This window comes from Paraburkholderia fungorum, from assembly GCF_046027605.1.
GTDB lineage: Bacteria > Pseudomonadota > Gammaproteobacteria > Burkholderiales > Burkholderiaceae > Paraburkholderia > Paraburkholderia fungorum_F.
This window is the reverse complement of the sequence record NZ_JAQQEF010000008.1, coordinates 172,196-287,538: the sequence shown is the minus strand read 5'-3', so window position 1 is coordinate 287,538 and position 115,343 is coordinate 172,196. Positions and strand designations below refer to the sequence as shown.

The following is a 115,343-nucleotide window of genomic DNA, read 5'->3' as shown; positions in this document are numbered from 1 at the left end:
TTCGAGAAGCGGCGGCGCGTGCCGTAATCGGCGATCTTGCAGTCGGCGAACTCCGGACGCGCGCCCAGCAGCTTGATCTTCTCGACCAGACGGCCGCGCCCTTCGCTGTAGTCGGGCTGTTGCTGGGTGTTGCGGAAGTAGACTTCGTTGACGATCGCGAGCATCGGGATCTCGAACAGGATCGTGTGCAGCCACGGCCCCTTGATCTCGATGTCGATTTCGCCGTTGCCCTTCGGCGAGGGTTCGATCGATATGTATTTCTCGTTCAGATGGAACAGCGCGAGAAACTCGATGAAGTCGCCCTTGATGAAGCGCATGCGCCGCAGGTAGTCGAGTTCGTCGTCGGTGAAGCGCAGCTCGCACAGCTTGCGCACTTCACCGCGAATCTCGGCGATATACGGTACGAGATCGACATTCGGCGTGCGGCAGCGAAACCGGTACTCGACATTCGCCGCGGGAAAGTGATGCAACACCACTTGCATCATCGTGAACTTGTACAGATCGGTGTCGAGCAGCGAAGTAATAATCATGATGGTGCGAACTGGACTGCAGGAGAACGGAAAGCCTGGCTCGACCAACCGCGTCAACCCATGCGCGTGCGGCGCGCCCCGTGTGCGCCGACCTGACGCATGTTACCCGAATGCGTCTGGATTCAGCGCGCCCCCAGCCTGTTGCGGGACTGTTACGCCGAACGCCATAACCTAATCACGAAAACGTATAAAAGGCATTGCCTGCTGGCGTATGCGGCTCTTGACGTTACGTTACAATAGCGCTTTTGGCGTTTCGCCTTCCCTGATTCCGCATGCAGGAGCTGCCTGAATGACTCACGTTGTGACCGAAAGCTGCATCAAGTGCCGCTATACCGACTGCGTCGATGTGTGCCCGGTGGACTGCTTTCGCGAAGGTCCCAACTTCCTCGCGATCGACCCCGATGAATGCATCGACTGCGCCGTGTGCGTGGCCGAGTGCCCGGTAAACGCCATTTATGCCGAAGAAGACGTGCCGGGCGACCAGCAGCACTTCACTGAGCTGAATGCCGATCTGGCGAAGAACTGGCCGAGCATCACCAAGACCAAGGCGCCGCTGCCGGAAGCCGAAGAATTCAAGGACGTGAAGGAAAAGCTGGCTCTGCTCGCACGTTGAGTAGCGCAGCCGGTACCCTGCTGTTGCATTCGAATCAAATCGAGATGAACGCAGGGTATTGACAGGTGCTTAAGCTGCTCCTACAATTTCGCTTCTCTGCTGTTTGTTGTTCTGTTCCTCGATAGCTCAGTCGGTAGAGCGCCGGACTGTTAATCCGTAGGTCCCTGGTTCGAGCCCAGGTCGAGGAGCCAAGAATTGCAAAAGCCCGTTAACCAATACGGGCTTTTTTATGTAGATCAAGTTGTACTGCTGTTCCTCGATAGCTCAGTCGGTAGAGCGCCGGACTGTTAATCCGTAGGTCCCTGGTTCGAGCCCAGGTCGAGGAGCCAAAAATTTAGAAGGCCCGCATTCGTGCGGGCCTTTTTGTTTTGGCGACGCCATTCCGATAGCGACAAAACGACAATTCCCGCCGCAGCAAGCACATGCAACGCGCCCGCGAAGTCGAGCCGGCCCGCTGGGGCCAATATTCAACACCGTCAGGCACCCATCGGTCAAAACGCACTTAGCGAGGTCCGCCCTGCGCCCCCTTGCCCGTAGGATTTATCTGATCACCTCAAGAATCTTCTGATCGCCTGCACGCGCCCCCCACCGGACAATCGTTTATATCGAAATTCCGCCGGAGCGCCGGTTCGCGTCGCTAAGTGGCACCCCCAGATCACAAGGTTCGAACATGTCTTCCACACTATCTCGTTTGTGCATGAAAGCGCTGCTCGTCGTCGCGGCGTGCACTTCAACGTGCGCGTTTGCAAAGTTTAACGATTGCTCGGCTTCGCTGCCCCTCACGATCAACTTTCCGTCCGTGAGCGTCCCCGCCAACCTCGAAGTCGGGCAACCTATCCCGGGGCGCCTGCGGCATTTTCGATTCCTGTGACCTGCACTGTAGCCCTTGGCGCCGACTGGTACATGACGACCATAAATAATGCAGCAATCACTTGGTCGCCGGTTACTCAGATGTCTACACGACAAATGGGATGGGGGATGGCGTGGGGTTCAGAATGCGCAATGCTTCCGGCAGTGTCATGACGCCAATCCTGTACGGCGGCGTCATCAACTCGTTTGATATGGGGCCTTCGCGAAACGGTACGAACGTATTGCAAGGCCGTTTCGAACCGGTCAAGACCAGCACCGCGCTCACAGGTTCGTTTGGATTCTCCACCCTTGCCCATGTCCCGAATCAGGAATTTGCCAACGGTGGTACGCAAGGCAACAGCACAATCAACGTCAAATACACGATTCTTAACAACTCAGTCCCCAGTTGCTCGGTCATCACGACAGACATCGCCGTCACGTTGCCACGATATCAGGCTCCGCTTTTCAAGGCGTCGGCACCTACGCGGGCTCGACCATGCTGAATTTGGGCCTCCAATGCGACGCCCATGCCAAACCCGCCATCAGCTTGATGGATTCCGCTACGCCGTCGAACCAGACCAATGCGTTGACTCTGAGCCCGGGCTCCTCCGCGGCAGGCCTCGGCATCCAGCTTCTGTATCAAATGACGCCCATTTCTTTTGGCCCCGCAAACTACACCTACACAACCAGCAATACGCCGAGTACCAGCAATGTCTCACTCGGCACGCGCACGGGCACCGAAAACGTCCCCCTAATGGCGCGTTACATCCAGACAGCTGCGGTGTTGAAGCCCGGCACCAGCAGGGCCGCGGCGACATTCACGATGAATTACAACCAGGCAGGCAAGCCCGCGCCCACGAAGAACGAGCCGCATAACGCCAGCCGTCGCCAAACGCCCACTCGGCGACCGCAAGTCAAGCCGGAAGCGTGGCTGGGGGCATGGTTTGCCAAGCCAGCAACGCCAAATGCAAAAATATTTAAGCCGCAGCTGGCGCTCTCCCCGAAAATAAAGCGGTCGCCGTTATAGCATGGGTGTTTTTCGGCGATCCCATGAAATCCACTCTGTTATTGCGTGTCTCGCTCGCGGCGGCCGCCAGCGCCCTGTTGCTGCCTTGCGCTCACAGCGAAGAAGTCGGCAGCGTCAATACCAACTTCCGCGTCACGGGCTCTGACCGCGTGGTCGTCGAAGCCTATGACGACCCGCTCGTCCAGGGTGTGACCTGCTATGTGTCGCGGGCACGCACTGGCGGCGTCAAGGGCACGCTCGGCATTGCCGAAGATCCGACCGAAGCGTCGATCGCCTGCCGCCAGGTCGGTGCGCTCAGCTTCACGGGGCCGGTGAAAAAGCAGGCCGATGTGTTCTCTGTGAGCATGTCGCTGATTTTCAAATCGCTGCACGTGGTGCGGATAGTCGATGCGAAGCGCAGCACGCTGGTGTACATGACCTATAGCGATCGCGTCGTCAGCGGCAGCGCGAAAAACAGCGTGAGCGCGGTGCCGGTACCGGCCGGCACGACAATCCCCGTCAAGTGATTTGCACCCTACGGCAAAACGCAGGAAGCAAAGCCATGAACGGCCCGAGTAAGGGCTGCGGCAGCGGTCACAGCGCGCTACACTGACCGGTCATGCCGAACCCGGTCGCGGGTCGCCGGCCGGCGGTTTGCCGGTCTGTCGGACCACCGCGCCACCGTACCACCAGACCTCCATCATGAATGCCCATCGCTTCCAGGATTCCGCCCGCTATTGGCGCACGCCGCTTTTGCCCGGCGCGGATCTGCTCACGGCCGAATATCACGACCATGAGTTCACGCCGCATTGGCACGACGCGTATACGATTCCGGTGATCGTCGCGGGCGCCGAGGGCTATCGGTATCGTGGTTCGAACTATGTCGCCGAAGCGGGCAGCGTGCCGGTCATCAACCCCGGCGAGTTGCACACGGGTTCGAAGGCTGTCGAGGCAGGCTGGCGATATCGCGTGATGTATGCGCCCGTCGATTTCATCCACGATCTCGCCAATGAACTCGCCGGTACGCCGCAGCCATTACCGTGGTTCGCGCCGGGTGTGATCCGCGATCCCGATCTGGCGCGGCGACTGGCGCATGCACACCGCCTGCTGGAGGCCGGCGACGATCCGCTCGCCGCCGAGGCCGCCATGCTCGACGCGGTGTCCACCTTGCTGGCCCGCTACTCGCAAACGCAGCCGGAGCCGTCGCGCCTCGCTACCGACGACCCCCGCGTCGCGACCATGCAGGAGCGCCTGACCGGCGACCTCGCCGAAGCCGTCACGCTGGCCGAAGTCGCGCAAGCAGCGGGACTATCGCCGTTTCACGCCGCACGCCTTTTCAACCAGGCCACCGGTCTGCCACCGCATGCGTGGCGCAACCAGGTGCGCCTGCAACGCTCGCTCGCTCCATTGCGTGCAGGTGCGTCCGTGACGGATGTCGCCGCGGCCAGCGGCTTCACGGACCAGAGCCATTTCACGCGCCATTTCCGGCGCATGTTCGGCGTGCCGCCGGGACGTTGGCAAAGTAGCTGACGCAGGGCTCACAAGAAGAGCAGGACGCCGGCTGCGGGTACGTTTGCAACGCTATCAAGTCGCGTGGCCGGTCGTTCAGGCCATCCCGACGGCTGCAAAGCACCCACATCGGCGGGCCGCGCAGCTAGCGCTATGCTGCAGTGCAATCCCAAGACCTACCTCTGCAGGATCCGTTCCGATTGGCCCGCCCTCCGCTCTGGCCACCTCACGCATTGCATCAGCCCGATCAACCAGCCACGGCCCTCAGCAGCATCTGCGCGCCTACCGCAAGAACGTACAAGCCCTGCCTCGCGCCGCCCGCTATGCTTCCCGAATCAAGGAGGCAAGATTGACCCATCCCAACCCCGGCCAGCGCTCGAGCACAGGCCACTTAAAGGAATTCACCGCCGGCGCGCGCGACATCATCCCGATGATGGTTGGCGCGGCGCCCTTCGGCGTGATCTTTGGCACCCTGGTCGCGTCCGGTCCGCTGCATCTATGGCATGGGCAGTTGATGTCGCTCGTCGTGTTCGCCGGTTCCGCGCAATTCATCGCGCTGGGCCTGATTGCCGGCCACGCGAGCTTTGCGGTGATCTGGGCGACCACGCTCGTCGTCAACCTGCGTCACGTGCTGTATAGCGCGACACTCGCGCCGCACGTCGCGCATCTGTCCGCGCGCTGGCGCTGGGCGCTCGGCGCGCTGCTCACCGACGAAGTCTTCGCGGTCGCATGGGAGCACTACCGGCATCGGGAGCCCGGCACGGCCGGCCCGCACTACTTCTTCGGCGCGGGTCTCGCCATGTACCTGAACTGGCAGATCTGGACCGTCGCCGGCCTGCTGTTCGGCGCCGCCTTTCCCGGCCTGCAGTCGCTCGGACTCGATTTCGCGATGGTGGCCACGTTCATTGCGATCGTGGTGCCCCAGCTCGTCGCGCTGCGCTATATCGCGGCGGCCGTCACCGCCGGCACGCTGGCTTTCTTCTGGCAAGCGTGGCCATACAAGCTCGGCCTGCTGGGCGCGGTGTTCGCCGGCGTCGCAATCGGCGTCTTGCTGTCAGTGCCGCGACGTGGGCGAGGCACACGGGAGAATCGCGAAACCCCGCCCGCAACCTCGCAGGAGCCCACCCAGGCGCCTCGGCGGGATGCCCCGCGGAAAATCTCACAGGAAACATCACAGGAAACCTCGCAGAAAACCGCAGGAGCATCGCGATGAACTACGTTGTCCTGATCCTTGGCATGGCGGTCATTACGTGGGTGATCCGCGCCGCCGTCTTCGTGCTGGGCGACCGGCTGGTGTTTCCGCCGCTCGTGCGCACCGCGCTAGGCTTCGTACCGGTTACGGTGCTGACCGCGATCATCGTGCCGATGGCGGTCTCGCCGCACGGCACCAATGCCGAATTGACCTGGCGCAATCCGCAACTGGTTGGGGCGCTGGCCGCCATCGCGGTCAGCGCGCTGACGCGCCGGCCACTCCTGACTATCGCGGTGGGTCTGGCCGTCTTTTTTGTCTGGCAAGGCGTCGTGCTCAAATAGGCACAGTCCGGGACTTACATCGCACGTGACGGGTTAAATGGCGCAAATGGCGCCCACACACCCGCAACCGCCAGGCGCGGCGGCCCCGGCATGGGCAACGGCCGCCGCGTACTGGCCTCGAAACGACGCCACCCTCTAAAGTGGCCCTCAATTTCCCGCACGCCCTCAAGTTTCTTTCAATTCCGCCGATATCAAGTCGAGGTCCGCTCATCGGGATACGTCCCGCTGGTTACGCGGCAACAGGCAGAATCAACCGCACCGGCATTCGGCGTCGCGTCTCACAAGGTCCAGGTGCGGCCGACGACATGACGAAGCCGCGCGGGCAGGACCAAACGGGATAACACATGGGTCAAATTACCCTCACGCTCAAAGACGAGACTATCGCGACGCTGCGCAAGGATTTCGACGCCTTTCTGCGGGTTTCGCTGAAGCTCGATCCGCAGTTCGCGACGCCGTCGTTTGAGGATTTTTTGCGCGCCAAGCTGCTCGACAACATGGTGCCGCTGACTGAACACGCGGTTAAGCGGATGTTGCAGGGTGGCCAGTACGCGTGGGCGAAACGCACGCTGGACAAGGAGTTTCCTGACGTCGTCGCGATCCTGATGCGGCAGGCGGCGGAATTCGGTTTCGGCTTCGCGGCCCGCTCGGAATGGACGCCGGAAGAGCTCGCCAAGCAGTGCCGCGACTGGGCCGCGGCCATCGTCAAGGAAGCGGAAGGCGACGCCGCGCTGATCGATCCGCTCGCGGCGCAGATCAAGAGCGAGGCAAAAGATATTCAGTCGCTCGAAGAACTCATGCAAACGCCGGCCTGGCGGCTGGTGGAATCGCTGCGCCAGCGCGTCTACGAAGCCAAGGTGGCATGCGAAACGAGCGTGGGCAGCACCGCCCGCGAAAAGCTCGGCGAACTGCGCGGGCTACTGCGTCTGGGCATTTCACACGGTTCGTTCCAGAAACAGGAAGCGCAGCAGATCATGGAATACCTACGCTTGCTGAAGCCGGAGATTTTCGTCGAAGAGCCGTATGACGTGTTCTCGCGCTTCGCTTCGTGGCTGCGCAATTTCTTCGTGCCGCCCCCTCCTGCGGCTCAACAGCGGCAGCCACGGTAGTCGCGGTAAGGTCGGGTAGAAGCCGTCAATCCCACATCTTTCTGAGCCGGGCCCCAATCTCGATCTTCGCCTGCGCCGCCGCGGCCAGCCCCGCCGCTGTCGGCGCACTCGGCACCGGCACGCGTGGCCACGCGTAAGCGTCGAACAGCGGCATCAGATGCGCCGGAATGAAACGCGTGCGCGACGCCCAGACATGACGGTCGCCCATATGGGTCTGGTTGTGCACATAAAAGCGCTGCGGCACGACGATATGCAGGTCTTCCTTCGCGCGCGTCATCGCGACGTATAACAGGCGCCGCTCCTCGTCGATTTCCTCCTCGCTGCCGGTGCCGAGATCGGACGGAATGCAACCGTCGACGCCATTCAGCACGAACACGTTACGCCACTCCTGCCCCTTCGCCGAATGAATCGTCGACAGAATCAGGTAGTCCTCGTCGATCAGCGGCACGCCGGATTCGTCACTGGTGGCGTCGGGGGGATCGAGCGTCAATTCGGTGAGGAAACGCTCGCGCGACGGGTAGGTGCCCGCGATGCTTTCCATCTGCAACACGTCCGCATGACGGATCGCCGCGTCCTCGTGATTGCGTTCGAGATGCGGCTCGTACCAGCGCCGCACCATCTCGAACTCGGCTGGCCATGGCGTCTGGCGCCCGTACACGCTCGACATCAGTTTGACGAACGGATGCCAGTCTTCCTGCGCGCGAGCGGGCGGCGCAAAGGCGGCCAGCGCGCCACCGGCGCTCTGGGTGAGATCGGCCGGATTGCCGCTGGCCGCCCGGGCCACGATCTCGTCGAGCACCTTCGCGGCGGTGGCGGGACCGACGCCCGGCAGCAATTGCACAACCCGAAAACCGGCGACGCGGTCGCGCGGATTCTCGGCCCAGCGCAGCACGGCGAGCACATCCTTGACGTGCACCGAGTCGAGAAACTTCAGGCCACCGAACTTCACAAACGGAATGTTGCGCCGGGTCAGTTCGATTTCGAGCGCGGCGCTGTGATGGGCGGCGCGAAACAACACTGCCTGCGATTTGAGCTTCATGCCCTGCTCACGCGCCTCAAGCACCTGTTCGACGATATAGCGCGCCTGGTCCGCTTCGTCGGCGACCGTCACCAGACGCGGGCGCTGCGCCGAGGCCTTGTCGGTCCACAGATTCTTCGTGTAGCGCTCGCTGGCGAGCTCGATCACCGCATTCGACGCCGCCAGAATCGGCCCGGTGGAGCGGTAATTACGTTCGAGCGTGATTTGCCTCGCCGGCGGATTGAAGTGCGCCGGGAAGTCGAGAATGTTGCGCACGGTCGCGCCGCGAAACGAATAGATCGACTGGGCGTCGTCGCCGACCACAGTCAGGCCGCGGCCGTCGGGCTTCAACGCGAGCAGGATCGACGCCTGCAAGCGGTTGGTGTCCTGATACTCGTCGACCAGCACGTGATCGAAACGCGCCGAAAGATCGGCCGCGATCGCCGGCTCGGCGGCCATATGCGACCAGTAGAGCAGCAGGTCGTCGTAGTCGAGCACGCTCTGCTTCTGCTTGGCTTCGACGTACGCGGCAAACAGCATGCGCAGATCGGCTTCCCACTCCCGGCACCAGGGAAACGCGCTGTTGAGCACGTCGGCAAGCGACGCACCGGTGTTAACCACACGCGAGTAGATCGCAAAGCAGGTGCCCTTGGCCGGAAAACGCCGCTCTTTCGCCGACAGACCCAGCTCGTGCCGAACGAGGTTCATCAGGTCGGCGGAATCCTCGCGGTCGTTGATCGTGAAGGCCGGTGCGAGGCCGATCAGGTCTGCGTATTCGCGCAATAGCCGCGCGCCGACGCTATGGAACGTCCCCGACCATGTGAGCCCTTGTGCCAGCGCGGCCCGCGTACCGAGCGCCGCACTGGCGATGCGCGTGACGCGGCGGGTCATTTCGAGCGCGGCGCGGCGTGAGAAAGTCAGCAGCAAGATACGGCGCGGATCGGCGCCCTTCACCATCAGATTGGCGACGCGGTGCGCCAGCGTGTTGGTCTTGCCGGAGCCCGCGCCCGCTATCACCAGCAAAGCGCCCGGCGGCGCGTTGGGATGGTCGGCACCGTATTCGACGGCTTCGCGTTGCGCGTCGTTGAGCCTGGCCAGCCAGGCGGCCGTATCGAACGGTGGCGGAGATTCAGCGACAGAGAGCACAGTGGATTGGGGCCTGAGGTGGAGTTGAAGCGGCGACGCATACTGTATATCCATACAAGTATCGGAGACAAGCGACCCTTTTTTCCGTCTGTCGCTTCGCCGGGCAACAACGTCGGACGCAGCTTGCCCTCGGACCGGCAACAAAAACCCGCCAGCGCCGCGGCCCAAAGCGAGCACGCGGCGAGCACAAAAAAACGGCCCGGGCGCACCTGCGCCCCGGGCCATTTCCTTCGAGCCAAAGCAAGGCGTCGGGGCCGCCCTGCTTTCTATCAACGCCTTTCTTACTGCTTCTTCGCGTCCTTCAGATTGGCGTCGGCGTTCGCCTTGTCGGCATCGGCCTGGGCTTCAGTCTTTTTCTTGTCGGCCTTGGCTTGCGCCACGGATGCCTTCTTGTCGGCCTTCGATTGTTCCTTGACCGCCTTCTTGTCGGCATGGGTCACCGGCGCGGCGCTCGGGTCGCTCGTCTGCGCGAACGCGACCGACGACAGGCAACCGGCAAGCAACGCGGCATACATCCTGTTCTTTGTCAGCTTGGTGATGGTCATGCGATACCTCCTTAGTGCTTGGCGTCAGCGCCATTGTCCTGATCGGCCGTCTGGCCTTGCATATTCATCTTCATTTCATTGTTGGCAGTCTGCTTGTCTGCCTTCTTGTTGATCTTGGCGTCACGCACCTGCTCCTTGTATTGCGATTTGGCAGCCTTCTGCTGTTGCTGCAGCTCCGCCTTGGAGGCTTTCTTCGACGCCTTGTATTCAGCATTGGCCTCAGCATTGGCGTCGCGCTTCTGGACCAGCGGATCGGTCGAGCCCGACGCCGTCAGACGCGTCGGCGCCGGCGTAACCGGCATCACACCCTGAGCAGCCGGGGCTGCGGGCGCCACATCGGCGCCTTGAGTCTGGACCTGTGCCTGGGCGTTCATAGCGGCGGCCGGTTGCGCGGTCTGCGCCACAGCGGCGGTCGCAGCGAAGGCAGTCAGGGCGGTACCGATCAGGAGCGTACGAATCTGGGTCATGGCGAAATCCTCTCTAAAGTTGTTGTGACGCGGGCATCGATTCCGGCGCACTGTGACGCGTGCTTCATGAGCGCCTCACCCGGTCTGTTCATTGCCGGGGAAATTCAGCAAGCTTTGCTACAGAGCTGCACTTTACGAGTGAAGTTCGTAGCTGGCGACCTGTGTTACGGAAGGTTTCATTTCCTGACAACTACATAACAACTGCTTGTATTTGTGCCAGCGCGGCCCGGTGGCTCCCGGATTTTCATCAAGGGCAAGCTTCTGGCTTATGATGCGAACCCTTTGCCTGAAGGTGCAAACGCCATGCCCAACCTCGACTTCACACTCACCGGCGACTACGTCGAACTGCACAATCTGCTGAAGATAACGGGCCTCGCGGACAGCGGTGGCTCGGCAAAAATGATGGTCGCGGACGGTGCGGTGACCGTCGACGGGCGGGTTGAAACGCGTAAAACCTGCAAAATCCGCGCGGGCCAGGTGGTGCTGCTCGGCGATACGCGGATCGCGGTGCACGAGGCTTGACGCGCCATCTCGGCGATGTCAGAGGTATAACGGCCCAACCGAACGCGCCGAGCCGAAGACCGGCCGGCGGTCGTGAACGCCAAATCGAAGACGCACGGTCACGGCCCTGTCACTCAAACACTAAGTCCGGAAACTCGGAGGACCTCACGCACCAAAATCGTGCCTCCTCCATCGACATCCCCGCGCCCAGGCAATAAGCTGTCAGTTTCGACAGACAAACAATCGGCTGACAGCCGCTCCACGCTTCCGGTGAGCCACCGCGTTTCGCCACCGCCCCCGGCAGCGTGCAAACCACGCGAATCGTCCGGCTTGCGCCCGTCCGTGCTGTCGCCCTTCCGCTTCAAAGCGCTCCCATGACTCAATCCGGCTTCACCCGGGTGGCCGCCCGGCCGCCGACCCTGTCCCGCCACGCGGCAGACACTGCCCGGCTCGCCGCGCCGCTCGCCATCGCGCAGTTGTCGCAAATGGCGATGGGCGTCACCGACACGATCCTGCTCGGCTCGCTCGGCCCGGACGCGCTCGCCGCCGGTGGCCTCGGCGCCAACCTGTTCTTCGTGGTGGTCACGCTGCTGCAGGGCGTGTTGACCTCCGTCAGCGTGAGCGTCTCGCACGCGCGCGGCGCGCAGGACGAAGGCCGCGTGCCCCATATCTACTGGACCGGTCTCGTGTTGTCGGTGCTGCTGTCGGTGCCCGCGTTTTTCCTGCTCTCGTTCGCCACGCCGATCCTGCTGGCGTTCGGCGAACCCGCGCTGCTTGCGCACAATGTCGGCGAATATGCGGCGGTGCTGCGCTGGGGCTCGCTCGGCAGTCTGATCGGCGTCGGCCTGATGCGCTCGTTCCTGCCGGCCATCGGCGCGGCCAAACGGCTCCTATGGGTGTCGTTGATTAGCGTGGTCGTGAACGGCTTTCTCAACTACGGGATGATTCACGGCGTCTACGGGCTGCCGCGCCTTGGCTTTCTCGGCTCGGCGGCGGCCACCTCGATCACCGTCTGGCTGAGCGCGCTCGTGCTGATGGCCTTGTTGCATCTGCGGCCCCGCTACAAACATTTCGTCGTGGCCACGCGGCCGAACGTGCCGTTGATGGGCGAACTGTTCGGCATCGGCTGGCCGGTCGCGATCACCTACGGCGTCGAATCGACCCTGTTCCTCGCCACCGGCCTGATGGTCGGCCTGCTCGGCGAATCGCAACTGGCCGCGCACCAGATCGCGCTGAACGTCGCCTCGGTGGCCTTCATGGTGCCGCTCGCGATCGGCCAGGCGGCCAATGTGCGGGTCGGCTACTGGTCCGGCGCGGGCCAGCCGCTCGCCGCGCGCCACGCGGGTTTCGTCGCGCTCGCGCTCGGCGTCGGCTTCATGACGCTCTCGGGCATCGTGCTGATCGCCGCGCCGCACTGGATCGTCGGGCTGTATCTGCATCTCGACGACCCCGCCAACGCCGCCACGGTGACGTTGGCGAGTTCGCTGCTCGGGGTGGCCGCGATCTTCCAGATCGTCGACGGCATGCAGACGGTCGGCTCGGGCTGCCTGCGCGGCCTGAAGGACACCCGCGTGCCGATGATCGCCGCGACGTTCGGCTACTGGGTCATCGGCTTTCCGACCGGTTACGTGCTGGCTTTTCACTTCGGCCTCGGCGCGCGCGGTTTGTGGTGGGGACTCGCGGCCGGCCTCGCAAGCGTCGCGCTGCTGATGACGCTGCGCTTTCACAAACTGAGCCTGCGGCGCGTGCCGGTCACGCCCGGCGCGCCGCCTGCCTCATCAGCATGAGGCTTAAGCAAATCACAGATGATTGGTTGGCCGAGCGCGATCCGCGCGCTACGATTCAAGTGTCTTCTTGACACTCCTCTGAAAGGGTTTCAACCCGCGCACTGCGCGGGTTTCTTTTTTGTGCGGCCGCTCTCGTGAGCGGTTGGATCCGCCGGCCGCGCTCTCGATCTTGCCAGGCCGTCTCGTTGCACATGCAACCAACGTTTCCCGGCAAACGCGCCACGAACGGTAAAATGCGCGCTTTGGCAAAATCGCGCGCACCCGCGCGACGCCGCCTGGCGCACCTCACGAAGGCATGCTCCACCCGACGGCCCGACGGCCCGACACCCGCCGCCAAGGCCTGCCGCTCCTCGCGAGTGGCGCCCCGAGCATGCACCGCACTTCGCGGCATGCCGTTCGACCGACCTCGATTTCTCGCCATAAAACATAACCAAGGACCGCCCGTCATGCTTGCCCGCGTCACCCGTTTATTTCCGCTCTGGGCCGTGCTCATTTCGATTGCCGCGTACTTCTCGCCTGCCTCGTTTGCCGGCATTGCGCCGCACGTCACCCTGCTTCTGACAACCATCATGCTGGCGATGGGCGTCACCCTTTCGGTGGCCGATTTTCAGCGCGTCTTCACGCGCCCCGCGCCGGTGATTGCCGGCATCGTGCTGCATTATCTGGTGATGCCGCTCGCCGCCTGGGTCATCGCCAAGGCCCTGCGCATGCCGCCGGATCTGACCGCCGGCATGGTGCTGGTGGGCAGCGTGGCTAGCGGCACGGCGTCGAACGTCATGATCTATCTGGCGCGCGGCGACGTTGCGTTGTCGGTGACGATCAGCGCGCTGTCGACGCTGGTCGGCGTGTTCGCGACGCCGCTGCTCACGCGTCTGTATGTGGATGCATCGATTGCCGTCGACGTGCACGGCATGCTGATGAGCATCCTGCAGATCGTCGCGCTGCCGATCGTGATCGGTGTCGTCGTCAACCAACTGTTCAACAAGGCTGTGCGCAAGGTCGAACCGATCCTGCCGCTAATCTCGATGGTGGCGATTCTGTTGATCATCGGCGCGGTGGTGGGCGGCACGCAGAAGAACATCGCGTCGGTCGGTCTCGTGGTGATGCTGGGCGTGGTGCTGCACAACGGCATCGGTTTGCTCGGCGGCTATTGGGGCGGCCGTTTGCTCGGTTTCGACGAAGCCGTCTGCCGCACACTCGCCATCGAAGTGGGCATGCAGAACTCAGGGCTCGCCGCGACACTCGGCAAGCTGTATTTCACGCCGATCGCGGCGTTGCCTGGGGCGTTGTTTTCGGTGTGGCATAACCTGTCCGGCTCGCTGCTCGCGGGGTATTGGGCGGGACGCCCCGCGAAAGGGTCCACGCATCCGGATGGCGCACGCGCGTTGAATGCCGAACGCGGGTAACACCGCTGGCGAGCGCCGAGTCACCACGCTCGCCGCCCTCGTCACCGTCACAGGGAAGAACGAAAGCTCTGCGGCGTGATTCCCCTTAGAATGCATTTCTCGACAGCGTGGGCAAGCCCCACGCGCTGCCGTCATGAGAAGCGTGCAAACCAGGGGGAAACAGCGTGTCGTGGCATCAGGAACACAATCAGAATCAGACCGCACAGCGCCGCGAGCGTGCGTTCAGCGCACCCCGGAAGACGTCTCCCTTGCAGACGACGAGACATTTCTTCCTGATGTGCTGCGCAACGGCATTTTTGACCGCCTGCGCCACCAAACCGCCCGCCACCGCGTTCGACCGTCCGGTCACCCACGCACTCCCCGCCACCGAAACGACCCCGCTTCACACAGCCCTTGCGCCGCTCGAAGCCACGCATCCGAACCAGTCCGGCTTCCGCGTTCTGTCGAGCGGCACCGACGCTTTGCAGATGCGCATTGCACTCGCGCGCGCCGCGACGAAAACCCTCGACATGCAGTACTACATCGCCAACGAGGACACCACCGGTAAGCTGCTGCTGGGCGCCGCGCTCTACGCGGCCGACCACGGGGTCCGTGTGCGCATGCTGGTCGACGATCTGAACTTCAAGGATATTGACCAGATAATGGCGGGTCTGAACTCGCACGACAACATCGAGATCCGTGTCTTCAATCCGTTCGGCAGCGCGCAAGAAGGCATGTTCGAGCGCACCACCAACGTGTTCACGCAGATCGGCCATTTCACGCGCCGCATGCACAACAAGTCGATGATCACCGACAACCAGTTGGCGATCGTCGGCGGCCGCAATCTCGGCGACGAATATTTCAGCGCCAGTGAAACGCTGCAGTTCCGCGACCTCGACGTGCTGGCCGCCGGTCCGGTCGTCGCCGATGTCTCCGCGAGTTTCGACGACTACTGGAACAGCAGCATCGCCTATCCGCTGCGGGTGCTGAACAAACAGAAGTTCGATGCGAAAGTGCTCGACCAGACACGCGACGATTTACGCCAGCACTGGCGCGCCAACGCCGATCCGTACAACGCGAAACCGTTGAACGCGACACCGCTCGCCTCGCAGATTGCCCAGGATCAACTCGGCCTGACGTGGGCGCCGGCCGAATTCAAAGCGGACCTGCCGGAGAAAATCGTGCATCCGTCGCCGGATTACGTCAGTCCGCCGATGCAGCGATTGGTCGAACTGATGCGCGAGGCGCAGAAGGATTTTCTGATCATTTCGCCTTACTTCGTGCCGCACGAGGCCGGCGTCAAAGCAGCCGGCGAACTGACGCATCGGGGCGTGCGCATCGCCGTGCTGACCAACTCGCTTGCCGCAACCGACGCGGTGGCCGTGCAAGCCGGCTATAGCCCCTTCCGCGTGCCGCTTCTGCAACAGGGCGTGGAGTTGTATGAATTCAAACCGCAGCAGAATACGCCGCGCGCCGGTCTCACCGGATCCCGCTCGCGCGCCAGCCTGCACGCAAAGACCTATGTAATCGACCGCAAGATTCTGGTGATCGGCTCGATGAATCTCGATCCGCGCTCGGCCAATCTGAATACCGAGCAGACGCTGGTCATCCATAGCGCGCCGCTCGCCGAACAGGTCGCGCAGATCTTCGAACATGCGATCGCGCCCGAAGCGAGCTACCGCGTCACGCTCGCGGACCCGGCGCAACTCGCCTATCTACGCTCGATCGGCGCGCCGCTCTCGCCGCTCGTGTGGACCGATGTCGAAGACGGCGCGCGCCGCACCTATATTTTCGATCCACAGGCGGGTTTTTACCGGAACGCGCTAACGGGTCTATTCTCCTTACTACCTGTCAACGCAGAACTTTGAAAAAGCGGAGTTGAACCATGGCTGAAGACGTACGAATGGAGCGCGACACGTTCGGTGAAATCGCCGTACCGAACGCTCGTCTATGGGGCGCGCAGACCCAGCGCTCGCTGCAGAATTTCCGTATTTCGTCCGAGAAGCAATCGCCCGAACTGATCACCGCGCTGGCCGTCATCAAGCGCGCGGCCGCCGAGGTCAATCTGGGTCTCGGCGTGCTCGACGAGAGCAAGGCAAAGGCGATCATGCAGGCGGCCGACGAGATCATCGACGGCCAGCACCCAGAGGAATTTCCGCTCGCGGTCTGGCAAACCGGCTCCGGCACGCAGACCAACATGAACCTCAACGAGGTGATCGCGAATCGCGCGAGCGAGCTGCTCGGCGGCGAGCGCGGCGAAGCGCGCAAAGTGCATCCGAACGACGACGTGAACCGCGGTCAGTCTTCGAACGACGTGTTTCCGACGGCGATGCACGTGGCCGCGGCCTATGCAATCGTCAAGCATCTGCTGCCCGCGCTGAAGACGCTGCGCGATACGCTCGACGGCAAGGCGAAAGCCTTCGCCGGCATCGTCAAGATCGGCCGCACGCACCTGCAGGATGCCACGCCGCTCACGCTCGGCCAGGAGTTTTCAGGCTACGTCGCGCAGCTCGATCACGGCATTCGTCATGTGGAATCGGCGCTGCCGCATCTGTACGAACTCGCGCAGGGCGGCACGGCCGTCGGCACCGGTTTGAATGCGCATCCGCAGTTCGCCGGCAAGGTTGCCGCGGCAATCGGTAAGCTGACCGGCTTGCCGTTCGTCTCGGCGCCGAACAAATTCGAAGTGATGGCCGCAGCCGACGCGCTGGTGTTCGCGCACGGCGCATTGAAGACCGTGGCGGCGAGTCTGAACAAGATCGCCAACGACGTCCGCTGGCTCGCGAGCGGCCCGCGTTGCGGCCTGGGCGAACTGTCGATTCCGGAAAACGAACCGGGCAGCTCGATCATGCCGGGCAAGGTCAATCCGACCCAGTCCGAAGCCTTGACGATGCTGTGCGCGCAAGTGTTCGGCAACGACGTCGCGGTGAATATCGGCGGCGCGAGCGGCAACTTCGAGTTGAACGTGTTCCGGCCGATGATTGCGCACAACGTCCTGCAATCGGTCCGTTTGCTCGCCGACGGCGCGCACAGTTTCAACGACAACTGCGCGGTGGGCATCGAGCCGAATCACGCGCGCATCGATACCTTGCTCAACGAATCGCTGATGCTGGTGACGGCGCTCAACCCGCACATCGGCTACGACAAGGCCGCGCAGATCGCGAAGAAAGCGCACAAGGAAGGCACCACGCTGAAGGCGTCGGCGCTGGCGCTCGGCTATGTCACCGAGCAGCAGTTCGATGAATGGGTGCAGCCGAAGGATATGGTCGGGCATTCGGCCGCTTGATCGACCTTGATCGATCGCTGGGTCGACTGGGTAGGCAGCTGCCCAATATGATTTGAGAGTCAGACAGCAGGCCGCGCGATGGCAATCATCGCGTGGCCTGCAAGCGCCGCTTAAACCTTCCCCTGCGCCACTTCTTCCGGTTTCAGCTCGACGATTGCATCGAGTGCTTCCTTCACATCCATTGCGTATTTGGCGAGGCGCTTCTGCTCCTCCGTTTCCGGCACGAACGCCGGCACCGGAACCGGATGGCCGTTCTCGTTGACGGCGACCATCACGACGAGGCAGTCCGTGGTTTGCAGCAACTCGCCGCCTTTCGGGTCGCCCGCCTGCACAGACACGTGAATATGCATGCTGGTACGGCCCGTCGCCACGATCCGCGCGCGCAGTTCAACCAGGTTGCCGACCAGGATTGGCCGGCGAAAGCGAATATTGCCCACGCTGACCGTCACGCAATAGCGGCCCGACCATACCGCCGAACACGCGTACGCCGTCTCGTCGATCCACTTCATCAACGCGCCGCCGTGCACCTTGCCGCCGAAGTTGACCGAGATCGGTTCGGCAAGAAAGCGAAAAGTGGTTTCGGAACGGTCCAGTGGCGCTAAGGCAGGGGTGCTCATCTTGACTCCGGTCAATCGGATGCATTTAAAGGAGGCGATTATACGAGCGCAATATTGACTCCGTCGCGGGTCGGGTGGGGTTATCTTGCCGGATTGCGGTCTGGATGGGCTTCGGGCTTTCGTCGAGCTTTCGGTTGGCGGCGTGGCGGGTCGCCATCGCCCCTCGCGGGGCACGCCGGCTCGCCCTCAGCTCACCTCCGCGGCCGCGGAAGCCCCCGCGCGATGTGGCTCAACCGCGGACTCGAAACGCTCGCGATACTCGAGCGGCAACACCCCGAAGCGCCGCACAAAGGCACGTCGCAAATTCTGCTCGCTGCCGAAGCCGCAGTCGAGCGCAATCCGCTTAAGCGGCCGGCGCGTCTCCGCTAGCCCCTGCGCCGCCGCCTCCAGTCTCAATGCCGACACGGTTTTGGCCGGCGTGCGGCCCACTTCGTCGACGTAGCGCCGCGCGAACGTCCGCGGACTCATCCGCGCGCGCTCGGCGAGCCGCTCGACCGACAGGTCGTCGCGCAAATGGACCGCCATCCAGCTATGCAGTGCCTCGAACGGTCCGCCCGCCGAGGCTTGCGCGGCCAGTGCCGCACTGAATTGGGACTGTCCGCCGGGCCGCTTCATGAACACGACCAGTCGCCGCGCCGCCTGCATCGCGACCGTGTGGCCGACATCTTCTTCGATCAACGCCAGCGCCAGGTCGATGCCCGCCGTTACACCTGCTGAAGTCCACACCACGCCCTCGCCGTCGCCCTCGCCGTGACCGATGTCGCGGATGAAGATCGGATCGGCGTCGACCCGCACGTTGGGAAAGCGGCGCGCGAGATGCGGCGCGTCCTGCCAATGGGTGGTCGCGCGGCGGCCGTCGAGCAGGCCCGCGGCCGCCAGATAGAAGGCGCCCGTGCAGACCGAGCAGATCCGCCGCACCTGCGGCGCGCGGCGCCTGATCCATGCGACGAGTTCCGGCTGCAGTGTGCAGTGTTCGTCGATCGGGACGCCGGGGACGATCAGCGTGTCGATCGGCTGGCCGTCGAGCGAATCGAGTCGTTCGGTGAGAACCGGCAGACCTGGGTAGGTTTGTAACACGCCGCCTTCGATCGACGCGACGGTCGTGCGATAGGCGATTGGATTGGGGGAGCTGCCGGTTGAGGCGCTTGAGGCGCTTGAGGCGCCTGATCCGTTTGATCCGCTTGATCCGCCCTGCTCCTCGGCTCGATCAACACCGACCGATCCCCCCGCAGGGACAAAAGCAACGGCGCCGCCAATCGCAGCTGCTGCCGCCACAGTCAATTCGGCACGCCAGAACGCCTCGAGTGGCCCGCACGCATCGAGCAACACCAGATCAGGAGCGACCGCGAAAACAATATGACGCGCAACCATCAGGAGACCCTTCCGGCAGCTTGCCGCTTGTTCGACCACGCATACCCAAGCGTGGCCAACGCCGCCATCCCAAGCAGCGGAAAAATCGCGGCATTGATCGTCGCCCAGCCGAAGCGCGCAAGCAATTGCCCGGCGAACAGCGAGCCCAGCGCGGAGAACGCAAAGGTCGTGAATTCGCTGGTCGCCTGAGTCTTGGCCCGCTCGGACGGCCGGTACGATTGCGCGAGCAGCGTCGAGCCACCGACAAACATGAAATTCCAGCCGACACCCAGGCACGCGAGCGCCGCATAGAAGTGCGGCAGATCGGTCGAGCGCAGCGCCAGCACACCGCACAGCGCCGACAGCACGATTCCCGCGCCGATCACCCGCAGCACGCCGAAGCTCCTGATCAGCCGCGCGGAAAACAGCGACGGCGCGAACATGCCGACCAGATGCCATTGAATGATCGACGCGCCGTCGCCGATCGTGTGGCCGCACGCGAGCGCGGCAATCGGTGTCGCGGTCATCACGAACATCATGACGGCATAGCCGAGCGCATTGTTGGCGAGCGCGGCGGCAAAGATCGGCTGACGCACAATCTGACCGAGCGGTCTGGCCGGCTCGTGAGTCGCAGCCGCGCTCACGGGCGGCGCGGCGTCGCGATACAGCAGCGCCAGCATGGCAATCGATACGAGCCCGAAGCCGGTGACCAGCGCATACGAGCCGGCAAACGCGACCGGCGCGAGCCAGTCCTTACTCCATGCGGCGAGAAGCGGGCCGCAAACGGCCGCCACCACGCCACCGGCGAGCACCGTCGAAATCGCTCGGCTTTTGCCTTCGATTCCGACAGCATCCGCGGCTGCCAGCCGGTAGTACTGTGCGAACGCCTGAAACACACCGACCGTCGCCGTGCCGGCACAGAACGCCCAAAAACTGTGATGAAAGATCGCCCAGACTGAAACGGCCCCACCCAGCGCGCCGACGCCCGCGCCAAGCACAAAGCCCGCGCGCCGGCCGACGCGCGCCATCAGGAACGACGCGAAGATCGTGGTCAGCGCGGCGGCGACGGTGATCAGCGAGAACGGCAAGGTGGCGAGCGCTTTATCGTCGGCGAGCGTATAGCCGACCAGCCCGGTCAAGGTCAGATCGATCGAGACGGATGAGGTGTAGAGCGCCTGGCAAACCGCCAGCACGCGCGCGGCGCGGCGGCCGTGAGGATCGGAATGGCCGGAGCCGGTTTGGCTCGCGGCCGGAGAAGATGCAGCGGGGGACGCTGCGGCGGGAGCGGTGGACGAAACGGTGCAGGTTGCGGCGGACGGCGGCATCGGTAGGCCTCGGAGGGCAGGGTGGCAATGCCCTGATCGTCACACGGTCGATGGTGGCAGGAATGCCAATGATGCATCAATTTCAGCCAGCCGCAACACTCACCCGCCGAAACCCGATCGCATCGGCTTTTGAGCCTGCATTTGGCCGCCCGTTCTGGCCTGTTTTGGGCCTGCTTTGGGGCCTGCTTAAGACTTGTTTCGGGCCTGTTTGCGATCTGTTTCGGGCCTGCCTGGGACCTCTTTTAGGTCCGCTCTGAGCCTGCCTGAGGCTTACTTACGAACCGAAATACCTTCGTCGATCGTGCCGTACATCGTGATGCTGCCCGTGCCCGCACCTGAGTTCGAACCGGAACCACTCTGCGCGCATGCACTTAGCAGCAGAACCGCGGCCGCGGCGGCAAGAAGAAGTTTCATGAAGCGTGTTCCACAAAGACAGAGTTCGATTCTAGCCTGGCGGCCCTTCGTGACTCCAAAGCGGCGGCGCACGACAAAGGCACGGCAGTCCAGCAGCCCCCACCCACTCTCGCCCCAGGTTTTCGTAGCCAGCGCATTCGATAATTCACGCTAAGCTGAAACATCGAATACGACAGCCAGATACAGTGGACTGCATGGCGCCCTACGCGCGCCGCCAACCGGAGACGCCCTGATGCCCGCCAACCTCGCAGACGAACAAAACCACTTCCCTGGCTTGAGCCGTATCGGCGCGCTGCTCTCCGACCCCGGCCGCGCCGCGATGCTTTGGGCGCTGATGGACGGCAGCGCTCGCCCCGCCGGTGAACTGACGATGATCGCCGGGCTCTCGCCGTCGGCGGCCAGCGCTCATCTGGCGCGTCTGACCGACGGCGGCTTGCTCGCGCTCGAAGTGCGCGGCCGGCATCGCTATTTCCGGATCGCGTCGCCGGATATCGCCGCCTCCATCGAAGCGCTAGCCAACGTCGCGCAGGTCAGCGCGCCCCAACGAACCGTGCCGCGACCCGTGCGCACCGTGCCGATGGACATGCGCTACGCCCGCACCTGCTACGACCATATGGCAGGCGAATTGTCGGTGCGGGTGTTCGAGCGGCTGGTCAGCAGCGGCCTGCTGACGCTGCATGGCTCGTCGCTCGAAGCCACGGCCGAAGGCACCGTGCGCTTCGCCGAATGGGGCATCGACATGTCCGCCCAGAAGAGCCGCCGACGCCGCTTCGCCTGCACCTGTCCCGACTGGAGTGAACGGCGTCCGCACCTGGGTGGCGCGCTCGGCGCGGCGCTGCTCGAATCCTGGTCGAAACACGGCTGGGTCGAGCATACCGAGCGCCCGCGAATCTTGCGCATCACACCATCGGGCCACCGCCATTTCGACGGGCTCCTCGCCGCTTGAGCCTTCGCTTGAGCCTTCTTAACTGATCGACGCGATTACAGCATTGGCGCAATCAGCTTACGAAAAGCCTTATCGAGACCTTTTGTTACACGGTCGCGAGAGAGCCTTACAAAAGTGGGGGCCTTGAAACAAACCGCGCGGGTACAGTGAGTTCCACGGATGCGGCAAAACGCTGCGTCCGTCGGAGATAAATCATGAAAACAGTGACCCCACCCCAACATTCGAAACGCCGGCTCACTGGCAACACGCTGATCGCCGCCGCGGCCTTCATGCTTGCGGCACAAGCCACTTTCGCGCAGGAAGCCGAACAGGCGCCACCGGCCGTTGCCGCACAGAACACCGAGAACTCCCAGAACACCGACCCGCCAGGGCGCATTGCGCGTCTGAACTACACGGCCGGCACCGTCACCACCGAACCCGCCGGCGCTACCGACTGGTCGTACGCACAGATCAATCGCCCGCTCACGACCGGCGATCAGTTGTGGAACGATCAGAACGCGCGCTCCGAACTGCATATCGGCTCGACTGCGGTGCGTCTGGGACAGTCCACCAGTCTCGACCTGCTGAATCTCGACGACAACAGCGCGCAACTCAAGGTCGCGCAGGGTACGTTGTCGGCGCGCGTGCGCGAACTGGCGCCCGGCTCCACCTACGAAATCGACACACCGAATCTGGCGCTCGGCCTGAACGGACCCGGCGACTATCGCGTCGACGTCGCGCCGGACGGCAGCAGCACCACGGTCACCGTGCGCAGCGGCAGCGTGACCGTCTACGGCGACAGCGGCCAGGTACCGGTCGCCGCCGGCCAGCAGGTCCGCTTCGCCGGCACCAACTTGCAGCAAGTCGCCGACAACGGCGCACCCGGCCTCGACGGCTTCGATCAATGGGGGGCGAGCCGCGACGCAACGGAAGACCGTTCGGTGTCGGCACGCTATGTGTCACGCGACATCCCCGGCTACGAAGATCTCGACGCCAACGGCACGTGGCGCAGCAGCCCGCAATACGGTGAAGTGTGGGTGCCGCGCGCCACGCCCGCCGGCTGGGCGCCTTATCACGACGGCCACTGGGTATGGCAGGCGCCGTGGGGCTGGACCTGGGTCGACGATGCGCCGTGGGGCTTCGCGCCCTACCACTACGGCCGCTGGGCCCAGGTCGACGACACGTGGGCATGGGTGCCGGGACCGGTCGCGGTCGACGAACCGCCTGTCTACGCCCCGGCGCTGGTCGCTTTCGTGGGCGGCGATGGCGGCGGCGGGGCTGACTGGGGAGTCAGCCTGGCGATTGGCGGCGCGGTCGCGGCCGGCGTCGCGTGGTTCCCGCTGGGCCCGGGCGAGCGGTGGCATCCGAACTGGGGCGGTCACGATCACTGGAGCCCGGGTTACTACAACCGCGTCAACAACTACAACCGCAACGTGACGAATGTGACCAACATTCACAACACGTACATCAACTATCGTGTGCCGGGCGGCGTGACCGCGGTGCCGGCAACGGCCTTCGTGCACGGTCAACCGGTCGGCCGCTTCGCACAGAAGGTCGATCCGCAGCAGTGGCGCAACGCGCGGATCAATCCGGGCGGTCCGGTGATCGCGCCGGTAAAGGAAAGCTTCGGGCCCGGCCAGCGCAACGCGAACTACCGTCCGCCGGCCAGCGTGATGTCGCGTTCGGTTGTCGCCACCCACAGTCCTGCCGTGCCGGCCGCGTACCACGACAGTCTCGCGCAACGCTTTGCGCAGAGCGGCGGACGGGTGCCGGGCGCAGGCGCGCCGATCGTGCGGACCTCGGTGCCTGCTCGCATGGCGGGCGGCCCGGGGGTAATGCCGGTGCAGAACGTGCGGGTCGTCCAGTCGCATCTGGCCGGGCGGACGCCGGGCGCCGCGCCGGGTGCGCCTGGTGCGCCTGGTGCGCCTGGTGCGTCTGGTAGGCCGAACGGCATGCAACAGGCGGGGCAGCGGCCGGGCGAAACGCCAGTCAACGGTCAACCGCAACGTGGCGGCACGCTACAAGCACGACCGGGGATACCCCCGCAAATCGCCAACGCACGCCCGCAACCCGGCGAGGCAGCTCGTCCGTCGAATGGCGTGCCGCATCCGCCGCAAGCTGACGGCGCGAATCCGAACGCTTATACGCAACAGCGCGGCGCGCCGGCGCAAGCGGGTCAGCAACCGGGCATGGAAGGTCGGCACGAGCCCGCATGGACGCAGCCGCACACGCCGATGGCCCAACAGGCACAGCAACGCGGTGCCCCGCAGGACCAGGGGCGCCAGCCGGGGGCTCGTTCTGGGCCGCAGCAACAGGCTCAGCGTCAACCGGAAGCGCAGGCTCAGCGTCCGCCTGAAGTACGCGCACCGTCGCAGGCGCCCCGGCCGCAGCCGATGCAGCAGGCGCAGCAGCAGCGTCAGGAATATCATCCGCAGCAGTCGCAGCAGTCGCAGCAGTCGCAGCAGCAGGCAGAGCAGCCGCGTCCTGAGTTGCGTCCGCAACAGGTTCAGCAGGCTCGCCCTGAGCCGCAGCAGGTACAGCAGCCTCGGCCTGAGCCACGTCCCCAACAGGGACAACAGCCCCGCCCTGAACCGCGGCCGCAGCAGGTGCAACAGCCGCGCCCTCAACCGCAACATGTGGAACAGCCACGTCCCCAGCCGCAACCACAGCACGCCGAACAGCATTCAGGCGGCGGCAACAATCGTGACGAGCATCACAAAGGCTGAGGGCTTACGTACGCAGCGAAACGCGCTGACAAACTGGCCGGAGGGCGGCAAGAAAAAAACCCCCGCGACTCGCATCGCTACCCGTCCCACAAAGGTGTTGGTTTTTGAGCTTAATTAACGCTGAGACCCGCGTCCCAAAGGGGATTGCGGGTCTTTTTCTTCGGCTGAAATACAAAGCTACGGCCAGGTGCTACATGCGCAAAGGGTCAATGTTCGGCCGTCCTTTTATCAGACCGGGCGACCGACGTTGGATGCAAAGTGCCTCGCAACCGCTGGCTTGCAGTTCAGCAAATCAGAGACGTTTGCTTCCGCAAAAGGAAACAAACGCGTGAAATTTGATGCCGTATGGTGAAGCATATCGGTATTTGGTGCTTCATTATGATGAAGCAGTTTATTCTATTATGCGTCACTATGACGACGCGATACACGTTTATTTGCTTCTCTATAATGAAGCATTATATTGATAATCGCTTCACTATGGGCTATCATTTGTTGCATTTTTGATAGCCCATAGGCCAGCAAAATGGATTCCAGAATGAGGCAGCTCCGGCTTGAGCAGGTCCAGGCGTCGGTCGCAGCGTACTCGGATTTGACCAACCGTCGGCCCCCGCCGCGTGGATGGTTGAAGGCCATCCGAGAATCGTTAGGGCTCACGGAGCGACAGCAAGCCGACAGATTGGGCATTACCGGTTCGACCCTGCACAAATCGGAGTTGGCAGAAGCTGAGGAGCGCATCACGCTCGGACAACTGCGCAAGTTGGCTGACGGGCTGGACTGCGAGCTGGTCTATGCTCTGGTGCCCAGAAAGCCACTGACTCAAGTGGTCGAAGACCGCGCGCGCTCAATCGCCCTGCAGGAAGTGAGTGGAGTTGCGCACACCATGAGTCTGGAAGACCAACGTCCGGCAACCGACCGACTTCGCAAACAGGTTGAGCAGAGAACGGCCGAACTACTCCGGGGCCGCTGGTCCGACCTATGGCGATAGATTTAGACGAACAGGACGGCCAGACACCGCTCGACCCCGACGAGCTTGCAGGGCTGATACCGACGCACCTGACCACCAAGGGCGACCTGAATGAGTGGGAGCAGGAGAACATCCTGCAAGCCGTGCAATGGGCTCGCCGTCAACGCAAGGTCGATGTCCTCGGTGAAGAGTTCTGTCGCAACCTTCACAAGAAAATGTTCGACCAGACCTGGTCGTGGGCAGGCACGTTCCGCAAGTCCGACAAGAACATCGGATGTGACTGGACGCAGGTCAGCGTCAAACTGAGGAACCTTTTCGGTAACACGCGGTGGTGGGTCGACAACGGCACATTCCCGCCCGATGAGATTGCCGCACGATTTCACCGCGAGCTGGTGTGGATTCATCCCTTTCCGAACGGCAATGGTCGACACTCACGAATGATGGCGGATGCGCTCTTGCGCAGCATGAAACAAGAGCCGTTTTCGTGGGGCGGCGGCGGGACATTGGTTAAAGCGGATAACGCCCGGTCGCATTACTTAAGCGCCTTGCGTGCGGCGGATAAAAGTGACTACAGTTTGCTCTTGCTCTTCGTGCGAAGTACTGCTTAGTCGTCGCCCGGACAAGAAGGACGTCAAGCCATATGTGACAGGCCAAAGAGCTTTGCGCTGTTGCGCGTGCAGCCCTGCACGACCGTTCTTTCGTCGACGCCGCGCAGCTCCGCAATCGCGAACGCAGCAGCGCTCGACGCCGCTTGGCCAAGGTTCGTATGGGCTTTCAATGCCCGTAAAAAAGCGAGCCTCCGAAGAGGCTCGCAGTAATCACTAAGCCTGCCCGTTTACCAGCACCTTTGTGGTACGGGTAAACGCACATCGCGGGGGTGTTTCTTTGAGCAGCTGCGAATCGACGCTCAGACCGTGTTCAGACCGCCATCGGCGCCGTGAGCGGCTCATGGTGCCGGTAGCCGACCAGCGAAAAGTCCGACGGCTCGATTTTCTCGAGCCATTCCGGCTCATACACGCCGGTTTTCACATAGTCCGGAACCCGGTCCGAGATCGCGAAGGCGGGGCTTTCGTACGGCTCGCGCGTGAGCTGTTGCTGCAGCATATCGAGCTGGTTCTCGTAGATGTGCGCGTCGCCGATGAAGTAAGTAAACCACCGCGGTGTATAACCCGTTAGCCGGCCGACCAGATGCAGCAACGCCGCGCCTTCAGTCAGATTGAACGGCGTGCCGAGGCCGACGTCGTTGCTGCGAATGTACAGACACAGCGAAATTTCACGCCGCGCGACGTTCGGCAGGAACTGATAAAGCAGGTGGCAAGCCGGCAGCGCGATCTGGTCCAGCACGGCGGGGTTCCAGGCATGAAACAGAATCCGCCGGTCGGCGGGATTCTGCATGATCGTGTCGAGACACTGCCGCAACTGGTCGATCGCCTTGTACAGCAGCACCTTGGCGCTGCCGTCTTCCTCGAACTCCGTCACCACCTGGAAGCCGCGCGCGATGGCGTCGGCCAGTTGCGCGCTTGCGCCGGCGTCCAGCACCTTGTAGGCCGGCCACTGGCGCCACTGCACACCGTATACGTCGCCGAGATCGTCCGGGCCCTCGCGATACGGATTGGCGAGCCACTGCGGATTCTGATTGGCGTTCGCGTCCCACACCTTGCAGCCGAGGTCGCGGAAATCCGCGGCGCTGCGCGAGGCGCGCAGAAACCCGACCAGTTCGCCCACCGCCGATTTGAACGCCAGCTTTTTGGTGGTGACCGCGGGAAAGCCCTGCTGAAGGTCGAAGCGCAACATGGCGCCCGGCATGCTGATGGTGCGGATGCCGGTGCGGTTCTCCTGCCACGTGCCGGTGTCGAGAATCGCGCGGACGAGGTCGAGGTATTGTTTCATGCGGGTTCCTTCGACGAAGCGTGCCCCTGGATCAGGCGCAGGCGCCACGGAGATTGAGCGGAAAACCCGATTTTAACAAGCGAAGCCGGACGGCGCCCGGCCCGGGCGCGCGGAGGAGAAAATATTGAAGATCGAGCCGCTCAGGACCCGGCCCGCGCTGGCCGTGCCATCAATGCCGTGAAGCGTCCATGGCAGGCCCACCGGCAGTTGCTGCCGGCCTTTTCGGGCTCACTAAATTTTGTGGCCCGCTAAAGTCGGTCAGGTCGGCAAATGCAGCCTACAGATGCGGCACTGAGGCCGGCAAGTCGCCGTGCGGCGTGGCCAGCGGTTCGCCTTCCATATGGCGCATGCCGTGCGAACACAACAGACGGTATAGCGTCACGCGCGAAATACCGAGTTCCTGCGCGGCGTCGCCGAGACGGCCGCGGTGACGTAGAAGCGCAAGTTCGATTGCCTGACGTTCGGCCGCTTCGCGCGCCTGCGCGAGCGACACCGGCACGATCTCCACGTATTCGGCCAATTCGAGATCGCGTGCCGTAATCGCGCGGCCCTCCGACATCACGATGGCGCGCCGCACGCGATTGATCAACTCGCGCACGTTGCCCGGCCAGCCGTAGTTATGCAGCGCCGCGATCGCGTCGGGCGCGAAACCGCGCAGACGGCGGCTTGCATCTTTCTTGAAACGCTCCAGCATATGCCGCGCGAGCAATTCGATATCCTTACCACGCGCTCGCAGCGGCGGTTCGTCGATTTGCAGCACGCACAGGCGGTGATACAAGTCGGAGCGGAATCGCCCTTCGATCATCGCGGACGTCATATCCACGTGAGTTGCCGAGATGATGCGCACGTCGACGTCGATTGAACCATGCCCGCCCAGCCGCTCCACCTTACGTTCCTGCAGGAAGCGCAGCAGGCTCGCCTGGCTTTCGAGCGGCAGATCGCCGATTTCGTCGAGAAACAGCGTGCCGCCGTTGGCCGCTTCCACGCGGCCGATCTTGCGCTGATTGGCGCCGGTGAACGCACCGCGCTCGTAGCCAAATAGTTCGGATTGCAGCAAATGCGGCGGAATCGCGCCGCAGTTGATCGGCACGAAAGGCGCATTGCGGCGCGCCGAGCGTTCGTGGATCGCCACCGCGGTCAATTCCTTGCCCGTGCCCGATTCGCCCGAGATAAACACTGGCGCGTCGGTCATCGCCACTTTGCGGATGGAACGGAACAGCGCGAGCATGGCGTCGCACGAGCCGACCATTTCGCCTTCGGCGCCTTGCGATCCGTCGTTCGATGCCGGCTCGCCCAGCGAGATCATGCCGTATGCATGACCGACCGAATCGACGATCCTGTCACCCGAGTAAGGCACCGTAACATAGTCGAAACAATAGTCCCGCACCAGCCGGCGCAAGGCGGCGTCCTGCAATTGTCCGGGCATGGTGGCCGCGACCCAACCCACGTTTGGCATGGTCAGGCAGGACTCGAAGGCGGCGATTTCGTGCGGCTGAAAATCGCTAGACAGATCGAGCAGGCCGCCCGCCGCCATTCCGGCGCGAACCGCCCGGCGCACGTCGCGCGCCGACCCCACGACTTCGACATGCCAGCCGCGCTGATGAAACCGAGTATTCAATTCCGCGCTCGGATCGCGTGAAACGTAAATCAGTTGCCGCGTTGCGGGTTCCATTATTCAGATCCTCTCGTCAACGAACGTTAAGGATGACGCACGCACCTGAACCGGAGTTCAGACACGCTGACTCGTTCGGGATTCGCGAAATAGCAAAAACCGAACGGCCATTCCATTCCGTGCGGACAGCTGATCCCCAAGAAAGCGGCGTGTGTGTTTGAGACGGCCCGTTAGCGGGCTTTTTTAAATCTGAAGCTGTTTTCGAGAGCTTACTATACGCGCGCCACTAGGAAAACAATTATGCGAATTTAATCGGGGACCCCTTTCCCAGCAAGGCCTGGCAGGCGATCAATACTTATTCACCTTATGAATAAAACGATTGTGGAAGCGCTTTTCCTAGCGTTCACCCCAAGGTAGTTCATACCGTCAGATTTAACGAATTATAGGTATTTTCTGCCGTCCGTTTCAGCGCTGAAACATTTTTGTCCGATTTCTCCGTGCTTACTCCGAGGTCTGCAGGTCGCCGCCAGATACATCAATGGATTGCGACTCATGGCACATGTTTCGCTAAATGCCATGCACCAAGGAGACACATCATGCGACTCGTTTTCCGCATCGACCTGAGCAGCATTGCCTCTTGCGCCGCGCTCTGCGCCGCCGCAGTGGCTTTAATCGTGCTGCCCGCCGGCGTCAATGCACAGGAATCCGCATTGCCGCAATCCGCCACGCTGGCCGAAACCGCCGATGCCGGCTCCGCCACCCTCGCGAACACGACGCTCGCAGTGGTGGCCCCGCCGGACACGTCGGCTGCCGCAGCGACCACGACCACTGAAATCCGTCAGCTCGCCGGCAACGTACTGCGCATCCCGGCCGACGCTGCATCCGTGAACGATATTTCGCTCGACGACCAGATGCTGTCGCGGCAACGCGGCGGCGCGATCGGCATGTTGATGGTGGCCGCGACGCCGCAGCTGATGCGCGGCAACGGCGGCGGCAGCAGCGTGACGCTGTGGGACGAGATCGCCCCGCCCTCGCCGATGCCGATTCCGGTCGACGCCGCGCGCGCTGCACAGGGCAACGTCGCCAATTACCAAAGAAAGTAGCCCGAACAAATTAGTGATGCAAATCGGCGGCTGTGGCGTACCGAACACACCACACGCGAACAAGACGAGAGCAAGGACCGACATGACTACTTCCATCCGGACGCCCGGCGCACACAGGCCGCTGGCGGCGTCGCCCAACGTGTTGCCCGCGGCCCTGGCAAGCCTCGTCGCCCTGCTCACCGCATCTTTCACCGTCGACGCCATCGCGCAACAGAGCGTCAATCCGGGCGACATCGTTGTCGAGCGCACGGTCACCCCGCGCGATGCCTTCGTGCCGGTGCCGCGCAGCGAAGACCCGGTCGCGGTGCGCGCCACCACCTTCCCGGCCAATAGCTTCAATCCGGCCGTCGCCCAATTGGTCGGCGATACCGATCTGACGAATGCGCACGGCTCGAGTGGTGTGGCGCAAGGCGGCGTGCTCGGCGGCACCGGCATGCAGGCGGTCACGCAGATCCTGAGCGGCAAGGCGACCGGCAACAACGTCGCGCTGAACGCCGGCGGCATCGGCATGCCGGGCCCGGGTATCGGCGGAACCATCACGTCGTCGGTGACGGGCTCGCTGGCGCCGCTCTCGAATGCGCTCTCCGGTGCGCTCGGAGGTCTGAAATGAGCGCGCTCAAAGTCCGTTCACTGCATGCGGCGCTGTGCGTCTGCCTGAGCGGCGCGGCCCTCGTGACGAGCCATGCCCACGCCCAGGCGGTGCCGACGGTCGGCGCCGACGCCACGATCGGCAAGGGCGCGGGCGCCGGCGTCACCGGCGCGTTCACGGTCAATGAGACGGCCGGCATCAATAACGCGCAGCTCAATCAGGTCACGGTGTCGAACGGCGGCATGGTCGGCAACGACAACGCCAGCGTGCAGAGCGCCTCGGTGGCCGCGAGGGTCACGAATGCGCGGGCCTCGATCGAAGCCAATGCTTTTTCGAATACATCCGGCGCGGTGCTGGTGAACCAGTCCGCCGGAGCAGGGAATCTGCAGCGCAACAGCACTCAGTTAGGTACTGCTGCACTCGGAGTCGAGACCGTCTCGGATGGGGAGCTATCCGCGACGGCCCCGAAAAACGGCGGTCTGGGTCAATCAGTCGGGGTTCATAACGTACGCGAAGCAAACATCTCCAGCGATGCCTTCAAGAACGTCAGCGGGATCGTCCAGATCAACCAGACAGCCGGCGCCGGTAATGCCACGGCAAACAGTTTTGTGCTCCGTCCCCCGGCGGGCACTTTTTTTAACTGACCAAACTTAAAGTATCGGAGCGAATCATGAAGCGCACTCTTATTGCTGCAGCCGTCCTCGTCGCCGCATCCAGCAGCGCATTCGCCGCGCCGCAAAAGGCCTATCTATTCAATGCCACGCTGATCGGTGAAGCGATCGGCGTCGAGGGTCTGGTCGGCCTGTACGGTTGCGTGCACGTGTCCAGCACGGCTGGCGCCGTCGTCAACAATAATCAATCGGTCACAGTGAATGCGACGCTCAACCCGCAAGCGCAGAGCTACATGACTGGCCGGGTGACGACGAGCGTCAACAACACTTCGGCGTCGATCGTGGGCAGCGGCTCGGCCTCCGTGGGATTCTCGCAAAGCCATGCGTCGTCGGCATCCGGCTCACAAGGCTACCAGGCATCGACCGGCTACGCGTACGGCAATCAAAGCAGCGCGGTGACGGGCGGCGGCTATCAAACCAGCCAGCAGGCAGCCGGCATTGCAGGCGGCTTCACCCACACCAGCCAGAACGCGGGCGGCCATATCGCAGCCGGCGGCTCGATCGGCGGCAGCTATAACTATCAGGGCTTCAACACCCCGTTCTTCGGTGAAGGCTCGGCCCATGCAAGCGGCGGACTCCACGCCGGTTATAACGAATCGAGCTACGCCAACACGTCGGGTCTCGCCGGCGGCTTCGAAGCAACAGAAGCATCCGGACAAGGCAAGGCGTGGGGCTACAACGCCAACCAGGGATCGGGCTACGCGGCGGTCGGCGAGCAATCGTCCGGCTACGCGAACAGCAAGTCGTCGTCATCGGACGGCTATGCCGCAGCCTTTAGCGTCAACGCCAACCTGGCCACGACGGACGTAACGACCACGGGTTCGGTGACGCAGCACACCAACACGCAAGTGGCGGGCACGCTGACGGCGACCACGGGCGCCAATGCAGCTAACGGCGTGTCGGGCAACCTCGGCATCAACATCGCCGAAGGCATCAGCAACGCCCAGAGCAACGACACCTCGCTCGCTTCAGTCGACATCGGCAACGTGTTCGGCAATGCGCAGATCTTCAACGCGCAATCGTCGGGCGGCACCGCTCATATCAACAATTTCAATCTGAATGCGTCGATCGGGGATGGCTCGCTGTCGGGCGTGACGGGCAATGTCGGGGTGAACGTCGCGTCGGGTATCGGCAACGTGCAGAACAACAGCCTCGCCGGTGCAGTCACGACGACGAAGCCGGCCAACGCGCTGACGACGGCCATGGTCGCCACGGATGACAACTCGCAAACCGCCGGCATGACGGTCACGGGTCAATTCCAGGGCACCGCGATGCTGGGTGCGAATTCGCTGGCTAATGCATCCGGCAACATCGGCGTGAATATCGCCGGCGGCGCGGGCAACCTGCAACACAACGGCCTGGCAATCGCCGCGCTCAACAGCGGCAAATAAGGCGGCACTCAGGCGCCAGCCAGATAGAAGAAGCCTGAAAGCAGAGGGAGGCGCGCGCCGGCAGCCATCGAAGCGGCCGGCGCGTGGATAAGCGGGAGACCAGCATGTCCGGGTTCAAGGGGTTCCCGGCGCTACAGTTCGCTGTAGCGCTGACCGGTTGCACTTTGTGCGTCAGCAACAGCTACGCACAGGCGAGCATCGACACGTCCACTTTCGTGGGCGTTCCGTTGACCAAGACGGTGCGCTCGATGCGCGACATCCGGTACAACCACATCGTCAACCAGCAGTTCGATTACAGCTGCGGTGCGGCGGCGCTAGCGACCCTCCTCAAATACGGCTACGGCATCGACATTCCGGAGACCGAACTGATCCGCCGGATGATGGTTTTCTCGACGCCCGAAGTCGTCGTCAAAAATGGCTTCTCGATGCTCGACATGAAGAAGTTCGTCGAGACCATCGGTTTGCGCGGCCGCGGCTTCCGGGTCAACGCCGACGCGCTCCAACACTTGCAAATTCCCGTGATGGTTCTGATGAACATCGACGGGTACGAGCATTTCGTGATCGTCAAGCATGCCCAGGATGGGCGCGTCTTCATTGCGGATCCGGCGCTCGGCAATCGCATCGTGCTCGAAGAGGACTTCGCCAGAACCTGGAACGGCCTGGTGTTCGCGGTCCTCGGCAAACCCTTCAGGGAGGATTCACCGCTGTTGCAGGACAACGAGTCGCTCGCGCTCAAGCTTCGCGCCAGCGCGCTGGCCAACGGCACAGCGGCGACTCCCTTTGTCGAATACGGCTTGATCAAGGCAGACCTGTTCTGACCCAATCATGAAGCGCCACCTTTCCCAGCTAGGCCTCGCAATCTGCACCACGCTGTGCGGCCTGAGCAGCAGCGCCTATGCATCACAAGGCGCCGGCTCGCCGCCGGTGCCCGAATTTCTCGCCGCTCACGACATCGACTCCGGCACCATCAAGGTGCAGATGGTGGACGACGATGTTCTCGCCAGCCAGACCGGCAAATATGCCGGCGCCACGATGATTTCCGGCTTCGTTCTGAACGTCATTTCGCAATGGCAATTGCCCAACGGCGTGACCGCCCTCGCGCAAGGCACGCTCGCTGCCGCGCAGAACGCAGCCGGACAGGTCAGCAGCAGCGTCAACACGTTTGCGAGCGTGACGGGCGGCGGCCCCGGCAGTTCCGGCGCCAACTCGGGGGCCAACCCCAACGCGCAGGCAAACGGCGGACAGCGCATTTCGGTCAACGGCGTTTCACAAGTCACGCAAGTGGCAGGCGACCGCAACGCCGGCTCCAATTCCGCGCTGATTGATTTCAATGGTAATGCCGTGACGCTGGCGGGCACCGCCAATGCCCCGTCAGCAGCGGCCAGCAATTCGACCGGTTCGATCAAAGCCGGCATCTCGTTCGGCAGCAACGGTATCAACGTGGCGCTGCAGACTCCGGCCGGGCTCGCTACCCAGACCATCACGCCAGGCAACGGGCAAATCGCCCAGTTGCTGCAGATTGCAGGCAATAACCAGCAAGTCGCCAACGCATTGCAATTACATCTGCAGACCCAGCAGATGTCGGCGGCAATGATTCGTCAGCTCGGCGTACTACAAGCTCTGCAAAACAGGAAATGAAGGAGAGGACCCTGCGGGCCGCCACCCGCGCAAAGCAGCACATGCAGTACTGATACAGCGGCACGTCGCCGGGAGACAGGGGGCGCGCCGCCGGAACACCGGGGGAACACAAAATGAATAATTCTTCATCGACAAAGGTGCCGCGCATGGCACTCGCGGCCATTCCAGCGGCCGTGATGCTGTTCGCACTTTCGCAAGCGGCGGGCGCGCAGGCGCTCGCCGGACAATCCGTCGAGGACCGTCTCAATACATTGATGCGGGTGGTCGACGAGCAGCAGCGGCAAATTCACTCACTCGAGCGGCAGGTCACCAATCTGGAAATGGCGCAACGCGGCCGCGGCATGCCGGGCTACGGTGCGCCGGCAGGCAGTGAAGCCGTGGCCGAACAGCCCGGCGCCGATGGCCTGCCGGTACCGCTGCCGCCGCTCGCCCAGATCAATCCCGGCGCACCCGCGCCGGGCGGCAACACGGGCACGGCGACCGGCGTGCCGGTCAACCCGCCGCCGCCCGAAAGCGGCAATGCGAGCAACACCGCCGGCGGTTTGCCGGCCGCCACCGACGGCAGCGGCGCGATCGGCCAGACCCAGAAAGCCGCCGAGCCGGTGCGCACCCAGGCCGAAGAAGCTGTCGTGCAACGCGAACATGCGCCGCTCTTCGACCACAAGCTGACGCTGGACTGGGGCATCAGCGATACCTACTACGATCGCCGTCAATTGCAGTTGTCGGGCTTCCTCGCGCTCGACGCGATTTTCCTCGGCAACATCAACCTGGGCGAGACCAAGTCGCACCAGGTGATGGCCGATCTCGATACGCGCTACGGCCTGACCGACCGCATGAGTATCGATGTCGACGTGCCGTACATCTACCGGCACAGCAACTTCATCGTCGGCGGCGCGGGCGGTGCGGCGAGCACGTTGTCGGACGCGTCGGTGAACGGCAGCGATATCGGCGACGTCAACTTCGGGATCTACTACCAGTTCCTGAAAGAGACCAATAGTCTGCCCGACGTGGTCGGCAGTCTGCGCATCAAGGCGCCGACCGGTTCGTCGCCGTTCGGCGACAAGCTGATTCAGGTCGACAACGACAACACCAACCTCGTCGCGCCGAGCAAGCTGCCCACCGGGACCGGCTTCTGGAACATCACGGCCGGCGTCTCGCTGTTGAAGACGTATGACCCGGTGGTGCTGTTCGGCAGTCTTTCGTACACCTACAACATTGCGCGCTCGTTCGCCGATATTTCGTCGGTGCAGGGACAAACCCAGCCGGCGACAGTCAAGCTCGGCGACATCGTGCAATTCGGCGGCGGCGTGGCGCTGGCGTTCTCCGACAAGGATTCGGCAAGCATCTCGTACACGATGGCGCTCGAACCCGAATCGAAGACGCGTGCGCCAGGCGGCTCGTATGAAAAAGTGCCGGGCAGCGAAACCACGGCCGCGGCGCTGAATTTCGGCCTGAACCATGTGGTGAACAAGCATCTGACCATCAACGGCTCGGTCTCCGTCGGCTTGACGCCGGACGCGCCGAACTTCGTGGTCGGCGTGCGGTTTCCCTACACGTTTTGAGTGTTCCAAAACCTGACGCTTCGCGCCAGGCCCCCGAGCAGGCAAGCAAACTTGGGGCGTTTTATTAGACGTGTGCCAACGATACGAGGTCGAACGTGCGTGAATCACCTCATCTGACCAGTGTTGCTCCGGTGGCGGGAGCGGGATCGCATATGACGCGCGCGCTGCCCGCGGACCGCCCCGTCGAAGCCGTAACGAAATGCGCCGCGGTGGCGGCGGTGGTTTCGATCGGTGCGCCGGCCGCGGGCGCGAGCGGTGCGCCATCCGCCCATGCACGCGCCGCACGCATGCTGTTGTACGTCGCGCGCACGCCGGACGATACTCTCGTCGCGCATCTGCGAAGCCGCGGCTGGAACGTCGCGGTGGCGCGCTCGGCGCATGAACTCGGCAGACTCGCGAAGCCCGACGCGGGCTGCGCCGGCATCGTCGATCTGGCGAGCTTCCCGCCGCGCGATCTGGGTGGCCTCGAAGCGGGTTTGCGTCAGCAGCAAGTCGGCTGGATCGCGCTCGCCACCAACGAAAGACTCAACGATCCGCTAGTGCGGCGCCTTGTGCGCCATTACTGCTTCGACTACGTGAAGATGCCGGTGGCGAACGCGACGATCGACTATCTGGTCGGCCACGCCTTCGGTATGGTGACGCTGTGCGAGCCGGAACTCGCGGCGCCCGTGAACCAATCCGGCGATGAGGAAATGGTCGGCACCTGCGAGGCGATGCAGCAACTCTTTCGCACCATCCGCAAGGTGGCGAACACCGACGCGAGCGTGTTCATCTCCGGCGAGTCAGGCACCGGCAAGGAACTCACCGCGCTCGCGATTCACGAACGCTCGCCGCGCCGCAAGGCGCCGTTCATCGCGATCAATTGCGGGGCGATTCCGCATCATCTGTTGCAATCCGAACTATTCGGTTATGAGCGCGGCGCGTTCACCGGCGCGAATCAGCGCAAGATCGGCCGGGTCGAAGAAGCCGATGGCGGCACGCTGCTGCTCGACGAAATCGGCGATCTGCCCTTGGAAAGTCAGGCGAGCCTGCTGCGGTTTCTGCAGGAGGGCAAGATCGAACGCCTCGGCGGCCGCGAATCGATTCCGGTTGACGTACGGATCATTTCGGCTACCCACGTCGACCTTGAAGGCGCGATGCGCGAGGGACAGTTCCGTGCCGACCTGTTTCACCGCCTGTGCGTGCTGCGGGTGGACGAACCGCCGTTGCGGGCGCGCGGCAAGGATATCGAAATCCTCGCGCATCACATTCTGCATAAGTTCAAGACCGATAACGCGCGCAAGATCCGCGGCTTTACGCCGTCGGCGATCGAGGCACTGTATAACTACAACTGGCCCGGCAATGTGCGCGAGCTGATCAACCGCGTGCGCCGTGCGATCGTGATGGCGGAGAGCAAGCTGATTTCCGCCGATGACCTCGATCTCGCGCAGTTCACCGAGCAGCAGACGATGAGTCTGTCGCAGGCGCGCGAAGCCGCTGAGAAGCGCGCGATCGAAGCAGCGCTGCTGCGGCATCGGCACCGGCTGAACGAGGCGGCGGCGGATCTGAATATTTCGCGCGTGACGCTGTACCGGCTGATGGGTCAGCATGGGCTGCGGGAGTTGAGTGCGGCTGACGAGAAGGCGTCGGTTGGATCGTTTGCCGCCGACGAACCTTCGCATGAGTGACGGCGCGGCTCGCGCGGCAGCGGGTTGTGCCGCGCGGCGCGCTACGGCGCGGCCGCTCCGGTCAGCGCCCCGTCCTGCGGCCTCGCCGCCGGGCGTGCGGCGCGCGCTCGCAAGCCTCAGGTAGAATCATCCCGGTTACGTTCCCCTTTCCATTCGATGACGACGCTCACCCTGATCGTCGCTCGCGCCAATAACGGCGTGATCGGCCGCGACAACCAGTTGCCCTGGCGACTTCCCGAAGACCTCGCGTTCTTCAAGCGCACCACGATGGGCGCGCCCATCATCATGGGCCGCAAGACGCATGAATCGATCGGCCGGCCGTTGCCGGGACGCCGCAACATTGTCGTGACACGGGATGCCACGCGGCGCTTTCAGGGCTGCGACGCGGCCACCACCCTGCAGGACGCGCTGCAGCTCGCCGCCCAGGACCAGGCACCGGAGGCGTTTCTGATCGGCGGCGCGCAGCTGTACACGGAAGGTCTGCGTCAGGCAGACAAACTGATCATCACCGAGATTTCCGCCGACTTCGAAGGCGACGCCACGTTCCCCGAACTCGATGAAAACGAGTGGGAAGAAGTCGCGCACGAGACGCATCGCGCGGACGCGCCAAATGACTTCGACTATGCGTTCGTGACTTACAAGCGCAAGGCTAGTTGAGGTTTCGCGCTGCGCTTGAGGGCGCGGCGGTTTGGGCTTTGGCTTCGCGCTTCATGCCTCTGTCCAGAGCGTCGAACATTGGCAACCAGCCTATAACGCGCGCACCAGGAAAAACGCCACGCAACTGCTTGCGTGGCGTTTCTTTTTTCCGCTTGTTGCCCTATCCAGCGGCTACCGGTCTGCGAGCAGAGCAGTCCGCAGCCGGCTAGCCAAACCGCTTACTGCCCGGCAATCGTCATCCGCTCGATCAGCACCGAACCCGTTTCCTTGGTGCCGCGCGTGATCGTATCCGCACCGATCGCGACGATATGGCGGAACATCTCCTGCAGCGTGCTCGCCACGGTGATTTCCTCGACCGGATACTGGATCTTGCCGTTCTCGACCCAGAAACCCGACGCGCCGCGCGAGTAATCGCCCGTCACGTAGTTCACGCCCTGCCCCATCAGTTCGGTCAGCAACAGCCCTGTGCCGAGCTTGCGCAGCATCTCTTCGAAGTCGTCTTCCGGACGCGTGTTCGAACTGCGCAGCGACAGATTGTGCGAGCCGCCGGCGTTGCCGGTGGTCTGCATGCCGAGCTTGCGCGCCGAATAGGTCGAGAGGAAATAGCCTTCCACCACGCCGTCTTTCACTACCGAGCGCTGCTTCGTGCGCACGCCTTCTTCGTCGAACGGCGCACTGCCCATGGCACGCGCGACGTGCGGATCTTCGACCACCTGCACGTGCGGCGCGAACACCGGCTTGCCGAGGCTATCGACGAGAAACGAGGTCTTGCGGTACAGCGCGCCGCCGCTCGTTGCCTGAACGAACGCGCCGAGAATGCCGGCGGCGAGCGGTGCTTCGAATAGCACCGGTACCTTGCGCGTGTCGAGACCGCGCGCGCCGATGCGCGACAGCGCCCGTTGCGCCGCGTAGCGGCCCACTGCTTCCGGATTGGCGAGGTCGCCCGCGCTGCGGGTCGACGTATACCAGTCATCGCGTTGCATATTGCGGCCGCTGCCGGCGATCGGCGCGCACGCGATGTAGTGGCGCGAATACGGATAACCGGCGAGGAAACCGCGCGACGTGGCCAGCACGAATTGCGAGTGCTGCGCCGAGACGCTCGCGCCTTCCGAGTTCTTGATCTGCGGATCGGTGGCGAACGCGGCGTCTTCCGAGCGGCGGGCGATTTCCACCGCTTCGTCCGCGGACAGATTCCACGGGTGATACAGATCGAGATCGCGCGGCGCGGTTTCGAGCAGTTCTGCTTCGGCGAGGCCCGCGCAGTCGTCTTCAGCGGTGAAGCGCGCGATGTTGTACGCCGCCGCCACCGTGTCCTTCAATGCCTGCGACGAAAAGTCCGAGGTGCTCGCGTTGCCGCGCTTGTTGCCGATGAACACCGTCACGCCGACCATCTTGTCGCGGTTATGTTCTATCGTCTCGACTTCGCCGCGCCGCACGGAGACGGACAGGCCGTCGCCTTCGGAAATCTCGGTCGCCGCGTCGGTACCGCCGAGCGACTTCGCGTGCCGAAGGATGTCCGAGGCGATTTCCTTCAGTTCATCCTGGGTGTGCGGAAAAAAGCGCTGCTTGACGTCCATGTCTGCTGCCATTGTCGTTGCCGTCCTGTTCGGGGCCGAGCGGCCCTGTGTGTTCGCCCATGCCGCGCACGTGCTTACGCATTGACACGTGCCATTTACCAATGCGTTGCGTGCGCCTTTGCGTGATCACGCATCCCGCGATCATAGCAAGGTACGCGAAGCTGTACCTGGCATTCGAGGGGCTCTTTTGCCGAGCGCATTCGCCTGGGTAATTCGCCTGGGTAATTCGCCGGGTTCACTCAACTGGGTTCACTCGCCTCACTCGTGCGCCAGAAACAGGTGCGCCTGCCCTCATTGCCGCTTGCCGGGTTGGCCGCTCGCAAAAACCGGCGTGTGAGCCCTTGTGCACAGCAGCACGGCAGGTTCGGCGGGCGCGGCACGCTACAATATCGGTATGACACGCAAAACCCGCATTCAACCCATCGAATCCGCCGAGCCGGAAGTCGACGAGAACGGCTACGACCGTCCCAGCAAGTCCCAGCTCAAGCGCGAAATGCACGAGCTGCAGGAACTGGGCTCGGCGCTGATCGCACTGCCCAAAGACGCGCTCAAGCGCATGCCGATGCCCGAAAAGCTCGACGACGCCGTGCGCGAAGCGCGCCGCATCACCGATCACGAAGGCAAGCGCCGCCAGGTGCAATACGTCGGGCGTGTGATGCGCTCGCTGCTGGACGAGGAAATCGCCGCGCTGCGCACCGCGCTCGACACCTATAACGGCGTCAACAAGGCGGAAACGGCCAAGCTTCACTGGATCGAGCGCACCCGCGAGAAACTGCTCGCCGACGACGCCGCGCTGACCGAATTCATCCGCCAGCACCCGAATGTGGACCCGCAGCAGGGCCGCACACTGATCCGCAACGCCCGCAAGGAAGCGCTGCAAAGCAAGCCGCCGCGCTACTTCCGCGAGCTGTTCCAGTGGATCAAGAACGCGGACGGACCGTCTGCCGGCGCCGATTCCGACGCTGACGAAGGCCCGGAAGACGACGATGACGACCGCGACGAATAAGGCCGCCCATAAGGTGGCACGTCAGCATCCCGATGAAATCGTGATCGGCCTCGTGTCGATCAGCGACCGCGCGTCCACCGGCGTGTACGAGGACAAAGGCATTCCGGCGCTGCAGGAATGGCTCGGCGCGGCCCTGACTTCGCCTTTTCAGGTGGTTACACGCCTGATTCAGGACGACGCACCCACCATTTCCACCACGCTGATCGAACTGGTGGACGAAGTGGGCTGCGATCTGGTGCTGACAACCGGCGGCACCGGCCCGTCACGCCGCGATGTGACGCCGGAAGCGACTTTGGCCGTGGCCACGAAGGAGATGCCGGGTTTCGGCGAGCAGATGCGCCAGATCAGCCTGAATTTCGTGCCGACGGCGATTCTGTCGCGCCAGGTGGCGGTGATCCGCGAAACCGCGGATCACGCGGCGTTGATCGTCAATCTGCCGGGTCAACCGAAATCGATCAAGGAAACGCTGGAAGGCTTGCGTGACGCCGAAGCAGGCGGCGCGGTCAAGGTGCCGGGGATTTTCGCCGCGGTGCCCTATTGCATCGACCTGATCGGCGGCCCATATGTGGAAACGAACGCCAATGTGGTGAAGGCGTTCCGGCCGAAGAACGCGGTGCGCGCGCCTCGGCAGGATTAAGCTGGAGACCGCGTCAGCGGCTCCGAATCCGCGGCTGCGTTACTCCGCAGCCGGCGATTCAGAAGCTGCCGGAATCAGGAAGTGCTCGCGGTAGTACTTGAGTTCGTCGATCGATTCATGGATATCCGCCAGCGCCGTATGCAACGCGCGTTTCTGGAAACCCTTGTAGATCGTCGGCTGCCAGCGGCGGCACAATTCCTTTAGCGTGCTGACGTCGAGATTGCGGTAATGGAAGAAGCGTTCCAGATCCGGCATCCAGCGCGCCATGAAGCGGCGATCCTGGCAGATCGAGTTGCCGCACATCGGCGATTTGCCGGGCGGCACGTATTGCGCGAGAAAGTCGCGAATCTGTTCGGTGGCGTCGGCTTCGCTCACCGTCGACGCCTTCACACGGTCGATCAGGCCCGAGCGGCCATGCGTGTTCTGATTCCACTGATCCATTTTGGCGAGCGTCTCATCGCTCTGATGAATCGCCAGCACCGGCCCTTCGACCATCCTGTCGAGCGTCGAATTCGTCACCACCACCGCGATTTCGATGATGCGGTCGGTGTCCGGCTCGAGGCCGGTCATTTCCATGTCCAGCCAGACGAGATTCATGTCGCTGCGCACGAGCGGCGGCTGGTCGGTGGAAGCGAGGATGTCAGTCATGAAGGCAACCCTGAGGGCCGCGCAAATGGCTTCGCTGGAAGCACGCTTGCCGCGGCGATTGTTCGTATGAGATTGGTTTGAGCCGGTTTGGCCGGGTTTCGGCTTATCCCCCGCCGCGAGGCGGGAAGAAACATATAATTCTCGCATAGATACCACGGAATCCCCGGATGCCTACCCTGTACTTCACTGTTCTGTTCGTCGTCGCCGTCGTGGCGATGGTCGGCACCAAGCTGTGGCTCGCGTCGCGGCAGATCCGCTTCGTCGCCGGCCATCGCGAGCAGGTGCCGAGCCAGTTTGCCGGCACCATCGCGCTCACCGCGCACCAGCGCGCCGCGGACTACACCGTCGAACGCACGCGGCTGACGATGATCGAGATCGTCGTCGGCGCCGCCGTGCTGATCGGGCTGACGCTGCTGGGCGGCGTGCAGGCGCTCGATCTGGCGATCTCCGACTGGCTCGGCCGCGGCTACGCCGGCCAGATCGCGCTGGTCGCGGCGGTGATCGCGATCACCAGCGTGATCGATCTGCCGTTCGAGTACTACCGTCAGTTCGTCGTCGAGCAACGCTTTGGCTTCAACCGGATGAGCAAGGGCATCTTCTTCCTCGACCGTCTCAAGGGCGTGCTGCTGGGCGCCGCATTTGGCCTGCCGCTACTGTTCGTCGTGCTGTGGCTGATGAACCAGGCCGGCAACTTGTGGTGGCTGTGGACGTGGGTCGTCTGGGTCGCGTTCCAGATGCTCGTGCTGGTGCTGTATCCGTCGTTTATCGCGCCGCTCTTCAACAAGTTCGAACCGCTCAAGGACGAAGCACTAAAAAGCCGCATCGAAGCGCTGATGCAGCGCTGCGGTTTCGCCGCCAAGGGCCTGTTCGTGATGGACGGCAGCCGCCGTTCGGCGCACGGCAACGCGTATTTCACCGGCTTCGGCGCGGCCAAGCGGATCGTGTTCTTCGACACGCTGCTCGCGCGCCTGTCGGGCAACGAGATCGAAGCGGTGCTCGCACACGAACTCGGTCACTTCAAGCGTCGTCACGTGATCAAGCGGATGGTCGTCATGTTCGCGATCAGCCTCGCGATGCTCGCCCTGCTCGGATGGCTGACGCAATGCGTGTGGTTCTACGAAGGACTCGGCGTGCGGCCGTCGCTGATCGGCGGCAATAGCGGCCTTGCGCTGGTGCTGTTCTTTCTCGCGCTGCCGGTGTTCCTGTTCTTCGTGACGCCGTTCGGCAGCCTCAGCTCGCGCAAACACGAGTTCGAAGCCGATGCCTTCGCCGCCACGCAAACCGACGCGCAAGACCTGGTCAATGCGCTCGTCAAGCTGTATGAAGACAACGCGTCGACCCTGACGCCCGATCCGCTCTACACCGCGTTCTACTATTCGCATCCGCCGGCGTCGCAGCGGATCGACCGCCTGCTGCGGCACGCATGAGCCGCTCCCCGAAAGCGCCGCGCGCGCCGTCGAGCACGCGCGTAGGCGGCCTTGTGATCGCCGCTCATGGGCGGCATTACCTGGTCGCACCGGAAGACGGCAGCCCGATGCTCCAGTGCTTCCCGCGCGGCAAGCGCAGCGAAGTGGCCGTGGGCGATCGCGTGATTTACGAGCCGACTTCGGCGGATCAAGGCGTGATCGTCGAGATTGGCGAACGGCGCAATCTGCTGTATCGCTCGGATCAGTACAAATCGAAGCTGTTTGCGGCCAATCTCGATCAGTTGCTGATCGTGTTGGCCACAGAACCGCACTTCAGTGAAGACCTGCTGGGTCGCGCGCTGGTCGCCGCCGAGGCGAACGAGTTGAAGCCGCTGGTCGTGCTGAACAAGATCGACGTGACCGGCGCGCTGGAAGGCGCGCGCAGGCGGCTCGAATCGTATCGCGCGCTGGGTTACACCGTGGTCGAAGTGTCGATCACGAAGCAGCCGGACGCCGCGCGTGCTGCGTTGACCGAACATCTGCACGGTCACTCGACGCTCCTGCTCGGCCAGTCGGGCATGGGCAAATCGACGTTGGTGAATCTGCTGATTCCGAATGCCGAAGTCGCCACGCGCGAAATCTCGACCGCGTTGAACAGCGGCCGTCATACCACGACCTTCACACGTCTCTATCCTCTGCCCGGTAACGACGGCGGTGCGTTGATCGATTCGCCGGGCTTCCAGGAATTCGGTCTGCACCATCTGACCGAAGGCCGGCTGGAACGCGCGTTTCCCGAGTTCCGGCCACTGCTGCCGAATTGCCGCTTCTACAACTGCCATCACTTGCAGGAGCCGGGCTGCGCGATTCTCGAAGCAGTCGCCGATGGACGTGTCCGGCGCGAACGGCATGCGCTGTATGCGCAACTGGTGCACGAAGCCAGCCAGATCGTGCGCTGACGCGCGCCGCTGTCAAACCATGGATTCACGATGAAATTGATGCGCGCGCCTAATCTGATCATCGGACAGCATTGGGTCAATGTGCTGGCGACGGCGGGCATTGCTTGCGAATTGCATAACCGGTATCTGAACGGCGCGCTTGGGGATATTCCGGCGGATCAGTGCGCGCCTGAGTTGTGGCTTGTCGATGAGCGGGATGAAGTGATGGCGCGGCGCCTGATCGATGCGGCTTCGCAGGGTCCCGCCGCAGGTTCGCCTTCATGGCAATGCCGCCAGTGCGGAGAGACGCTTGAAGCGCAGTTCACGGTGTGCTGGCAGTGTGGGACGGCGCGTGATCCGTTGGATGGGTGATGTGCCTGGCGGCGTTGTGGTTGGGCGGTTGCTGGTGCGCTGGAAGTGAGTCGCGTGGTTGCGGGGGTTGGCGTGGTTGCGTGGTTGCCGTGGCCTGGTTGATCGAGGATGAAGCGCTTCAGATGCAGGCAATGTGAACGGTACAACCGGTGCGCCGCAGGCAATAAAAAAGCCGGACATTTGCCCGGCTTCTCTGCCCTGCATTAGCTTCGCATCGCTTCAAGCGAGCCAGACGGCAATCGTCAGCATCAACAACAGAATCATCCACAGCACCACCGCGCGCCACACCAGACCCACTGCCGATTGCAGCGTGCGCGGCGTGCAGTCGTCGCCGACCTGCATCGGACCGCCGTCGCCGGTCGCCAACGCGTCGAGGCTCGACGGTTCGGCAAGCGGCCCACTCAGACGCGCACCGAGCGCCCCACTGCCCGCGGCCAGCAACACCCCGTCGTTCGCATCCGGCCACTGACGCGCGTGGTTGCGCCACGCATAAATCGCGTCTTCGAAATTACCAACGATCGCAAACCCAAGCGACGTGAGCCGCGCCGGCACCCAGTCGATCACGAAGAAAGCGCGCTGCGCGAAGCTCGAAAACGCCGCAGTGCGATCGTCGACCGGGCGAGCCCACGCACGCGCCAGATACTCGGCAATCCGATACAGCACCGCGCCAGCGGGCCCGACCGGAATCAGGAACCAGAAAAACACGCCGAACACGTGCCGATGCGAGGCGACCACCGCGTGAATCAGCGTATGACGCACGATCTCGCTGACCGGCATGTCGACGGTGTCGAGCCCGGTCCACTCATTCAGGATTTCACGCGCGCGCGGCACATCGTCATTGTTCAACGCCAGGTGAATGTCGGTGAAGTAATGACTGAATTGGCGGAAACCGAGCGTGAAGTACAGCACCGCAACGTTCCACAGGAAGGCCAGCGCAAAGTGAATGTGATAGAGCACGTAGTAGACGAGCGCGACAGCCAGCGTCCACGGCACCACCACCACGAGCCACGCAAGCAGACCATGCTTGGGCTTGCCGGCATCGAATCCGTGCGCCGCCGACTCCGCATGGTATTGAAGCAATGCCGCCACCGGATTGTTCAGCGACAGCGCGCGGACCTGTTCAATAATCAGAGCCAGCAATACGGAGAAAAAAGTCATGCGATGCGCCGTGCTTTTCGAGTTTTACGATTGTTTTATAACGATAGCACAGGGTCGGATGCGGCTGAGCGGAGACGTTGACAAACACCCGACAACTGCACAGTCCGATAGTTCGCGCTAGCTCACGCCGCTAAAAAGCGATAGAAGTTGCGCAGCATCGCGGCCGTTGCGCCCCAGATGAAATAATGGCCGCCTGCCGGGCTCCCGCGACCTTCAGCTTCCGCCGATGCCGCTCGCGGATAGGGCATGGCGAAGAAGCGGCGCTCGCCGCCTTCGTAACGAAACACGCGCTCTTCGTGATGCGCGGGATCCATCAGAAAAGCGAGTGGCACTTCGAAAACTTCGGCAACTTCGAGTGCGTCCGCTTTCAACGTGAATGGCGGATGCACGAGACCGATCACAGGCGTCACGCGAAAACCAGTGCCCGTCAGATAGTCGGGCAGCGCACCGAGAATTTCAACGCGCGACGGATCGAGACCGACTTCTTCCTGCGCCTCGCGCAATGCCGTGGCAGTCGCGTCCGCGTCGAACGGTTCATGGCGACCGCCGGGAAAGCTCACCTGGCCGGCGTGGTCGTTCAGATGGTCGGCACGTTGGGTCAGCAGCACGGTGAGGCCTTTCTCACGCACCACCAGCGGCACCAACACAGCAGCAACGCGCGGATCGACGTGCGTGTCACGCCAGGGCGCTTCGACAATCGGTTCCGGCGTCCAGCTTAGGCGCTGCTCGAAACGCCCACGCAGACCATCGGGCGTCAGACGCCCTGCGGCAACGGGTGGCAAATCGGCGCCGGTCGCTTCGACGGGCAAAGTTTCGGGCTCAAAGACGGGGCGGATCAACGGGTCTCTCAGAAAAAGCGGATAAGGACATGCCGCTATTTTGACCTGGCAAACAAAAAAGCACCCGCGAGGGGTGCTTTTTCTTACAGCTTTTACGCTTCCGGAGCAGCGCGGTCTTTCTTCGCGACCAGCTTTTCCTTGATCCGAGCCGACTTGCCCGAACGGTCACGCAGGTAGTACAGCTTGGCACGGCGCACATCGCCACGACGCTTCACAACGATGCTTGCCAGCAGCGGCGAGTACGTCTGGAACGTACGCTCGACGCCTTCGCCCGACGAAATCTTGCGGACGATGAACGACGAATTCAGACCACGGTTACGCTTGGCGATCACGACGCCTTCGTAAGCCTGAACACGCTTACGCGTACCTTCAACCACGTTCACGCTGACGATCACCGTATCGCCGGGGGCGAATTCGGGGATGGTCTTCTCGCCGAGGGCGCGGCCGATTTCTTCCTGCTCGAGTATTGCAATCAGATTCATTACTGACTCCTAGTTCCATCTTGTCGGCGTTCGTACCTGCCTTGCAGAAAATGCTCGGCTACGGCCCCGATAGAGGATGGGTTCACATCTGGCGCCGTACACGCATGTGCGGCACCGCCTATGTCCGCTCGAAAGATTGAGGCTACGCCTACGACTCTTCCTTCGCGAGACTCGTAAGCCATGCCTCGTCGGCACGGCTCAACATCTTGTTCTTTCTGGCCTTCACGATCAGATCGGGCCGTTTGTTCAACGTATTGCGCAAGGCCTCACGCCGACGCCATGCAACGATCTCTGCATGATGGCCGCCAAGCAGCACATCAGGCACACGCACGCCGCTGTATTCCTCCGGACGCGTGTAATGCGGACAATCCAGCAGCACCTCGACGAAACTGTCCTGCACCGCCGATTGCGAGTCGTTCAGCACGCCGGGCAACTGGCGCACCACGGCGTCCATCAGCGCCATTGCCGGCAATTCGCCGCCGGACAGAACGAAGTCGCCAAGACTGACTTCTTCGTCGACGACACGGTCGAGCAAACGCTGATCGATCGCTTCATAGCGCCCGCACAACAGGATCAGACCAGGTTCGGCCGCGAACTGCATGACACGGTCGTGATTCAACGTAGCACCTTGCGGTGACATCATCACGACGCGCGACGCCTCAATACCCTGCGCTGCCTGCGCCGCTTTCGCCGCGCCGATCGCGTCTTCCAGGGGCTTGGCCAGCATGACCATGCCGGGGCCGCCGCCGTAGGGGCGATCGTCGATTGTGCGGTAATTGTCCGTTGTGAAATCGCGTGGATTCCACGTGCGCAACCCGTAGCGCTCCTGCTTCGCCGCACGGCTGGTGATACCCCAGTCGGTCAGCGCACGAAACATGTCAGGAAAGAGCGTCACGACATCGAACTGCATCGCTCTCTCCAGTCAGCGAGTTATTTAATAATCGGCTTCCCAGTCGACGATGATCTGCTTCGCCGCCTGATCCACCGTTTTGACAAAGACGCCGACGAACGGGATCAAACGTTCACCGGTGACCGGCTTACCGCTTTTGTCGGTATCCGGGTATTCGATGCGCAACACCGAGTGCGCACCGTTGTCGATCATGTCTGCGACCTTGCCGAGATTGACCCCGGCAACGTTCACCACATCCAGGCCGAGCAGGTCGACCCAGTAGAATTCGTCGGCCTCGAGGACCGGAAATTCACTGCGGCTGATATAAACGCGGGTACCGCGCAGTGCCAGTGCCACATCGCGGTCAGCGACGCCGTCCAACTGGGCAACGATACTGTCGCTATGCGTTTTAGCCTGTAATGACGGCGCCGACTTGCGCTCGTGGCCTTTCAGCAACCACCAGCGCTTCGCGCTTAGCAATGCGTCGCCGCCGTGCCCGGAATCCGCATGCGCGGCTACCTTGACCCAGCCTTTGAGGCCGTAAGCGTCGACGATTGCGCCGACCTCGACCGCATCGGCCGGCCAGCTTTCCACCGTTTCCACTCGCATTTCTGCTGCACTGGAAGCGGCGTTTGCAACTTTGGCTTTCGCCTTGCCTTCGGCTGCTTCGACCGGCTTGCGGACGAATGCCCCGAACGGGGCCTGACCAGACGTCTTCGCGCGCGCGGACGCCGCTTTTGCCTTCACGCTACCTGGATTGCCGGAATCACGTTCAGACATAACGGAACCTCGCTGCCAACTTCGACGCCTGCTTCAGCAAAACTCGCGCATCGGACTGCTCACGCAAGCTGCGCGAGCCGCCGGCCGAACCGACGACGATACGCATGCTAGCCACCATTAAGCAGCCGGCTGCGCCTTTTGCGCTTCTTTCACGAGACGCTCGACGGTCGGCGACAGTTGTGCGCCAACGCCTTGCCAGTACGTCAGGCGGTCTTGAGCGATACGCAGCGACTCACCCTTCGTAGCGACCGGGTTGTAGAAGCCAACGCGTTCGATGAAGCGGCCGTCACGACGGTTACGCGAATCGGTTGCGACGATGTTGTAGAACGGGCGCTTCTTGGAGCCGCCACGAGCCAAGCGGATGATGACCATACTAGAATCCTTGAAAACCGGGGTTCGGAACGACTGAAACACGCGATTATAGCGGGAAACCGACGCCATAACAAACACTTACCGGGATAAACTGACAGGCCGGGTTGCCCCGGCCATCCGGGCAAGGCCCTTGGACCACGCCGAAACGCCCGAATTACCTGATGGAGCGCCCGTGAAACTCCCGCCGCCGCCTGTGTTTTGCTTCGCTTCATTCACCGTCTTTCGGCGGATTGCCGCTTTTCTGCCTTTTCTGCTGCCTGCTGGGCTTTCGAGCACTGTCCGCGCTCAAGCTCTGCGAGCGGGCGCAGCTCTGTTGCTCGCCGCCGCGGCCATGCCGGCGCTGGCCGCGTTGCCGATCGAGCGCATCAAACTGCCGCCCGGCTTCCATATCGAGGTCCTATCGGACGCGGTGCCGAGTGCCCGGGCCATGGCGCTCTCGCCAAAGGGCATTCTCTACGTAGGCAGCCTCGACGGCCACGTCTACGCGCTTGAATTGCAAAATGGGCGCGTGACCGCACGCCATGTGATCGCCTCGGGGCTGGAAACGCCGGCCGGCGTGGCGTGGCGCGATGGCACGCTGTATGTGTCCGCAGTGTCGAGGATTCTACGCTTCGACGCGATCGACACCCATTTGAGCGACCCACCCAAGCCGGTGGTCGTCACCGACAAACTGCCCACTGAGACGCATCACGGCTGGAAATTCATCGCGTTCGGGCCGGACGGCAAACTGTACGTGCCGCAAGGCGCGCCCTGCAACGTCTGCCTGAAAGACCGCGATCGCTTCGGGCTGATTGGTCGTATGGACCCCGACGGCAGTCATTATGAAGTCGTCGCACGCGGCATTCGCAACACGGTCGGCTTCGCATGGCATCCGACAACCCATGACCTGTGGTTCACCGACAACGGCCGCGACTTGCTGGGCGACGATGTACCGGACGACAAACTCAACCGCGCGCCACGCGCCGGCATGGACTTCGGCTTTCCGTACTGCCACGGCGGCGACACGCCCGACCCCGAATTCGGCAAAGATCATCCGTGCAGCGCCTTCACGCCGCCGGTTGTCAAACTCGGTGCGCACGTGGCCTCGCTCGGCATGCGTTTTTACAGCGGCTCGATGTTTCCGGCCGCCTATCGAGACAATATTTTTATCGCCGAACACGGTTCATGGAATCGCAGCAAGAAGGCCGGCTACCGGGTCGTGCGGGTGATCACCAATCCGGACGGCAGCAATGCGCATCAGGAAGTCTTTGCCGAAGGCTGGCTCCAGCCGGACGAAACGATGTGGGGCCGGCCAGCCGACGTACAACCGATGCCTGACGGCTCACTGCTAATCAGCGACGACTACGCCGGCGCGGTCTATCGCGTTACCTACTCAGCGCCGTAACCGTGGCCGAGACTTGGCCGCCACGCGGCCATGAGCTCAGGCCGCCCGTCAAACCCGTAGCGCGATCAGCCACCCGCGCCATCGAAGCATCTGCGCACTGCGTGACCCGCGCGTACAAATCACGCGCACTTCCGTGAGGGTCGCACGCCGCGTGACCCGCGGCGCCCACAAATCAGCCACACCATCGGCGCAGTCATCTGCCGCGCGAGTGGCACCACGCCGCGTGGCGTAGAATGCGCGTCGGTCCGTGCCCACCGGCGCGCCGCCCTTTCGACCGCTTGTCACTCTGCTCTCGCCTACATGTCCACCCTTGCCTCGACTTCTCAGCGTTTCAGATCCAAGACGATTACCGCCGCGCTGGCGTTCTTCTTCGGCAGCCTTGGCGCCCACCGCTTCTATCTGTACGGCACGCGCGACATTTACGGCTGGGCTCATCTGCTAGGCACGCTGATCGGGATCCCGGGCGCCATGCTGGTGGTGGCAAGCGAGCGGGCTTCGATGCTCGGCTGGGTACTCGCTTTTTTCGGCGCCGTTTCGCTGCTCTCCGCCTTTCTGGCCGCGATCGTTTATGGTCTGCGTCCGGACGAAAAATGGGACGCGCAGTTCAATGCGCAAACCCAACGCAAAAGCCGCTCTGGCTGGACGGTCATTTTTATCGTGATCTTTTCGCTGCTGCTCGGCGCATTCCTGCTGATGACAGGCCTCGCGATCTCCTTCCAGACCTACTTCGAAGGTCAGGTCCAGGCCGCCAAAGCGCTGTCGCAATGATCTTCCGCGCGCCGCGCTAAAAGAGATCCAACTGCGGATCGTTGCGCGGCGGCGGTTCAGCCCGCACCGGCTCGACTCGACGAAAGTGCGACATATCAAGAATGCCGCGATCACGCCGGTTTAATCCCAGCCGGCGCACCGCTTTATGGAACCGCTGCTTCAGCAGGTCCGCCCACAAGCCTTCGCCCTTCATTCGGGTAGAGAACGAAGAGTCGTAGTCTTTTCCGCCTCGCATATCACGCACGCGGCTCATCACCCGGTCGGCCCGATCGGGAAAATGCGCCGCGAGCCAATCCTTGAACAGCGGCGCGACTTCCCACGGCAAGCGCAGCACGATATAGCTCGCATTGCACGCGCCGGCCTGCGCACAGGCTTCCAGCACGCGCTCCATGTCCGGTTCGGTGACGAACGGAATTACCGGCGCGATGCTGACGCCAACCGGAATACCCGCCTCGCTCAGCGCACGGATCGTGCGCAAGCGACGCGCCGGCGTGGCCGCACGCGGCTCAAGCGTGCGCGCGATCTCCGCATCTAGCGTGGTGATCGTGATCGCAGCCATGAATTGCCCGCGCGCCGCCATGGGGGCGAGCAAATCGAGGTCGCGTTCGATCAGCGACGATTTGGTGATTGCCGCGAACGGTTGACCGCGTTCACTGAGCACTTCGATCACCCGCCGCGTGAGCCGCAAATCTCGCTCAACGGGTTGCCAGGCGTCTGTATTCACACCGAGCGCAATCGGCTCCGGCACATAGGACTTCTTCGACAACTCGCGCTCGAGCAACTCCGGCGCATTGACCTTCGCGTAGATACGGCTTTCGAAATCAAGCCCCGGCGACAGCCCCAGATAACTATGCGTAGGCCGCGCAAAGCAATAGATACAGCCGTGTTCACAGCCCCGATACGGATTCAGCGACACGCTAAACGGAATGTCAGGCGACGCGTTGCGCGTGAGAATCGTCTTGGCCCGCTCCTCGAACACCTGCGTGCGTAAGACCTTGGGCTCGCCCTCTTCTTCCGCCGACGAAAGCCAGCCGTCGTCCACCACTTCGCGTTGGTCGACTTCGTAACGGCCTTGTAGATTCGTCACGGCACCGCGGCCTTTGCGAGGCGCGGGCGGGGCGATCGGAAATTCGTTGGCGGAGTGGATGTCGGAATCTGTCACGGCTGAAGTACGCAGAAACTAAAAACGGCGCAAAACACCTGTACAAATATACAGTGTTTACGCCGTTTGTCGAGTCCCGCCAGACACCCCTTTGCGAACTAATCGCCAACTGCAATCGTCAGCGTTTCCTTGATCTCTTCCATCACCACGTAGCTCTTCGACTGCACCGCGCCGGGCAATTGCAACAGGATGTCCCCCAGCAACTTGCGATAGTCGGCCATCTCGCCGATGCGCGCCTTGATCAGATAGTCGAAATCGCCCGATACGAGGTGGCACTCCAGCACCTCGGGGATCTTTTGCACCTCGCGGCGGAACTGGTCGAACATGTTGCCGCTTTTGTGATCGAGCGTGATCTCGACAAACACCAGCAGCGCCGCGCCCAGTTCAGCCGGGTTCACACGTGCGTGATAGCCGGTGATCACGCCGTCGCGCTCCATCCGCTTGACGCGCTCGATACACGGCGTAACCGACAGCCCGACCTGTTCGGCGAGGTCTTTCATCGCCATCCGGCCGTCCTGTTGCAGGAGCCGCAGAATCTTGTGATCGAGCTTGTCGAGGGACCGGACCGGTTGGCGCTGTGTACGCATAGTGTTTTTGCTGAAAATCCTGAAAATACAATAACAAAACCTACCCGACTGTTAATAGTATAGCGGTTAACACTGGGCGATCCGCGTTACACCTCGTTAATCGAACTATTTGCAACGAATCGACGAGCGCACCGCCCTCAGATCGCTTATTAGATATCCTGGAGCAGCTATGCGAGTCATCGTTTTAGGCAGTGGCGTCGTCGGCGTGACGAGTGCTTATTACCTGGCACGCGCCGGTCATGAAGTCACGGTGATCGACCGCGAGGCGGGTCCGGCGCTCGAGACCAGCTTTGCCAATGCAGGCCAGATCTCGCCAGGCTACGCGTCGCCGTGGGCGGCACCGGGCGTGCCGCTGAAGGCCGTCAAATGGATGTTCCAGAAGCATGCGCCGCTCGCGATCCGCCTCGACGGCACGCAATTCCAGTTGCAGTGGATGTGGCAGATGCTGCAGAACTGCACGTCGTCGCGTTATGCGGTGAACAAAGGCCGCATGGTCCGCCTCGCCGAATACAGCCGCGACTGTTTGCAGGCGCTGCGCGCCGAAACCGGTATCCAGTATGAAGGGCGCACCGGCGGCACGCTGCAGGTGTTCCGCACGCAACAGCAGTTCGACGGCGCCGCGAAAGACATCGCCGTGCTGCAGGAAGCCAACGTGCCGTATGAACTGCTGTCGCCGGCCGAACTCGCGCAAGCCGAACCGGCGCTCGCCGCGGTGTCTCACAAGCTGACGGGCGGCCTGCGCCTGCCGGGCGACGAAACCGGCGACTGCCAGATGTTCACCACGCGCCTCGCCGCGCTGGCCGAGCAACTGGGCGTCAAGTTTCGCTACAACACGCCGATCGACGCACTCGCCATGGCGGGCGAGCGCATCGCCGGCGTGCAATGCGGCGATGAACTGGTGCGCGCGGATTCGTTCGTCGTGGCGCTGGGTTCGTACTCAACCCAATTCCTGTCCGGTCTCGTGAAGATTCCGGTCTACCCGCTCAAGGGCTATTCGATCACCGCGCCGATCGTCAACGAAGCGTCCGCGCCGATTTCGACCGTGCTCGACGAGACCTACAAGATCGCGATCACGCGCTTTGACAACCGGATTCGCGTCGGCGGCATGGCGGAGATCGTCGGCTTTGACAAGTCGCTGCGTCAGGCGCGCCGCGAAACGCTGGAACTCTGCGTGAACGATCTGTTCCCGGGCGGCGGCGATACGTCGAAGGCGACCTTCTGGACCGGTCTGCGTCCAATGACGCCGGATGGCACGCCGATCGTCGGCCGCACGCCGGTGGCAAACCTGTTCCTTAATACGGGTCACGGTACGCTGGGCTGGACGATGTCGTGCGGCTCGGGTCAATTGCTGGCCGACGTGATGTCAGGCAAGCAGCCGGCGATCAGGGCAGATGACCTGTCGGTGCATCGCTATCTTGGCGAGACCGGCGGTGCGCATCGCCCGGCTTATGCTTGAGGTTTAACGCTTTACGCTTCGCGAGCGGTTGAGCCGGTTCGTCGTGCAGACGGACCGGCCCGACAAAAGCAAACGGCGCCTCACAAGGGCGCCGTTTGTTTTTTACGCACCGAGCTTTCGCTACGTCGCTCGAGACAGGTACACCATCAGAACTGATCTTCCGACAACGCCAGCACCCCCTCCCCGCCCTTCGCGCTAACGATCGACGCTTCCAGCGCCGAAGCCAGCGGCAGCACATGCTCGGCATAGAACTGCGCGGTCGCGATCTTCGCGCCGTAGAACGAGGGATCCTGGTCGCGCTTTTCAGCCGCCACGAGCAGCGCACGCGCCATTTGCCAACCGCCCAGCACAATGCCCGCCAGCTTCAGATACGGCACGCTGCCGGCAAACACCGCATTCGGGTCGCCCTTCGTATTGGTCACGACAAAATCAACCACGGCGCTCAACGAGCGGTGGCCTTGCTCCAGGTATTTCTTCATCGATTCGAACGCAGCGCCTTGTTGCGCGCCGAGTGCCTCGATCGTTTCAGCCACACCGGCCAGCAGCGACTTCGCCACCTTGCCACCGTCACGCACGGTCTTACGGCCGATCAGATCGTTCGCCTGGATCGCGGTCGTGCCTTCGTAGATCGGCAGAATGCGCGCGTCACGGTAGTACTGCGCGGCGCCCGTTTCCTCGATGAAGCCCATGCCGCCGTGCACCTGCACGCCGAGGCTCGTCACATCGATCGACAACTCCGTGCTCCAGCCCTTCACGATCGGCACGAGATATTCGTAGATCGCCTGATGTTCAGCGCGCGTGGCTTCGTCAGGATGACGATGCGCGATATCGCAGTGAGCCGCGGCGACATACGCCAACGCGCGTGATGCTTCGGTGAGACCGCGCATCGTCGCGAGCATGCGGCGCACGTCCGGGTGCTGAATGATCGCCACCGGCTGCTTCGCGGAACCATCCACCGGCCGGCTTTGCACGCGGTCTTTCGCGTAGGCGACAGCCCGCTGATAGGCGCGATCCGACACGCCGACACCCTGCATGCCCACCGCAAAACGCGCTGCGTTCATCATGATGAACATGTATTCGAGGCCGCGATTTTCCTCGCCGATCAGATGACCGATCGCGCCGCCATGGTCACCGAATTGCAGCACCGCGGTTGGGCTCGCCTTGATGCCAAGCTTGTGTTCGATGGACACGCAATGCACGTCGTTGCGCTCGCCGAGCGAACCGTCTTCGTTGACAAGAAACTTCGGCACGATGAAGAGCGAGATGCCCTTCACGCCTTCCGGTGCACTCGGCGTGCGCGCCAGCACGAGATGGGCGATGTTCTTCGCCATGTCGTGCTCGCCCCACGTGATGAAAATCTTCGTGCCGAACAGCTTGAACGAACCGTCGCCTTGCGGCTCCGCGCGCGTGCGTACCAGCGCGAGATCGGAGCCGGCTTGCGGCTCGGTCAGGTTCATCGTGCCGGTCCACTCGCCGGAAATCAGCTTGGGCACGTAGGTCTGCTTCTGCTCTTCGCTGCCGGCCGTGAGCAGCGCCTCGATGGCGCCATCCGTAAGCAGCGGGCACAGCGCGAACGACAGGTTCGACGCGTTCAGCATCTCGATACAGGCTGTGGCGATCAGCTTGGGCAGGCCCTGGCCTTCATAGTCGAGCGGATGTTGCACGCCTTGCCAGCCGCCTTCGCCGAACTGGCGGAATGCGTCCTTGAAACCGGGCGTCGCGGTGACCACGCCATCCTTCCAGCTGCTCGGATTGCGATCGCCTTCCACGTTCAGCGGGGCCAGCACTTCGCCACACAGTTTCGCCGATTCGTCGAGCACGGCTTGCGCCGTGTCGAGATTCGCATCTTCGAAGCCCGGCAGCTTTGCGATATCTTCGAGACCGGCCAGCTCTTTCATCACGAACAGCATGTCCTTGATCGGCGCCGTATAGCTCATTTCAGTTCTCCTCCTGCCTATCGATAAAAAAAGGGCGCCGGACTTGATCGGTCCCGCGCCCTTTCGTGTGCTGCCAGACGCCTTTTAACCGGCGCTGCGGCGCTTAGCCAAGCTCGCTAACGAGTTCCGGTACGACCGTGAACAGATCGCCCACCAGACCGTAATCGGCGACGCTGAAAATCGGCGCTTCCGGGTCCTTGTTGATCGCGACGATGACCTTCGAGTCCTTCATGCCGGCCAGATGCTGGATCGCCCCCGAGATGCCCACGGCCACGTACAGTTGCGGCGCGACGATCTTGCCGGTCTGGCCGACCTGATAGTCGTTCGGCACGAAGCCTGCGTCCACCGCTGCGCGTGATGCACCGAGCGCCGCGTTCAGCTTGTCGGCCAGCGGTTCGAGTACCTTCGTGTAGTTCTCGCCGTTGCCCAGACCCCGGCCGCCCGAGACGATGATCTTCGCCGACGTCAGTTCCGGACGGTCCAGCTTCGTCACTTCACGGCTGACGAACTGCGAAAGACCCGTGTCGGCTGCGGCTTCGATCTTCTCAACTGTGGCGCTGCCGCCTTCTGCCGCGACTGGGTCAAAACCGGTCGAGCGGACCGTGATGACCTTGATCGGATCTTGAGATTGAACCGTTGCAATAGCATTGCCTGCGTAGATCGGGCGCTCGAACGTATCGGCGCTATCTACTGCCGTGATATCGCTGATCTGCGCGACGTCCAGCTTCGCGGCGATTCGCGGTGCGATGTTCTTGCCGTAGGCCGTTGCTGGCGCGAGGATGTGCGTGTAGTCCTTCGCGATGTTCAGCACCGTCGCTTCGACGTTTTCTGCCAGGCCTGCTTCGAGTTGCGGCGCGTCGGCCAGCAATACCTTCGAGACACCGGCAATCTTCGCTGCCGCGTCAGCCGCAGCCTGTGCGTTATGACCTGCGACCAGCACGTGAATGTCACCGCCGATCTTCTGCGCCGCTGCGATCGTGTTCAGCGTCGCGGCCTTGATCGACGCGTTGTCGTGTTCTGCAATTACCAGATTCGTCATTTCGTCCGTCTCCGCGTTTTACTTAAAGCACCTTGGCTTCGGTCTTCAGCTTCTCGACCAGAGTCTTCACATCCGGCACCTTCACACCGGCGGAACGCTTCGGCGGCTCGACGACTTTTAGCGTCTTCAGGCGCGGCGTGACGTCGACACCGAGATCTTCCGGCTTGACGACTTCCAGCGGCTTCTTCTTCGCCTTCATGATGTTCGGCAGCGTGACATAGCGCGGCTCGTTCAGGCGCAGATCGGTTGTGACCACGGCGGGGAGCTTCAAAGACAGCGTTTCAGCACCGCCGTCCACTTCGCGCGAAACCGTAGCCTTGCCGTCTGCTACGACAACCTTCGACGCAAACGTTGCTTGCGGCAGATTGGCCAGCGCAGCCAGCATCTGGCCGGTCTGGTTCGAATCGTCGTCGATCGCCTGCTTGCCCAGGATGACCAGCCCAGGCTGTTCCTTGTCGACCAGCGCTTTCAACAGCTTGGCGACCGCCAGCGGCTGCAACTCTTCAGAAGACTCGATCAGGATCGCCCGATCCGCTCCAATCGCCAGCGCCGTGCGCAGCGTTTCCTGCGCTTGCGTCACGCCTGCCGACACGGCGATCACTTCGGTCGCCACGCCTGCTTCACGCAGACGCACCGCTTCTTCAACCGCGATTTCGTCGAACGGATTCATCGACATCTTCACGTTCGCGATGTCGACGCCCGTGCCGTCCGACTTGACCCGGACTTTCACGTTGTAGTCGACCACTCTCTTGACTGGCACCAGGATTTTCATGCACACGCTCCAAAGTTACGAATACGTCAACCCAACGAACATTATAACGACTGCACTTTCGCGGCAGCCGTGTCGCGGGCGCTCTAGCAGGAGGATATCGCTCCTCAGCGGCGTGACGGCAATATCGAACGGTCGTTCTATTTTAATCTCGAAAAAACCCGGGCGACAACCCCGGGTTAAGACCTACGACTCTAATTTTGCATTGCCGTCGCATATTGCTATGTGAAACGGTCGACAAAACGGCCGTCAAATCACCAGGCGGTTATCACCGACCCGCCGAACTTGCTCTCGACAAACTGCTTCACTTCCGGCGAATGATACGCCGCGACCAGCTTGGCCACCCACGGCTTGTTCTTGTCCGCTTCGCGGATGGCGATGATGTTCACGTACGGTCCCTTCGGGTCTTCGATCGCGATGGCGTCCTGCTTGGGCTTCAAACCGGCTTCCATCGCGAAGTTGGTGTTGATCGCGGCGGCGTCCACGTCGTTTAACGAACGCGGAATTTGCGCGGCGTCGAGTTCGACTATCTTGAGCTTCTTCGGGTTGTCGACGATATCGAGCGGCGTTGCCTTGAGGCCCGCATCCGCGCGCAGCTTCAGCAGACCCTGCTTCTGCAGCAACAGGAGTGCCCGGCCACCGTTGGTCGGATCGTTCGGCACCGCGATCTTCGCGCCCGGCTGCAATTCAGCCAGCGTCTTCACTTTCTTCGAGTAGATGCCCATCGGGTACGTGACCGTATCGGCGATGCGGATCAGCTTGTAGCCGCGGTCCTTCACCTGTGCCTGCAAGTACGGGTCATGCTGGTAGCTGTTGGCGTCCAGGTCGCCGCCGGCGAGCGCTGCGTTCGGCTGCACGTAATCCGAAAACTCGACGATCTTGATGTTCAGACCATTCTTCGCGGCGACCGTCTTCACGACCTCCATGATCTGCGCGTGCGGGCCGCCGGTGACGCCGACCTTGATCGAGTCTTCAGCGTGAGCCGCCGTGGCGGCAGCGAACAGAGACGCGACGCCGAGCGTGGCGGCCAGCTTGAGAATGAAACGACGTTGCATGATGGACCTTTCCGAATCTATCTATTTTGTTTATTTATGGCTCAAACGACGCACGAGCCAATCCCCGAACGACTGCACCAGTTGCACGAAGAGGATCAGGATCACCACGACCGTCACCATCACTTCCGGCAGAAAACGCTGATACCCGTAACGAATGCCCAGGTCGCCGAGTCCGCCGCCGCCGATCGCACCGGCCATCGCCGAGTAGCCGACCAGCGACACAAAGGTAATCGTCAAGCCGGCGACCACGCCCGGCAGCGATTCCGGCAACAGCACCTTGAAGACGATCTGGCTGGTCGTCGCGCCCATTGCCTGCGCGGCCTCGATCAGACCACGATCGACTTCGCGCAAAGCCGTCTCAACCAGACGCGCGATGAACGGCGCCGCGGCAATCGTCAACGGCACCACGGCCGCAGCCGTGCCGATCGACGAACCCACCACGAGACGCGTGAACGGAATCACCGCGACCAGCAAGATGATGAACGGCGTGGAGCGCACCGCATTGACGATCACGCCCATCACACGATTCACGGCGATGTTCTGCAGCACGCCCTGACGGTCCGTCAGATACAGCAGCACGCCGAGCGGCAGACCGACCGCCGCGCCGACCAGTCCGGAAATGCCCACCATCACGAGCGTTTCCCAGAACGACTGGACGAACATATCGAACATTTCACTCAACATACGACAGCTCCTCTACCACCACGCCCTGTTCGCGCAGATACGTCAGCGCCTGTGCCACCTTCGTGGGTTCGCCGCCCGCGAGCACCGCGAGCGAGCCGAACGCCTGCCCCTGGATCTCGTCGATCTGGCCGTGCAGGATGTTGAAGTCGAGTTCGTAGCGGCGAATCGTTTCTGACAGGATCGGCTGATCGACACCCGAACCAGTGAATGCCAGACGCAGCAAATGGCCGCTGCCGGTCTTCAGGCGTTCAGCCACGCGCGCCTTCATGGCGGGCGGCAGTTCCTGCGCGATCACGTCGCCAATCAGCGCGCGCGTCACTTCATGATGCGGTTGCAGGAACACATCGATGACCTTGCCCTCTTCGACCACGCGGCCGGCATCCAGCACCGCGACGCGGTCGCAGACCTGCTTGATCACGTCCATCTGGTGCGTGATCAGCACGATCGTCAGGTTCAGTTCGCGATTGATGCGCTTGAGGAGATCGAGAATCGAGCGGGTGGTTTCGGGATCGAGCGCGGAAGTCGCTTCGTCGGAGAGCAGCACTTTCGGCTTGCTCGCCAGCGCACGCGCGATGCCGACGCGCTGCTTCTGGCCGCCGCTGATCTGCGCCGGATAACGGTCCTTCTGCGCCGACAGGCCGACCAGTTCGAGCAGCGGCAGCACATTCGCCTCGATCTCGTCGCGCTTCATACCGGCGAGTTCGAGCGGCAACGCCACGTTCTCGTACACCGTGCGCGACGACAGCAGGTTGAAGTGCTGGAAGATCATGCCGATTTCACGACGCGCCTCGCGCAATTGCGCGGCGGGCAGCGTCGTCAGATCGCGGCCGTTGACAACGATGTTGCCTTCGCTCGGGCGCGTCAGCAGGTTGATGGTGCGCACGAGCGTGCTTTTGCCCGCGCCGCTGCGGCCGATAATGCCGAACACTTCACCCGCCGGAATCGACAGGTTGACGTTGTGCAGCGCCTCGACCCAGCCCCGGGGCCCGGCGAACCGCTGAGAGATATTGCGTATTTCGATCATGGAAAAACGAAACGGCGGCGTTTGCCGACGAGCGTTGTGCGCTCCGACCAAACGGCCGCCGTGGCTTTTATTGGGATTTGAGGCCGCAATTCTACCGCAGCGCCGTCATTCCCTTTAATAATCAATTACGACCTTTTTATAACCACAGAGCATTAGAGGCCTGCCCGGCGCAAGAGGCTCGCGCGCGCGTGCCTGCTGCGACTATGATCGGCCGAACCAGAATCAGGACCCGTTCAGGACAAACAGCAGCTATGGAAACGACTCGACCCGGCAATCCGCGTCCCGCTGCGGACGCTTCTGCCAACACCTCTGCGAACGCCCCCAAAGGCGGCGCCCCGCTGCGCTCGACGGTCACGACGAGCGACGGCATCGAACTGCCGTTGTATCGGTGGCCCGCTACCACTCAACTGCGCGCCACGGTCGCGCTGGTGCACGGGCTCGCGGAGCACGCGGGGCGTTACACGGCGTTGGCGGACCGGCTGAACCCGGCCGGCATTGAACTCGTCGCGATCGATTTGCGCGGACATGGGCATGCGCCGGGCAAACGGGTGTGGGTCAAGCGCTTCGACGACTATCTGCTGGATGCACAGGCCTTGCTCGATGAAGCCGCGACCCGTTGCGCGCCGCTGTTCCTGATGGGCCACAGCATGGGCGGCGCGGTTGCGGCGCTGTATGCGATCGAGCGGCTCGAGGCGAGCGGGCGCCGGCTGAGCGGTCTGATCCTGTCAAGCCCCGCACTCGCGCCGGGCCGCGATGTGCCGCGCTGGATGCTCAAGGTGAGCCAGCTGATCAGCCGCATCTGGCCGACCTTCCCGGCGATGAAAATCGACGCGGCCTTGCTGTCGCGTCTGCAGCCCGTGGTGAACGCCAACCGCAACGATCCGCTGGTTCATCACGGCGCGATTCCGGCGCGTACGGGCGCGGAGTTGTTGCTGGCGATGGCACGCATCGAGCGCGGCCGTGCGGGACTACGTGTGCCGCTGCTGGTGTATCACGGCACCGCCGACAAGCTCACCGAGCCCGAAGGCAGCCGCGATTTCGGCGCGCATGCGGGTTCGCCGGACAAGACGCTCACCCTGCACGAAGGCAGCTATCACGAGACGATGAACGATCTCGACCGGGATCGGGTGATCGGCGCGCTGATCGACTGGATCGGGAAACGGCTGCCCAAAGCCTGAGCGCCGGACGGCGTTTCGACAGAGACAATCGGGTCGAGTGGGTCGACGCGCGGACGCCTCGAGTTTCGGCATCGGGCGGCATCTGGAAGCTGAGGCGTCCGGACGCGTGCGTGCGAGGGGGAGAGCCCGGACGGCAACGACCCAGCCCGGTTAGCGCTTCCAGTCGGGCGGCCGTTTGTCGATGAAGGCCTGCACGCCTTCGAGCGCCGAGTCGTCCATCATGTTGCAGGCCATGGTCTGGCCGGCCAGCTGATACGCCGCTTCGATGCCCATTTCCAACTGCCGATAGAACAGGCCCTTGCCGGCACTCACCGCTTCGACGGGTTTCGCGCAGATGCTTTTCGCGAGCCGCGCGACCTCGGCGTCGAGCGCGTCGGCCGGCACCACGCGATTCACGAGGCCCTGGTGTTTCGCTTGCACGGCGTCGATGAAATCGCCAGTGAGCAGCATTTCGAGCGCCGCTTTACGCGACAGATTGCGCGACAGCGGCACCGAAGGCGTCGCGCAGAAAAGACCCAGATTGACGCCCGAGACGGCAAAGCGCGCGGTGTCAGCGGCGACCGCCAGATCGCACATCGCGACCAGCTGACAGCCGGCGGCCGTGGCGATGCCGTGCACCCGCGCGATCACCGGTTGCGGCAAGCGCTGGATCGTCAGCATCAGTTTCGTGCAGCGCGCGAACAACGCCTGGTAGTAAGCCGGCGACGGCGCCGCGCGCATCTCCTTCAGGTCGTGTCCCGCGCAAAACGCGCGGCCCGCGCCGGCGATCACCACCACCCGCGCATTGGACTGTGCCAGCACCGTCAGCGTCGCTTGCAACTCGTCCAGCAGGGCTTCGGAGAGCGCGTTGAAGGCATCCGGCCGGTTCATCGTCAAGCGGACGACGCCCGGCACGCCATAGGCGTCGTGTTCGGTTTCGACCAGCGAAGCACTGTGCACCTCGGCATTCATGGCTCATTCCTCGTTGAGTTGATGCAGCTCACGACGTTCGCGCAGTTCCCGGAACTTGCAGTGGCTGCCGCGCGGCAGCTCAGATTCCGGCCAGCGAGCGCACGTGCGCGACCACGCTGCGCCCGAGCGCCGACAGGTTGTACCCGCCTTCGAGACAGCTGACGATCCGCCCATGCGCATAACGCTTCGCGATCTCGCGCACCTGGTCGGTGATCCATGCGTAATCGTCTTCGACAAGACCCATGTTGCCGAGATCGTCCTCGCGATGCGCATCGAAGCCGGCCGAAATGAAGATCATCTCAGGCTTGAAATCGTGCAGGCGCGGCAACCACAACATGTCGACCGCCTCGCGCACCGCCATGCCTTTCGAGCGCGCCGGCATCGGCACGTTGCACATGTTCGGCGCCTGATTGTCGGCGCCGGTGAACGGATAGAACGGATGCTGGAAGATGCTGCACATCAGCACACGCGAGTCGCCCGAAAAGGCCGCTTCGGTGCCGTTGCCGTGATGGACGTCGAAGTCGATGATCGCCACGCGCTGCAGGCCGTGCACTTCCAGCGCATGACGGGCGGCGATCGCGACGTTGTTGAAGAAGCAGAAGCCCATGGCCCGCGCCGGCTCCGCGTGGTGGCCCGGCGGGCGCACGCTGCAGAACGCATTGTCGTAGCGGCCTTCGATCACGGCGTCAGTTGCGGCCACCGCGGCGCCGGCTGCGCGCAACGCAGCCTGCAAGCTGTATGGGTTCATCGACGTGTCGGGATCGATTTCGGCGAGCCCCTCCGCGGGCGAACGGCTGCGGATGTAATCGACGTGAGCTTGGGTATGCACGCGCAGCAGCGCGGCGTCATCGGCGAGCGGCGGCGACTCGCGCTCGATCAGCGAGTCGATACGGCTCGCGATCAATTGATCTTCGATTGCCTGCAGGCGCGCCGGGCATTCGGGATGCCATTGCCCCATATCGTGCAGCAAACAATCGGCGTGGGAATAAAAGGCTGTTGCCATGATCCTCTTGCAGCGCGGCACCTTCGAGGCGTGCGCGGCGTGTCTCCGTCCAAGGGCGCGCTCACTGGGCGCGCCAACATTTGCCAAGTTACCACACGATGCGACTGTGACGCGCTGGGCACAGTTTTGCAGAAAGCGTCGGGTATACTGCCCCGAACCGTTTTCCCCCTGTCTCTTTCGCACTGCGCCCCCTGCTCACTATGACCGTCAAGCTTGCTCTGTCTGCACGAAACCGGCTACACCTGAAGACCGTGGCCACCGCACTGTCCGTCGCATCGTGCATGTTCATGGCAACCAGTCCGGCGATCGCGCAAAGCGCCGCGAAGAAACCGCCCGTGCTGCTCGCGCAAAGCCAGCCGCAACCGTCGGTGCCGCAAGGGCAAACCTTCGAGGAAGAGATCATCCCGCAGCGCTACGCGAACAATCCGAACGTCGACGCGTTCATCAGCGACATGTCCGCGCGCTACGACTTCGACGAAGCCGCATTGCATGCGCTGTTCGCTCGCGTGAGCTATTCGGCCACCGCGGTCAAGCTTGTCACGCCGTCGCCCTCACCGTCGATCAAGAACTGGCGCGTTTATCAGTCGCGCTTTCTCGACCAGGTGCGCATCAATGCCGGCGTACGCTTCTGGCGCGCCAACCAGGCCACGCTGCAACGCGCCTATGAAGAGTTCGGCGTGCCCCCGGAAGTGATCGTCGGCATTATCGGCGTGGAGACAATCTACGGGCGCTTCATGGGCAACTTCCGCGTGCTCGACGCGCTGACCACGCTCAGCTTCGACTATCCGAATACCGCCAATCGCGCGGATCGCCAGGCGACCTTCCGCAAGAATCTCGAAGACTATCTGGTGTGGACGCGCGATTCGCAAATCGATCCGACCACCGTGCTCGGCTCGTACACCGGCGCGATCGGGATTCCGCAGTTCCTGCCGAGCAGCATTGTGCAATACGCGGTGAGCTACGACGGCAACAAACAGATCGATCTGCGCACGAACGAGGCGGATGCGATTGGCAGCGTGGCGAATTATCTGCGTCAGAACGGTTGGGAAAACGGCCGGCCGGTGGTGTGGAAGATCGGCACGGACGCCGGCAGCCTGGGCGTCGCGCAAGCGGCCGCCGACGGTCAGCCGGAACCGCATTGGCCGCTGAATCAATTGTTGCGCGCGGGGCTGCTGTTGAACGAGCCGGGACTCGATATCGCGTCGGAGGCCTCGACGCCGGTGACAGTGGTCGATCTGCCGTCGCCGGGGCGCGGTACGGAATATATGCTGGGCTTGAAGAACTTCTATGTGCTGACGCGCTATAACCGCAGTTTCTTCTACGCACTGGCCGTTTATCAATTGGGCCAGCGGGTCAAAGCGCAGATGGAAGCGAGCAACGTGGCGAACGCCAGCAGCAACGCGGCAGTGCCGGACGCGGCTTCGCAATGAACTGAGGGGCGGTGGCCGGACGCTCGCTGCGTCGCGAACGGGTTGGACAAACGGGTCGCGAGTGCTTCACGAGTGGGTTGCTAGCGCTTCACGAACGGGCCGCGAACGCTTCAAGAGCGGGGTCGCGATCGACACAAAAAAGCGCCGGTTAAACCGGCGCTTTTTTTTGGCCAACTCAGCTTGAGGGCCGCTCAATGCGCCGAAGCGCAATCAAGCCGGGAACACCCCCGTCGACAGATACCGGTCACCCCGATCGCAGACGATAAACACGATCGTCGCGTTCTCGACCTGGCGCGCGACACGCAGCGCCACCTCACAGGCTCCGCCCGACGAAATGCCGGCAAAGATCCCTTCGACCGAGGCCATGCGCCGCACCATCGCTTCCGCTGCGGCCTGACTCACATTCTCGACGCGGTCGACGCGGCTGCGATCGAAAATCTTCGGCAGATAGGCTTCCGGCCATTTGCGGATGCCCGGAATGCGCGACCCCTCTTCCGGCTGCGCGCCGACGATCTCGATCGCCTGGTTCTGTTCCTTCAGATAAGTGGACACACCCATGATCGTGCCGGTCGTGCCCATCGACGAAACGAAGTGCGTGATGCGCCCTTCCGTGTCGCGCCAGATTTCCGGGCCGGTGCCTTCGATGTGCGCGGCCGGATTGTCCGGATTCGCGAACTGATCGAGGATGATGCCCTTGCCTTCGCGCTGCATCTGTTCAGCGAGATCGCGCGCGTATTCCATACCGCCCGTGACCGGCGTCAGCACGATCTGCGCGCCATAGGCGGCCATGCTCTGACGGCGCTCCACCGAGAGATCTTCCGGCATGATCAGCACCATCTTGTAGCCGCGGATCGCAGCGGCCATCGCCAGGGCGATACCCGTGTTGCCGCTGGTCGATTCGATCAGCGTGTCGCCCGGCTTGATACGGCCGCGTGCTTCCGCTTTCTTGATCATCGACAGCGCCGGGCGGTCCTTCACCGAGCCCGCGGGATTGTTGCCCTCGAGCTTTGCAAGAATCACGTTGTTGCGGCTGCGGATCTCGTCGTCAGGGAGCCGGACGAGTTGTACGAGCGGCGTATTGCCAATCGTGTCTTCAATTGTTTTGTAAGCCATATCGGGTCGAGTGCTGTCGATGCGCGGAGTCTTCAATCCATCGATTCTAAACCACCGTGCGCGCGGCTGCCGTGCGGCCCTTCTGGCCGCATGGATGCAGGCGCCGGCTGGCGAGCGCGCATGGCGACCCGTCGCCGTGCAAAAAGATCGAGAAGGCCGTGCATCAGTCCGTGCAAAGGGCAGCGCTCAAGCCACGCACAAGCCACTCGGCAAACCACGCAAAAAGCCCGCGGCTGAGAACCGCGGGAGCCAGTCATCTGCATGACAGCTGAAGGAGTGTTCTGACCACTCCGACCATGAAGGGGAACGACGATGGCGGGCCGTGCGCGCAAAAGTGACCGGCCTCGCGCGCACGGCCCGCGTCAGGCTATTTCTTCACCGCCACAGTAGCGTTGCTTTTTTGGGCATTGGCCGCATTGGCGCCACTGCCCGCAGCGGCCGCGCCCTTGGACTGTGCAGACGCCGCAGCCTGCGTGTTAGCAGCCGCGCCAGCCGGACCGACAGCGAGACCCTCCGCCTGCAGGCGCTCGACGGTATGCCCGCCCATGCCTTTGACGCGCTTGCCGAGATCGGCCGGGTCCTTGAACGGACCATGCGCTGAACGCTCTTCGAGAATGGCTTTCGCTTTGGCAGGACCGATGCCCTTGATGCCGCGCAGCGCGTCCTCGTTAGCCGTGTTGACGTCGACCGCCGCATACGCGTGGCCAAAAGCGGCGAGCATGGCCGCGGTAACCAGAATTTTTCGAAACATATGGAATCTCCCTCGTACAACCGGTTGGCGACCATCACCAACCGGGAGATTCCAGTTTAAAGAGGTATCCGAAAGATTTACACCTGGCCGAATAGCCAACGTACGTATCGATCCACACCTTCCTGCACGCTCAAAAACGGCGCGTCATAACCGGCTGCACGCAGCTTCGTCAGGTCGGCTTGCGTGAAGCATTGATACTTGCCGCGCAATGCATCGGGGAACGGAATGTATTCGATCAACCCGCGTTGCACCTGATCCGCGAGCGACAACGCCGGCTCGCTGTTCAACGCACGCAGCGTGTTGACCACCGTGCTCGCGATATCGTTGAACGGCTGCGCACGTCCGCTGCCCAGGTTGAAGATGCCCGACTTGTCCGGATTGTCGAAGAAGAACAGGTTGACCTTCACCACGTCTTCGACGGAGACGAAGTCGCGTGTCTGTTCGCCAGCGGCATAACCGTTGTATTCGCCGAACAGCTTGACCTTGCCCTCGGCGCGGAACTGATTGAAGTTATGAAACGCCACCGACGCCATGCGCGCCTTGTGCGTCTCGCGCGGCCCGTACACGTTGAAATAGCGGAAGCCGGCAATCTGACTCTTCGCGGTGGGCAGCACGCGGCGAATCACCTGGTCGAACAGGAACTTCGAATAGCCGTACACGTTCAGCGGCTGCTCGACTTCGCGCTCTTCGACGAAGCGGCTCGAGCCGCCATAGGTCGCCGCCGAGGACGCATACAGAAACTGGATGTTCTGCGCGAGACAGACATCCAGCACTTCACGGCTATAGCGGAAGTTGTTATCCATCATGTAGCGGCCGTCGGTTTCCATCGTGTCCGAGCAGGCGCCTTCGTGGAAAATCGCACGCACTTTGCCGAAGTCGCCCCGCTTGAAGCGTTCGACGAATTCGGTCTTGTCGAGATAATCGTCGATCTCGCAGTCGACGAGATTCTTGAACTTGTCCGCGCGCGTGAGGTTGTCGACCGCGATGATGCGTTGTTCACCGCGCTCATTGAGCGCCTTCACGAGATTGCTGCCAATAAAGCCGGCCGCGCCGGTGACGATGAGGGTCATGATGATCCTGCGCTAATGATGTTCAGTTGACGCCGCGCTGCTTGCGGAGAATTCCGGCGGATTCCGCTGCCTCGCGTCACAAAAGGGCGCACGGCGGGGAACCCGGCGGCACGCATCAATGAAAGAGTTCGTCGTAAGTGACGGTGGCGGTGCCGAGCTTGCCGACCACGATGCCGGCCGCCCGATTCGCGAGCCCGACCGCCTCGACCAGCGTCAAACCCGCGCCGAGCATGGCGGCGAGCGTGGCGATCACCGTATCGCCCGCGCCCGACACATCATACACTTCGCGTGCAACGGCCGATGCGTGCAGGATGCCGTCGTCGGAGAAGAGCGTCATGCCCTCTTCCGAACGTGTCAGCAGCAACGCGTTGAACTTGAGATCGGCGCGCAACCTGGTAACGCGCGCGATCAAATCTTCCTCGGATTTCCACTGACCGACCACCTCGCGCAACTCGGCGCGATTCGGCGTGATCAGCGTGGCGCCGCGATAGCGCTCCCAGTCGTCGCCCTTCGGATCGACCAGCACTGGCTTGCCCGCCGCATGCGCCTTCGCGATCATCTGCGTGACGTGCGTGAGACCGCCCTTCGCGTAGTCCGACATCAGGATTACGTCGTGCGATGGCAGCAGGTCGTCGAACCGCGCGAGGCCCGCGAGCAGCACTTCATGCGCCGGCGAGTTTTCGAAGTCGACGCGCAGCAACTGCTGCTGACGCGACAGCACGCGCAGCTTGATGGTCGTGAGCAGATCCGGATCGCGCTCCAGATGCGGCACGACACCGCTTTCGCCAAGCAATTGCACGATGCGCTCGCCGGGCTCGTCATGGCCGACCACGCACAGCAAACCCGCTTGTGCGCCGAGCGCAACGGCGTTGCGCGCCACGTTCGCCGCACCGCCGAGGCGGTCTTCCTGACGCTGCACGTGTACGACCGGCACGGGCGCTTCAGGCGAAATACGGTTCACGTCGCCGAACCAGTAGCGATCGAGCATCACGTCGCCGACCACCAGTACGCGCGCCGCGCCGAGGCGCTCGCGCGGCACCACGGTAAGCGCCTCCGCAGGCATGGACTGAGCTGCGTCAGGCATTGCTGGAGACATCGGCCGGAAATTCAGAGGGCTGGGCATAGGGTCGTCCGATCGAGTGATAGTCGATACCGAGTTCGATCATCGCGTCCGGCTCGTACAGATTGCGGCCATCGAAAATCAGCGGTGACTTCAGCACCGATTTCAAGTGCTCGAAATCCGGGCTCTTGAACTCTTTCCATTCGGTGACGACCACCAGCGCGTCGGCACCGGTGAGCGTTTCGTCCTGGGTGCTGGTGAAATGCAGACGCGCGAGTTGATCCGGTGCATCGTACAGATCGATGGCGAACACGCGGCGCGCTTCGGCCACCGCCACCGGATCGTAGGCGCGGACCTGAGCGCCGCGCGCCAGCAGTTCAGCGATCACGCGGCGGCTCGGCGCCTCGCGCATGTCGTCGGTATTCGGCTTGAACGCGAGGCCCCACACGGCGAACGTGCGCCCGCTCAGATCTTCACCGAGTTTGGCCGTGATCTTGTGCACCAGCACGTCTTTCTGCTTGTAGTTCACTTCCTCGACCGCTTCGAGGATGCGCAGATTGTGCCCGCTCTCGCTGGCGGTACGGATCAGCGCCTGCACGTCCTTCGGGAAGCACGAACCGCCGTAGCCGCAACCCGCATACAGAAAGTGGTAGCCGATCCGCGGGTCCGAGCCGATACCGCGACGCACCGCTTCGATATCCGCGCCGACCCGGTCCGCCAGATTCGACATCTCGTTCATGAACGAGATGCGCGTGGCAAGCATCGCATTGGCCGCATATTTCGTGAATTCAGCCGAACGCACGTCCATGTACATCGTGCGTTCGTGATTGCGGTTGAACGGCGCGTACAAACGCTTCATCAGTTCGCGCGCACGCAGGCCGGCTTCGTCTTCGTCGCTGCCGAGCACAATGCGATCAGGGCGCATGAAGTCGTCGACGGCCGCGCCTTCCTTCAGAAACTCCGGGTTGGAGACCACCGAGAAGCGGTGCTGCTCGCTATTGGCGAGCCCGCGTTTGGCCAGCTCCTCTTCGACCACGGCGCGCACGCGCTGCGCCGTGCCGACCGGCACCGTCGATTTGTCGACGATCACCTTGAAGCCGTTCATCGTGCGGCCGATGTTGCGCGCTGCTTCGAGCACGTATTGCAGATCGGCTGAACCGTCTTCGTCGGGTGGGGTCCCGACCGCGATGAACTGCACCTCGCCGTGCGCCACGCTCGCTTTGATATCCGTCGAAAACGTAATGCGGCGAGCCTTGCGCGTACGGGCGATCATCTCCAGCAAACCCGGTTCGTGGATCGGCACGCCGCCGTTGTTAAGGATTTCGATCTTGCGCGGATCGACGTCGAGACAGAAGACGTCATGGCCGATTTCGGCGAGACACGCGCCGGTGACGAGGCCAACGTAGCCCGTGCCGATAATGGAGATTTTCATACGCTTTCCGGTGGAAGTTTCCGGTGAGGGTTTCTCGTAGTGAACAAGGCCGTCATGATCCCGCCTGGCCTACTTCGCCTGGCGGGCCGCCGTCTTTGCGGCTCGACTACACGATTGCATGCGCGCTCAGTTCGACGCCGTGATCGGTTCGACGCGACGCGGCGCATAGGTTTCCCAACCGCTGCAACCCGGGCACTGCCAATAGAACAGCCGCGCCCTGAAACCGCAATTCTGGCACGTATACCGCGGCAAGTTTTTGGTGCGCTGACGGATCAACGTACGCATCAATTCAAGCTCGCTGCGCCGCGGCTCTTCCGCGACCGCTTCCTGAGCCTCGAGAAGACGCGTCATGCCCGCCAGATTCGGCGACTTCTGCATCTGCGAGCGCGCCAGCGCATGAGCGGCGTCGGGCCCGCGGATTGCCGCAATGTGCTGATAGGTGACGTCGAGCAGATCGTTCGACGGATAGCGGTCCACCCACGTAGTGAGCAGATCGGCGCCATCCTGAGGACGACCGAGCGCCTCATAGGCCTTCATCAGCTTTTCGGCGACGAGCGGCAGATAGGCGGCATTCTGTTCCTCGACGCGCCGCCACTGGACGATCGCCGCCTCTTGCGAACCCGCCGTTGCATCGACGTCGCCGAACAGAATCGTGGCGCGTACGTTGGTCGGGTTCGCCTTCAAGGCAAAACCTAGCTGACGGCGCGCCTCGTCCGCGTTTTTCTGCTGAAGCGCTTCCTGGGCGAGTTCGCAATGGAACTGCGCGATCTCCTTGTCGAGCGACTCGGCACCCATGGTTTCCAGGTGGCGCGCGATGTCGATCGACTTAACCCAGTCTTTCTCGATCTGGTAGATGGTCAGTAGCGCACGCTGCGCGCCCAGCGCGTAATTACCCGTCTCGAGCGAGCGGAAGGTCTCTTCGGCGCGATCGAGCAAACCGGCCTTCAGGAAGTCCTGGCCCAGTTCATACAGCGCGTGATCGCGCTCGGTGACGGGTAGATCGGTACGGCTCAACAGGTTCTGATGCACGCGAATCGCACGGTCGGTCTCGCCGCGGCGGCGGAACAGATTCCCCAACGCAAAGTGCAACTCGATCGTTTCCGGGTCGAGCTTGACGACTTCGATAAACGCGTCGATCGCCTGGTCGGGCTGCTCGTTGAGCAGGAAATTCAGGCCGCGAAAGTATGAACGCGGCAGGTTGGCGCTTTCGGACAGCAGCGTCTTGAGGTCGTAGCGCGCGGCCATCCAGCCGAACGCAAACGCGACGGGTATGACAAGCAGCCACCAGAAGTCTAGATCCATGCGATTAATGCAAATGTGCGGGACAGCGGAAACGGAAAGCCGCGCCTCGGAAGCGCGGCAGAAGACAACTTAGATCAGCGGCGGCATGGGCGGTTGTTCGACCACCACGGGGGCCTCACGCGCCACACGCAACTCGCGTTTGAGCCGGCCATTTTCCATGCGCAGGCGCACCATGGCCGGCACTGACGACACCAGCCCGGCCAGCAACCCCACCACGAAGAACGCGAGCCCGATCAGGATCAATGGCGCCGACCACGCGTAGCCGGCGAGGAAATTCAACGTAGCAGGTTGTGTATTGGAGAGTGCGAGCACCAGCAGGAGCACGAACACCAGCACACGGATCAGCCAGACGATAAATTTCATGAATAGGTCTCTTGACGGCAGTTGCGGGGTGACGCCGGCTTGATGACGCGTCGCGCCACGGTGTTGCCCGCGCCGAAGTGACCCGTATTGTAATTGAAGCCCTCGCGGCTGGGCAGGAACTGGCTGATTGAGGACTTGCGCGAGGTTGCCCCCCCGCGGGTGGTCGCCTGTGCTGGGGTGCTGGATTTTGCGGATAGGCTGTATGCGTACAGGGGCCGCCTCGTCAAAGCTACCGGTGAAAAACACAGCTGACAACAGCGACGAACGAAAACGACGGATGAAAACTACGGACAAAAAAAAGCGCCCGAAGGCGCTTTTTCTGGTCTTTTGCCGTCTGGCCTTGGCCGCTGACGCTACCAATGCCACGCTGCTCGCTCGCAGCGAAGCATTTACAGGTCGTCGTCATCCGGCTCATCGGCCTTCAGCGGCTCGCCCGAGCGTCGATCTACCCGTTCGCGCAATTCCTTGCCCGGCTTGAAGTGCGGCACATACTTCTCAGGTACCAGCACCTTCTCGCCCGATTTCGGATTACGCCCGACGCGGGAGGGACGACGATTAAGGCCGAAGCTGCCGAAGCCGCGAATCTCAATGCGATGACCGTTGGCAAGTGCCTCCGACATCGCATCAAGCATCGTCTTCACCGCGAAATCCGCATCTTTAAGTACAAGCTGCGGAAATCGCGTAGCCAGCTGGGCGACCAATTCCGATTTGGTCATACTGCAGCAGACCTCTCAAGAAAACTCAAGGCTTACTGGTTCTGGCCGTCGAGCTTGGCCTTCAACAGCGCGCCGAGGTTCGTCGTGCCGGTAGCAGCCGAGTTCGAATCCGACGAAGCCAGGCCGCGGATCGCTTCCTGTTGCTCAGCCGAATCCTTGGCCTTGACCGACAGGTTGATACCACGCGACTTGCGATCGATGTTGATGATCATCGCGTTGACCTTGTCGCCTTCCTTCAGCACGTTGCGAGCATCTTCCACGCGGTCTTGTGCGATTTCCGAAGCGCGCAGGTAGCCTTCGACTTCCGCCGACAGCTGAACCACTGCACCCTTCGCGTCCACCGTCTTGACCACGCCGTCGACGATCGAACCCTTGTCGTTCATTGCAACGAAGTTGCTGAACGGGTCGCCTTCGAGCTGCTTGATGCCCAGCGAAATGCGTTCCTTCTCGACGTCGATGCCGAGAACGATCGCTTCCACTTCGTCGCCCTTCTTGTACTTGCGAACTGCTTCTTCGCCCGTTTCGCTCCACGACAGGTCCGACAGGTGAACCAGACCGTCGATGCCGCCCGGCAGACCGATGAAGACGCCGAAGTCAGTGATCGACTTGATTGCGCCTTGCAGCTTGTCGCCCTTCTTGAAGTTGCGGCTGAAGTCGTCCCACGGGTTCGGCTTGCACTGCTTCATGCCGAGGCTGATACGGCGGCGGTCTTCGTCGATTTCCAGAACCATGACTTCGACTTCGTCGCCCAGCTGAACAACCTTCGACGGTGCAACGTTCTTGTTCGTCCAGTCCATTTCCGACACGTGAACCAGGCCTTCGATACCCGATTCGACTTCGACGAATGCGCCGTAGTCGGTGATGTTGGTGACCTTACCGAACAGGCGCGTGCCCGACGGGTAACGGCGGGAAATGCCTTCCCACGGATCGTCGCCCAGTTGCTTGATACCCAGCGAAACGCGGTTCTTCTCTTGATCGAACTTGAGGATCTTCGCGGTGACTTCCTGGCCAACCGACAGCACTTCGCTCGGGTGACGCACACGACGCCATGCGATGTCGGTGATGTGCAGCAGGCCGTCGATACCGCCGAGGTCCACGAACGCGCCGTAATCGGTGATGTTCTTCACCACGCCTTCCACGATCGCGCCTTCCTTCAGCGTTTCGAGCAGCTTTGCGCGCTCTTCGCCTTGGGTCGCTTCGATCACGGCACGGCGCGACAACACGACGTTGTTACGCTTGCGGTCGAGCTTGATGACGCGGAATTCCAGCGTCTTGCCTTCGTACGGGGTCGTGTCCTTGACCGGACGCGTGTCAACCAGCGAACCCGGCAGGAACGCGCGGATGCCGTTGACCATGACGGTCATGCCGCCCTTGACCTTACCCGTGATCGTGCCGGTCACGAGTTCGTTGTTGTCGAGAGCCTTTTCCAACGACAGCCACGAAGCCAGACGCTTCGCCTTGTCGCGCGACAGGATCGTGTCGCCATAGCCGTTTTCCAGCGCGTCGATCGCGACGGAAACGAAGTCGCCCGCCTGCACTTCTACCTCGCCCGCGTCGTTCAGGAACTCTTCGAGCGGGATGTAGGCTTCGGACTTGAGACCAGCGTTGACGACCACGAAATTGTGGTCAACACGCACGACTTCGGCGGAGATCACCTCGCCAGCGCGCATGTCTTGCTTGGTCAGCGACTCTTCGAACAGAGCCGCAAAAGATTCGGTATTCGGGTTGGAAGTTTGCAGGTCGGACATAAAAATCAAATTTTGCATGGTGCTCGCGGTGCCCGGCTGGCCGGGACGGTCAGCAACTTCGGCAGAATGCGAATGCCACGCGGGGTTAAGGGGTTGATACACGCTCCACGACACACGCGGAGCACCTACTGACAACGGTACTTCTACTGCGCCCACTGCTCATACAGCCATAAGCAGTTATCAAACATGCGGGACCCATGCTTCATACCACTGCACCACCTGCTCGACCGCCTGGTCGACGGACAATGCGGAGGTATCCAGCAGCTTTGCATCCGCTGCGGGCTTGAGCGGCGCGGCCGCGCGCTGACTGTCACGCTCGTCGCGCTCACGCAAATCCCGGAGCAAGTCAACTATATTAGCAGAAAATCCTTTTTGGATCAATTGCTTATGCCGGCGCGCCGCGCGGGCCTCGACGCTGGCGGTCATGAACACTTTCAGCATGGCATCCTGGAAGATCACCGTGCCCATGTCCCGACCGTCGGCGACCAGCCCCGGTTCCTTACGGAAAGCCCGCTGACGGGCCACCAGCGCGGTCCGCACCGGCGCGTGCACGGCTATCGCCGAAGCGCGGCTGCCTACTTCCTCCGCGCGAATGTCGGCGGACACGTCAGCGCCGTCGAGTTGCGCCAGCCCCTCGCGAAAGGTGATGTGCAGATCGTCGATCAGTTTGACGAGGGCGTCGACGTCGTCCGCCCCAATGTTATAGCGCATGCTGGCCAGCGCGGCCAACCGGTAAAGTGCGCCGCTATCCAGCAAGTGGAAGCCGAGGCTCGCAGCCACCAGCGCGGCCACCGTGCCTTTGCCGGAGGCGCTGGGGCCGTCGATTGTAATGACGGGCGTCTGGTGAAAGGGACGGATCGGTTTCATCGAAAAAGTCGCACGTCAGTCGATTCGGGGGCGAATCAGGGTTGAGCCAGCGCAGTGAAGCGCTCGAAATAATCAGGGAATGTCTTGCCGACGCACTTCGGATCGTTGATCCGGATCGGCACGCCGCCCAGACTCACGAGCGAGAAGCACATCGCCATACGGTGATCGTCGTAGGTGTCGATCGCGGCGTTTGGAATCAGCTTTTCGGGCGGCGTGACGACGAGGTAATCTTCGCCCTCCTCCACCTTGGCGCCGACCTTACGCAGTTCGGTTGCCATGGCGGCGATCCGGTCGGTTTCTTTCACACGCCAGCTGGCGATGTTGCGCAGCGTGGTCGTGCCGTCCGCGAACAGCGCGGCGACGGCGATCGTCATCGCCGCGTCGGGAATCAGGTTGAAGTCCATGTCGATCGGATCGAGCTTGCCGTTGTCGTTGCCGACGCCGCGCACCTCGATCCAGTCATCGCCCATTTGCAGGTTCGCGCCCATCTTGATCAGTGCGTCTGCAAAGCCGACGTCGCCCTGGATGCTGGACCGGCCGACGCCCTCCACTTTCAGCGGACCGCCGCCGAGCGCGCCGGCCGCGAGGAAATACGACGCCGACGATGCATCGCCCTCCACCATGATCGTGCCCGGCGACTGATAGCGCTGCCCGGCCGGCACGATGAAGCGGTGCCATTCATGGCGCTCGACCTTGATGCCGAAGCGCTCCATCAGCTTGATCGTGATCTCGACGTACGGCTTCGAGATCAACTCGCCGTCGACCTGCACGGTCGTCACACCGCTTTCCGTGCGCAACAGTGGCAGCGTCATGAGCAGCGAAGTCAGGAACTGGCTCGACACGTCGCCACGCACCCGGATCGGTGCGTCGGCCAGAATCCGCGCCGGGCGAATCCGCAGCGGCGGATAGCCTTCATTCTCTTCGTAGTCAATCTTCGCGCCGATCTGCCGCAAGCCGTCGACCAGATCGCCGATCGGCCGCTCGTGCATGCGTGGCACGCCGTGGATACGATAGTCGCCGCCATTCACCGCGAGCGCCGCCGTCAGCGGACGCACCGCCGTGCCTGCGTTGCCAAGGAACAGATCGGCGGTACGCGCCGTGAACGCGCCGCGCGTGCCGGTCACGACACAGGTGTCGCCTTCGCGGGTCAAGCGCACGCCGAGCTTTTCGAGCGCGGCGAGCATCACGCGGGTGTCGTCGGAGTCGAGCAGGTTTGTGATCGTCGTTTCGCCTTCAGCGAGCGCGGCGAGCAGCAGCACACGATTCGAAATGCTTTTCGAACCGGGCAAACGGACCGTGCCGGACGCACGAGAAAAGGGTCCGAGATCGAGGAATTCCATGATTGAGTCCAATTCCGGTTATTTCGAAGCGTCGCCGAGGGTGGCCCCGGCAGTGCGCTGTTCCTGCCATTCGCTGCGCGCGACGCGCGAGCGCGCGAACACGGCTTCGAGCGCGGCACCGTCTCCGGCGTCGATCGCGGCGCGCAAGCGCGCGAGCACCGCCGTGTAGGCATCCAGTTCATCGAGCAGCGCAACGCGATTGGCCACACACACGTCGCGCCACATTTCCGGGCTCGACGCGGCGATCCGCGTGAAGTCACGGAAGCCGCCGGCGGCGAATGAGAATTTCAGCGCGGCGTCGGGCGAAGTGAGAATCTGCTCGACCAGCGCGAAAGACAAAACGTGCGGCAAATGGCTGACCGACGCGAGCACGCGGTCATGCTGCTCGGGCGTCATGTCCCGCACACACGCGCCAGTAGCGCGCCACATCGCGGCCACGCGCTCGACCGCTTCCGGCGCGTTCTCCGGCAGCGGACACAACACGACGTTGCGGTTCACGTACAGATCGGCCAACGCGGCATCCGGGCCGCTCGCCTCACGGCCGGCAATCGGATGGCCCGGAACGAACTGGCCGATGCGCGCACCGAGCGCCGCGCGTGCCGAAGCGACCACGTCGGACTTGGTGCTGCCAGCATCGGTAAGGATCGTGTCTGCATCAAGAAACGGCGCAATGCGCTCGAGCAACGGCTGTGTCTGCGCGACGGGCGCGGCAAGCAGCACGAAGTCGGCGCCGGCGAGCGCATCGCGCAATGCGACGTCGTCATTCAACGCCGCGGCGCCGTCGATCACGCCCAACTCCAACGCACGCACCGTCGACGCGGACGAACGCCCAACGCCAATCACCGCGCGCGCGCCAGCCGTCTCGCCCCGCTCGCGCAGCGCGCGCGCGAGCGAGCCGCCGATCAGGCCGACACCGAAAATCACCAGCTTGTTAAAAGAGAACGCGGCCACGTCGGTCACAGAATAAGCGCGCCTTCCATCAAGCGAGGCACGCGGGTCAAGGTCGACCGCTTACGCGGTGGCGAGCGTCTTTTCGAGCGCTGCGATGAACGCCGCGTTTTCTTCTGGCAGGCCGATCGTGATGCGCAGCCATTGCGGCAAACCGTAGTTGCCGACCGGGCGCACGATCACGCCCTGCTTCAGCAGTTCCAGATTGACGCGGTTGCCGGCTGCGTCGTCGTTGCCGACGCGCACCAGCACGAAATTGCCGTCCGACGGCACATATTCGAGGCCGAGCTTGTCGAACGCCGCGGTCAAGAAGCGATAGCCCTGCGCGTTCAAGGCCGCGCTTTTTTCCAGAAACACCTTGTCGTTCAGCGCTGCGATCGCCGCGGCTTGCGCCAGCGTATTCACGTTGAATGGCTGACGCAGACGGTTCAGCAAATCGGTCAACTCCGGCTGCGCAATCGCGAAGCCCACGCGCAAGCCGGCGAGGCCAAACGCCTTCGAGAACGTGCGCGACACCAGCAGATTCGGATAACGGCGCACCCACGCGATCGAATCGTAGCGCTTTTCTTCCGGCAGATATTCCGTGTACGCCTCGTCGAGCACGACGGCGACGTGACGCGGCACCTTGTCGAGAAACGCTTCGAGCTTCTCGCCTTCGATGAACGTGCCGGTCGGATTGTTCGGGTTCGCGACGAAGATCAGACGGGTGTCGTCAGTGATCGCGGCGAGCATGCCGTCGAGATCGTGGCCATACTTGACAGCCGGCACGACGATCGCACGCGCACCCAGGCCTTGCGTGGCGAGCGCGTACACTGCGAATGAATATTGCGCGTAGACGATCGACTGCCCCTTCTCGACGAACGCGTGCGCCGCGATTTCGAGAATGTCATTGCTGCCGTTGCCGAGCGTGATCCAGTCGGCCGGTACGCCGTAGCGCTCGCTCAGCGCTGCCTTCAGTTCGAATGCATTCGCGTCCGGATAGCGGCCGAGTTCGCTGGCCGCCTGCGCGATCGCACGTTGTGCCGATTCCGGCATGCCAAGCGGATTTTCGTTCGACGCGAGCTTCACGATGGTCGCTTCGTCGAGGCCAAACTCGCGGGCCACTTCCGAAATCGGCTTGCCGGCGATGTAAGGCGCAATCGCGCGCACATAGGAAGGACCGAAAGACGTTGTCATGAAAATCTCCGAACGACTAATTAGTAGTAAATGCAGATGTGGCAGGCGCGCCCGGGTGACGTGAGCGCGCCTCGACAGACATTAGCGGGCGCGCGGATACGAACCGAGTATCTTCAGGAACGCGGCCTTCTCGCCAAGTTCGGTGAGCGCGGCGGCGACCGCCGGCTCGTCGCGATGGCCTTCGACGTCGATATAGAAGTAATACTCCCACGTGCCGACGCGCGCTGGGCGCGACTCGAAACGGGTCATGGATACACTATGACGCGCCAAAGGCTCCAGCAACTTGAACACGGCGCCCGGCTCGTTCGCCACCGACACGATCAGCGAGGTCTGGTCATGTCCGCTAATGCCGGTGCGCTCCTTGCCGATCATCACGAAACGCGTGCGGTTGTGCGGATCGTCCTGGATCAGGGCGTAGGCAACCTGCAGACCGTAATGCGTCGCGGCGCGATCGCCGGCGATGGCTGCGACAGTTGGATCTTCCGCCGCCATGCGCGCGGCTTCGGCATTGCTCGACACCGCCTGGCGCTCGAGGTGCGGCGCATTGGTTGCGAGCCAGCGCTGGCACTGGGCCAGCGCCTGCGCGTGCGCGCACACGCGCGTCACGCCGGTGAGGCCGCCGTTCAGCGTCAACAGGTTATGGTGAATCGGCAAGGCCAGTTCGCCACCGATTGTGAGCTGAGTTTGCAGCAACAGATCCAGCGTGCGCGACACCGCGCCTTCGGTCGAATTTTCGACTGGTACGACGCCGAATTCGGCGGCGCCCGCTTCGACCGAACGAAACACTTCGTCGATCGACGGACACGGCAGACCTTCGATCGACTGACCGAAGTATTCGTGCATCGCCTGTTCGCTATAGGTGCCGACCGGACCGAGATACGCGGCCTTGATGGTCTTCTCGAGCGCGCGGCTCGCGGCCATGATCTCGCGCCAGATCGCGCTGATGTGCTCGCTGGCCAGCGGCCCGTCGCTCATGTCCTGCAGGCGCGCGATCACCTGCTGCTCGCGCTCGGGGCGGAACACCGGCGCGTTGAAATGCTTTTTCACCTCGCCCACTTCGAGCGCCACCGCGGCGCGCTGATTGAGGAGCGCGATCAACTGCGCGTCGAGCGCGTCGATACGTTCGCGAAGGGGTTTGAGTCGGGTATTGAGTTCGTCGTCCATGCGTGAAAACGGCCCTGCCGGTAGCTGCTGCACAAATGCGTGCTGGAAAGGATGCGCGCACCTGAATGTCGGAGACGATCAGGCGCTGCGCTGTTCGAATTCCTTCATGTATTCGACAAGCGCTTTGACGCCTTCGAGCGGGACGGCGTTATAAATCGACGCCCGCATGCCGCCGACGGACTTGTGGCCCTTTAGCTGCACCATTCCCCGCGCTTTCGCGCCGGCCAGGAAATCATCGTTGCGCGACTCGTCGGCGAGGAAAAACGGTACGTTCATCCGCGAGCGCGAGCCACGCTCGACCTTGTTCAGATAGAAACTGCTCGAATCGATCGCGTCGTACAGGAGCTTCGATTTTTCGAGATTACGCGCTTCCATCGCGGCAAGGCCGCCCTGCTTCTTCAACCACTTGAACACCAGCCCTGCGACGTAAATCGCGTAGGTGGGCGGCGTGTTGTACATCGAATTGTTCTCGGCAACGGTTTTCCATTCGAACGCCGACGGGCAGATTGCCTGCGCGCGATCCAGCATGTCTTCGCGCACGATCACGACCGTTACGCCCGCCATGCCGATGTTCTTCTGCGCGCCGCCAAACAGTACGCCATATTTGGCGATGTCCATGGGGCGCGACAGGATGTGCGACGACGCGTCAGCCACCAGCGGAATCTCGCCGAGATCGGGAATCTCGAACGTCTCGACGCCGTGGATCGTTTCGTTCGTGCACAAATGCACGTAAGCCGGGTCGTCTGACAGTTGCCATTCCGAGCGCGCCGGCGCGCGCGTGAAGCCCTCAGCCGTCTGGCCGCTCGCCGCCAGATGCACGGCGCCGTACTTTTGCGCCTCTTTCAGCGACTTCTGCGACCACGAACCCGTCACGACGAAATCCGCGCGCGGCTTCGCGCCCATCAGATTCATCGGCACGATCGCGTTTTCACCCAGGCCGCCGCCTTGCAGAAACAGGATGCGATGGCTGGCGGGCACCGCGAGCAACTCGCGCAGATCGACGAGCGCTTCCTCGTGGATCGACATGAATTCTTTGCCACGATGGCTCATTTCCATCACGCTCATGCCGCTGCCGTGCCAATCGAGCATCTCGTCGGCCGCCAGACGCAGCACTTCTTCGGGCATGGCCGCTGGGCCGGCGGAGAAATTAAAAACGCGCATCGTGAGATCCTGGAAGCTGGCGCGAAAAACGAACAGATCGCGCAAAAATCGGCGAATTCGGCAGCCGCTGCAACGGCAGCCCCGGCAAAGTTAGCGACGCGAACTCGACGACGCGAGTTAAACGGCGCATGTCTGACAAACGATTTCGCGCCCAAAAGAAAATGGCCGTCTGCGCGTGTGCGCAAACAGCCATTATCGCATTGTCGCCGCTAACCCGCCAAACCCCGCATACCGTATAGCTTGCCGAGCAGCGGCCAGGGCGATGTCAGCGCAGCCTTTCGACCTTTTCAGCCCAATAAGCGGCTCAGCGAGCGAGCAGGCCTATGAGCCCACTCGCTTCGTCAAAACTTACTTAGCCGGCTTGACCGAAGCGACTTCCTTGTCAGCCTGGTCACGCGTTGCCTTGATCGATTGCGGCATGTACTTTTGCATCAAGCCGTTCACGACGTCGCGGCCAACCTGGTCCTGGACCTGGATGAACTTGCGGCCGGTCGGGCTCTTGTAGAACGCGGTCAGATCCTTGATTTCCGATGTGCTGTAGTACTTCGCGTAAGCGTCGTACTGAGCTTGCATTGCGTCCTGGCGGAAGCTGTCCGTTGCGAACACCTGGCCCGCGCCGTCAACCAGCTTCGGTACCGAGTTCTTTTGCAACGTGGGGACGGAAGCCTGCTTCTGCTTGTCCGTCATCGTCTTGTTTTCGCTCAAGGCATCCGACAGGATGGCCGGAACCAGCTGCTTCGCTTGCATTTGCGCGCTGTTACCGATTGCACCGACGAGCTTCTGTGCGTCGATTGCATCCAGCAGGTCCTTGATTGCAGCCTGCTTGGCCGGATCAACCGGTGCCGCGGCAGCAGCCGGAGCCGCCGCCGGGGCTTGGCTCTGAAGCGCTTGAGCCATAGCGAAGGTCGGCACCAGGGCAGCCAGCAACATCAGTTGTTTGAATCGTTTTTGCATCATTACTCCCTAAGAGAAATTAACTTGAACTGCGAGCTGCGCGAGATGCGTATCGGCCCGACACGCCATTGTTCCCTGCGCAGCTTTCAACCACTAACTGAGACTGAAAGCTGCCGACGTGAATCAGGCCGCACCACCGTCTTCACCGCCGTTGTCGCCTTCGGCAGGACCTTCGGTGTCGCCTTCCACATCTACGTCCGCTTCCGCCTCAGCAACCTGTTGCAGACCTGAAAGCTTGGTCCCTTCGTCAAGGCTGATGAGTGTAACACCTTGGGTTGCGCGCCCCATTTCGCGGATTTCCGATACGCGCGTACGAATCAGCACGCCCGTATTGGTGATCAGCATGATCTGCGCTTCCTGATCGACCAGCGTGGCGGCGACGACCTTGCCGTTACGCTCCGACGTCTGGATTGCGATCATCCCCTTCGTGCCGCGCCCATGGCGCGTGTACTCGGTGATCGGCGTGCGCTTGCCGTAGCCGTTTTCGGTTGCGGTGAGCACCGACTGCTGTTCGTCGCCGGCCACCAGCAACGCGATCACGCTCTGGCCGTCTTCCAGTTGCATGCCGCGCACGCCACGTGCCTCACGCCCCATCGGACGGACGTCATTCTCGTCGAAACGCACTGCCTTGCCGGAATCGGAGAACAGCATCACGTCATGCTGGCCGTCTGTAATGGCGGCGCCGATCAGGTAATCGCCGTCATCCAGACCGACCGCAATAATACCCTTGCGCAACACGCGGCCGAATGCTTCCAACGGCGTCTTTTTTACGGTTCCTAACGCGGTGCCCATAAAGACGAATTTGTCAGCCGAGAATTCCTTTACCGGCAAGACAACCGTAATCTTCTCGCCGTCCTGCAGCGGGAAGATATTTACGATCGGACGGCCCCGTGAGTTCCGCGAACCTTGCGGCACTTCGTAGACCTTCACGCTGTAGACGCGACCACGATTCGAGAAGCACAGAATGTGATCGTGCGTGTTCGCGATGAACAGCGTGTCGATCCAGTCGTCCTCTTTCATCGCGGTGGCCTGTTTGCCGCGACCACCCCGCTTCTGCGCACTATATTCAGACAGCGGCTGCGACTTCACATAACCGGCATGTGACATGGTCACGACCATCTCTTGCGGCGTGATCAGGTCTTCGGTGTTCAGTTCGGTGGCGTTCAGCTCGATCTTCGAGCGGCGCGCGTCACCGAATTCCGACTTGATCGACGTCAGTTCGTCGACGATGATCGCCGTAATGCGTTCCGGCCGAGCCAGAATGTCCAGCAGGTCGGCAATTTGCGACATCACGTCGCGATACTCGCCGATGATCTTGTCCTGCTCCAGACCCGTCAGGCGTTGCAAACGCATCTGCAAGATTTCCTGAGCCTGGGTGTCGGACAAGCGGTAGAGCCCATCAGACTGCATGCCGAAGGACGGATTCAAACCCTCGGGACGGTAAGCCTCACGACCACCGGCCGACGCGTTTTCCGTCTCCGCGCGCGACAACATCTCACGCACCAGCGACGAATCCCACGGACGCGCCATCAATTCCTGCTTGGCGATCGGCGGAGTCGGCGCAGCCTTGATGATCGAGATGAACTCGTCGATGTTGGCGAGCGCGACCGCCAGGCCTTCGAGCACGTGACCGCGTTCGCGCGCCTTGCGCAGTTCGTATACAGTGCGCCGCGTCAGCACTTCCCGGCGATGCGACAGGAAGCACGACAGCATTTCCTTCAGATTCAGCAGCTTCGGCTGGCCGTCGACCAGCGCGACCATGTTCATGCCGAAGGTGTCCTGAAGCTGGGTCGCCTTATACAGATTGTTGAGAACGACTTCCGGCACTTCGCCGCGCTTCAGCTCGATCACGACCCGCATACCGCTCTTGTCGGATTCGTCGCGGATGTCCGAAATGCCTTCGAGCTTCTTCTCGTTGACCAGCTCGGCGATGCGCTCCAGAAGCGAGCGCTTGTTCACCTGGTACGGCAACTCGTCGACGATGATCGACATGCGCTGACCGCGGTCGATTTCCTCGAAGTGCGTAAGCGCGCGCATCACCACGCGGCCGCGGCCCGTGCGATAGCCGTCGCGTACGCCGGCCACGCCGTAGATGATGCCGGCGGTCGGGAAGTCAGGCGCCGGAATGATCTCGATCAGTTCGTCGATTGTGGCTTCCGGGTTTTTCAGCAGATGCTGACATGCGTCGACAACCTCGTTGAGGTTGTGCGGCGGGATGTTCGTCGCCATACCGACCGCGATACCGGACGAGCCATTGATCAGCAGATTGGGAATACGCGCCGGCAGGATGGCCGGCTCGTTTTCACTGCCGTCGTAGTTCGGCGTGAAGTCGACCGTTTCCTTGTCGATGTCGGCCAGCAGCTCGTGGCCGATCTTTGCCATGCGGATTTCGGTGTAGCGCATCGCCGCGGCGTTGTCGCCGTCGACCGAACCGAAGTTACCCTGACCGTCGACCAGCATGTAGCGTAGCGAAAAATTCTGCGCCATCCGGACGATGGTGTCGTAAACAGCCGTGTCGCCGTGCGGGTGATATTTACCGATAACGTCGCCGACAATACGCGCCGACTTCTTGTAAGCCCGGTTCCAGTCGTTGTTCAGTTCGTGCATCGCGTACAGCACGCGCCGGTGTACCGGCTTCAGGCCATCGCGAACATCGGGAAGCGCACGCCCCACGATCACGCTCATCGCGTAATCGAGATACGAACGGCGCATTTCCTCCTCTAGGGAGATTGGCAGAGTCTCTTTGGCGAATTGATCCATTATCCGTATCTTTTACGTGCCAAGACGGCGGCAATGACCTCACTTCGCCGCGTCTTCGCGTAAGCATTGCAGGCGCAACGCATCACGCGATTCTAACATGCCGCGCATCCGCCCCCGACCGGGGTACGTATACCTATTAGCAGGCAACCGGTGACGGCGCCTGGACGCCCCACTATCGAGCCGGGGCAGGCTCGATTCGTGCGTGGGGCAATCCGCCGCTCAGCCATGACTGGCGGCGCCTTCAGCGGATTGCTTCTGTTGCGGATGCACCACAATCGGAGGGCGATTTGATCCGGGGCAGATTTTTTTATCGTTGGAAGGGAACGATATGGCAAAATGCCAACGCACAAAGAGTTAGACACTGCTCGAAGTCTACACAGCACATTTTTTGTTCTACACCGATGTTATACTTCGAGCAATGTATGACTTGTCTTCGTCAACAGGCTCGCAGTAAACCTGCGGTAATCTCAATTTCGAGAGGAGAAATATGAATAAACTTTCAAAGCTCGCGTTCATTGCAGCTACCGCAGTTATGGCTGCATCCGCCATGGCACAGTCGGTGCCGGCGTCGCGACAAGCTACGAACGACAACTGGGTGAATGGTACCGGCGAATACGTGTGGATGAACGGCACGAACGAACTTTGCTGGCGCGATGCATTCTGGACGCCGGCAACGGCCAACGCAAAGTGCGATGGCGCCCTGGTTGCTCAGGCTCCGACCCCGCCGGCTCCGGTTGCACCGCCTGCACCGGCAATCACCAGCCAAAAGATTACGTATCAAGCTGACACGCTGTTCGACTTCGACAAGGCTATCCTGAAGCCGGCCGGCAAGGAAAAGCTGGACGATCTGGCATCGAAGATCGGCGCGCTGAATCTGGAAGTCGTCGTCGCAACGGGTTACACGGACCGCATCGGTTCGGACAAGTACAACGACCGTCTGTCGCTGCGCCGTGCTCAAGCTGTCAAGGCATACCTGGTCAGCAAGGGTATCGAATCCAACCGTATCTATACGGAAGGCAAGGGCAAGCGCAACCCGGTCACGACCGGTTGCAACCAGAAGAACCGCAAGCAACTCATCGCCTGCCTCGCACCGGATCGTCGCGTGGAAGTCGAAGTTGTCGGTACTTCGAAGCAGTAAGCTACAAGTTACCGCAGTATCAAAGCCCCGCTTCGGCGGGGCTTTTTTTATGCCCTGCTCGGGCGGCCTGCTCGTTTTCTCCGCCAACTGCGCCCGATCGCAGCAATAGGACCTCGGGCCTCGAGCGGCATTTTTGCCGCCTCTTCCCTTGGCCTATATACTCAGGGTTTATCCTCGAGCGCCCGCTCAACGCTCTCATCGAGGCAGCTTCCGCTATGACCAACGCCGATCCCCACGAACTGCAGAAATTCAGCGACCTCGCACACCGGTGGTGGGACCCAAATGCCGAATTCAAACCGCTGCATGAACTCAATCCGATTCGCCTGAACTGGATCAACACGCACGCGCCGCTTGCCGGCAAGACGGTTCTGGATATCGGCTGCGGCGGCGGGATCCTGTCGGAGTCAATGGCAGGATTGGGCGCGCATGTGAAGGGGATCGACCTATCCAGCCAGGCACTTGGCGTGGCGGATCTTCACAGCCTTGAAAGCGGTGTAACCGTTAATTACGAAGAAATCGCTGCTGAAGCACTTGCCGCTCGCGAACCCGGCACTTATGACGTCGTCACGTGCATGGAAATGCTTGAGCACGTGCCCCAACCGGGCGCCATTGTCGAGGCATGCAAGACGCTGGTGAAGCCGGGCGGCTGGGTGTTCTTCTCAACACTTAACCGCAATGTGAAGTCGTATCTGTTCGCAGTGATCGGCGCTGAATATATCGCGCGCATGCTGCCCAAGGGTACGCATGACTACGCGCGCTTCATCCGTCCGTCGGAATTGGCGAGCTTCGTGCGCGCCGCCGGCCTGCGCACGGCCGACATCAAAGGTATCGTTTACAACCCGCTCAGCAAGCATTTCGCGCTGTCCGCCGACACGAGCGTGAACTACATGCTCGCTTGCCGCCGCGACGTCTGATCCGCCCGACCAGCCCCGACTCAATTCAATCAATGAGCGATCCCACGCCCCTGCCCCAACGCGAAGACAATGACGACGCACTCGGTCTTTGCCAGGCTGTCCTGTTCGACCTCGACGGTACGCTGGCCGACACCGCGCCCGACCTGGCCGCTGCCGTCAATAAGATGCGCCACGATCGGAGCCTCGAGATGGTGCCGCTCGAAGACCTGCGGCCGCTTGCGTCAGCGGGCGCGCGCGGACTGATCGGCGGCGCCTTCGGCATCGGCCCTGAGGATCACGAGTTCGCGTCGATGCGCGAGGAGTTTCTCGCCAACTACGAAGCAGACTTGTGCATCGAGACCACGCTGTTTCCCGGCATCGCCGAATTGCTCGACGATCTCGACGCGCGGGGCGTGCGCTGGGGCATCGTGACGAACAAGGTGGCCCGGCTCACCGAACCGCTGGTCGCGCAACTCGGACTTGAAGAGCGCGCGGGCTGTGTGGTGAGCGGCGACACAACGCCGCATTCGAAGCCACACCCCGCACCGTTGTTGCACGCAGCCCGTGAACTGGATGTGGTGCCGGAGCATATCGTCTATGTCGGTGACGACCTGCGCGACGTGCAGGCGGGTTTCGCGGCCGGTATGAAGACCATTGCGGCCGCCTACGGTTATTGCGGCAACGATATTCCGCCGACGCAATGGCACGCGCAGCATGTCGTGCATTCGCCTGCTGAATTGCAGAAGTTGCTGCGCGATATAGGCTGAGCGCGCACCAGATGGCAGACCGAGCGTAGGCAACGCATGGGGGCGCCCCGCCGTGTTGCCGTGCATGCGCCTATGCCCGTACGCACCAAGATAACAAGCCAATCAGTCAGGACGCGGCCGTCAAACTATTGTAAAATCTACGCTTGGCCCATAAGTATTGGGCAACGAACCGCGGGGGCGACCTGGTTTCGACAGGGGTTGCGAAGCGGCTAGGGCATGTCGAGGACCCGTCACCTCGTTAATCAATGGGAAAAACGTAACTGCAAACGACGATACGTTCGCACTGGCAGCCTAAGGGCCGCCGTCCTCTGCCTAGTTCACTGACGGGCTAGAGTCGCAAGACCGGTAGCAATACCGACAGAGGTCATATACGTCAGTTAAGCCTTGGTGGTGTCACGACATCCGGGTCGAAAATCTAGTGAATCGCCGTCGTGCAGCGTGTTCGTCCGCGTCACGCCGGTTAAATCAAATGACAGAACTAAACATGTAGAACTGGTCGTAGAGTGCTTCTGGACGCGGGTTCGATTCCCGCCGCCTCCACCAGAACACCTGTTTCAAGTAGTTTCAAGCAAGTTCAAGCCGTCCCGAAACCCGCGTGCAGCCTAGCTCTCGCGGGTTTTTTCTTTGCAGAAACCATTTCATGTCATGCCATGGAATTGCACCAAGTACCGTCACATTTGACGGTACCTGTGACGGTACTTGATAAAATTGACCTAATCCCATAAAAAAGTACCGTCAAAAACGGTATAAATATGTACAAAATCAAAGCACTTCAATGCAAAAAAGCCGCGCCGAAGGAGAAGGCATATAAGATCGCTGACGGTGGCGGCTTATACCTGCTCGTCAAGCCAGACGGGGGCAGATATTGGCGCTGGGACTACCGGTTCTGCGGCATCCGCAAGACAATGGCTTTAGGGACATATCCATCTATAACGCTCGAAGCCGCCCGGGTTGCTCACAGACACGCTTACGCCCTTCTGGCATCTGGTCTTGACCCTATGGCGGAGAGAAAGCGCGACAAAGTTGTATCTCGGCTGGCCGCGCTTAATACATTCGAAGACATCGCTCGGGAATGGTTTGAGCGACAACGTGACTCATGGGTTGAGAGTCACGGCGACCGTATCCTGCGACGCTTGGAGCGGGACGTTTTCCCGTTTATAGGCAACCAGCCCATCACCGCGATCACGGCGCCAGAAGTCCTGGCCGTGCTACGACGAATAGAGGACCGAGGTGCGATCGAAACGGCCCACCGCGCCAAGAGCGACTGCTCACAGGTATTCAGGTACGCCATCGAAACTGGGCGTGCCGAACGGGACCCGACCGAAAATTTCAGCCGCGGAGCGCTCAAATCGCCCCAGGTCCAGCACCATGCCGCGATCACCGAACCAAAGGAATTTGGCGGGCTCCTGCGCGCTATCGCTAACTACAGCGGTTCTTCCATCACCCGCGCGGCCTTGAGTCTGGCGCCATTGGTATTCCAGCGCCCCGGTGAACTCCGCATGGCGCGGTGGCAAGAATTCGACCTAGACGCAGCACGATGGGAAATACCGTCAGATCGGATGAAACGACCCAAAGCTGAGAAACAGCTTGGTAGTGCGCACATCGTGCCGCTATCGCGACAGGCTGTAATGATTCTGCGAGACCTGCATACCCAAACTGGTCCCGAAGGCTATCTCTTCCCTTCCCCACGTACCCGCACTCGACCTATGAGCGACAACGGCATTTTGTCGGCTCTACGGCGTATGGGATATGCCAAAGATGAGATGACGGGACACGGTTTTCGCGCCTCGGTCAGAACACTGGCAGTAGAACGCCTCCGTATTCCGGCCGAGTACGTAGATCATCAGCTTGCGCACGCCGTCAAGGACGTCCATGGCCGCGCATACAACCGAACACAATGGCTCGATGAACGAACTGAAATGATGCAGCGATGGGCGGACTACTGCGACCAGTTGGCGACAGGTGAAGCTGCCGTTTCCATGGAGCAATCAGCGTAACCCCCCACCCGATTAGCGTTATACGTGCATTCCAAGTACGGACGCAGCTGATGCGGTCGCTCGTATATGATGTGTGGGATCAGTTGATAGCTCGAACGGCTTGCGAACAGAGTGCTAGGGGAAAACAAAAAATGGCATCGACGTTGGAGAATGAAGGGGTTTTCGCACATAAAGCGAAGCTGTACACATACATCAAGAATGGCCAACTTGACGATGATGTTGTTGCAGCTCTTGTTCCAGAGGGGGTTCCGATTTCCTATGAACGGCAGTTGTGGGACTATAAACTCGAATTCCCCGCACTGCCGGTAGGCCGCAACCTACGGAAGAAGAACTCGCTGAATACAATGGAGCCCTGGCCGAAGTCGTCAAGGACGTTGCAGCTTTTTTTAACTCATTCGGCGGATATATTGTCGGAGGAGTCAAAAATTCACCGAAAGAAGTTGTAGGGTTGGATGTGAATTTAGATTGCGACGAGATAAACAAAAGATTTCATTCTGCAACAGGGCAGCAAATTGAATGCTGCTTTAAGAAATTTAAAATTCAAAGCAACGGTGCACAGAAAGAAATTGGCTTGCTATTTGTTCCGCAACGAGCGGACGGACATGTACCAGCACAATTTTTGAAGGATGCACCACTTAAGAAAAGTTCAAAGAAACCATATTCCAAAGGGGATATTTATTTCCGGTTTGCGGATCAATGCATTCGCGCCGAGCAGTCCGATCATTATGCATTTCTATTCACGCCCGGTCGAAGGGTCATCTCGAATGCGGCATCCCGTCAGTCATCCCCTGTTCTCTTTTCAAACGTCGGCGACCGAGATCCGGGATTCATAGAATTTATTGGTCGCGAGGAATATCTCACAGCTCTTTGGAAGTGGTTTCTCGATAAATTTAATTCAGTAAAGCTTTTGGCTGGAATTGGCGGCGTAGGCAAAACGGCTTTGGCGCGAGAATTTTGCGACCAAGTCGCGCTCGCAGCGCCATTCGGCTTTCAGCGGATAATCTGGTTAAGTGCCAAGCGTCAGTTTTATACTGCCATCAATGGAAAATTCGTTCCTTCGAGTCGAGTCGATTTTACTGGCGTCGACGACCTGCTTCGCGAAATTAGCCTGGAGCTAAGTGCAAACGATGAAGAGGCGTCCTTGGAACTAGGACGCGAGGCGCTTATGGATACCGCCATAAATGCCCTTCAAATCCTACCTTCACTGGTAGTCGTCGACGACATTGATTCCCTAGAGGCAGACGTACAGCAAGATCTGTTTCACACGTTGATAACTGTTTTTGGTCGCACCGCGGGTAAATCTCCCGTGGGATCTCGAGCCCTGTTGACAGCAAGACTCGACCTAGGTGCAGCACCGGGACAGGTCCTCAGAGTTAAGGGCCTTGAACTCGAAGACTTTTCTGACTTCGTTGAAGTCACTCGCTCGGCACTCGAACTACCCAAGGTATTGGAGTCGGGCTCAAAGCAAATGGCTCGGTTTCACACCGTCACTGAAGGATCACCGACCTTTGCCTCTTCCGTCCTTCGACTCGTATCCTTAGGCGAGGGATTCGATCAGGCCCTAACCAAGTGGAAAGGGGCAGACGGCGAAGATGTTCGGCGATTTGCGTTCGATAGAGAACTTGACCAGCTACCGGACTCGACACGAAATGTTTTGTTCGCTCTTTGCATGTTGTCGGATAGCACGCTCGCAGAATTGAGTGAAATACTCTCGCGAACAATTCAGCAGGTTCGCGATGATTTTGCGGAGCTCCGGAAATATCACCTTATTGCGCATACAGAAGCAAATTTACCTGGAGGAGCTCGCATTACAATACCAGGCAGTATCAGAATGATGAAGGAGATACTGCGAGGGAAAGTGCGTGATCACAAGAAAATAGAAGCCGACTGCGCGCGCGCTCGTAACTCAACGTTACGCATCCGATCAGAGCTTGGCTCCGAAATAAGACGCGTCACGACATTATGGGGAAGAGGCGAATTCGGTGATGCCCTCGAGATCGCATTGCTACTTGACCACAAATATAAGGACGAAGGCGACATTAAGTGCCTGCTGGGACGTGCATATCAGTTGATCCCTAACCCTGATTTTAAGTCGAGCGAAATATGCCTCCGAAAGGCTGACGAACTCCGATGCAAGCGTCCCGAATTGTTACCCTCGTGGGTTGACGCGAAGTCAGCACTAGGAGACTGGACTGGACTGCTCCTGATAACCTCCTTCAAAAGCGACGCGATTCCTTCGTCGGAAATTCTTCTGGCGCGAGCGGAGGCCTATAAACAGCTCGCGGTACTAGAGATTCGCTCCGGAAGTCTACAAAACGCCGCTGACCGTTATGCGGCCGGAGGAAGAGAAATCGACGACGTTTTTAAACGCACTCGGGCTTCGAAGAACTTCCTTGAACTGAAGCAGTTGCGAAAGGAGTTTTTGACGGCATACGTCGAAATCACCGATAGATTAACACCTGATCCCAATCAATATATCGAGGTCTGGCTCGCAGTCGTTCTTTGCTTTGACAGCTTTGTTCGAACCCCTCGAATAATCCGGCTCGGTGCTGGGCGCCTTCATGCATGGTGGACAGCAGTTGAACGGCGAGAGACGACGGCCGATAGTTCTGCTAGGTTACTGAGAGTGCAGCTAACAAAGTTTCACTCCATGATTCGAATATTGGGCGCGCTGGATTCGACGGACCGCACACTCATTGATGAACTTGAGGCTCTGGCCAACGAATTGGAAGAACGAGTCTCAATATACGAAGGCTGAGTTCAGCGATGCAAGGTCGCGGTGCTTGTGGGACGATTGCACGGATTGCATGGCTTCGACCGTGCTGACTTGCTCCTGCTCGCACCGTCATGCGCGAATCCTTTACGTATAAAGGACATTATTCTTGACGGTACCCAAGACACGCTTCGGAGCTGTCAGCAAGATTCCTCAGACGATCTTCGAACCGTGTCACCCATCTCGCGGGACCGAAGCGGAAAGTCAGTTTAAAATCAGCATTCCTATCCAGACTCATCAATCCGCATGACAGACCAAAGTCGATCACAACATATTCTTGAGCTTGCCCGCGAATTGCTTGACGATATCGAGCTGGGACGCGCCGACGCTGAACGGCTAATCCTGAAAGCGTCTCGGTTAGCGCGATGGGTCGGCTCGGATGAGATTCGTGCGTGGTTGAAGCTTGAGATGATCGGCTATAACAGCGCCGAGGCAGTTTCGATCAAGTATATGGGGCAGACCGGCCGTTGGACGAACTTTGAAGAGAAGAAGGGGTTTTGGGGGCCGCTGGCGCAACAAGAAGCGAAGATCGCAGCTGAAAAGGCTAAGTTGGCGTCAATGCGGACACCGGACATAGGCGGCGACTACGCGAATATTGCCATCACCAACGTAACCAACGCGATGACGTCGTCTGCCAATCTAATTCAGACTGTCAGCGGAATAAAAAGTCGTGTTTTGGGGTTGCTGCACGGCTTTGTGAGCGAGGTCTACTACGCAAAGGAATTCGACAGTCTCACGGAGTCTATTTTTGAGCGCTATCAGCGAGACGTCGACACGCTCATTGCTCAGCATTGCGGCGATTTGCTGGAAAAGATTCCGGCTGTGATGGATCGTCTCTCCGCTGGGGACGCAGAGGCTGTATCGCAAGCACTATCTACGTGTAGACGCATCATTGAATCATTCGCTGACTCAATCTTCCCGCCGACAGACGATACGATAGAGATCGGCGGAAATGTGTTGAAACTTGATGCTTCCAAGCATCAGAATCGGATTAATGCGTACATTCACGGCAAGACGAATAGCCAATCCCGAAAACAGCGCCTCAGGCAAAATTTGGCAAATTTGTTTGATCGCGTCTCGTCGGGAGTGCACAAAGACGTCAGTGCCGAAGAAGCCCGCTCACTGTTCTTGAATACCTATCTTTTTTTAGGGGAAATTCTGCACGTCGGGCAAACTAGTGCGTGAGCCTTCAGACCTCTTTTAGGCAGAAATATTAGAGGTCCGTATGCGATCACGCGACAATCTGCCATTGGACGCCACAAATTGGACCCTCACGCCTACGTTCAAGCGCTAAACATCCAGCTCACCTACCTGTTCGCCTATGCGAGCAAGATCAATGAGATCGACACTGCTGCAGCGGTGTTCGGTGAGTTCCGTGGGATGCAGGATGCTGGCTGGAGTACGGTCGCCACAGCCTACGAGGTCTTCCGCGAACTGAAGACGCTCGGATCGAAGGGTGCACCACTGACGCAGGCCGAGCTTCGCCAAGTGCTCTGCCTCTACGCGCAGCTTGCAGAGGCTGGTGGCGTCTACGAGGGCCTGCTGAATGTCATGCAGGTCGCCCAGTTGAAAGCCTATAACCTCTGGCCATTTCAAGACCTTGTCCGAGTTCGCCAGGTGCCTCGAGCCGTGATCGGACCCAACGCGAACTCGATGTTTCGGCGCCTGGCGCAAGTCGCCACTGCAACCGGGATGACCGGCCTCGCACACCTGCTAGAGATCACTTTCCGGGATGACATTCGAAATGCAATGGCGCATGCGGACTACATACTGGTCCCCGACGGGCTGCGGTTGCGGCGAAGAAACGGCGGTGAGCCAATACTCGTGTCCAACGCAGAGTTGCTGGCCGCCTTACAGACCGCACTGTTCTTTTTCGAGCTCCTCCAAGCCTTTCAGCAGGCAACGGCAGAGTCTTTTCGTCCCGCCCGTACCATTGTGGGTAGGTTCAGTGCTAACCCGCCTATGCCTTGGAAGATCGAATTGACCGACAAGGGGATGTTCTCGATCTCCAGCGATGCGGCCGGCCCACAAGTTGATGCCTCCTACGAGCGGCAGAAACGGATTAACGACCGTCTGGGCGGGCGAATGGTGGCGGCTTACGTCGGCCCCGGAATGGATGTTCAACCGGCGCTCCTGACGGAAATCGCTGCAACAGGTTTTGAAGTTTTGATAGTCGGCTTCGAAAGCACAGACCAGTTCGCTGCCGTCGTCGCTGAGGTAGAAGAACACGGACTGTGGGATCCGACACCCAACGCAGGAAACGCCGAAGACGCGCTGCTCATGGTCACGCCTCTTGGGTTTCGGCGGGTTTCCACCGGTGTCGAATTCCAGGCTTGGCTCCCTGTTGTCGACGAAGTTAACATTGCCTGATTGGTCCATTCTTCGTCCTGTAGTAGCGATCGGCAGTCTCACGGCGACTCTAGTTTGGACACTCCAAAGGTCGGCTATTGGTCGACGGCGGTCACCCGACATAGGCGAAATCTATTCCGTCAAAACGCGTCGTGGGTGCATCAAACTGCATCAGTTTGCGACCGCAAAACATCGTCCGAACGTCTCACAGTAGGGGTTGCGGGGCGAATCGCACCTTGCATCAAATCCATTGACCCAAGCGAAGCCCGCAGGCGGGGTGGGGACTGCGTTTCAGAGGGTAACGTGGCCGTCCGTGCCAACGCCGCGGACGAGTCTGTGTCCATCGACGTGGACGCCTTGATCCTGACCGTCGTCTGCACACTGGGTGAGTCACCTACTCCGCCGGTCCTCTTATCCGACTGAGCGCTCCGTTCGCTCCAGCACAGGTCGGCGTGCTGCTCCCCGTTGTTCAACGTTAAGCAAATTCCATTGAATGCGGTTGTTCCTTGCTCCCTGCAGGAAGTTTCCGCTCGTCATCCTCTTGTGCTCAGTCTGAGTACAAATACTTACGATTTGATAACAAACCATTCGACGGCAAGATGGCGCCACATGCCAACGCATGAAATTGCTTCGAATTTCAGAAAGGAAATCACAGATGCGCGAGACCAAAGAATCGCTGTCGATCCCGGAAACCGGGTTCCTGCGTCAACCGCAGGTATTGAAGTTCGTGCCGTTTTCGGCGACGACGTTATGGCGGCGCTGCAAGGCCGGTGCATTTCCGCAACCGGTCAAGCTGTCGGCAGGAATCTCCGCATGGCGCGCAGAGGAAGTCCGCGCATGGATCGCGCAGCAAGGGACCGCGTAAAACGCGAGTCGCACAGACGAAAAAAAGCCGCACACAACGCGCGGCCCAGAGTTCATTCGAAATACATCTGACGTGAAGAACTGCCATCGTATCACCCATAAACCAGCGCAGCCAAACGCGTGCTTGTCCCTGCCGCACGTTGCAGAGGGCTACCTGTCGGTCTATACTCAGGCCGTCGCTGAAACAACAGCGACCGGGTTTGGCGACCTGAATAGTTCGTGGCGGACGACCGCCACCGCGCGGTTTTTTTACGTCCGTACACTTTGTACCGCCTTCAATGGTCGGGCCTTGGTGGGGGTGCGTTCGCGCACGCCGGTTCCCACGGACACCGGTTCGCCAACCCTGCCTTGTGCCCGGCCACCCCATTTGGCGATGGGACGCCGGGTCACCAAATCCGTCCGTGGAGGCTGCCTGATGCACCCTATCTCTGCTCGTCCCGAGCAATCGCCCCTTTCCGTTGAACTGCTTTCAATCGTCCGCAACGCGCTACGCGCTGCTGTGCTTGCTCCGACTGATACGGCCGCACTCGACGTATCCGCCGCCGCGCTACTGGCCGTCGCCGAGCGCGTAGAGCACTCGCGCTTAAGCGTGTGAGGGCGAACGATGACAGCTCACACAGAACGGGAAAGAGCAGCGCTCGCCCTATCGGCAATTCCCGCCGACGTACCGCGCGACACCTGGTGGAAAATCGCCGCGGCACTCAAGCACGAATTCGGCGAGGACGGATTTGCGCTGTTCGACGCATGGAGTCGCACGACAGACCGATACGACGAAGCCGCCGCACGCGATACGTGGCGCTCGCTCAAGGCATCGGGCGGCATCCGCATCGGCAGCCTCTACGAGATTGCGAAGAGCCACGGCTTCGACCCGAAACGGCACCATGTCGCAACGCCAACGACGGTCGAAAGGACACGCCGCGCGAAGGAGCAGCGCGAGCGCGCCGAACAGGACGCCCGCGCGCAGGTCGACGAGGCACAACAGCGCATACGAGCCGCTGATCGTGCATCCACGCTATGGGAGAGCGCAGCCGCAGCTTCCGACGATCATCCGTACCTGCAAGGCAAGACAGTGCGTGCCCACGGCCTGCGTCTGTATCGCGGCAACCTGCGCATCGGCGGCATGGCTTGCGACGGCGCACTGATGGTCCCGCTACGCGCCGCGAGCGGTGACCTCACTTCACTCGAATTCATCGCTGCCGATGGCGAAAAGCGCTTTCTGAGTGGTGGATCGAAAGCGGGTTCGTTCTGCCTGATCGGCGACGACTACACGCGCATCGTGATAGCCGAGGGGTACGCAACAGGTGCCTCTGCGTTCGAAGCAACCAGCTATGCCGTGGCAGTCGCATTCGACGCTGGCAATCTGCGCCGTGTCGCCAGTGCGCTACGTGAGCAGCACCCTAAAGCGGTACTGGTGTTTGCAGTCGATAACGATGCCAAAGCCAACGGCAGCAATCCTGGCCTCAAGGCGGCGACTGACGCGGCGCACGCTGTCGGTGGCACGCTCGTCGTGCCGCCTGCCGGCATGGACCTGAACGACCTGCACCAGAGAGACGGCCTGATGGCCGTCAAGGAGCTGATCGACGCGGCCTTGCCTCACGTGTGGCCGAACATGGAGCAACGGCCATGCTGGAGCGTCTATGGTGACTGGCAGGAAGTTGACGGTGTGAAGCGCAAGCCGGGTGTATGGCATCACAACTTCAAGCAGCGTGACGACCAGGAGCCGGTCATGGTGGACGAGTGGATCTGTTCGCCCCTGTACGTCGATGCGACGACTTCGAACCGTGAGGATGAAAACTACGGCTTCCTGCTGCGCTACGTGTCGCGACGAGGCATCTGGAAAAAGTGGGCAATGCCAGCCGAAATGCTTGCCGGCGACGGAGCCGAAGCGCTGGGTATTGTGCTGTCGGGCGGTGTCGAAATCTCGCAACACAAAAAGCGTGAAGTGCTGCGCTACATCGCGAGCCAGCATCCGAAGCGCCATATGCGTGCGGCGACATTGACCGGCTGGCACGACGGCGCATTCGTATTGCCAGACGAAGTGATCGGCGCAGACGACGTGTGGTTTCAGGCTGCAGGCCGCACAGCGCCCTACGGCATGGCCGGCACTCTTGCGGGCTGGAAAAACGGCGTTGCGGCATTGGCCGAGGGCAATCCCCTCCTGATGCTGGCGATTTCGGCGGCGTTCGCAGGCGTGCTTCTCGAACCGCTATGCATCGACGGCGCTGGTCTGCACATCTACGGCGATTCGAGCACTGGCAAGACCACGGCGCTTGTGGCCGGCATCTCCGTGTGGGGCGGTCAGTCATTTCGCCGGCAATGGCGTGCGACGGCGAACGGGCTGGAAGGCGCTGGCACCATGCACACAGACACGCTGCTCGCGCTCGATGAAATCGGCGAGTGCGCACCGCGCGACCTCTACGAAGCCGCGTATGCACTTGCCAACGGTACCGGCAAGAGCCGCGCGAACAAACACGGCGAGGCGCGCAAGGCCGCTCAATGGCGCGTATTCGTGCTATCGACGGGAGAAACGACGATTGCGGCGCGCATCGAGTCGGGCGGGATCGAGGCAAAGGCCGGACAAGGCTTGCGAATTCTCGACATGCCCGTGTCTGGTCGCTACGGCCTCTTTGATGATCTGCGTGGGGTCGATTCGGGTGCGCGCCTGTCAGACGCTCTGCGTGACGCTGCCGCAAAGCATTACGGCCATGCGGGCAGGATGTTCGCACGCCAGCTGGCCGCCGAGCGCACAGCGGGCGTCGATTTATCCGAACGACTTGCAAGTCTGCTCGCGCACTTTGACGCTCCGGACGGTCAGGAACGCCGGGCGGCACGCGTACTTGCCGTTGCGGCGCTCGCTGGCGAACTGGCGCTCGAGTTCGGCATCGTCGGCTGGAAAGCTGGCGAACCGACGCAAGCGGCTGTACGGGCGTTCAGGTCATGGCAGGGTCAACGCGGCACGCACGGACGCAGTGCTGAGCATGTTGGCATTGTGCGTGCCGTGTCCGATTTCATCGACCGATGCGGCGATGCCCGATTCTCCGATATCGACGCGACGGGTGCGCCGCTCATGCCGATCCGCGATCGCGCCGGTTACTGGCGGATCGAGGGAGGCCACCGTCTGTATCTGTTCACGTCGGCAGGCATCAAGGAAGCCATCAAGGGTTATGACCTGAATCGCGCACTGTCTGCGCTCGACGCAGCCGGCGCAATCGCGAGGAAGCAGAATGGTCAGCGTTCGGTGCCGATCCGCGCGCCCGATGGTCGGTTGACCCGGCTCTACGCAATTGACCCTGAAAAACTGGATGTAGACGGCTAACCAGCCTGCCTGCTGCCTTGCGCCGGAGGCAGGCTGAAAAGACCTCAGCACCGAGTCGCGGATAACTACCAAATCAGATATGTAGTCCTAATTGAAAATCGGATAAATCTTGACCACCGCTTTCAAGCTCAAACAGACATTCATCGGCGCAGCGCAAGCGTATTTCGAAGCGCGCGCAAAACTCGAACAGGCTGAACGCATCCTCGACGCGACGAAGCAGGCATGGATGGACGAACTGGGGCGGCTTGTACGTCTGCGTGATGGCCGCCCGCGTCGTGACGCGATAGCCAGGCGGCTTCGCCATCTGCGTGCGCAGCGCAGACAGGACCGAACAGCAGGCACCACCGCCATGGCCACAACGTCAGTTAGCCAGTCAGCGCAAAAACCCGATCCAGAAGGAAGGCCGGGAAGCACGACCTGTTTCGGGCCGCCACACGATCGCCCCGAAGGAAGTAAAGGGTCGCGCGCCCTTAAATCGGAAGTAACAGCAGTAACAGGAGTAACAACCATTGAATCAACGACCTACATCGGTTCAGGGGGAGTAACAGGGAAGTAACAGAGGAGTAACAGCAAGCCGTCACTCACCTGCCTGTTACTGCTGTTACTCCAGTACTACTGCGGGAGTAACACGGCAAGCGCTTGATTTTTAAGGATGTTACTGCTGTTACTCCAGTTACTCCCCAAAAAACCAGAAATGAAGTCGCACTTCGTAGCTGGTCGCTCTTCTGGGACGCATCAATCGCCGCGCGGCGAACCCGGAGACATCCAATCGTAGCTGTCTGAACAGGGAAACGATGCGACATGAAACGCTATGAGGCTCAGTAGTACTTATTGAATATCACTGAAACGAAATAGAGAGGCAGCAAATGAACACCCACGCATCAACTCATACGCCGCCGGCTGGCGAACTGGCTGCGGCACAGCAGGAAATCGTCATCTTGCGACTGCAGGAGCGGAAGGTTCGCGCGACGCTTCGCGAACTGGCCGAACGCCTGCCGTCAGAGCAGAAAACGCTTTATGCCCGCCTGATGATCCGGGCGGGCCTGTCTGGGTGGCTCAGCGTCCGCTGACCGCTCTTTACCACTACCAATGGAGAACAACATGACAACCGTCATCACCCTCAAACATGCACTCGCTGTCGCCGAGGATGAATACACCACCGCGAGTGCAAAGCTGGAAGCCGCACAGCGCGCTTACAACATCGAACATCACCGGCTGCACGGCCGCGTGCCCTATGCGCAGGCCGGATTGCAATCCACGGACACCGATCGCGAGGTCAAGACCGATTGCTAGTGCAACGGCAACAAACGAAGCACCGGAGCGGGCCACTCCACAAAGTGAACGACTTTCAGAAAGGAAAAACAAACATGTCGGATATCAAGCAAAAACTCAACGATGCCAACTCGACTTTTGCACGCACAGTCGAAACGCTGCAACACGCTCGGCACGACTACGAAACGGGCGCGGGTCGGACGCTCGCTGAAACGGCGGCGAACTGCGCCACGCTACGCAAGCGGATTGGTGAACAGACGCAGGCTGCCGAAGATGCCAGAAACGCATTGAAAACGGCGCTGCGTGTCTCGAATGCGGCAATGACGTCCGAATCGAAAGCCGCGCTGGCAGCCAGGCGTAACGCCGACGATCTGCTGGACCAATACGGTGAAATGCTTCTCGAGGCCGATTTCCAACTGGTCGAGGCCACTGTTTCGGCAAATGACGCTGCGGCGAAGTACGAACACGCCTACCGCGAAGCCAAAACCGCACAGGTTGCGGCCATCGCCTATTCGGCCCTCGATCAATGCGGCGAGGTCATCGCCCGGGCCATCGCCGCAGGTGGCCGCGAAATCATTAAGGAAGAACTTAACCTGCTAGTCGAGATGTTCGAGTCAGCAGACGCGCAAGAGGAAAGTAACCAACTCGCTCCGCCCGATCTTGGAGCCCTTGCTAATAGCGACCGCCTTGGGCCGGTCGTCAAGTGGCAAATCCGGGAGGTAATGCAAGGCAAGATCGACGCATCAAATCTGCCTGTTACCCCGGCGCTCGGAACCTTTACCGAAGGACTGACGCACGCCCTGGCGACGGTGCGTAAGCGCATGGTTCGAGCGTAGGTCGGCCTCACAGGGTCGCCGCCTAGTCTGCCGGCGACCTGAATCCAGCCCCACCCCGTCATTACCTGCCCGCTTCTGCTGATGTGGACCTCATCGCGAGGCGGGCAACACCTGGAGTGTCATGCGAATTTCTATCTGCTGTCCCATCTGCGCGACGAGAGCCAGTGCTCGAACAAGCCGCAAACTGTCCGATACGCTGCGGGAGATCCGGTATCGTTGCGAAAACGACGATTGCGGCCATATCTACGTCGCGCACCTTGAGGTCGTGTACACGGTTGTACCCTCAGCCCTGGAAAATCCTGCAGTCGAGCTTCCCCTGTCACCGCACCGCCAGTCGAATCGTGCGCAAACGGGGTAAGCAGGACGTCGGCTTGCACTAAATCGGGCTACAGGAAACGAAGGTGTCGGTACTTTTGACGGTACCTCTCAGGAGGCTAACCTCCCGACCCTTTATTGACGGGCCTCGGCGGGAGTGTTCGATTCCCGCCGCCCCACCAGAACACCTTGCAATTGGCAGCACACTGTTTCACCGAGAACCCCGACAGCGTAAGGCTCTCGGGGTTTTTACCGTCTGCTTCGCACAACGGCTTCAATTGAAAACCCGCAGACCAGCGACGCTCATCGTGACGGGCAACAAGTCCCCTCCGCAAGTTGCCAACGTATCGCGCGTTCTACGGCATAGCTGCCAGACACATCGCCGTACTACTGTCTGTCATAGACAACCGGCCAGTTGCCCGCCGCGCGCCTCGAGTCTTCCAAGGGTCCCTGCCCGCAAACTCAAGATGTTGTCTTTATAGACCAGCCGCCGGGTATTGAATCGCTTGGCAATGTCGGTCTCCGTCTGCGAAATACCCACCGCTTTCGAGTTCGGCAGATAAGACACCTCGATTTCTCGCGCATACCCGGTGGCCGGCAGCTGTTGCCGGAGGACGTTTGCGCATGAATCGCAAGGCGCCTGTGAAATGTATCCCACCAGTTTCCCCCCGGTCGGGAGTCCGTTAACCAGGATATCGTTTTCGAAATTCTTCAGAGCTTTGAGTTCAGCATCAAGAGCCTGCTTATCTATGCTGGCGCCCAAACGCCCACCCGGAACATCAATGTTGGCGGCAGCTTTCTCTATATTGCTCCTTGGTAAAAAGTCGTTGAATTGCCGATTCGGAGCGCTGCCGGGCTCATACAGAATGTCCTGAGGGTCCTGACCGGAAATAGCATTGTAGATACGCGTATTGCTAGCACCAGAGGGTTCAGCGTAGGTATATTCGAAACGCGCGATTGTTGCGCTACGCCACTTGCTGGCAAGGAGTTTGATTTTGGTCGACGATGGTTGAGCCGTCTTGATTGAACGGCTGACTGCTTGTGCGTAAAAATCCATTGTATTAAACAACTGTTCCGGGACAAGACTGACAGCATTGGTCACTTGAACAATTTTGAGGGGAACCTGGGCCCGCACGGTTGCCGACAGAGCAAGCAACAGGATAGATGCGTAAAACCAGCATGACGTCTTAAACTTATTCACAATCAAAACTCCGGAAAAATTCAATATCATCCCCGGCAAAATCGCTGGAGATAACGAGATTCAAAGGCTTTGACCTCATCCTCTTCCAATGCTTCTTCCACCCCAAGTTCGGCCGCCTCCATAGCACCCAAAAACTCTACTGCGGCCAACCCTTCCATTATCATAGCTATCGGCAATAACAGATGTGCCAACTTTTGCATTCCCGAACCTCCATCCCACGGTCTGGGCGATAACATTTGCAGTGAGTATTCGTGCTTGTACCAAGAATACAGCGCCTTATCCGTCATATTTGCGAAGCACATTTCGCCCTTACCCTCCGGATTTCTGTTTTCCCCTTCCATAGTGCATGGATAAGAGGCTAGGTAGCCTTGCATTTCCCGATAGGCAGCAGCTACGCGTGCCACTCGAAACTGGGCGGGAGGCACGAATCCGCCCTCTCGTATATTCGCAGATTTAGAATCGCTTGAACGCAATTGATTGTGAAGCAGGTTCATCAAATAGCTTTTGTCGTACTCGGAAAGCAGGGCCTCGTTATAAACAGCCTCGCTAAGAAAACGATCCAGGACGTCTTTGCGAATACCGTTCACCTCCAGCTCGACCGGCGCCACTTCCTTTATCAAATCACGCAGAATTTGTGCTGCAACGGCAAATTTGGCAGCCACGGTAGTGTATCGCGGGCCAAACACATAATTACTCTTATAAAAAATGTCGGCGTCCACCCTGGCCTTGGTCGCGTTCGCAACAATCAAGCTTCCTTCATTTGCGTCGTAACCAGGAGGGAAGGGGTGTATATCTACCTCGATTCCGGGCCGTGCCTTGGTTAGCCCATTTTCGTTTGCAAACAGCCGGATCGACTCCTCCAGCGTCAGATTGACCCGATTGTCCTGATTAAATTTTCCCAGCGCCACATTCCATTCGAGCGTATTGATTTCAATGGGCATTTTTTTAATTTCAGAATATGCGGAAATCGGGTTTTCCATAAAATCCTCGGCCAGCTTATCATCATAAATTGAATCGTCGAGCTCACTTTTGGTCATGTAATAAACAAACGCTTTGGTCAACGTACTGGCAAAGAATTTTTCCTCAGCTAGTGCAGGTCCCGACACCAGAATTGAAAGGCACAGAATAATTAATTCCGCCACGCCGGTGGAAAAATAGACTCCCTCGTGAAATGGAACACAACGAACCAGCCGACCAATATTTTTCATTATCCTCACCCTGAATATATATTTTCAAGCTCAATACAGCCTGAGCGACGAACTCAAAATATCCGACATGCCATGGCACATCTCCCTGAAACAATGATAATTCGAGCCTTTCGCTATGGAATAGAGGCAAATTCGCGCATCGGGGTTTGCCCGAATCTCAAATCTGAAGAAATTAACTAAGATTTTTTAAGAGACACGCGGAATAAAAGCGCCCACTCAATCGTTCATCAGCGGTTCGCTACTCGCGCCTCAAGTCACGTCTCGCGAGACCCACACCCCCTTCAGGAGCCGACATCATGCGCAAGACTCTCTTCTGCCTCTCCACGCTGACTCTTCTCGCACTGCAACAGACCGCTTTCGCCGAGGCCCCGAAGGTCGTCGATGGCCGCTTCGTCACCGCGGACGGCATGACGCTCTACACCTTCGACAAAGACACCACGCCCGGCGCAAGTGCCTGCACTGGCGGCTGCATGAGCTACTGGCCGGCAGCCATGGCAAGCCCGTCGGACAAACCGTCAGGTGACTGGACGCTCATCCCTGCCGCCGACGGCAAGCAACAGTGGGCTTACAAGGGGCATCCGCTCTATCGCTACGCGGCGGACAAGCAAGCGGGAGAAATGAAGGGAGATGGCTTCAAGGACATGTGGCACACGGCAAAGCCATAAGCGGGAGCCGCTGGACGACGGGCCAAGGCTGGAAGCCAGAAAGGCGCTCCAATAAGGCACGCTCAAACGAAAAACGCCGGCAACATGCCGGCGTTTTCACAGACGCACACGAGCGCGCAGACCTTCGCGCTTATTCGTCTTTAGGACACTGCAAGTTACAACCGTTCGGATCGCCGTTATCGCCGCGCTTGCGCATAGCTGACTTTTTGTTGGACTGGTATTTGTCCGAGGCCGCCGACGCCGCAAATGGCATCTGCGGATGTTCGGCAAGACGGAACTGATCTTGCAAGATACCACCCGGCACACCCGGAGAATTCTGTGCGAAAGCAACCGAAACGGTGGCGAGGAGCACCCCGGCTGTCGCTGCCGCAGCACATGCGTGGAAAAGAGCTTTCATATCGAGTCAGCGCGGTACAACGCGCAGTTATGGCGTAAGCGGAAGGTTAGAGATTATCCCAAACAGACGCCCTACGCAGCGGAGACGGCACGATTTTGTTTACAGTCGCTTACACCGTGGTCGGGCCGAACCCCACATCGAGCTCGAGCAGCTTGCCACAGTCGCGCGGATCATAACCGTCTAGCTGCTCGACGCCATACCGAAACGCCGTCCCGCGCAGCAAACCGACGACCGTTGCGAGCGGCGTGCGCTCCAACCGGGCGCGGTCGCAAGCGAAGTAATAGTCTTCGTCGACGATCGGGATGAAGTCGAGCCCGAAGTGATGCGCCGCCGGCTCGACGCCGAAACCCACATCGGCCATGCCACTCGCCACGAACGCCGCGATCGCCGAATGCGTGAGTTCCGTCGACGCGTAACCGTTAACTCTGTCCGGATCGACCCCGACTTTTCGTAGCGCAAGATCGAGCAGCATGCGTGTACCGGAGCCTGGTTGTCGATTGACGAAGCGAATGTCGTCGCGCGCGAGGTCGCTCAGTCCGCCGATTCCCTTGGGATTGCCCTTGCCGAGAAAGAGGCCCTGTTTGCGCCGCGTGAGATGCACGAGCACGTGACGCTGCGGATCGAGCCAGCGCCGATACGTATCGGCACAGGTGGCGCGGAATTCGCCCAGCGGCAAGTGGAATCCGGCCAGATCGCATTCGCCGCGAGCAAGCGCGCTGACTGCATCCGCGCTATCGCGATACTTGATATCGACCGGTAGATCGTTCGCGACCAGCGCCGTCACGAGCGCCGCCACGGCGTATCCGTGCGACGCGTAGATCCGCACGTCGTCGGCGGGTGGCGCGAGCCAGCGGTTCAGCTCGCTGGCGACTTCGCTCGCGAGCGCCTGCATATTGCCGTCGAGCCGCTCGCCGCATAGACGCTGTGCGCGCAACACGGCCTGCCCGAGTTCGGACAGCACCGAGCCGCGCCCACGCTCCTTCGCGATCAGCGGACCACCCAAACGCTCCTCGATGCTGCGCAACAAACCCCACGCGTGACGGTAGGACAAACCCTTAAGCGTCGCTGCCTGCGCGATGCTGCCGGACTCGTTCACCAACGCAAGCAACGGCACCACGTCCGACAGGCTGGCCTCGCGGCCGTCGGGGCCCTTCACAACCAGCTGCGCCTGACACTCGATTCTGATCATATATGCTCAACTCTTTCCTATTGCACGAGGCGTTTGCCCGGCCTATTGTTCCGCTATCCCCTACCGAATAACCAAAGCATAAGTGCACGCATTATGAATAACAAGTGCATATATGTCTTTGAAGGAGCCCCACTTGGACGATTCCATGGCCATCGCGCCGGACCAGCTCGTGCAGCGTCACGCGCATCCGGGCATGTCGTTGCTGGCGATATTGCACGCGATTCAGGACGAACTCGGCTACGTCCCGCCCGACACGGTTGCGCCTCTCGCGCGTGCCATGAACCTGTCGCGCGCGGAAGTACACGGCGTCATCACCTACTACCACCACTTCCGCACGCAGCCCGCAGCGCCCGTCACGGTGCAACTGTGCCGCGCCGAAGCGTGCCGGAGCATGGGCACCGAGGCGCTCGCGCAGCATATCGAGGCACACACAGGCTGCCGTTTCGATGCTGAACACGAACACGGGGCGCCGGTCGAGCTGGAGTCGGTGTATTGCCTCGGTCAATGCGCGCTGTCGCCGGCGATGATGGTCAACGGCACCCTGCACGCCAAGGTGACGCCGCAAAAATTCGACGCACTGTTCGCCGCCGCCAGCAAATGCGTGGAGGTCACGGCATGACGCGCATCTACGTTCCCCGCGATTCGTCAGCTCTCGCACTCGGCGCCGACGAACTGGCTCGAGCAATCGAAGCCGAAGCCGCACGCCGCGGCATTGAAATCGAACTGGTTCGCAACGGTTCACGCGGTTTGCTCTGGCTCGAACCGCTCGTCGAAGTCTCGACGGCCGAAGGCCGTGTCGGCTACGCCAACGTCGAGGAAAGCGACGTCGCGGCGCTATTCGACGCCGGCTTTGTGGAGGGTCGCGAACACGCCCGCCGCGTCGGTGTGGTCGATGAAATTCCGTATCTGAAGAAGCAGCAGCGCCTGACCTTCGCGCGTATCGGCATCACCGATCCGCTGTCCGTCGACGATTACGTGGCCCACGGCGGCCTCGAAGGCCTCAAGCAAGCCTTGAACACCGACGGCGACGCCGCCTGTGAAGCACTGATCGAATCGGGCCTGCGTGGCCGCGGCGGCGCGGCCTTCCCCGCCGGCATCAAATGGCGCACGGTGCGCGGCGCCAAGGCGGCGCAGAAATACATCGTCTGCAATGCGGACGAAGGCGACTCCGGCACCTTCTCCGACCGCCTGGTGATGGAAAGCGACCCATACGTGCTGATCGAAGGAATGATCATCGCCGGCGTCGTGACCGGAGCGACGGTCGGTTATATCTATGTCCGCAGCGAATATCCGCACTCGATCGCGACACTCGAAGCCGCGATCGCCAAAGCACGCGCCGCCGGCTGGCTCGGCGACAGCGTGCTCGGTTCAGCGGCGCATCGCTTCGACCTGTTCGTGGCGAAGGGCGCAGGCGCTTATGTCTGCGGCGAGGAAACCGCGCTGCTCGAATCGCTCGAAGGCAAACGCGGCATCGTGCGCGCGAAGCCACCCGTGCCGGCGCTAGTCGGCCTGTTCGGCCAGCCGACTGTGATCAACAACGTCATCACACTCGCAACCGTGCCGATCATCTTCGCGCGCGGCGCGGCCTTCTATAAAGACTTCGGCATGGGCCGTTCGCGCGGCACGCTGCCATTCCAGCTCGCCGGCAACGTGAAGCACGGCGGCCTCGTCGAGCTCGCGTTCGGCGTCACGCTGCGCGAATTGCTGTATGACTACGGCGGCGGCACGGCAAGCGGGCGCGCGGCGCGCGCGGTGCAAGTCGGTGGGCCGCTTGGCACGTATCTGCCGGAAAGCCAGTGGGACATCCCCATGGACTACGAAGCCTACGCGGCAGTCGGCGCGGTGGTCGGCCACGGCGGCATTGTCGTGCATGACGACACCTCGAATCTCGCCGAACTCGCGCAATATGCAATGCACTTCTGCGCGCTCGAATCATGCGGCAAATGCACGCCATGCCGGATCGGCTCGACGCGCGGCGTCGAAGTGATCGGACGGATTCGCAATGGCGATACGTCCACCCGGCAAGTGCAGTTGCTGCGCGATCTGTGCGACACGATGGTGTCCGGTTCGCTCTGCGCGATGGGCGGCATGACGCCGTTCCCGGTGCTGTCCGCGCTCGACCATTTCCCCGAAGACTTCGGTCTCGACAACGTCCACGATCACGCGCCCAAAGCGGCTGCGGCCTGACCCAGGAGCCTCACATGTCCGATGTGCTCAACTCCCCTGCCGGCGCTCCGAAGCAAGTCCCCTTCGGGGGCGGCTGCGGCTCCGGCAACTGCGCGTGCAAATCGCAAGCACAAGCGCAACAACGTGCCCCGCATTCGTTCTTTGACGACACCGATTACGGCACCCCGGCGAGTCATGCCGACGTCGACGTCACGCTGGAAATCGACGGTCAGGCGGTGACCGTGCCGGCCGGCACGTCGGTGATGCGCGCCGCCGTCGAGGCTGGCGTCAATGTGCCGAAGCTTTGCGCGACCGATTCGCTCGAACCGTTCGGCTCGTGCCGTTTGTGCCTGGTCGAGATCGAAGGCAAGCGCGGCTACCCTGCTTCGTGCACGACGCCGGTCGAAGCCGGCATGAAGGTCCGCACGCAAACCGACCGTCTGCAATCGCTGCGCCGTAACGTGATGGAGCTGTACATCTCCGATCACCCGCTCGACTGTCTGACCTGCCCCGCCAACGGCGACTGCGAACTGCAGGACATGGCAGGCGTCACCGGCTTGCGTGAAGTACGCTACGGATTCGACGGTGCAAACCACCTGAAGGACAAGAAGGACGAATCGAATCCGTACTTCACGTACGACCCGTCGAAGTGCATCGTCTGCAACCGCTGCGTGCGTGCATGCGAGGAAACGCAAGGCACGTTCGCGTTGACCATCGCCGGACGCGGTTTCGAATCGCGCGTCGCGGCGAGTGAGAACAAGCCGTTCATGGAATCGGAGTGCGTGTCATGCGGGGCCTGCGTCGCCGCGTGTCCGACCGCGACCTTGCAGGAAAAGACCGTCATCATGCTCGGCCAGGCCGAGCACTCGGTCGTCACGACTTGCGCGTATTGCGGCGTCGGCTGCTCGTTCAAAGCGGAGATGAAGGGCAACCAGGTCACGCGGATGGTGCCGCACAAGAACGGCCAGGCCAACGAAGGCCACGCGTGCGTGAAGGGCCGCTTCGCATGGGGCTACGCAACGCACAAGGACCGCATTACCAAGCCGATGATTCGCGCGAAGATCACCGATCCGTGGCGCGAAGTCAGCTGGGAAGAAGCGCTCAGCTACGCGGCATCGGAATTTCGCCGCATTCAGGCGAAGCATGGCCGCGATTCGATCGGCGGCATTACGTCGTCGCGTTGCACGAACGAAGAAACGTATCTCGTACAGAAGCTCGTGCGCGCCGCGTTCGGCAACAACAACGTCGACACGTGCGCGCGTGTCTGCCACTCGCCGACCGGCTACGGCCTGAAGACCACGCTTGGCGAATCCGCGGGCACGCAGACGTTCGCCTCGGTCGATAAAGCCGACGTCATCATGGTGATCGGTGCGAATCCGACCGACGGCCACCCGGTGTTCGGCTCACGCATGAAGCGCCGCATCCGTGAAGGGGCGAAGCTGATCGTCGTCGACCCGCGCCGCATCGATATCGTCGATACGCCGCACGTGAAGGCCTCGCATCATCTGCAATTGCGACCGGGCACCAACGTCGCGGTGGTCAATGCGCTCGCGCATGTGATCGTGACCGAAGGGTTGCTGAACGAAGCATTCGTCGCCGAGCGCTGCGAAACGCGCGCGTTCGAGCAATGGCGTGCGTTCGTTGCGCTACCCGAGAACGCGCCGGAAGCGACTGAAGAACTCACCGGCGTACCCGCCGCATCCGTACGTGAAGCCGCGCGCATCTACGCTACCGGCGGCAACGCTGCGATCTATTACGGCCTCGGCGTCACCGAACACGCGCAAGGCTCGACGATGGTGATGGGCATCGCGAATCTGGCGATGGCGACCGGCAATATCGGCCGCGAAGGGGTCGGCGTGAATCCGCTGCGCGGCCAGAACAACGTGCAGGGTTCGTGCGACATGGGCTCGTTCCCGCACGAACTGCCGGGCTATCGTCATATCAGCGATTCGATCACGCGCGCGTTGTTCGAAGAAGCGTGGAACGTTACGCTGCAACCCGAACCGGGTCTGCGCATTCCGAACATGTTCGACGCCGCGGTGCACGGCACCTTCAAGGGCCTGTACTGCCAGGGCGAAGACATCGTGCAATCCGATCCGAACACGCATCACGTGTCGGCGGCGTTGTCGTCGATGGAATGCATCGTCGTACAGGACATTTTCCTCAACGAGACCGCGAAGTACGCGCACGTGCTGCTGCCGGGTTCGTCGTTCCTCGAAAAGGACGGCACCTTCACCAACGCGGAGCGCCGCATCTCGCGCGTGCGCAAGGTGATGCCGCCGGTGCCGGGTTATGCCGACTGGGAAGTCACGGTGATGCTTTCTCGCGCGCTCGGCTATGAAATGGACTACACGCATCCGTCGCAGATCATGGACGAGATCGCGCGTCTCACGCCGACTTTCCACGGTGTGTCGTACAGGAAGCTGGAGGAACTCGGCAGCATTCAGTGGCCCTGCAACGAGAACGCGCCCGACGGTACGCCGACCATGCACATCGACGCGTTCGTGCGCGGCAAGGGCAAGTTCGTGATTACGAAGTTCATCGCCACGCCGGAAAAGGTCACGCGTAAATTCCCGCTGCTGCTCACCACGGGCCGCATCCTGTCGCAGTACAACGTCGGCGCGCAGACGCGCCGTACCGAGAACTCGCGCTGGCATGACGAAGACCGTCTCGAGATCCATCCGCACGATGCGGAAGAACGCGGCATCAAGCACGACGATTGGGTGGGGATCGAATCGCGCGCGGGACAAACCGTGTTGCGCGCCAAAGTGACCGAGCGGATGCAGCCGGGCGTCGTCTACACGACGTTCCACTTCCCCGAATCGGGCGCGAACGTGATCACCACCGATAGCTCGGACTGGGCCACCAACTGTCCCGAGTACAAGGTGACCGCGGTGCAGGTGACGCCGGTCGAACAGCCGTCGCAATGGCAACAGGACTATTCGCGCTTCAACACGGAGCAGCTCGATCTGCTGAAGCAGCGCGAGTTGGCCAACGCGACATCGGGTAAGTGAGGCGAGCCATGGACAATCAGAGTCTGATCGACATGGCAAACCGGATCGGCGACTTTTTCGATTCGATGCCGGACCGCGAGGAAGCGCTCGACGGCATCGCCGACCATATCCGCCGCTTCTGGGAACCACGCATGCGCCGCGCGTTACTGGCGACGCTCGATGCACCCGATGCGAACGGCATCGAGATGTCGGGCATCGTCAGGGAAGCGCTCGTCAAGCATCGCGACGGGCTGGCGCCGGCAGCGGCAATCGCGTAGCGGCACCGTTGCCTGGCGCCTACCGTGTGAGGCGGCCCGTGTCAGGGCCGCTTCACAGGGCCGCTCCACAGAGTCGCTTCACACGGCCACTCACGATCTCACTCAAGACAGCCGCCTCGCGCGCAAATCTCTGCGCTCCGCCTCACAGCGCCGTCTGCTCCGGTATCGCCCCTCCCGCCGTGAACCACGCTTCGCAATGCCGCAGCAAGCCGTGCAGATCGGAGCCCGTGCGCCCACGCGCGCAGATGTAGCCATCCGGCCGTACCAGATAGAACGACGGCCGCGTGCGTCCATATGATTCAGACAACGCCGGGGCGCCCTCGCCGCTCGTATCGGTCACGCGCCAGATGCGGACTGCGCCCGGCAACAATCGCTCGATTTCCACCGCCAGTCGCTCGAGTTCCGGGTCCGGCGCCGGTGCGTGCTTCGCGGCGGGATCGAGCGGCGTGTCATCGACCGGCAGCGGCGGGACCAGCAGGAACAACGAAAAGAACGCGGGATCGTGCAGATCGAACACGCAACCGACGCCCGGTGCCCGACCGAGCGGCCCGTCCACCACATGCACCAGCGCATCCGGCGCGCGCTCGCCGGCACGCGGGCCGCCGTCCAGCACGCGCTCGAGCGTCAGCGGACCGCGCCGATACTGGATCGACAACTCGCTGATGGTCATCCGCGCCGCGTCGCGCAGCGGACCGAGCGCGGCCAGCACCGGCATCACGCGCTCGCGCAGCAGCTTCAGCGGTCCGTGATCGGCCTCGGCCATATGCGTGATGAAGCCGGTTTGCCGCAACACGTCGCGCTCGATCGGATGCCGTTCAAGATGGTACGTATCGAGCAGACGGTCCGGCGCCGCGCCTTTGATCACACGCGCGAGTTTCCAGCCGAGATTGAACGCTTCCTGAATGCCCGTGTTCATGCCTTGCGCGCCGGCCGGACTGTGGACGTGAGCCGCATCGCCCGCGAGGAAGATGCGGCCGACGCGCAGCCGCTCCACCATCCTGCTGTTCAGACGGAAATACGACGACCACGTCAGGTCCGATACGTCGACGCGTTCCCGCACGCGCCGGGCGATCAGCGCCTTGCATTCGGCGAGCGACGGCGGCGAAACCAGATTGAGCGGCGGTTCACCGAGCACGGCGGGTGTGGCCGGCGCCGGGACCGTGGTCGGTTCGACCGGATGGTCCGCAATCAGACGATGGCGCCCATGACCCATCGGAAACAACGCAACGAGACCATCACCCGAAGCGAAGATATGGAATTCGTCTTCGGGCCAATCGGTTTCGGCATGCAGGTCGGCAAGCAGGAACGTCTGCTCGGAGGTGCTGCCCACAAAGCTCAAGCCGAGCCGATGACGGATCGCGCTGTGCGCACCGTCGGCGGCGATCATGTACGAAGGCCGCATGGTTTCCGTATGACCGTCCGCGCGCCGCAAGGTCGCCTGAATGCTGGCGGAACCTTGCGAGAACATCGTCAGTTCGACGCCGCGTTCGATCGTCACGCCGAGCGTCGCGAGATGCTCCGTCAGCAAACGTTCGGTCACGGCTTGATCGAGAAACAGCAGATACGGATAGCGCGTGTGCAGCGGATCGAAATCGAGGCGCGCGAGACGCATGCCATTGGAAAAAAGATTGGCGATGCGCGCGCGATGACCGAGTTCGAGAAACGGCTCGATCAGGCGGTGCTGTTCAAACAGTTCGAGCGTGCGCGCCTGAATGCCGATGGCCCGTGAGTACGGGCTCGGTTGCAATGCTTTGTCGATCAGACGCACGGGGATGTGGGCACGTGCCAGGCTCATTGCCGCGGCGAGCCCGGTCGGACCCGCCCCGACGATCAGCACCGGCGACGCATCGTGTGCGGCAGCGTCCATGCGGAACTCCGGAGGCAACAGGACGTTCTAGTGTACGCCGCCGATAATCCACTCGACGGTGCGCTGCATCAATCGTTGGGATGATCCATCGCACATCGATGCTCGGTGGTGCCGAGGTCGACTTGCAGCGTCGCATGCTGCATCGAAAAACGTTCGCGCAGGGTGATGACGATACGGTCGATGGACTCGTCGCCGGGATGGCCGGCCGGCATCACCAGATGCGCGCTGAGCGCATTGCCGGTGGTCGACAGCGCCCATACATGCAGGTCGTGCACGTCGGTGACGCCGGGCTGCCCGGCCAGATAGTCGCGGATAGGCTGCAGGTCGACGCCGGGCGGCACGGCATCGAGCGCCATACGCACCGAATCGCGCAGCAGGCCCCACGTCCCATACACCACCACCGCGACCACGAGCAGGCTCATCACGGGGTCGAGCCACGTCCAGCTGGTGTAGAGAATCACGAGACCGCTGATCGCGACCGCGGCCGAGATGCCGGCGTCCGCGGCCATATGCAGGAAGGCGCCGCGAATGTTCAGGTCTTCCTTCTGTCCGCGCATGAACAGCCACGCCGAGAAGCCGTTCACCACCACGCCGAGCGTCGCGACGACGAACACCGCCAGTCCCGCGACGGGTGCCGGGTTCATCAGGCGTCCGATTGCCTCGGCGACGATCACGCCGCACGCAAATAGCAACAGTGCCGCGTTGGCGAGCGACGCGAGGATCGACGAACTGCCGTAACCGAATGTGTAGCGTGCCGACGGCCGGCGCGTGGCGAGCCAGGCTGCGCCCCAGGCGAGCAGCAAGCCGAGGACGTCGGAGAGATTGTGGCCGGCGTCGGCGAGCAGCGCGGTGGAGTGCGCGATCACGCCGTAGATGGCTTGAACCACTACGATCGAGACGTTTAGTGCGACGGCGAGTGCGAAAGCGCGGCCGTGGCCCGCGGCGGGTGCGTGGGCGTGGGCATGGGCGTGGCCGGCGTGGCTGTGGGCGCTGTGATTTTCGCTGTCGCTGTCGCTGTGGCTGT

Annotated in this window: 107 protein-coding genes, 2 tRNA genes and 1 other RNA gene (2 of these 110 running past the window's edge); 59 read left to right on the top strand and 51 right to left on the bottom strand. The window is 61.6% G+C overall.

What is annotated here, in order from left to right; all coding sequences use genetic code 11:
* Positions 1-530 carry the start of a nicotinate phosphoribosyltransferase gene (gene pncB, locus PQR53_RS16310; RefSeq protein ID WP_179733459.1) on the bottom strand. Its footprint begins 667 nt before the window's first position, so the window shows 530 of its 1,197 coding nt (coding positions 1-530); the start codon lies at positions 528-530; its stop codon lies beyond the left edge, outside the window.
* 289 nt (positions 531-819) lie between these two features.
* Between pncB and fdxA the strand changes: the two genes are divergently transcribed.
* The 10 genes from fdxA to PQR53_RS16260 all read left to right on the top strand — a co-directional run bounded on the left by fdxA (position 820) and on the right by PQR53_RS16260 (position 7,146).
* Positions 820-1,143, top strand: a complete 324-nt coding sequence (gene fdxA / locus PQR53_RS16305; protein WP_323047363.1) for a ferredoxin FdxA — start codon at positions 820-822, stop codon at positions 1,141-1,143.
* A gap of 115 nt (positions 1,144-1,258) precedes the next feature.
* Positions 1,259-1,334: transfer RNA gene (locus PQR53_RS16300), tRNA-Asn, on the top strand.
* A gap of 62 nt (positions 1,335-1,396) precedes the next feature.
* Positions 1,397-1,472: transfer RNA gene (locus PQR53_RS16295), tRNA-Asn, on the top strand.
* Between the two features lie 666 nt (positions 1,473-2,138).
* A complete protein-coding gene (locus PQR53_RS16290; protein ID WP_408455563.1) occupies positions 2,139-2,495 on the top strand; it encodes a hypothetical protein in 357 nt (118 codons plus the stop codon).
* Positions 2,489-3,019 (top strand): fimbrial protein, encoded by a 531-nt coding sequence (locus PQR53_RS16285; RefSeq protein ID WP_408455561.1) that lies wholly within the window; start codon positions 2,489-2,491, stop codon positions 3,017-3,019. The genes PQR53_RS16290 and PQR53_RS16285 overlap by 7 nt, the downstream gene beginning before the upstream one ends.
* A 23-nt stretch (positions 3,020-3,042) precedes the next feature.
* Positions 3,043-3,525, top strand: coding sequence for a CreA family protein (locus tag PQR53_RS16280; protein ID WP_408455559.1), 483 nt, complete (start codon positions 3,043-3,045; stop codon positions 3,523-3,525).
* A 175-nt stretch (positions 3,526-3,700) separates the two neighbouring features.
* Positions 3,701-4,528, top strand: coding sequence for a helix-turn-helix transcriptional regulator (locus PQR53_RS16275; RefSeq protein WP_408455556.1), 828 nt, complete (start codon positions 3,701-3,703; stop codon positions 4,526-4,528).
* A 409-nt stretch (positions 4,529-4,937) separates the two neighbouring features.
* Positions 4,938-5,720: an AzlC family ABC transporter permease gene (locus PQR53_RS16270; protein WP_408455645.1), complete on the top strand. Its 783-nt coding sequence runs from the start codon at positions 4,938-4,940 to the stop codon at positions 5,718-5,720.
* On the top strand, positions 5,717-6,040 hold the full coding sequence (locus tag PQR53_RS16265; RefSeq protein WP_408455554.1) for an AzlD domain-containing protein: 324 nt from the start codon (positions 5,717-5,719) through the stop codon (positions 6,038-6,040). Before PQR53_RS16270 ends, PQR53_RS16265 begins: the two co-directional genes overlap by 4 nt.
* 344 nt (positions 6,041-6,384) lie before the next feature.
* The gene (locus PQR53_RS16260) at positions 6,385-7,146 is read left to right on the top strand and encodes a DUF4088 family protein (RefSeq protein WP_408455551.1); all 762 of its coding nucleotides are present in this window, start codon (positions 6,385-6,387) and stop codon (positions 7,144-7,146) included.
* Between the two features lie 25 nt (positions 7,147-7,171).
* Here PQR53_RS16260 and PQR53_RS16255 read toward each other — a convergent pair whose 3' ends face one another.
* The 3 genes from PQR53_RS16255 to PQR53_RS16245 all read right to left on the bottom strand — a co-directional run bounded on the left by PQR53_RS16255 (position 7,172) and on the right by PQR53_RS16245 (position 10,322).
* Positions 7,172-9,364 carry an ATP-dependent helicase gene (locus tag PQR53_RS16255; RefSeq protein WP_408455548.1) on the bottom strand — a complete coding sequence of 731 codons (2,193 nt, stop codon included), beginning with the start codon at positions 9,362-9,364 and terminating at the stop codon, positions 7,172-7,174.
* Positions 9,365-9,591: 227 nt separating this feature from the next.
* A complete protein-coding gene (locus tag PQR53_RS16250) occupies positions 9,592-9,855 on the bottom strand; it encodes a hypothetical protein (protein WP_408455545.1) in 264 nt (87 codons plus the stop codon).
* A gap of 11 nt (positions 9,856-9,866) precedes the next feature.
* Positions 9,867-10,322 (bottom strand): hypothetical protein, encoded by a 456-nt coding sequence (locus PQR53_RS16245; RefSeq protein ID WP_408455542.1) that lies wholly within the window; start codon positions 10,320-10,322, stop codon positions 9,867-9,869.
* Positions 10,323-10,625: 303 nt separating this feature from the next.
* On the opposite strand from PQR53_RS16245, the gene PQR53_RS16240 reads away from it, so the two are divergent.
* From PQR53_RS16240 to fumC, 5 genes are all read left to right on the top strand, one after another.
* The gene (locus tag PQR53_RS16240; RefSeq protein ID WP_011489423.1) at positions 10,626-10,844 is read left to right on the top strand and encodes an RNA-binding S4 domain-containing protein; all 219 of its coding nucleotides are present in this window, start codon (positions 10,626-10,628) and stop codon (positions 10,842-10,844) included.
* Between the two features lie 353 nt (positions 10,845-11,197).
* On the top strand, positions 11,198-12,610 hold the full coding sequence (locus PQR53_RS16235) for an MATE family efflux transporter (protein ID WP_408455539.1): 1,413 nt from the start codon (positions 11,198-11,200) through the stop codon (positions 12,608-12,610).
* 446 nt (positions 12,611-13,056) lie between these two features.
* Complete coding sequence (panS, locus tag PQR53_RS16230) at positions 13,057-14,016, top strand: ketopantoate/pantoate/pantothenate transporter PanS (protein ID WP_179733478.1); 960 nt, start codon at positions 13,057-13,059, stop codon at positions 14,014-14,016.
* 275 nt (positions 14,017-14,291) lie between these two features.
* A complete protein-coding gene (locus PQR53_RS16225; protein ID WP_408455642.1) occupies positions 14,292-15,863 on the top strand; it encodes a phospholipase D family protein in 1,572 nt (523 codons plus the stop codon).
* 17 nt (positions 15,864-15,880) lie between these two features.
* Positions 15,881-17,281, top strand: a complete 1,401-nt coding sequence (gene fumC / locus PQR53_RS16220; protein ID WP_408455535.1) for a class II fumarate hydratase — start codon at positions 15,881-15,883, stop codon at positions 17,279-17,281.
* 110 nt (positions 17,282-17,391) lie between these two features.
* Here fumC and PQR53_RS16215 read toward each other — a convergent pair whose 3' ends face one another.
* The 4 genes from PQR53_RS16215 to PQR53_RS16200 form a co-directional block, all read right to left on the bottom strand.
* Positions 17,392-17,898, bottom strand: coding sequence for an acyl-CoA thioesterase (locus tag PQR53_RS16215; RefSeq protein ID WP_179733481.1), 507 nt, complete (start codon positions 17,896-17,898; stop codon positions 17,392-17,394).
* 186 nt (positions 17,899-18,084) lie between these two features.
* Complete coding sequence (locus tag PQR53_RS16210; protein WP_408455532.1) at positions 18,085-19,269, bottom strand: GlxA family transcriptional regulator; 1,185 nt, start codon at positions 19,267-19,269, stop codon at positions 18,085-18,087.
* Entirely contained in the window at positions 19,269-20,573 is a 1,305-nt protein-coding gene (locus PQR53_RS16205; protein ID WP_408455530.1) for an MFS transporter, read from the bottom strand. The genes PQR53_RS16210 and PQR53_RS16205 overlap by 1 nt, the downstream gene beginning before the upstream one ends.
* Before the next feature lie 270 nt (positions 20,574-20,843).
* Entirely contained in the window at positions 20,844-20,987 is a 144-nt protein-coding gene (locus PQR53_RS16200) for a hypothetical protein (RefSeq protein WP_408455527.1), read from the bottom strand.
* A 232-nt stretch (positions 20,988-21,219) separates the two neighbouring features.
* On the opposite strand from PQR53_RS16200, the gene PQR53_RS16195 reads away from it, so the two are divergent.
* The 4 genes from PQR53_RS16195 to PQR53_RS16180 all read left to right on the top strand — a co-directional run bounded on the left by PQR53_RS16195 (position 21,220) and on the right by PQR53_RS16180 (position 26,210).
* Positions 21,220-21,933: an ArsR/SmtB family transcription factor gene (locus tag PQR53_RS16195; protein WP_408455524.1), complete on the top strand. Its 714-nt coding sequence runs from the start codon at positions 21,220-21,222 to the stop codon at positions 21,931-21,933.
* 194 nt (positions 21,934-22,127) lie between these two features.
* On the top strand, positions 22,128-24,638 hold the full coding sequence (locus tag PQR53_RS16190; protein WP_408455522.1) for a DUF6600 domain-containing protein: 2,511 nt from the start codon (positions 22,128-22,130) through the stop codon (positions 24,636-24,638).
* 523 nt (positions 24,639-25,161) lie between these two features.
* Positions 25,162-25,623, top strand: coding sequence for a mobile mystery protein A (locus PQR53_RS16185; RefSeq protein ID WP_408455519.1), 462 nt, complete (start codon positions 25,162-25,164; stop codon positions 25,621-25,623).
* On the top strand, positions 25,614-26,210 hold the full coding sequence (locus PQR53_RS16180; RefSeq protein WP_408455516.1) for a mobile mystery protein B: 597 nt from the start codon (positions 25,614-25,616) through the stop codon (positions 26,208-26,210). Before PQR53_RS16185 ends, PQR53_RS16180 begins: the two co-directional genes overlap by 10 nt.
* Before the next feature lie 310 nt (positions 26,211-26,520).
* Here PQR53_RS16180 and PQR53_RS16175 read toward each other — a convergent pair whose 3' ends face one another.
* Complete coding sequence (locus tag PQR53_RS16175; protein WP_408455513.1) at positions 26,521-27,492, bottom strand: thymidylate synthase; 972 nt, start codon at positions 27,490-27,492, stop codon at positions 26,521-26,523.
* Between the two features lie 277 nt (positions 27,493-27,769).
* Positions 27,770-29,164 carry a sigma-54 dependent transcriptional regulator gene (locus tag PQR53_RS16170; RefSeq protein WP_408423329.1) on the bottom strand — a complete coding sequence of 465 codons (1,395 nt, stop codon included), beginning with the start codon at positions 29,162-29,164 and terminating at the stop codon, positions 27,770-27,772.
* 536 nt (positions 29,165-29,700) lie between these two features.
* On the opposite strand from PQR53_RS16170, the gene PQR53_RS16165 reads away from it, so the two are divergent.
* From PQR53_RS16165 to PQR53_RS16125, 9 genes are all read left to right on the top strand, one after another.
* Positions 29,701-30,207 (top strand): hypothetical protein, encoded by a 507-nt coding sequence (locus PQR53_RS16165; protein WP_408455510.1) that lies wholly within the window; start codon positions 29,701-29,703, stop codon positions 30,205-30,207.
* An 82-nt stretch (positions 30,208-30,289) separates the two neighbouring features.
* Complete coding sequence (locus PQR53_RS16160) at positions 30,290-30,817, top strand: FapA family amyloid fibril periplasmic chaperone (RefSeq protein ID WP_408455508.1); 528 nt, start codon at positions 30,290-30,292, stop codon at positions 30,815-30,817.
* Positions 30,814-31,440 (top strand): FapB/FapC family functional amyloid domain-containing protein, encoded by a 627-nt coding sequence (locus PQR53_RS16155; RefSeq protein WP_408455505.1) that lies wholly within the window; start codon positions 30,814-30,816, stop codon positions 31,438-31,440. The genes PQR53_RS16160 and PQR53_RS16155 overlap by 4 nt, the downstream gene beginning before the upstream one ends.
* Positions 31,441-31,466: 26 nt before the next feature.
* On the top strand, positions 31,467-32,858 hold the full coding sequence (locus tag PQR53_RS16150) for a FapB/FapC family functional amyloid domain-containing protein (RefSeq protein WP_408455502.1): 1,392 nt from the start codon (positions 31,467-31,469) through the stop codon (positions 32,856-32,858).
* A 104-nt stretch (positions 32,859-32,962) separates the two neighbouring features.
* The gene (locus PQR53_RS16145; protein ID WP_408455499.1) at positions 32,963-33,676 is read left to right on the top strand and encodes a C39 family peptidase; all 714 of its coding nucleotides are present in this window, start codon (positions 32,963-32,965) and stop codon (positions 33,674-33,676) included.
* Positions 33,677-33,683: 7 nt separating this feature from the next.
* Positions 33,684-34,496 carry a peptidase C39 gene (locus PQR53_RS16140; RefSeq protein WP_408455497.1) on the top strand — a complete coding sequence of 271 codons (813 nt, stop codon included), beginning with the start codon at positions 33,684-33,686 and terminating at the stop codon, positions 34,494-34,496.
* Between the two features lie 113 nt (positions 34,497-34,609).
* On the top strand, positions 34,610-36,058 hold the full coding sequence (locus PQR53_RS16135; protein WP_408455495.1) for a hypothetical protein: 1,449 nt from the start codon (positions 34,610-34,612) through the stop codon (positions 36,056-36,058).
* A gap of 95 nt (positions 36,059-36,153) precedes the next feature.
* On the top strand, positions 36,154-37,725 hold the full coding sequence (locus PQR53_RS16130; RefSeq protein ID WP_408455493.1) for a sigma-54 dependent transcriptional regulator: 1,572 nt from the start codon (positions 36,154-36,156) through the stop codon (positions 37,723-37,725).
* 156 nt (positions 37,726-37,881) lie between these two features.
* On the top strand, positions 37,882-38,382 hold the full coding sequence (locus PQR53_RS16125; RefSeq protein ID WP_408455490.1) for a dihydrofolate reductase: 501 nt from the start codon (positions 37,882-37,884) through the stop codon (positions 38,380-38,382).
* Positions 38,383-38,600: 218 nt separating this feature from the next.
* Here PQR53_RS16125 and pmbA read toward each other — a convergent pair whose 3' ends face one another.
* Positions 38,601-39,971: a metalloprotease PmbA gene (pmbA, locus tag PQR53_RS16120; protein ID WP_323047685.1), complete on the bottom strand. Its 1,371-nt coding sequence runs from the start codon at positions 39,969-39,971 to the stop codon at positions 38,601-38,603.
* 382 nt (positions 39,972-40,353) lie between these two features.
* On the opposite strand from pmbA, the gene yjgA reads away from it, so the two are divergent.
* On the top strand, positions 40,354-40,965 hold the full coding sequence (gene yjgA / locus PQR53_RS16115; RefSeq protein ID WP_408455488.1) for a ribosome biogenesis factor YjgA: 612 nt from the start codon (positions 40,354-40,356) through the stop codon (positions 40,963-40,965).
* The gene (mog, locus tag PQR53_RS16110; protein ID WP_408455486.1) at positions 40,946-41,602 is read left to right on the top strand and encodes a molybdopterin adenylyltransferase; all 657 of its coding nucleotides are present in this window, start codon (positions 40,946-40,948) and stop codon (positions 41,600-41,602) included. Before yjgA ends, mog begins: the two co-directional genes overlap by 20 nt.
* 39 nt (positions 41,603-41,641) lie before the next feature.
* Here the strand turns inward: mog and orn are convergent, their stop codons facing one another.
* The gene (orn, locus tag PQR53_RS16105; RefSeq protein ID WP_408455483.1) at positions 41,642-42,250 is read right to left on the bottom strand and encodes an oligoribonuclease; all 609 of its coding nucleotides are present in this window, start codon (positions 42,248-42,250) and stop codon (positions 41,642-41,644) included.
* 167 nt (positions 42,251-42,417) lie between these two features.
* On the opposite strand from orn, the gene PQR53_RS16100 reads away from it, so the two are divergent.
* From PQR53_RS16100 to PQR53_RS16090, 3 genes are read left to right on the top strand one after another with little or no spacing between them, the layout of a single operon-like run.
* Complete coding sequence (locus PQR53_RS16100; protein ID WP_408455481.1) at positions 42,418-43,677, top strand: M48 family metallopeptidase; 1,260 nt, start codon at positions 42,418-42,420, stop codon at positions 43,675-43,677.
* On the top strand, positions 43,674-44,612 hold the full coding sequence (gene rsgA / locus PQR53_RS16095) for a ribosome small subunit-dependent GTPase A (protein WP_408455479.1): 939 nt from the start codon (positions 43,674-43,676) through the stop codon (positions 44,610-44,612). Before PQR53_RS16100 ends, rsgA begins: the two co-directional genes overlap by 4 nt.
* Positions 44,613-44,642: 30 nt before the next feature.
* Positions 44,643-44,963 (top strand): putative signal transducing protein, encoded by a 321-nt coding sequence (locus PQR53_RS16090; protein ID WP_408455476.1) that lies wholly within the window; start codon positions 44,643-44,645, stop codon positions 44,961-44,963.
* A 219-nt stretch (positions 44,964-45,182) separates the two neighbouring features.
* Here the strand turns inward: PQR53_RS16090 and PQR53_RS16085 are convergent, their stop codons facing one another.
* The 6 genes from PQR53_RS16085 to rpsP all read right to left on the bottom strand — a co-directional run bounded on the left by PQR53_RS16085 (position 45,183) and on the right by rpsP (position 49,483).
* The gene (locus tag PQR53_RS16085) at positions 45,183-46,121 is read right to left on the bottom strand and encodes a CobD/CbiB family protein (RefSeq protein ID WP_179733528.1); all 939 of its coding nucleotides are present in this window, start codon (positions 46,119-46,121) and stop codon (positions 45,183-45,185) included.
* Between the two features lie 122 nt (positions 46,122-46,243).
* Positions 46,244-46,960 carry a CoA pyrophosphatase gene (locus PQR53_RS16080; RefSeq protein WP_408455474.1) on the bottom strand — a complete coding sequence of 239 codons (717 nt, stop codon included), beginning with the start codon at positions 46,958-46,960 and terminating at the stop codon, positions 46,244-46,246.
* Positions 46,961-47,052: 92 nt separating this feature from the next.
* Positions 47,053-47,442, bottom strand: coding sequence for a 50S ribosomal protein L19 (gene rplS / locus PQR53_RS16075; protein WP_012433948.1), 390 nt, complete (start codon positions 47,440-47,442; stop codon positions 47,053-47,055).
* Positions 47,443-47,590: 148 nt separating this feature from the next.
* On the bottom strand, positions 47,591-48,352 hold the full coding sequence (trmD, locus tag PQR53_RS16070; protein WP_408455472.1) for a tRNA (guanosine(37)-N1)-methyltransferase TrmD: 762 nt from the start codon (positions 48,350-48,352) through the stop codon (positions 47,591-47,593).
* Between the two features lie 24 nt (positions 48,353-48,376).
* A complete protein-coding gene (rimM, locus tag PQR53_RS16065; protein ID WP_408455470.1) occupies positions 48,377-49,111 on the bottom strand; it encodes a ribosome maturation factor RimM in 735 nt (244 codons plus the stop codon).
* Between the two features lie 117 nt (positions 49,112-49,228).
* Positions 49,229-49,483 carry a 30S ribosomal protein S16 gene (gene rpsP / locus PQR53_RS16060; protein WP_006050280.1) on the bottom strand — a complete coding sequence of 85 codons (255 nt, stop codon included), beginning with the start codon at positions 49,481-49,483 and terminating at the stop codon, positions 49,229-49,231.
* Between the two features lie 172 nt (positions 49,484-49,655).
* Here rpsP and PQR53_RS16055 point away from each other — a divergent pair, with 172 nt between their 5' ends.
* Both PQR53_RS16055 and PQR53_RS16050 read left to right on the top strand, forming a co-directional pair.
* On the top strand, positions 49,656-50,867 hold the full coding sequence (locus PQR53_RS16055; protein WP_408455467.1) for a PQQ-dependent sugar dehydrogenase: 1,212 nt from the start codon (positions 49,656-49,658) through the stop codon (positions 50,865-50,867).
* Between the two features lie 300 nt (positions 50,868-51,167).
* Positions 51,168-51,635, top strand: coding sequence for an NINE protein (locus PQR53_RS16050; protein WP_408455464.1), 468 nt, complete (start codon positions 51,168-51,170; stop codon positions 51,633-51,635).
* A gap of 16 nt (positions 51,636-51,651) precedes the next feature.
* Here the strand turns inward: PQR53_RS16050 and PQR53_RS16045 are convergent, their stop codons facing one another.
* Both PQR53_RS16045 and PQR53_RS16040 read right to left on the bottom strand, forming a co-directional pair.
* Positions 51,652-52,797, bottom strand: a complete 1,146-nt coding sequence (locus PQR53_RS16045; RefSeq protein WP_408455462.1) for a PA0069 family radical SAM protein — start codon at positions 52,795-52,797, stop codon at positions 51,652-51,654.
* Between the two features lie 98 nt (positions 52,798-52,895).
* Entirely contained in the window at positions 52,896-53,384 is a 489-nt protein-coding gene (locus PQR53_RS16040; protein ID WP_035547518.1) for an Lrp/AsnC ligand binding domain-containing protein, read from the bottom strand.
* Between the two features lie 169 nt (positions 53,385-53,553).
* Between PQR53_RS16040 and PQR53_RS16035 the strand changes: the two genes are divergently transcribed.
* Complete coding sequence (locus tag PQR53_RS16035) at positions 53,554-54,840, top strand: D-amino acid dehydrogenase (RefSeq protein ID WP_408455460.1); 1,287 nt, start codon at positions 53,554-53,556, stop codon at positions 54,838-54,840.
* 146 nt (positions 54,841-54,986) lie between these two features.
* On the opposite strand, the gene PQR53_RS16030 is transcribed toward PQR53_RS16035, so the two are convergent.
* The 6 genes from PQR53_RS16030 to PQR53_RS16005 all read right to left on the bottom strand — a co-directional run bounded on the left by PQR53_RS16030 (position 54,987) and on the right by PQR53_RS16005 (position 61,348).
* Positions 54,987-56,777 (bottom strand): acyl-CoA dehydrogenase, encoded by a 1,791-nt coding sequence (locus PQR53_RS16030; protein ID WP_408455458.1) that lies wholly within the window; start codon positions 56,775-56,777, stop codon positions 54,987-54,989.
* Positions 56,778-56,880: 103 nt separating this feature from the next.
* The gene (locus PQR53_RS16025; RefSeq protein WP_408455456.1) at positions 56,881-57,816 is read right to left on the bottom strand and encodes an electron transfer flavoprotein subunit alpha/FixB family protein; all 936 of its coding nucleotides are present in this window, start codon (positions 57,814-57,816) and stop codon (positions 56,881-56,883) included.
* Between the two features lie 22 nt (positions 57,817-57,838).
* Positions 57,839-58,588: an electron transfer flavoprotein subunit beta/FixA family protein gene (locus PQR53_RS16020; protein ID WP_408455453.1), complete on the bottom strand. Its 750-nt coding sequence runs from the start codon at positions 58,586-58,588 to the stop codon at positions 57,839-57,841.
* Between the two features lie 251 nt (positions 58,589-58,839).
* On the bottom strand, positions 58,840-59,640 hold the full coding sequence (locus PQR53_RS16015; protein WP_408455451.1) for a MetQ/NlpA family ABC transporter substrate-binding protein: 801 nt from the start codon (positions 59,638-59,640) through the stop codon (positions 58,840-58,842).
* Positions 59,641-59,670: 30 nt separating this feature from the next.
* Positions 59,671-60,324 carry a methionine ABC transporter permease gene (locus PQR53_RS16010; RefSeq protein WP_408455449.1) on the bottom strand — a complete coding sequence of 218 codons (654 nt, stop codon included), beginning with the start codon at positions 60,322-60,324 and terminating at the stop codon, positions 59,671-59,673.
* Positions 60,314-61,348 carry a methionine ABC transporter ATP-binding protein gene (locus PQR53_RS16005; protein WP_408267945.1) on the bottom strand — a complete coding sequence of 345 codons (1,035 nt, stop codon included), beginning with the start codon at positions 61,346-61,348 and terminating at the stop codon, positions 60,314-60,316. Before PQR53_RS16005 ends, PQR53_RS16010 begins: the two co-directional genes overlap by 11 nt.
* A gap of 251 nt (positions 61,349-61,599) precedes the next feature.
* Here PQR53_RS16005 and PQR53_RS16000 point away from each other — a divergent pair, with 251 nt between their 5' ends.
* A complete protein-coding gene (locus PQR53_RS16000; protein WP_408455447.1) occupies positions 61,600-62,526 on the top strand; it encodes an alpha/beta hydrolase in 927 nt (308 codons plus the stop codon).
* 150 nt (positions 62,527-62,676) lie between these two features.
* Here the strand turns inward: PQR53_RS16000 and PQR53_RS15995 are convergent, their stop codons facing one another.
* Both PQR53_RS15995 and PQR53_RS15990 read right to left on the bottom strand, forming a co-directional pair.
* A complete protein-coding gene (locus tag PQR53_RS15995; protein ID WP_408455444.1) occupies positions 62,677-63,477 on the bottom strand; it encodes an enoyl-CoA hydratase in 801 nt (266 codons plus the stop codon).
* Between the two features lie 79 nt (positions 63,478-63,556).
* Positions 63,557-64,480, bottom strand: a complete 924-nt coding sequence (locus PQR53_RS15990; RefSeq protein ID WP_408455442.1) for a histone deacetylase family protein — start codon at positions 64,478-64,480, stop codon at positions 63,557-63,559.
* 281 nt (positions 64,481-64,761) lie between these two features.
* Here PQR53_RS15990 and mltB point away from each other — a divergent pair, with 281 nt between their 5' ends.
* Positions 64,762-65,910: a lytic murein transglycosylase B gene (gene mltB / locus PQR53_RS15985; RefSeq protein ID WP_408455440.1), complete on the top strand. Its 1,149-nt coding sequence runs from the start codon at positions 64,762-64,764 to the stop codon at positions 65,908-65,910.
* Positions 65,911-66,120: 210 nt separating this feature from the next.
* Here the strand turns inward: mltB and cysM are convergent, their stop codons facing one another.
* The 17 genes from cysM to gyrA form a co-directional block, all read right to left on the bottom strand.
* Positions 66,121-67,023: a cysteine synthase CysM gene (gene cysM, locus PQR53_RS15980; RefSeq protein ID WP_408455438.1), complete on the bottom strand. Its 903-nt coding sequence runs from the start codon at positions 67,021-67,023 to the stop codon at positions 66,121-66,123.
* 367 nt (positions 67,024-67,390) lie between these two features.
* Positions 67,391-67,774 (bottom strand): ComEA family DNA-binding protein, encoded by a 384-nt coding sequence (locus PQR53_RS15975; RefSeq protein WP_408455436.1) that lies wholly within the window; start codon positions 67,772-67,774, stop codon positions 67,391-67,393.
* Between the two features lie 77 nt (positions 67,775-67,851).
* The gene (gene rfaD, locus PQR53_RS15970; RefSeq protein WP_408455434.1) at positions 67,852-68,844 is read right to left on the bottom strand and encodes an ADP-glyceromanno-heptose 6-epimerase; all 993 of its coding nucleotides are present in this window, start codon (positions 68,842-68,844) and stop codon (positions 67,852-67,854) included.
* A gap of 115 nt (positions 68,845-68,959) precedes the next feature.
* Positions 68,960-69,967, bottom strand: a complete 1,008-nt coding sequence (rfaE1, locus tag PQR53_RS15965) for a D-glycero-beta-D-manno-heptose-7-phosphate kinase (protein ID WP_408455431.1) — start codon at positions 69,965-69,967, stop codon at positions 68,960-68,962.
* Entirely contained in the window at positions 69,921-71,336 is a 1,416-nt protein-coding gene (locus PQR53_RS15960) for a UDP-glucose dehydrogenase family protein (protein WP_408455428.1), read from the bottom strand. The genes rfaE1 and PQR53_RS15960 overlap by 47 nt, the downstream gene beginning before the upstream one ends.
* A gap of 126 nt (positions 71,337-71,462) precedes the next feature.
* Positions 71,463-72,638: a lipopolysaccharide assembly protein LapB gene (gene lapB / locus PQR53_RS15955; protein ID WP_408455426.1), complete on the bottom strand. Its 1,176-nt coding sequence runs from the start codon at positions 72,636-72,638 to the stop codon at positions 71,463-71,465.
* A gap of 69 nt (positions 72,639-72,707) precedes the next feature.
* A complete protein-coding gene (locus tag PQR53_RS15950; protein ID WP_179733568.1) occupies positions 72,708-73,001 on the bottom strand; it encodes a LapA family protein in 294 nt (97 codons plus the stop codon).
* Positions 73,002-73,390: 389 nt separating this feature from the next.
* On the bottom strand, positions 73,391-73,717 hold the full coding sequence (locus PQR53_RS15945) for an integration host factor subunit beta (protein ID WP_028200079.1): 327 nt from the start codon (positions 73,715-73,717) through the stop codon (positions 73,391-73,393).
* A 32-nt stretch (positions 73,718-73,749) separates the two neighbouring features.
* Entirely contained in the window at positions 73,750-75,483 is a 1,734-nt protein-coding gene (gene rpsA, locus PQR53_RS15940; protein ID WP_408455424.1) for a 30S ribosomal protein S1, read from the bottom strand.
* 162 nt (positions 75,484-75,645) lie between these two features.
* Positions 75,646-76,332 (bottom strand): (d)CMP kinase, encoded by a 687-nt coding sequence (gene cmk / locus PQR53_RS15935; protein WP_408455421.1) that lies wholly within the window; start codon positions 76,330-76,332, stop codon positions 75,646-75,648.
* 35 nt (positions 76,333-76,367) lie between these two features.
* Positions 76,368-77,672: a 3-phosphoshikimate 1-carboxyvinyltransferase gene (gene aroA / locus PQR53_RS15930; RefSeq protein WP_408455418.1), complete on the bottom strand. Its 1,305-nt coding sequence runs from the start codon at positions 77,670-77,672 to the stop codon at positions 76,368-76,370.
* An 18-nt stretch (positions 77,673-77,690) separates the two neighbouring features.
* Complete coding sequence (locus PQR53_RS15925; protein ID WP_408455415.1) at positions 77,691-78,632, bottom strand: prephenate dehydrogenase; 942 nt, start codon at positions 78,630-78,632, stop codon at positions 77,691-77,693.
* Between the two features lie 51 nt (positions 78,633-78,683).
* Complete coding sequence (gene hisC, locus PQR53_RS15920) at positions 78,684-79,796, bottom strand: histidinol-phosphate transaminase (protein ID WP_408455412.1); 1,113 nt, start codon at positions 79,794-79,796, stop codon at positions 78,684-78,686.
* An 81-nt stretch (positions 79,797-79,877) separates the two neighbouring features.
* Positions 79,878-80,960, bottom strand: coding sequence for a prephenate dehydratase (gene pheA, locus PQR53_RS15915; RefSeq protein ID WP_408455409.1), 1,083 nt, complete (start codon positions 80,958-80,960; stop codon positions 79,878-79,880).
* Positions 80,961-81,038: 78 nt separating this feature from the next.
* Entirely contained in the window at positions 81,039-82,121 is a 1,083-nt protein-coding gene (gene serC / locus PQR53_RS15910; RefSeq protein ID WP_408455406.1) for a 3-phosphoserine/phosphohydroxythreonine transaminase, read from the bottom strand.
* Between the two features lie 348 nt (positions 82,122-82,469).
* The gene (locus PQR53_RS15905) at positions 82,470-83,075 is read right to left on the bottom strand and encodes a DUF2059 domain-containing protein (RefSeq protein WP_179733584.1); all 606 of its coding nucleotides are present in this window, start codon (positions 83,073-83,075) and stop codon (positions 82,470-82,472) included.
* Positions 83,076-83,198: 123 nt separating this feature from the next.
* The gene (gene gyrA, locus PQR53_RS15900) at positions 83,199-85,835 is read right to left on the bottom strand and encodes a DNA gyrase subunit A (RefSeq protein WP_459251630.1); all 2,637 of its coding nucleotides are present in this window, start codon (positions 85,833-85,835) and stop codon (positions 83,199-83,201) included.
* Positions 85,836-86,322: 487 nt separating this feature from the next.
* Here gyrA and ompA point away from each other — a divergent pair, with 487 nt between their 5' ends.
* From ompA to PQR53_RS15820, 16 genes are all read left to right on the top strand, one after another.
* Positions 86,323-86,973, top strand: coding sequence for an outer membrane protein OmpA (gene ompA / locus PQR53_RS15895; RefSeq protein WP_408455402.1), 651 nt, complete (start codon positions 86,323-86,325; stop codon positions 86,971-86,973).
* Between the two features lie 215 nt (positions 86,974-87,188).
* Complete coding sequence (ubiG, locus tag PQR53_RS15890; protein WP_408455399.1) at positions 87,189-87,887, top strand: bifunctional 2-polyprenyl-6-hydroxyphenol methylase/3-demethylubiquinol 3-O-methyltransferase UbiG; 699 nt, start codon at positions 87,189-87,191, stop codon at positions 87,885-87,887.
* 32 nt (positions 87,888-87,919) lie between these two features.
* Positions 87,920-88,633, top strand: coding sequence for an HAD family hydrolase (locus tag PQR53_RS15885; protein ID WP_408455396.1), 714 nt, complete (start codon positions 87,920-87,922; stop codon positions 88,631-88,633).
* A 173-nt stretch (positions 88,634-88,806) separates the two neighbouring features.
* Positions 88,807-89,176, top strand: a transfer-messenger RNA (tmRNA) gene (ssrA, locus tag PQR53_RS15880).
* Positions 89,177-89,385: 209 nt separating this feature from the next.
* Positions 89,386-90,630 (top strand): tyrosine-type recombinase/integrase, encoded by a 1,245-nt coding sequence (locus PQR53_RS15875; protein WP_408455393.1) that lies wholly within the window; start codon positions 89,386-89,388, stop codon positions 90,628-90,630.
* A 131-nt stretch (positions 90,631-90,761) separates the two neighbouring features.
* Positions 90,762-91,076 (top strand): hypothetical protein, encoded by a 315-nt coding sequence (locus PQR53_RS15870; RefSeq protein WP_408455390.1) that lies wholly within the window; start codon positions 90,762-90,764, stop codon positions 91,074-91,076.
* Positions 90,983-93,388, top strand: coding sequence for an RNA-binding domain-containing protein (locus tag PQR53_RS15865; protein ID WP_408455636.1), 2,406 nt, complete (start codon positions 90,983-90,985; stop codon positions 93,386-93,388). The genes PQR53_RS15870 and PQR53_RS15865 overlap by 94 nt, the downstream gene beginning before the upstream one ends.
* Before the next feature lie 261 nt (positions 93,389-93,649).
* The gene (locus tag PQR53_RS15860) at positions 93,650-94,588 is read left to right on the top strand and encodes an AbiTii domain-containing protein (RefSeq protein WP_408455387.1); all 939 of its coding nucleotides are present in this window, start codon (positions 93,650-93,652) and stop codon (positions 94,586-94,588) included.
* Between the two features lie 78 nt (positions 94,589-94,666).
* Positions 94,667-95,773 carry a hypothetical protein gene (locus tag PQR53_RS15855; protein WP_408455384.1) on the top strand — a complete coding sequence of 369 codons (1,107 nt, stop codon included), beginning with the start codon at positions 94,667-94,669 and terminating at the stop codon, positions 95,771-95,773.
* Positions 95,774-96,407: 634 nt separating this feature from the next.
* Positions 96,408-96,617 carry a helix-turn-helix transcriptional regulator gene (locus PQR53_RS15850; RefSeq protein ID WP_200660241.1) on the top strand — a complete coding sequence of 70 codons (210 nt, stop codon included), beginning with the start codon at positions 96,408-96,410 and terminating at the stop codon, positions 96,615-96,617.
* Between the two features lie 603 nt (positions 96,618-97,220).
* On the top strand, positions 97,221-99,932 hold the full coding sequence (locus tag PQR53_RS15845) for a DUF927 domain-containing protein (RefSeq protein ID WP_408455382.1): 2,712 nt from the start codon (positions 97,221-97,223) through the stop codon (positions 99,930-99,932).
* A 109-nt stretch (positions 99,933-100,041) separates the two neighbouring features.
* Entirely contained in the window at positions 100,042-100,488 is a 447-nt protein-coding gene (locus PQR53_RS15840) for a hypothetical protein (RefSeq protein ID WP_408455379.1), read from the top strand.
* A 310-nt stretch (positions 100,489-100,798) separates the two neighbouring features.
* Positions 100,799-101,002 carry a hypothetical protein gene (locus tag PQR53_RS15835; protein ID WP_200660236.1) on the top strand — a complete coding sequence of 68 codons (204 nt, stop codon included), beginning with the start codon at positions 100,799-100,801 and terminating at the stop codon, positions 101,000-101,002.
* Positions 101,003-101,033: 31 nt separating this feature from the next.
* Positions 101,034-101,225, top strand: a complete 192-nt coding sequence (locus PQR53_RS15830) for a hypothetical protein (RefSeq protein WP_408455376.1) — start codon at positions 101,034-101,036, stop codon at positions 101,223-101,225.
* Between the two features lie 74 nt (positions 101,226-101,299).
* A complete protein-coding gene (locus PQR53_RS15825) occupies positions 101,300-102,040 on the top strand; it encodes a hypothetical protein (RefSeq protein ID WP_408455373.1) in 741 nt (246 codons plus the stop codon).
* 121 nt (positions 102,041-102,161) lie between these two features.
* Positions 102,162-102,398: an Ogr/Delta-like zinc finger protein gene (locus tag PQR53_RS15820; protein ID WP_200660230.1), complete on the top strand. Its 237-nt coding sequence runs from the start codon at positions 102,162-102,164 to the stop codon at positions 102,396-102,398.
* A 354-nt stretch (positions 102,399-102,752) separates the two neighbouring features.
* Here the strand turns inward: PQR53_RS15820 and PQR53_RS15815 are convergent, their stop codons facing one another.
* A complete protein-coding gene (locus tag PQR53_RS15815; RefSeq protein ID WP_408455369.1) occupies positions 102,753-103,556 on the bottom strand; it encodes a hypothetical protein in 804 nt (267 codons plus the stop codon).
* A gap of 26 nt (positions 103,557-103,582) precedes the next feature.
* A complete protein-coding gene (locus PQR53_RS15810; protein WP_408455367.1) occupies positions 103,583-104,764 on the bottom strand; it encodes a hypothetical protein in 1,182 nt (393 codons plus the stop codon).
* A 296-nt stretch (positions 104,765-105,060) separates the two neighbouring features.
* On the opposite strand from PQR53_RS15810, the gene PQR53_RS15805 reads away from it, so the two are divergent.
* Positions 105,061-105,429 carry a COG4315 family predicted lipoprotein gene (locus PQR53_RS15805; protein ID WP_408455364.1) on the top strand — a complete coding sequence of 123 codons (369 nt, stop codon included), beginning with the start codon at positions 105,061-105,063 and terminating at the stop codon, positions 105,427-105,429.
* A gap of 130 nt (positions 105,430-105,559) precedes the next feature.
* Here PQR53_RS15805 and PQR53_RS15800 read toward each other — a convergent pair whose 3' ends face one another.
* Together PQR53_RS15800 and PQR53_RS15795 are read right to left on the bottom strand one after the other, a co-directional pair.
* Entirely contained in the window at positions 105,560-105,826 is a 267-nt protein-coding gene (locus tag PQR53_RS15800; RefSeq protein WP_408455361.1) for a hypothetical protein, read from the bottom strand.
* Between the two features lie 109 nt (positions 105,827-105,935).
* Entirely contained in the window at positions 105,936-107,015 is a 1,080-nt protein-coding gene (locus PQR53_RS15795) for a substrate-binding domain-containing protein (protein ID WP_408455358.1), read from the bottom strand.
* A gap of 133 nt (positions 107,016-107,148) precedes the next feature.
* Between PQR53_RS15795 and PQR53_RS15790 the strand changes: the two genes are divergently transcribed.
* Genes PQR53_RS15790 through PQR53_RS15775 form a run of 4 tightly spaced genes read left to right on the top strand, consistent with a single transcriptional unit; the run spans position 107,149 to position 112,452 of the window.
* Positions 107,149-107,634: an NAD(P)H-dependent oxidoreductase subunit E gene (locus PQR53_RS15790; RefSeq protein WP_408455355.1), complete on the top strand. Its 486-nt coding sequence runs from the start codon at positions 107,149-107,151 to the stop codon at positions 107,632-107,634.
* On the top strand, positions 107,631-109,202 hold the full coding sequence (locus tag PQR53_RS15785; RefSeq protein WP_408455352.1) for a formate dehydrogenase beta subunit: 1,572 nt from the start codon (positions 107,631-107,633) through the stop codon (positions 109,200-109,202). The genes PQR53_RS15790 and PQR53_RS15785 overlap by 4 nt, the downstream gene beginning before the upstream one ends.
* Positions 109,203-109,216: 14 nt before the next feature.
* Positions 109,217-112,195, top strand: a complete 2,979-nt coding sequence (gene fdhF / locus PQR53_RS15780) for a formate dehydrogenase subunit alpha (RefSeq protein ID WP_408455349.1) — start codon at positions 109,217-109,219, stop codon at positions 112,193-112,195.
* An 8-nt stretch (positions 112,196-112,203) separates the two neighbouring features.
* Positions 112,204-112,452, top strand: a complete 249-nt coding sequence (locus PQR53_RS15775) for a formate dehydrogenase subunit delta (protein ID WP_408455346.1) — start codon at positions 112,204-112,206, stop codon at positions 112,450-112,452.
* Positions 112,453-112,594: 142 nt separating this feature from the next.
* Here the strand turns inward: PQR53_RS15775 and PQR53_RS15770 are convergent, their stop codons facing one another.
* Both PQR53_RS15770 and PQR53_RS15765 read right to left on the bottom strand, forming a co-directional pair.
* Positions 112,595-114,319: an FAD-dependent monooxygenase gene (locus PQR53_RS15770; protein WP_408455343.1), complete on the bottom strand. Its 1,725-nt coding sequence runs from the start codon at positions 114,317-114,319 to the stop codon at positions 112,595-112,597.
* A 68-nt stretch (positions 114,320-114,387) separates the two neighbouring features.
* Positions 114,388-115,343, bottom strand: partial view of a cation diffusion facilitator family transporter gene (locus tag PQR53_RS15765; RefSeq protein ID WP_408455340.1) — the 3' portion only. 235 nt of this gene lie beyond the right edge of the window; only the last 956 of its 1,191 coding nucleotides appear in the window; the start codon falls outside the window, past its right edge — the gene reads right to left on this strand; it ends in the stop codon at positions 114,388-114,390.

Bases quoted from the DNA above. Each gene is read 5' to 3' on its own strand.
- PQR53_RS16020 (WP_408455453.1), bottom strand. From the start codon at position 58,588: ATGAAAATCCTGGTGCCAGTCAAGAGAGTGGTCGACTACAACGTGAAA.
- PQR53_RS16250 (WP_408455545.1), bottom strand. From the start codon at position 9,855: ATGACCATCACCAAGCTGACAAAGAACAGGATGTATGCCGCGTTGCTT.
- PQR53_RS15870 (WP_408455390.1), top strand. From the start codon at position 90,762: ATGGCATCGACGTTGGAGAATGAAGGGGTTTTCGCACATAAAGCGAAG.
- PQR53_RS16050 (WP_408455464.1), top strand. From the start codon at position 51,168: ATGTCCACCCTTGCCTCGACTTCTCAGCGTTTCAGATCCAAGACGATT.
- rpsA (WP_408455424.1), bottom strand. From the start codon at position 75,483: ATGCAAAATTTGATTTTTATGTCCGACCTGCAAACTTCCAACCCGAAT.
- ubiG (WP_408455399.1), top strand. From the start codon at position 87,189: ATGACCAACGCCGATCCCCACGAACTGCAGAAATTCAGCGACCTCGCA.
- PQR53_RS16285 (WP_408455561.1), top strand. From the start codon at position 2,489: ATGCTGAATTTGGGCCTCCAATGCGACGCCCATGCCAAACCCGCCATC.
- hisC (WP_408455412.1), bottom strand. From the start codon at position 79,796: ATGACAACGTCTTTCGGTCCTTCCTATGTGCGCGCGATTGCGCCTTAC.
- PQR53_RS15835 (WP_200660236.1), top strand. From the start codon at position 100,799: ATGAACACCCACGCATCAACTCATACGCCGCCGGCTGGCGAACTGGCT.
- PQR53_RS16005 (WP_408267945.1), bottom strand. From the start codon at position 61,348: ATGATCGAAATACGCAATATCTCTCAGCGGTTCGCCGGGCCCCGGGGC.
- serC (WP_408455406.1), bottom strand. From the start codon at position 82,121: ATGCGCGTTTTTAATTTCTCCGCCGGCCCAGCGGCCATGCCCGAAGAA.
- PQR53_RS16235 (WP_408455539.1), top strand. From the start codon at position 11,198: ATGACTCAATCCGGCTTCACCCGGGTGGCCGCCCGGCCGCCGACCCTG.
- PQR53_RS16150 (WP_408455502.1), top strand. From the start codon at position 31,467: ATGAAGCGCACTCTTATTGCTGCAGCCGTCCTCGTCGCCGCATCCAGC.
- PQR53_RS16260 (WP_408455551.1), top strand. From the start codon at position 6,385: ATGGGTCAAATTACCCTCACGCTCAAAGACGAGACTATCGCGACGCTG.
- PQR53_RS16000 (WP_408455447.1), top strand. From the start codon at position 61,600: ATGGAAACGACTCGACCCGGCAATCCGCGTCCCGCTGCGGACGCTTCT.
- PQR53_RS16155 (WP_408455505.1), top strand. From the start codon at position 30,814: ATGAGCGCGCTCAAAGTCCGTTCACTGCATGCGGCGCTGTGCGTCTGC.
- PQR53_RS15800 (WP_408455361.1), bottom strand. From the start codon at position 105,826: ATGAAAGCTCTTTTCCACGCATGTGCTGCGGCAGCGACAGCCGGGGTG.
- PQR53_RS15820 (WP_200660230.1), top strand. From the start codon at position 102,162: ATGCGAATTTCTATCTGCTGTCCCATCTGCGCGACGAGAGCCAGTGCT.
- pheA (WP_408455409.1), bottom strand. From the start codon at position 80,960: ATGGACGACGAACTCAATACCCGACTCAAACCCCTTCGCGAACGTATC.
- PQR53_RS16190 (WP_408455522.1), top strand. From the start codon at position 22,128: ATGAAAACAGTGACCCCACCCCAACATTCGAAACGCCGGCTCACTGGC.
- PQR53_RS16280 (WP_408455559.1), top strand. From the start codon at position 3,043: ATGAAATCCACTCTGTTATTGCGTGTCTCGCTCGCGGCGGCCGCCAGC.
- PQR53_RS15945 (WP_028200079.1), bottom strand. From the start codon at position 73,717: ATGACCAAATCGGAATTGGTCGCCCAGCTGGCTACGCGATTTCCGCAG.
- PQR53_RS15770 (WP_408455343.1), bottom strand. From the start codon at position 114,319: ATGGACGCTGCCGCACACGATGCGTCGCCGGTGCTGATCGTCGGGGCG.
- PQR53_RS16010 (WP_408455449.1), bottom strand. From the start codon at position 60,324: ATGTTGAGTGAAATGTTCGATATGTTCGTCCAGTCGTTCTGGGAAACG.
- PQR53_RS16265 (WP_408455554.1), top strand. From the start codon at position 5,717: ATGAACTACGTTGTCCTGATCCTTGGCATGGCGGTCATTACGTGGGTG.
- PQR53_RS15805 (WP_408455364.1), top strand. From the start codon at position 105,061: ATGCGCAAGACTCTCTTCTGCCTCTCCACGCTGACTCTTCTCGCACTG.
- PQR53_RS16185 (WP_408455519.1), top strand. From the start codon at position 25,162: ATGGATTCCAGAATGAGGCAGCTCCGGCTTGAGCAGGTCCAGGCGTCG.
- PQR53_RS16035 (WP_408455460.1), top strand. From the start codon at position 53,554: ATGCGAGTCATCGTTTTAGGCAGTGGCGTCGTCGGCGTGACGAGTGCT.
- PQR53_RS15825 (WP_408455373.1), top strand. From the start codon at position 101,300: ATGTCGGATATCAAGCAAAAACTCAACGATGCCAACTCGACTTTTGCA.
- trmD (WP_408455472.1), bottom strand. From the start codon at position 48,352: ATGCAGTTCGATGTCGTGACGCTCTTTCCTGACATGTTTCGTGCGCTG.
- PQR53_RS16165 (WP_408455510.1), top strand. From the start codon at position 29,701: ATGCGACTCGTTTTCCGCATCGACCTGAGCAGCATTGCCTCTTGCGCC.
- mog (WP_408455486.1), top strand. From the start codon at position 40,946: ATGACGACCGCGACGAATAAGGCCGCCCATAAGGTGGCACGTCAGCAT.
- pmbA (WP_323047685.1), bottom strand. From the start codon at position 39,971: ATGGCAGCAGACATGGACGTCAAGCAGCGCTTTTTTCCGCACACCCAG.
- PQR53_RS16030 (WP_408455458.1), bottom strand. From the start codon at position 56,777: ATGAGCTATACGGCGCCGATCAAGGACATGCTGTTCGTGATGAAAGAG.
- PQR53_RS15785 (WP_408455352.1), top strand. From the start codon at position 107,631: ATGACGCGCATCTACGTTCCCCGCGATTCGTCAGCTCTCGCACTCGGC.
- orn (WP_408455483.1), bottom strand. From the start codon at position 42,250: ATGACTGACATCCTCGCTTCCACCGACCAGCCGCCGCTCGTGCGCAGC.
- gyrA (WP_459251630.1), bottom strand. From the start codon at position 85,835: ATGGATCAATTCGCCAAAGAGACTCTGCCAATCTCCCTAGAGGAGGAA.
- yjgA (WP_408455488.1), top strand. From the start codon at position 40,354: ATGACACGCAAAACCCGCATTCAACCCATCGAATCCGCCGAGCCGGAA.
- ompA (WP_408455402.1), top strand. From the start codon at position 86,323: ATGAATAAACTTTCAAAGCTCGCGTTCATTGCAGCTACCGCAGTTATG.
- panS (WP_179733478.1), top strand. From the start codon at position 13,057: ATGCTTGCCCGCGTCACCCGTTTATTTCCGCTCTGGGCCGTGCTCATT.
- PQR53_RS15810 (WP_408455367.1), bottom strand. From the start codon at position 104,764: ATGAAAAATATTGGTCGGCTGGTTCGTTGTGTTCCATTTCACGAGGGA.
- PQR53_RS15775 (WP_408455346.1), top strand. From the start codon at position 112,204: ATGGACAATCAGAGTCTGATCGACATGGCAAACCGGATCGGCGACTTT.
- PQR53_RS15860 (WP_408455387.1), top strand. From the start codon at position 93,650: ATGACAGACCAAAGTCGATCACAACATATTCTTGAGCTTGCCCGCGAA.
- PQR53_RS15990 (WP_408455442.1), bottom strand. From the start codon at position 64,480: ATGGCAACAGCCTTTTATTCCCACGCCGATTGTTTGCTGCACGATATG.
- cmk (WP_408455421.1), bottom strand. From the start codon at position 76,332: ATGAAACCGATCCGTCCCTTTCACCAGACGCCCGTCATTACAATCGAC.
- PQR53_RS16040 (WP_035547518.1), bottom strand. From the start codon at position 53,384: ATGCGTACACAGCGCCAACCGGTCCGGTCCCTCGACAAGCTCGATCAC.
- PQR53_RS16175 (WP_408455513.1), bottom strand. From the start codon at position 27,492: ATGAAACAATACCTCGACCTCGTCCGCGCGATTCTCGACACCGGCACG.
- PQR53_RS16100 (WP_408455481.1), top strand. From the start codon at position 42,418: ATGCCTACCCTGTACTTCACTGTTCTGTTCGTCGTCGCCGTCGTGGCG.
- PQR53_RS16200 (WP_408455527.1), bottom strand. From the start codon at position 20,987: ATGAAACTTCTTCTTGCCGCCGCGGCCGCGGTTCTGCTGCTAAGTGCA.
- PQR53_RS16225 (WP_408455642.1), top strand. From the start codon at position 14,292: ATGTGCTGCGCAACGGCATTTTTGACCGCCTGCGCCACCAAACCGCCC.
- PQR53_RS16125 (WP_408455490.1), top strand. From the start codon at position 37,882: ATGACGACGCTCACCCTGATCGTCGCTCGCGCCAATAACGGCGTGATC.
- aroA (WP_408455418.1), bottom strand. From the start codon at position 77,672: ATGGAATTCCTCGATCTCGGACCCTTTTCTCGTGCGTCCGGCACGGTC.
- cysM (WP_408455438.1), bottom strand. From the start codon at position 67,023: ATGGCTTACAAAACAATTGAAGACACGATTGGCAATACGCCGCTCGTA.
- PQR53_RS16215 (WP_179733481.1), bottom strand. From the start codon at position 17,898: ATGAGCACCCCTGCCTTAGCGCCACTGGACCGTTCCGAAACCACTTTT.
- PQR53_RS16085 (WP_179733528.1), bottom strand. From the start codon at position 46,121: ATGACTTTTTTCTCCGTATTGCTGGCTCTGATTATTGAACAGGTCCGC.
- PQR53_RS16025 (WP_408455456.1), bottom strand. From the start codon at position 57,816: ATGACGAATCTGGTAATTGCAGAACACGACAACGCGTCGATCAAGGCC.
- PQR53_RS15885 (WP_408455396.1), top strand. From the start codon at position 87,920: ATGAGCGATCCCACGCCCCTGCCCCAACGCGAAGACAATGACGACGCA.
- rfaD (WP_408455434.1), bottom strand. From the start codon at position 68,844: ATGACCCTCATCGTCACCGGCGCGGCCGGCTTTATTGGCAGCAATCTC.
- PQR53_RS16140 (WP_408455497.1), top strand. From the start codon at position 33,684: ATGAAGCGCCACCTTTCCCAGCTAGGCCTCGCAATCTGCACCACGCTG.
- fumC (WP_408455535.1), top strand. From the start codon at position 15,881: ATGGCTGAAGACGTACGAATGGAGCGCGACACGTTCGGTGAAATCGCC.
- PQR53_RS16240 (WP_011489423.1), top strand. From the start codon at position 10,626: ATGCCCAACCTCGACTTCACACTCACCGGCGACTACGTCGAACTGCAC.
- PQR53_RS16255 (WP_408455548.1), bottom strand. From the start codon at position 9,364: ATGGATATACAGTATGCGTCGCCGCTTCAACTCCACCTCAGGCCCCAA.
- PQR53_RS16290 (WP_408455563.1), top strand. From the start codon at position 2,139: ATGCGCAATGCTTCCGGCAGTGTCATGACGCCAATCCTGTACGGCGGC.
- PQR53_RS16245 (WP_408455542.1), bottom strand. From the start codon at position 10,322: ATGACCCAGATTCGTACGCTCCTGATCGGTACCGCCCTGACTGCCTTC.
- lapB (WP_408455426.1), bottom strand. From the start codon at position 72,638: ATGGATCTAGACTTCTGGTGGCTGCTTGTCATACCCGTCGCGTTTGCG.
- PQR53_RS15795 (WP_408455358.1), bottom strand. From the start codon at position 107,015: ATGATCAGAATCGAGTGTCAGGCGCAGCTGGTTGTGAAGGGCCCCGAC.
- PQR53_RS16180 (WP_408455516.1), top strand. From the start codon at position 25,614: ATGGCGATAGATTTAGACGAACAGGACGGCCAGACACCGCTCGACCCC.
- mltB (WP_408455440.1), top strand. From the start codon at position 64,762: ATGTTCATGGCAACCAGTCCGGCGATCGCGCAAAGCGCCGCGAAGAAA.
- PQR53_RS15950 (WP_179733568.1), bottom strand. From the start codon at position 73,001: ATGAAATTTATCGTCTGGCTGATCCGTGTGCTGGTGTTCGTGCTCCTG.
- PQR53_RS16205 (WP_408455530.1), bottom strand. From the start codon at position 20,573: ATGCCGCCGTCCGCCGCAACCTGCACCGTTTCGTCCACCGCTCCCGCC.
- PQR53_RS15830 (WP_408455376.1), top strand. From the start codon at position 101,034: ATGACAACCGTCATCACCCTCAAACATGCACTCGCTGTCGCCGAGGAT.
- rplS (WP_012433948.1), bottom strand. From the start codon at position 47,442: ATGAATCTGATTGCAATACTCGAGCAGGAAGAAATCGGCCGCGCCCTC.
- PQR53_RS16160 (WP_408455508.1), top strand. From the start codon at position 30,290: ATGACTACTTCCATCCGGACGCCCGGCGCACACAGGCCGCTGGCGGCG.
- PQR53_RS16135 (WP_408455495.1), top strand. From the start codon at position 34,610: ATGAATAATTCTTCATCGACAAAGGTGCCGCGCATGGCACTCGCGGCC.
- fdhF (WP_408455349.1), top strand. From the start codon at position 109,217: ATGTCCGATGTGCTCAACTCCCCTGCCGGCGCTCCGAAGCAAGTCCCC.
- PQR53_RS15845 (WP_408455382.1), top strand. From the start codon at position 97,221: ATGACAGCTCACACAGAACGGGAAAGAGCAGCGCTCGCCCTATCGGCA.
- PQR53_RS16090 (WP_408455476.1), top strand. From the start codon at position 44,643: ATGAAATTGATGCGCGCGCCTAATCTGATCATCGGACAGCATTGGGTC.
- fdxA (WP_323047363.1), top strand. From the start codon at position 820: ATGACTCACGTTGTGACCGAAAGCTGCATCAAGTGCCGCTATACCGAC.
- PQR53_RS15975 (WP_408455436.1), bottom strand. From the start codon at position 67,774: ATGTTTCGAAAAATTCTGGTTACCGCGGCCATGCTCGCCGCTTTTGGC.
- rpsP (WP_006050280.1), bottom strand. From the start codon at position 49,483: ATGGTCATCATCCGCTTGGCTCGTGGCGGCTCCAAGAAGCGCCCGTTC.
- PQR53_RS15960 (WP_408455428.1), bottom strand. From the start codon at position 71,336: ATGAAAATCTCCATTATCGGCACGGGCTACGTTGGCCTCGTCACCGGC.
- rsgA (WP_408455479.1), top strand. From the start codon at position 43,674: ATGAGCCGCTCCCCGAAAGCGCCGCGCGCGCCGTCGAGCACGCGCGTA.
- PQR53_RS16275 (WP_408455556.1), top strand. From the start codon at position 3,701: ATGAATGCCCATCGCTTCCAGGATTCCGCCCGCTATTGGCGCACGCCG.
- PQR53_RS15995 (WP_408455444.1), bottom strand. From the start codon at position 63,477: ATGAATGCCGAGGTGCACAGTGCTTCGCTGGTCGAAACCGAACACGAC.
- PQR53_RS16210 (WP_408455532.1), bottom strand. From the start codon at position 19,269: ATGGTTGCGCGTCATATTGTTTTCGCGGTCGCTCCTGATCTGGTGTTG.
- PQR53_RS16145 (WP_408455499.1), top strand. From the start codon at position 32,963: ATGTCCGGGTTCAAGGGGTTCCCGGCGCTACAGTTCGCTGTAGCGCTG.
- rimM (WP_408455470.1), bottom strand. From the start codon at position 49,111: ATGTCTGAACGTGATTCCGGCAATCCAGGTAGCGTGAAGGCAAAAGCG.
- PQR53_RS16270 (WP_408455645.1), top strand. From the start codon at position 4,938: ATGATGGTTGGCGCGGCGCCCTTCGGCGTGATCTTTGGCACCCTGGTC.
- PQR53_RS16015 (WP_408455451.1), bottom strand. From the start codon at position 59,640: ATGCAACGTCGTTTCATTCTCAAGCTGGCCGCCACGCTCGGCGTCGCG.
- PQR53_RS15850 (WP_200660241.1), top strand. From the start codon at position 96,408: ATGCGCGAGACCAAAGAATCGCTGTCGATCCCGGAAACCGGGTTCCTG.
- PQR53_RS15905 (WP_179733584.1), bottom strand. From the start codon at position 83,075: ATGCAAAAACGATTCAAACAACTGATGTTGCTGGCTGCCCTGGTGCCG.
- PQR53_RS16170 (WP_408423329.1), bottom strand. From the start codon at position 29,164: ATGGAACCCGCAACGCGGCAACTGATTTACGTTTCACGCGATCCGAGC.
- PQR53_RS15875 (WP_408455393.1), top strand. From the start codon at position 89,386: ATGTACAAAATCAAAGCACTTCAATGCAAAAAAGCCGCGCCGAAGGAG.
- PQR53_RS16195 (WP_408455524.1), top strand. From the start codon at position 21,220: ATGCCCGCCAACCTCGCAGACGAACAAAACCACTTCCCTGGCTTGAGC.
- rfaE1 (WP_408455431.1), bottom strand. From the start codon at position 69,967: ATGCCCAGCCCTCTGAATTTCCGGCCGATGTCTCCAGCAATGCCTGAC.